General features: G+C 70.8%; 82 protein-coding genes, 1 tRNA gene and 2 pseudogenes (1 of these 85 cut by a window edge). 41 read left to right on the top strand and 44 right to left on the bottom strand.

Going from position 1 to position 82950, the window contains the following annotated elements:
• Positions 1 to 418 precede the first annotated feature (418 nt).
• Entirely contained in the window at positions 419 to 1699 is a 1281-nt protein-coding gene (locus tag EOT10_RS10440) for a polysaccharide deacetylase family protein (protein ID WP_127827807.1), read from the bottom strand.
• A gap of 350 nt (positions 1700 to 2049) precedes the next feature.
• Between EOT10_RS10440 and EOT10_RS10435 the strand changes: the two genes are divergently transcribed.
• The 6 genes from EOT10_RS10435 to EOT10_RS41895 all read left to right on the top strand — a co-directional run bounded on the left by EOT10_RS10435 (position 2050) and on the right by EOT10_RS41895 (position 10059).
• Positions 2050 to 4416 (top strand): bifunctional SulP family inorganic anion transporter/carbonic anhydrase, encoded by a 2367-nt coding sequence (locus EOT10_RS10435; protein ID WP_127827806.1) that lies wholly within the window; start codon positions 2050 to 2052, stop codon positions 4414 to 4416.
• A gap of 173 nt (positions 4417 to 4589) precedes the next feature.
• Positions 4590 to 6548, top strand: a complete 1959-nt coding sequence (acs, locus tag EOT10_RS10430) for an acetate--CoA ligase (protein WP_189491389.1) — start codon at positions 4590 to 4592, stop codon at positions 6546 to 6548.
• Positions 6549 to 6756: 208 nt separating this feature from the next.
• Positions 6757 to 8172 (top strand): Na+/H+ antiporter NhaA, encoded by a 1416-nt coding sequence (gene nhaA, locus EOT10_RS10425; RefSeq protein ID WP_127827804.1) that lies wholly within the window; start codon positions 6757 to 6759, stop codon positions 8170 to 8172.
• 78 nt (positions 8173 to 8250) lie between these two features.
• Positions 8251 to 8760, top strand: a complete 510-nt coding sequence (locus EOT10_RS10420; protein WP_127827803.1) for a phage holin family protein — start codon at positions 8251 to 8253, stop codon at positions 8758 to 8760.
• Positions 8757 to 9707 carry an alpha/beta fold hydrolase gene (locus tag EOT10_RS10415; RefSeq protein ID WP_127827802.1) on the top strand — a complete coding sequence of 317 codons (951 nt, stop codon included), beginning with the start codon at positions 8757 to 8759 and terminating at the stop codon, positions 9705 to 9707. Before EOT10_RS10420 ends, EOT10_RS10415 begins: the two co-directional genes overlap by 4 nt.
• Before the next feature lie 163 nt (positions 9708 to 9870).
• Positions 9871 to 10059, top strand: a complete 189-nt coding sequence (locus EOT10_RS41895; protein ID WP_127827801.1) for a hypothetical protein — start codon at positions 9871 to 9873, stop codon at positions 10057 to 10059.
• Positions 10060 to 10095: 36 nt separating this feature from the next.
• Here the strand turns inward: EOT10_RS41895 and EOT10_RS10405 are convergent, their stop codons facing one another.
• From EOT10_RS10405 to nth, 3 genes are read right to left on the bottom strand one after another with little or no spacing between them, the layout of a single operon-like run.
• A complete protein-coding gene (locus EOT10_RS10405) occupies positions 10096 to 11295 on the bottom strand; it encodes a MarP family serine protease (protein WP_127827800.1) in 1200 nt (399 codons plus the stop codon).
• Between the two features lie 13 nt (positions 11296 to 11308).
• On the bottom strand, positions 11309 to 12025 hold the full coding sequence (locus tag EOT10_RS10400; protein WP_189491387.1) for an NUDIX hydrolase: 717 nt from the start codon (positions 12023 to 12025) through the stop codon (positions 11309 to 11311).
• A gap of 59 nt (positions 12026 to 12084) precedes the next feature.
• Positions 12085 to 13167, bottom strand: a complete 1083-nt coding sequence (nth, locus tag EOT10_RS10395) for an endonuclease III (protein ID WP_431313271.1) — start codon at positions 13165 to 13167, stop codon at positions 12085 to 12087.
• A 243-nt stretch (positions 13168 to 13410) separates the two neighbouring features.
• Here nth and EOT10_RS10390 point away from each other — a divergent pair, with 243 nt between their 5' ends.
• The 3 genes from EOT10_RS10390 (at position 13411) to EOT10_RS10380 (ending at position 15886) form a co-directional block, all read left to right on the top strand.
• Positions 13411 to 14085, top strand: coding sequence for a Crp/Fnr family transcriptional regulator (locus EOT10_RS10390; protein ID WP_100596519.1), 675 nt, complete (start codon positions 13411 to 13413; stop codon positions 14083 to 14085).
• A 110-nt stretch (positions 14086 to 14195) separates the two neighbouring features.
• The gene (locus EOT10_RS10385) at positions 14196 to 14996 is read left to right on the top strand and encodes a nucleotidyltransferase domain-containing protein (RefSeq protein WP_127827798.1); all 801 of its coding nucleotides are present in this window, start codon (positions 14196 to 14198) and stop codon (positions 14994 to 14996) included.
• Positions 14997 to 15016: 20 nt separating this feature from the next.
• Positions 15017 to 15886, top strand: a complete 870-nt coding sequence (locus tag EOT10_RS10380) for a sigma-70 family RNA polymerase sigma factor (protein WP_127827797.1) — start codon at positions 15017 to 15019, stop codon at positions 15884 to 15886.
• Here EOT10_RS10380 and EOT10_RS10375 read toward each other — a convergent pair.
• The 4 genes from EOT10_RS10375 to sp36 all read right to left on the bottom strand — a co-directional run bounded on the left by EOT10_RS10375 (position 15883) and on the right by sp36 (position 18496).
• The gene (locus EOT10_RS10375) at positions 15883 to 16713 is read right to left on the bottom strand and encodes an MBL fold metallo-hydrolase (RefSeq protein WP_127827796.1); all 831 of its coding nucleotides are present in this window, start codon (positions 16711 to 16713) and stop codon (positions 15883 to 15885) included. The two genes, EOT10_RS10380 and EOT10_RS10375, sit on opposite strands and share 4 nt — an antisense overlap.
• A complete protein-coding gene (locus tag EOT10_RS10370) occupies positions 16710 to 17582 on the bottom strand; it encodes an NUDIX hydrolase (RefSeq protein WP_127827795.1) in 873 nt (290 codons plus the stop codon). The genes EOT10_RS10375 and EOT10_RS10370 overlap by 4 nt, the downstream gene beginning before the upstream one ends.
• A gap of 288 nt (positions 17583 to 17870) precedes the next feature.
• Positions 17871 to 18341, bottom strand: a complete 471-nt coding sequence (locus EOT10_RS10365) for a RidA family protein (RefSeq protein ID WP_127827794.1) — start codon at positions 18339 to 18341, stop codon at positions 17871 to 17873.
• Positions 18338 to 18496 (bottom strand): Sp36 family protein, encoded by a 159-nt coding sequence (gene sp36 / locus EOT10_RS10360; protein WP_003967454.1) that lies wholly within the window; start codon positions 18494 to 18496, stop codon positions 18338 to 18340. Before sp36 ends, EOT10_RS10365 begins: the two co-directional genes overlap by 4 nt.
• Positions 18497 to 18577: 81 nt before the next feature.
• On the opposite strand from sp36, the gene bagA reads away from it, so the two are divergent.
• Positions 18578 to 19555 carry an ATPase BagA gene (gene bagA, locus EOT10_RS10355; protein ID WP_127827793.1) on the top strand — a complete coding sequence of 326 codons (978 nt, stop codon included), beginning with the start codon at positions 18578 to 18580 and terminating at the stop codon, positions 19553 to 19555.
• 6 nt (positions 19556 to 19561) lie between these two features.
• Positions 19562 to 20896, top strand: coding sequence for an ATPase BagB (bagB, locus tag EOT10_RS10350; RefSeq protein ID WP_127827792.1), 1335 nt, complete (start codon positions 19562 to 19564; stop codon positions 20894 to 20896).
• Between the two features lie 95 nt (positions 20897 to 20991).
• Here the strand turns inward: bagB and EOT10_RS10345 are convergent, their stop codons facing one another.
• The gene (locus EOT10_RS10345) at positions 20992 to 21336 is read right to left on the bottom strand and encodes a WhiB family transcriptional regulator (protein ID WP_127827791.1); all 345 of its coding nucleotides are present in this window, start codon (positions 21334 to 21336) and stop codon (positions 20992 to 20994) included.
• Between the two features lie 429 nt (positions 21337 to 21765).
• Between EOT10_RS10345 and EOT10_RS10335 the strand changes: the two genes are divergently transcribed.
• Positions 21766 to 23964 (top strand): transglycosylase domain-containing protein, encoded by a 2199-nt coding sequence (locus EOT10_RS10335; protein WP_127827790.1) that lies wholly within the window; start codon positions 21766 to 21768, stop codon positions 23962 to 23964.
• An 83-nt stretch (positions 23965 to 24047) separates the two neighbouring features.
• Here EOT10_RS10335 and EOT10_RS10330 read toward each other — a convergent pair whose 3' ends face one another.
• Positions 24048 to 24512, bottom strand: a complete 465-nt coding sequence (locus EOT10_RS10330) for a GatB/YqeY domain-containing protein (protein WP_127827789.1) — start codon at positions 24510 to 24512, stop codon at positions 24048 to 24050.
• A 76-nt stretch (positions 24513 to 24588) separates the two neighbouring features.
• Between EOT10_RS10330 and EOT10_RS10325 the strand changes: the two genes are divergently transcribed.
• Both EOT10_RS10325 and EOT10_RS10320 read left to right on the top strand, forming a co-directional pair.
• A complete protein-coding gene (locus EOT10_RS10325) occupies positions 24589 to 25569 on the top strand; it encodes a metallophosphoesterase (RefSeq protein WP_127827788.1) in 981 nt (326 codons plus the stop codon).
• 49 nt (positions 25570 to 25618) lie between these two features.
• A tRNA-Pro gene (locus EOT10_RS10320) sits at positions 25619 to 25692 on the top strand.
• Positions 25693 to 25769: 77 nt separating this feature from the next.
• On the opposite strand, the gene EOT10_RS10315 is transcribed toward EOT10_RS10320, so the two are convergent.
• The gene (locus tag EOT10_RS10315; RefSeq protein ID WP_127827787.1) at positions 25770 to 26846 is read right to left on the bottom strand and encodes a site-specific integrase; all 1077 of its coding nucleotides are present in this window, start codon (positions 26844 to 26846) and stop codon (positions 25770 to 25772) included.
• Between the two features lie 184 nt (positions 26847 to 27030).
• On the bottom strand, positions 27031 to 27834 hold the full coding sequence (locus tag EOT10_RS10310) for a tetratricopeptide repeat protein (protein WP_223280914.1): 804 nt from the start codon (positions 27832 to 27834) through the stop codon (positions 27031 to 27033).
• A 600-nt stretch (positions 27835 to 28434) separates the two neighbouring features.
• Between EOT10_RS10310 and EOT10_RS10305 the strand changes: the two genes are divergently transcribed.
• The 8 genes and pseudogenes from EOT10_RS10305 (at position 28435) to EOT10_RS10265 (ending at position 35598) form a co-directional block, all read left to right on the top strand.
• Positions 28435 to 28770: a hypothetical protein gene (locus tag EOT10_RS10305; RefSeq protein ID WP_127827786.1), complete on the top strand. Its 336-nt coding sequence runs from the start codon at positions 28435 to 28437 to the stop codon at positions 28768 to 28770.
• 541 nt (positions 28771 to 29311) lie between these two features.
• Positions 29312 to 29950, top strand: coding sequence for a hypothetical protein (locus tag EOT10_RS10300; RefSeq protein WP_223280906.1), 639 nt, complete (start codon positions 29312 to 29314; stop codon positions 29948 to 29950).
• On the top strand, positions 29947 to 30441 hold the full coding sequence (locus EOT10_RS41890; RefSeq protein WP_223280905.1) for a DUF6023 family protein: 495 nt from the start codon (positions 29947 to 29949) through the stop codon (positions 30439 to 30441). The genes EOT10_RS10300 and EOT10_RS41890 overlap by 4 nt, the downstream gene beginning before the upstream one ends.
• A gap of 1631 nt (positions 30442 to 32072) precedes the next feature.
• On the top strand, positions 32073 to 32417 hold the full coding sequence (locus EOT10_RS10285) for a MerR family transcriptional regulator (RefSeq protein ID WP_127827785.1): 345 nt from the start codon (positions 32073 to 32075) through the stop codon (positions 32415 to 32417).
• 593 nt (positions 32418 to 33010) lie between these two features.
• Positions 33011 to 33214, top strand: a complete 204-nt coding sequence (locus tag EOT10_RS10280) for a cold-shock protein (protein WP_127827784.1) — start codon at positions 33011 to 33013, stop codon at positions 33212 to 33214.
• Between the two features lie 216 nt (positions 33215 to 33430).
• Positions 33431 to 34864, top strand: coding sequence for a DEAD/DEAH box helicase (locus EOT10_RS10275; protein WP_127827783.1), 1434 nt, complete (start codon positions 33431 to 33433; stop codon positions 34862 to 34864).
• A gap of 46 nt (positions 34865 to 34910) precedes the next feature.
• Positions 34911 to 35219, top strand: a pseudogene (locus EOT10_RS41245) (CBS domain-containing protein); the annotation flags it as partial.
• A gap of 67 nt (positions 35220 to 35286) precedes the next feature.
• Entirely contained in the window at positions 35287 to 35598 is a 312-nt protein-coding gene (locus tag EOT10_RS10265) for an SCO5918 family protein (RefSeq protein ID WP_127827782.1), read from the top strand.
• Between the two features lie 276 nt (positions 35599 to 35874).
• On the opposite strand, the gene rpsR is transcribed toward EOT10_RS10265, so the two are convergent.
• Genes rpsR through rpmG form a run of 4 tightly spaced genes read right to left on the bottom strand, consistent with a single transcriptional unit; the run spans position 35875 to position 37758 of the window.
• Positions 35875 to 36117 carry a 30S ribosomal protein S18 gene (gene rpsR, locus EOT10_RS10260; protein ID WP_127827781.1) on the bottom strand — a complete coding sequence of 81 codons (243 nt, stop codon included), beginning with the start codon at positions 36115 to 36117 and terminating at the stop codon, positions 35875 to 35877.
• A gap of 41 nt (positions 36118 to 36158) precedes the next feature.
• The gene (locus EOT10_RS10255; RefSeq protein WP_127827780.1) at positions 36159 to 37334 is read right to left on the bottom strand and encodes a CobW family GTP-binding protein; all 1176 of its coding nucleotides are present in this window, start codon (positions 37332 to 37334) and stop codon (positions 36159 to 36161) included.
• Entirely contained in the window at positions 37331 to 37588 is a 258-nt protein-coding gene (locus EOT10_RS10250) for a type B 50S ribosomal protein L31 (RefSeq protein ID WP_127827779.1), read from the bottom strand. The genes EOT10_RS10255 and EOT10_RS10250 overlap by 4 nt, the downstream gene beginning before the upstream one ends.
• A gap of 5 nt (positions 37589 to 37593) precedes the next feature.
• Positions 37594 to 37758: a 50S ribosomal protein L33 gene (gene rpmG / locus EOT10_RS10245; protein ID WP_026252351.1), complete on the bottom strand. Its 165-nt coding sequence runs from the start codon at positions 37756 to 37758 to the stop codon at positions 37594 to 37596.
• Positions 37759 to 37842: 84 nt separating this feature from the next.
• Here rpmG and rpmB point away from each other — a divergent pair, with 84 nt between their 5' ends.
• The 3 genes from rpmB to EOT10_RS10230 all read left to right on the top strand — a co-directional run bounded on the left by rpmB (position 37843) and on the right by EOT10_RS10230 (position 39817).
• On the top strand, positions 37843 to 38079 hold the full coding sequence (gene rpmB / locus EOT10_RS10240; RefSeq protein WP_127827778.1) for a 50S ribosomal protein L28: 237 nt from the start codon (positions 37843 to 37845) through the stop codon (positions 38077 to 38079).
• Positions 38079 to 38384, top strand: coding sequence for a 30S ribosomal protein S14 (gene rpsN / locus EOT10_RS10235; RefSeq protein ID WP_127827777.1), 306 nt, complete (start codon positions 38079 to 38081; stop codon positions 38382 to 38384). The genes rpmB and rpsN overlap by 1 nt, the downstream gene beginning before the upstream one ends.
• Positions 38385 to 38809: 425 nt before the next feature.
• A complete protein-coding gene (locus EOT10_RS10230; protein ID WP_223280904.1) occupies positions 38810 to 39817 on the top strand; it encodes an LCP family protein in 1008 nt (335 codons plus the stop codon).
• 128 nt (positions 39818 to 39945) lie between these two features.
• On the opposite strand, the gene EOT10_RS10225 is transcribed toward EOT10_RS10230, so the two are convergent.
• Positions 39946 to 40323 carry a rodlin gene (locus EOT10_RS10225; protein WP_127827776.1) on the bottom strand — a complete coding sequence of 126 codons (378 nt, stop codon included), beginning with the start codon at positions 40321 to 40323 and terminating at the stop codon, positions 39946 to 39948.
• Between the two features lie 931 nt (positions 40324 to 41254).
• Here EOT10_RS10225 and EOT10_RS10220 point away from each other — a divergent pair.
• Positions 41255 to 42658 carry a glycoside hydrolase family 26 protein gene (locus EOT10_RS10220; protein WP_189491383.1) on the top strand — a complete coding sequence of 468 codons (1404 nt, stop codon included), beginning with the start codon at positions 41255 to 41257 and terminating at the stop codon, positions 42656 to 42658.
• A 28-nt stretch (positions 42659 to 42686) separates the two neighbouring features.
• On the opposite strand, the gene EOT10_RS10215 is transcribed toward EOT10_RS10220, so the two are convergent.
• From EOT10_RS10215 to EOT10_RS10175, 9 genes are all read right to left on the bottom strand, one after another.
• Entirely contained in the window at positions 42687 to 43817 is a 1131-nt protein-coding gene (locus tag EOT10_RS10215) for a GNAT family N-acetyltransferase (protein ID WP_127827775.1), read from the bottom strand.
• Complete coding sequence (locus EOT10_RS10210) at positions 43817 to 44425, bottom strand: YveK family protein (protein WP_127827774.1); 609 nt, start codon at positions 44423 to 44425, stop codon at positions 43817 to 43819. Before EOT10_RS10210 ends, EOT10_RS10215 begins: the two co-directional genes overlap by 1 nt.
• A gap of 4 nt (positions 44426 to 44429) precedes the next feature.
• Positions 44430 to 45617: a glycosyltransferase gene (locus EOT10_RS10205; protein WP_127827836.1), complete on the bottom strand. Its 1188-nt coding sequence runs from the start codon at positions 45615 to 45617 to the stop codon at positions 44430 to 44432.
• 5 nt (positions 45618 to 45622) lie between these two features.
• The gene (locus tag EOT10_RS10200; RefSeq protein ID WP_223280913.1) at positions 45623 to 46384 is read right to left on the bottom strand and encodes a polysaccharide deacetylase family protein; all 762 of its coding nucleotides are present in this window, start codon (positions 46382 to 46384) and stop codon (positions 45623 to 45625) included.
• A gap of 37 nt (positions 46385 to 46421) precedes the next feature.
• Positions 46422 to 48092 carry a murein biosynthesis integral membrane protein MurJ gene (gene murJ, locus EOT10_RS10195; protein ID WP_223280903.1) on the bottom strand — a complete coding sequence of 557 codons (1671 nt, stop codon included), beginning with the start codon at positions 48090 to 48092 and terminating at the stop codon, positions 46422 to 46424.
• Positions 48089 to 49576 (bottom strand): O-antigen ligase family protein, encoded by a 1488-nt coding sequence (locus EOT10_RS10190; RefSeq protein ID WP_127827837.1) that lies wholly within the window; start codon positions 49574 to 49576, stop codon positions 48089 to 48091. Before EOT10_RS10190 ends, murJ begins: the two co-directional genes overlap by 4 nt.
• Positions 49577 to 49707: 131 nt before the next feature.
• A complete protein-coding gene (locus tag EOT10_RS10185) occupies positions 49708 to 51219 on the bottom strand; it encodes a sugar transferase (RefSeq protein WP_127827773.1) in 1512 nt (503 codons plus the stop codon).
• A complete protein-coding gene (locus EOT10_RS10180; RefSeq protein WP_127827772.1) occupies positions 51216 to 52349 on the bottom strand; it encodes a glycosyltransferase family 4 protein in 1134 nt (377 codons plus the stop codon). Before EOT10_RS10180 ends, EOT10_RS10185 begins: the two co-directional genes overlap by 4 nt.
• Positions 52350 to 52384: 35 nt before the next feature.
• Entirely contained in the window at positions 52385 to 53479 is a 1095-nt protein-coding gene (locus tag EOT10_RS10175; RefSeq protein ID WP_127827771.1) for a DUF3344 domain-containing protein, read from the bottom strand.
• A 299-nt stretch (positions 53480 to 53778) separates the two neighbouring features.
• On the opposite strand from EOT10_RS10175, the gene EOT10_RS10170 reads away from it, so the two are divergent.
• From EOT10_RS10170 to EOT10_RS10135, 8 genes are all read left to right on the top strand, one after another.
• Entirely contained in the window at positions 53779 to 54018 is a 240-nt protein-coding gene (locus EOT10_RS10170) for a chaplin (protein ID WP_127827770.1), read from the top strand.
• 241 nt (positions 54019 to 54259) lie between these two features.
• Positions 54260 to 54943, top strand: coding sequence for a hypothetical protein (locus EOT10_RS10165; protein WP_127827769.1), 684 nt, complete (start codon positions 54260 to 54262; stop codon positions 54941 to 54943).
• A 267-nt stretch (positions 54944 to 55210) separates the two neighbouring features.
• The gene (locus EOT10_RS10160; protein ID WP_127827835.1) at positions 55211 to 55495 is read left to right on the top strand and encodes a hypothetical protein; all 285 of its coding nucleotides are present in this window, start codon (positions 55211 to 55213) and stop codon (positions 55493 to 55495) included.
• 171 nt (positions 55496 to 55666) lie between these two features.
• Positions 55667 to 56164: a DUF5949 family protein gene (locus EOT10_RS10155; RefSeq protein ID WP_127827768.1), complete on the top strand. Its 498-nt coding sequence runs from the start codon at positions 55667 to 55669 to the stop codon at positions 56162 to 56164.
• Positions 56165 to 56218: 54 nt separating this feature from the next.
• The gene (locus tag EOT10_RS10150; RefSeq protein ID WP_431313272.1) at positions 56219 to 56857 is read left to right on the top strand and encodes a vitamin K epoxide reductase family protein; all 639 of its coding nucleotides are present in this window, start codon (positions 56219 to 56221) and stop codon (positions 56855 to 56857) included.
• A gap of 113 nt (positions 56858 to 56970) precedes the next feature.
• Positions 56971 to 57477: a hypothetical protein gene (locus tag EOT10_RS10145; protein ID WP_127827767.1), complete on the top strand. Its 507-nt coding sequence runs from the start codon at positions 56971 to 56973 to the stop codon at positions 57475 to 57477.
• Positions 57478 to 57559: 82 nt separating this feature from the next.
• Entirely contained in the window at positions 57560 to 57994 is a 435-nt protein-coding gene (locus tag EOT10_RS10140) for a tyrosinase cofactor (protein ID WP_223280901.1), read from the top strand.
• A 37-nt stretch (positions 57995 to 58031) separates the two neighbouring features.
• Positions 58032 to 58889, top strand: a complete 858-nt coding sequence (locus EOT10_RS10135; RefSeq protein WP_127827765.1) for a tyrosinase family protein — start codon at positions 58032 to 58034, stop codon at positions 58887 to 58889.
• A gap of 92 nt (positions 58890 to 58981) precedes the next feature.
• On the opposite strand, the gene EOT10_RS10130 is transcribed toward EOT10_RS10135, so the two are convergent.
• The 6 genes from EOT10_RS10130 to EOT10_RS10105 form a co-directional block, all read right to left on the bottom strand.
• Positions 58982 to 59266 (bottom strand): chaplin, encoded by a 285-nt coding sequence (locus EOT10_RS10130; protein WP_127827764.1) that lies wholly within the window; start codon positions 59264 to 59266, stop codon positions 58982 to 58984.
• Between the two features lie 128 nt (positions 59267 to 59394).
• Entirely contained in the window at positions 59395 to 59865 is a 471-nt protein-coding gene (locus tag EOT10_RS10125) for a MarR family winged helix-turn-helix transcriptional regulator (RefSeq protein WP_223280900.1), read from the bottom strand.
• Positions 59866 to 59966: 101 nt separating this feature from the next.
• The gene (locus tag EOT10_RS10120) at positions 59967 to 61019 is read right to left on the bottom strand and encodes a bile acid:sodium symporter family protein (RefSeq protein WP_127827763.1); all 1053 of its coding nucleotides are present in this window, start codon (positions 61017 to 61019) and stop codon (positions 59967 to 59969) included.
• A gap of 174 nt (positions 61020 to 61193) precedes the next feature.
• Complete coding sequence (locus EOT10_RS10115; protein WP_189491380.1) at positions 61194 to 61964, bottom strand: phosphatase PAP2 family protein; 771 nt, start codon at positions 61962 to 61964, stop codon at positions 61194 to 61196.
• Positions 61965 to 61996: 32 nt separating this feature from the next.
• Complete coding sequence (locus EOT10_RS10110) at positions 61997 to 62605, bottom strand: phosphatase PAP2 family protein (RefSeq protein ID WP_127827761.1); 609 nt, start codon at positions 62603 to 62605, stop codon at positions 61997 to 61999.
• Positions 62602 to 63279: a DedA family protein gene (locus tag EOT10_RS10105; RefSeq protein WP_127827760.1), complete on the bottom strand. Its 678-nt coding sequence runs from the start codon at positions 63277 to 63279 to the stop codon at positions 62602 to 62604. Before EOT10_RS10105 ends, EOT10_RS10110 begins: the two co-directional genes overlap by 4 nt.
• A gap of 146 nt (positions 63280 to 63425) precedes the next feature.
• Between EOT10_RS10105 and EOT10_RS10100 the strand changes: the two genes are divergently transcribed.
• The 4 genes from EOT10_RS10100 (at position 63426) to EOT10_RS10085 (ending at position 67627) form a co-directional block, all read left to right on the top strand.
• Positions 63426 to 63833, top strand: a complete 408-nt coding sequence (locus tag EOT10_RS10100; protein ID WP_127827759.1) for a BlaI/MecI/CopY family transcriptional regulator — start codon at positions 63426 to 63428, stop codon at positions 63831 to 63833.
• Positions 63830 to 64777 (top strand): M56 family metallopeptidase, encoded by a 948-nt coding sequence (locus tag EOT10_RS10095; protein ID WP_127827758.1) that lies wholly within the window; start codon positions 63830 to 63832, stop codon positions 64775 to 64777. The genes EOT10_RS10100 and EOT10_RS10095 overlap by 4 nt, the downstream gene beginning before the upstream one ends.
• Before the next feature lie 83 nt (positions 64778 to 64860).
• A complete protein-coding gene (locus EOT10_RS10090) occupies positions 64861 to 66675 on the top strand; it encodes a S9 family peptidase (RefSeq protein WP_127827757.1) in 1815 nt (604 codons plus the stop codon).
• A gap of 100 nt (positions 66676 to 66775) precedes the next feature.
• The gene (locus EOT10_RS10085) at positions 66776 to 67627 is read left to right on the top strand and encodes an SURF1 family protein (RefSeq protein ID WP_189491377.1); all 852 of its coding nucleotides are present in this window, start codon (positions 66776 to 66778) and stop codon (positions 67625 to 67627) included.
• Positions 67628 to 67630: 3 nt separating this feature from the next.
• Here EOT10_RS10085 and EOT10_RS10080 read toward each other — a convergent pair whose 3' ends face one another.
• The 7 genes from EOT10_RS10080 to EOT10_RS10050 all read right to left on the bottom strand — a co-directional run bounded on the left by EOT10_RS10080 (position 67631) and on the right by EOT10_RS10050 (position 74148).
• Entirely contained in the window at positions 67631 to 68776 is a 1146-nt protein-coding gene (locus EOT10_RS10080; RefSeq protein ID WP_223280899.1) for a hypothetical protein, read from the bottom strand.
• Positions 68773 to 69438, bottom strand: a complete 666-nt coding sequence (locus EOT10_RS10075) for a SigE family RNA polymerase sigma factor (protein WP_127827755.1) — start codon at positions 69436 to 69438, stop codon at positions 68773 to 68775. Before EOT10_RS10075 ends, EOT10_RS10080 begins: the two co-directional genes overlap by 4 nt.
• A 400-nt stretch (positions 69439 to 69838) precedes the next feature.
• On the bottom strand, positions 69839 to 70903 hold the full coding sequence (locus tag EOT10_RS10070; protein WP_127827754.1) for an aspartate-semialdehyde dehydrogenase: 1065 nt from the start codon (positions 70901 to 70903) through the stop codon (positions 69839 to 69841).
• Positions 70903 to 72174 (bottom strand): aspartate kinase, encoded by a 1272-nt coding sequence (locus EOT10_RS10065; RefSeq protein ID WP_127827753.1) that lies wholly within the window; start codon positions 72172 to 72174, stop codon positions 70903 to 70905. The genes EOT10_RS10070 and EOT10_RS10065 overlap by 1 nt, the downstream gene beginning before the upstream one ends.
• Positions 72175 to 72469: 295 nt before the next feature.
• Positions 72470 to 73129, bottom strand: coding sequence for a DUF5063 domain-containing protein (locus tag EOT10_RS10060; protein ID WP_127827752.1), 660 nt, complete (start codon positions 73127 to 73129; stop codon positions 72470 to 72472).
• Entirely contained in the window at positions 73122 to 73721 is a 600-nt protein-coding gene (recR, locus tag EOT10_RS10055; protein WP_116511760.1) for a recombination mediator RecR, read from the bottom strand. Before recR ends, EOT10_RS10060 begins: the two co-directional genes overlap by 8 nt.
• A gap of 85 nt (positions 73722 to 73806) precedes the next feature.
• Positions 73807 to 74148 (bottom strand): YbaB/EbfC family nucleoid-associated protein, encoded by a 342-nt coding sequence (locus tag EOT10_RS10050; protein ID WP_127827751.1) that lies wholly within the window; start codon positions 74146 to 74148, stop codon positions 73807 to 73809.
• A 294-nt stretch (positions 74149 to 74442) separates the two neighbouring features.
• Between EOT10_RS10050 and EOT10_RS10045 the strand changes: the two genes are divergently transcribed.
• On the top strand, positions 74443 to 75207 hold the full coding sequence (locus EOT10_RS10045) for an SLATT domain-containing protein (RefSeq protein ID WP_127827750.1): 765 nt from the start codon (positions 74443 to 74445) through the stop codon (positions 75205 to 75207).
• Positions 75208 to 75337: 130 nt separating this feature from the next.
• Here EOT10_RS10045 and EOT10_RS10040 read toward each other — a convergent pair whose 3' ends face one another.
• From EOT10_RS10040 to EOT10_RS10020, 5 genes are all read right to left on the bottom strand, one after another.
• Entirely contained in the window at positions 75338 to 75988 is a 651-nt protein-coding gene (locus tag EOT10_RS10040; RefSeq protein ID WP_127827749.1) for a hypothetical protein, read from the bottom strand.
• An 81-nt stretch (positions 75989 to 76069) separates the two neighbouring features.
• Positions 76070 to 78601 carry a dolichyl-phosphate beta-glucosyltransferase gene (locus tag EOT10_RS10035; protein ID WP_127827748.1) on the bottom strand — a complete coding sequence of 844 codons (2532 nt, stop codon included), beginning with the start codon at positions 78599 to 78601 and terminating at the stop codon, positions 76070 to 76072.
• The gene (locus EOT10_RS10030; protein ID WP_127827747.1) at positions 78598 to 79284 is read right to left on the bottom strand and encodes a GntR family transcriptional regulator; all 687 of its coding nucleotides are present in this window, start codon (positions 79282 to 79284) and stop codon (positions 78598 to 78600) included. Before EOT10_RS10030 ends, EOT10_RS10035 begins: the two co-directional genes overlap by 4 nt.
• A 112-nt stretch (positions 79285 to 79396) precedes the next feature.
• Positions 79397 to 80752 carry an aspartate aminotransferase family protein gene (locus tag EOT10_RS10025; protein WP_127827746.1) on the bottom strand — a complete coding sequence of 452 codons (1356 nt, stop codon included), beginning with the start codon at positions 80750 to 80752 and terminating at the stop codon, positions 79397 to 79399.
• Positions 80753 to 80815: 63 nt separating this feature from the next.
• On the bottom strand, positions 80816 to 81658 hold the full coding sequence (locus EOT10_RS10020) for a VTC domain-containing protein (protein WP_127827745.1): 843 nt from the start codon (positions 81656 to 81658) through the stop codon (positions 80816 to 80818).
• Positions 81659 to 81894: 236 nt separating this feature from the next.
• Here EOT10_RS10020 and EOT10_RS10015 point away from each other — a divergent pair, with 236 nt between their 5' ends.
• Positions 81895 to 82533, top strand: coding sequence for a DJ-1/PfpI family protein (locus tag EOT10_RS10015; protein WP_127827744.1), 639 nt, complete (start codon positions 81895 to 81897; stop codon positions 82531 to 82533).
• Positions 82530 to 82950, top strand: a pseudogene (locus EOT10_RS10010) (MarR family winged helix-turn-helix transcriptional regulator) (its annotated part continues 38 nt past the right edge of the window); the annotation flags it as partial. The gene EOT10_RS10015 and the pseudogene EOT10_RS10010, both read left to right, overlap by 4 nt.

Genomic DNA, 82950 nt, shown 5'->3' with positions numbered 1-82950 from the left:
CCTGGCAGCCCAGGTCGACCCCGCGTTCGTCCTGCGGGAGAGCGTGGCGGCCCCGGCCTGACCTCCCGCACCCACCGACGGACGGAGTCCGGCGCAGCGCCCCGAAGCCCGCGCAGCGGCGCGAGGGGCGCACGAAGCGGAATCTGCCCTGGCAGCCCAGGTCGACCCCGCGTTCGTCCTGCGGGAGAGCGTGGCGGCCCCGGCCTGACCTCCCGCACCCACCGACGGACGGAGTCCGGCGCAGCGCCCCGAAGCCCGCGCAGCGGCGCGAGGGGCGCACGAAGCGGAATCTGCCCTGGCAGCCCAGGTCGACCCCGCGTTCGTCCTGCGGGAGAGCGTGGCGGCCCCGGCCTGACCTCCCGCACTCGCCTGGCAGCCCAGCCCGACAGACCGGCCATGCCCGACAGCGTCGCTTCGCTTACCGCCTGACCGCCGGCGCGCCCGGTACCCCCTTGGGTGCCGGGGCGGGGCTGGTCGACAGGAAGGACGTCCAGCCCTGCTTCGGGGCCTCGCCGACGCCCAGCGTGGCGAGGCGGTCCAGGGTCTTCGGGTCCTGTGCGTCCAGCCAGTCGGCGAGCTGCCGGAAGGAGACGCAGCGGACTTCGGGCTTGTTGCACACGGTGTCGACGGTCTCCTCGACGGCACGCATGTAATTGCCGCCGTTCCAGGACTCGAAGTGGTTGCCGATGATCAGCGGCGCGCGGTTGCCCCGGTAGGCGCGGTCGAAGCCCTGGAGCAGGCCGTCGCGCATCTGGTCACCCCAGAGCTCCTGCTTGTCGGGGTCGCCCTGGGTCGCGGTGCCCGATTGGTTGACCATGAAGTTGTAGTCCATCGTGAGCTGTTCGTACGAGTGCCCGGGGAAGGGCACGAGCTGCATCGACAGGTCCCACAGACCGTCCTTCTTCTTGGGCCAGACCTGGTCGTCGACCCCGCTGGTGTCGTAGCGGAAGCCGAGTTGGCGGGCCGCGCGCCGGAAGTTCTTCTGGCCCTCCAGGCACGGGGTGCGCGCCCCGATGAGCTCCTTGTCGTAGTCGAAGGGGAGCGGGGCCGCATTCTTCATGCCCGCGTTCGTCTTCCAGGACTTCACGAACGACTTGGCCTGGCCGATCTCGCTCTTCCAGTCGGCGACCGACCACTCGCCGACGCCGCCGCCCTTGCCACAGAAGTGGCCGTTGAAGTGCGTCCCGATCTCGTTGCCCTCGAGCCAGGCGCCGCGGACCTGGTCCACGGTGTCCTTGATTCCCTGGGCGTCGTTGAAGCCGATGTCCGAGCTGCCCGGGGAATGCTGCGGCGGCCGGTAGAGGTCGCGCTTCTCCTCGGGGAGCATGTACACGCCGCTGAGGAAGTACGTCATCGTCGCATTGTTCCGCTTGGCGACCTTGCGGAAGCGGGAGAACAGCTTCTGACTGTCCTCCCCCGCGCCGTCCCACGAGAACACGACGAACTGCGGCGGCTTCTGCCCGGCCTTCAGGCGCTCGGCCCTGGGCAGATGCGGCTGACCTCCGGTGTACGCGGTCGAGCCGTCCCCGATCAGCCGCATCGCGCTCCCCGGCGCGGGGGCCGGGGCCGCCTTCCTGGGGCCCGGTGCGCCTTTCTCGGGTCTGCTCGCGCCTGGGTCACCGGTCGCGCAACCGGACAGGACAGCGGCACAGGCCGCGACGGCGGTGAAGCCCGCGGCGAGCCTCTTGGTGGCGGCCATGTTCCGCCCACCTTCTTCCTTGGGTCTCTTCGGTTGAGGACAGACGCAATGCGGCGAAATGCCGTATTTGCCGATGGCGCCGCCCAACGTCGCACGAGACCTGAAGGTGAATTAATACGACAAGCCGAAGAAAGGCCTCATTCACCCGCCGGGGTGAATCAGTGCCCCATTTGCCCCGATAATCCGTCCACAACCTTTACTCTGCATTACGATCCATTTACCGAGCGTTCCCATTTGTCGAGCGTTGATCATCCCGCCGCTGCACGCCGTGATCCACGGCCGCGCCCCTGCCCCGCCACAGCCGGGGCCCCTCGTTCCGCGACCGCGCTGCCCCGGAGGAGACGGGAAACATGTCAGCCTGCGTCCCCACACGCCCCGCCGATCCGACACGGACCGACGAATCCAGCCGTACGCATCCACCCCACAGCCCGCCACCGGCGCCCCGCCGCCGGTTCCGCGTCACGGGCGCCGACCTGTCCGCGTCCGCCGCGGTCTTCCTGATCGCCCTGCCCCTGTCCCTCGGAATCGCCCTCGCCACCGGAGCCCCGCTCCAGTCGGGACTCGTCGCCGCCGCCGTCGGCGGACTCGTGGCCGGCCGCCTCGGCGGCTCCCCCCTCCAGGTCAGCGGCCCGGCCGCCGGCCTCACCGTCGTCACCGCCGACCTGATCCACCGCTACGGATGGCGGACGACCTGCGCGATCACCGTCATCGCCGGCATCGCCCAACTAGCCCTCGGCTGCCTGCGGGTGGCCCGCACCGCGCTCGCCGTGTCCCCCGCCGTCGTCCACGGCATGCTCGCCGGAATCGGCGTCACCATCGCGGTCGCCCAGCTGCACATCGTGCTCGGCGGCACCCCCCAGAGCGCCGTGCTCGACAACCTCCGCGCCCTGCCCGCCCAGTTGGCGCGCGTGGACACCGCCGCGCTGTTCCTGAGCCTCCTCACGCTCGCGGTCCTCTTCGCCTGGCCCCGGATCCCCGGCAGGGCCGGGCGCGCCCTGCGCCGGGTGCCCGCCGCACTGGTCGCCGTCGCCTGCGCCACCGCGACGGCTGCGAGCGCGGGAATCGCCGTGACCAAGGTCGACCTGCCGTCCTGGAGCAGCCACGCCCTGGCCGGCCTGGCAGGCCTGGCCGGGGGACCCGTCCTCGGCATCGCCGCGGCCGTGCTGACCGTGACGCTCGTGTGCAGCGTGCAGTCGCTGCTCGGCGCCGTCGCCGTGGACAAGCTCGCGTCCGCCAAGCCCGCCCTGCGACCGGAGGTACGCCGCTCCGACCTGGACCGGGAGCTGCTCGGCCAGGGCGCGGCCAACGTCGTCTCCGGCGCCCTCGGCGGACTCCCCGTCGCAGGCGTCGCGGTCCGCAGCGCGGCGAATGTGAACGCGGGCGGCGAGTCCAGGAACTCCACGATGCTGCACGGCGTTTGGGTAGTAGTGGCCGCGCTCCTCCTGGTCCCCGTCCTGGATCTGATCCCCCTCGCCTCCCTCGCCGCCCTGGTGATGGCCGTCGGCATCCAGATGGTGTCCCTGCACCACATCCGTACGGTCACCCGCCACCGTGAGGCTCTCGTCTACGCCGTGACGACGCTCGGTGTGGTCGTCCTCGGAGTACTCGGAGGGGTCGGGCTCGGCATCGCGGTCGCCGTCGGGGTCGCCCTGCACCGGCTCGCCCGTACGCGGATCACCCACACCGTGGACGGCGAGGACGCGACGGGAGGTGGCGGGACGCATCTGGTGCGGGTGCGCGGGCAGTTGACGTTCCTCGCCGTGCCCCGGCTCAGCCGCGTACTGCATCAGGTGCCGCAAGGTGCCGACTGTGTCGTGGAGTTGGACGGGTCGTTCATGGACCATGCCGCGTTCGAGGCGTTGCAGGACTGGCAGAAGGCGCATGTCGCGCAGGGCGGCTCGGTCGAGGTGACCGGGCGGGCCGGGGCGCGTATCGCCGAGCCGGCGACGGCCTCGCACTCGTGCTGCCGGCCGTGGACGCCCTGGCGCAACCACCACTGCGACCGCCCGCAGCCGGAGGCCGGCGCTCCGCCGGAGCGCGGTGGCGGACACCAACTGGCGAGCGGCATCAGTGCGTTCCAGCGAAACACGGCGCCGCACGTGCGGGACGAGCTGGCCCGGCTCGCCCGAGAGGGACAGCGCCCCACGCAGCTGTTCCTGACCTGCGCCGACTCCCGGGTCGTGACGTCGATGATCACGTCCAGCGGACCGGGCGACCTCTTCGTCGTCAGGAACGTGGGGAACCTGGTGCCCCTGCCGGGCGCCGAGGGCGGTGACGACTCGGTCGCCGCCGCCATCGAGTACGCGGTCGACGTCCTGAAGGTGCAGTCGATCACCGTGTGCGGGCACTCGGGGTGCGGCGCGATGCAGGCGCTGCTGACCGGCCCTCCCGAGGGCGGCGCGCAGACACCCCTGAAGCGCTGGCTGCGGCACGGCCTGCCGAGCCTGGCGCGCGTGGCCGACGAGAACCAGCCGTGGGCGCGGCTCGCCGGCCGCGCGCCCGCCGACGCCGTCGAGCAGCTCTGCCTGACGAACGTCGTCCAGCAGCTGGAACATCTGCGCGCCCACGAGTCGGTGGCCCGCAGACTCCAGCAGGGCACGCTCGAACTGCACGGGATGTACTTCCACGTGGGCGAGGCGCAGGCCTATCTGCTCACCGAGCGGCCGGACGAGGTGTTCGACCAGGTGGCGCCGGCGGGCGAACTGCGCCCGGCCTGAACCCGTTCGGGGCGGCATGCGTGCCGGTGAGTGGAATCATCGGCACGTACGCGGAGAGCCCAACAGGTCTAAACCATTTTTTCGGGCCCCCCTTGTCACCGAGGGGGGCCGTCTGATGAGCTGTGGACTGGGACACAACGGTCGCCCCGGCAAAGCACCGTAAGGGAGATGTCGTGAGCAACGAAAGCCTGGCCAACCTTCTTAAAGAAGAACGAAGGTTCGCGCCGCCGGCCGACCTGGCGGCCGCCGCCAACGTCACCGCGGAGGCGTACGAGCAGGCCAAGGCTGACAGGCTCGGCTTCTGGGCCGAGCAGGCCCGCCGGCTGACCTGGGCCACCGAACCGACCGAGACCCTCGACTGGTCGAACCCGCCGTTCGCCAAGTGGTTCGCCGACGGCAAGCTGAACGTCGCGTACAACTGCGTGGACCGCCACGTCGAGGCCGGGAACGGTGACCGGGTCGCCATCCACTTCGAGGGTGAGCCGGGCGACAGCCGCGCCATCACCTACGCGGAGCTCAAGGATGAGGTCAGCCGGGCCGCCAACGCGCTGACGGAGCTGGGCGTTCGGACCGGCGACCGGGTCGCCGTCTACCTGCCGATGATCCCCGAGGCCGTCGTCGCGATGCTGGCCTGCGCCCGCATCGGCGCCGCGCACTCCGTCGTCTTCGGCGGTTTCTCGGCCGACGCCATCGCCACCCGCATCCAGGACGCCGACGCCAAGGTCGTCATCACCTCCGACGGCGGCTACCGCAGGGGCAAGCCCTCGGCGCTCAAGCCGGCGGTGGACGAGGCGATCGAGCGCGTCGACAACGTGGAGCACGTACTCGTCGTCCGGCGCACCGGCCAGGACGTCGCGTGGACCGAGGGCCGCGACGTGTGGTGGCACGAGATCACGCAGCGCCAGTCCGCGGAGCACACGCCCGAGGCGTTCGAGGCCGAGCAGCCGCTGTTCATCCTCTACACGTCCGGCACGACGGGTAAGCCCAAGGGCATCCTGCACACTTCCGGCGGCTACCTCACGCAGGCCTCGTACACCCACCACGCGGTGTTCGACCTCAAGCCGGAGACCGACGTCTACTGGTGCACCGCCGACATCGGCTGGGTCACCGGGCACTCGTACATCACCTACGGCCCGCTCTCGAACGGCGCGACGCAGGTCATCTACGAGGGCACCCCGGACACCCCGCACCAGGGCCGCTTCTGGGAGATCGTGCAGAAGTACGGGGTGACGATCCTGTACACGGCGCCGACGGCGATCCGCACGTTCATGAAGTGGGGCGACGACATCCCCGCCAAGTTCGACCTGAGCAGTCTGCGGGTCCTCGGCTCGGTCGGCGAGCCGATCAACCCCGAGGCCTGGATGTGGTACCGGAAGAACATCGGCGCCGACAAGTGCCCCATCGTGGACACCTGGTGGCAGACCGAGACCGGCGCGATGATGATCTCCCCGCTGCCCGGCGTCACCGAGACCAAGCCGGGCTCCGCCCAGCGCGCCCTGCCCGGTATCTCGGCGACGGTCGTCGACGACGAGGCGCGCGAGGTGCCGGACGGCGGCGGCGGTTACCTGGTCCTCACCGAGCCGTGGCCGTCGATGCTGCGCACCATCTGGGGCGACGACCAGCGGTTCATCGACACGTACTGGTCCCGCTTCGAGGGCAAGTACTTCGCCGGTGACGGCGCCAAGAAGGACGAGGACGGCGACATCTGGCTCCTCGGCCGCGTGGACGACGTGATGCTCGTGTCCGGGCACAACATCTCGACCACCGAGGTCGAGTCGGCGCTCGTCTCGCACCCCTCGGTCGCCGAGGCGGCGGTCGTGGGCGCGGCGGACGAGACGACCGGCCAGGCCATCGTCGCCTTCGTCATCCTGCGGGGCACGGCGTCCGCCGACGACGACGGTCTCGTCGCCGACCTGCGCAACCACGTGGGCGCGACCCTCGGCCCGATCGCCAAGCCGAAGCGGGTCCTGCCCGTCGCCGAGCTGCCCAAGACGCGCTCCGGGAAGATCATGCGGCGCCTGCTGCGCGACGTCGCGGAGAACCGGGAGCTGGGCGACGTCACGACGCTCACCGACTCGTCCGTGATGGACCTGATCCAGACCAAGCTGCCGGCCGCGCCCAGCGAGGACTGACCGCACGCACACCACGAATCGGGCACCCGGCGCCGAGCGCGCCGGGTGCCCGATTCGTACGTAAGGTGATGATCACCAGGTACGGCCCGCGTACACCCGGTAGGGTGAATACCTCACATGGTGTGCCGGGAAGTCTGGTCGGCAACGCCGTCGGCGACCCCTCGCCGAGGCGTTCGCGAAAGCCGAACCCGACCGGAGGTCCCCCGCCGTGGCCGCGCCCAGCAAGACGCCCGCCCCCAGCAAGAACGGCCGCAAGGCCCTCGGCCGGCTCTCCCTTCCCGAGCGGACGTTCGTAGCGGATGCTCTGCGGACCGAGACCGTCGGCGGCGTCCTGCTCCTGGTCGCCGCGATCGCCGCCCTGATCTGGGCGAACACCCCGCTCAGCGACAGCTACGAGTCCGTACGCGACTTCCACATCGGCCCCTCCGCGCTCGGCCTCCACCTGTCCGTCCAGCACTGGGCCGCCGACGGGCTCCTCGCGGTGTTCTTCTTCGTCGCCGGTATCGAGCTCAAGCGGGAACTCGTCGCGGGCGACCTGCGCGACCCCAAGGCGGCCATGCTGCCCGTCGCCGCCGCGCTGTGCGGCATGGCGGTCCCCGCGCTCGTCTACTTCCTCGTCAACATCACGGGCGGCGGCTCGCTCGACGGCTGGGCCGTGCCGACCGCCACCGACATCGCGTTCGCGCTCGCCGTCCTCGCGGTCATCGGCACCTCGCTGCCGTCGTCCCTGCGCGCGTTCCTGCTCACGCTCGCCGTCGTCGACGACCTCTTCGCGATCCTGATCATCGCGATCTTCTTCACCAGCGACATCGACTTCGCCGCGCTCGCCGGCGCCGTCGTCGGCCTCGCCGTCTTCTGGCTGCTCCTGCGCAAGGGCGTACGCGGCTGGTACGTCTACGTACCGCTCGCCCTCGTGATCTGGGGCCTGATGTACAACAGCGGCATCCACTCCACGATCGCCGGTGTCGCCATGGGGCTCATGCTGCGGTGCACCCGGCGGGAGGGCGAGGAGCACTCGCCCGGCGAGCACATCGAGCACCTGGTGCGCCCGTTCTCGGCGGGGCTCGCCGTGCCGCTGTTCGCCCTGTTCAGCGCGGGCGTCGTGGTGTCGGGCAGCGCCCTGGGCGACGTATTCACCAAGCCGGAGACGCTCGGTGTGGTGCTCGGCCTCGTCGTCGGCAAGGCCGTCGGCATCTTCGGCGGGACCTGGCTCACGGCGCGCTTCACCAGGGCGTCGCTCTCCGACGAGCTGGCCTGGCCCGACGTGTTCGCGGTGGCGTCCCTCGCCGGCATCGGCTTCACCGTCTCGCTCCTGATCGGCGAACTCGCCTTCACCGAGAACCCGCTGCTGACCGACGAGATCAAGGCCGCCGTCCTGCTGGGCTCCCTCATCGCGGCCGTCCTGTCCACCGTCCTGCTCAAGATCCGCAACGCCAAGTACCGCGCGATGTGCGCCGACGAGGAGCGCGACGAAGACCTAGACGGCATCCCGGACATCTACGAGGAGGACAACCCGGAGTACCACTTGCGGATGGCGGAGATCTACGAGAAGAAGGCCGCCGAACACCGCAGGCTTGCCGAAGTGACGGGCGGGGCAAGCGAGGGGAGCGGTCGTCCGGCATGATCTGACAGCAGGTCCGCACGGACGGAAGCACCCACACACTTCACGCACACACTTCTACAGAAGGACAGGGAGTACGCGATGAGCGCACCCGACGGCAGCCCGGTCGGCGCCGAACGCAGCATCGGCCAGCTGTTCGCCTCGGCGACGACCGAGATGTCCGCACTGGTGCACGACGAGATCGCCCTCGCGAAGGTGCAGCTGAAGCAGGATGTGAAGCGGGGGGCGATCGGCAGTGCCGCGTTCATCGTGGCCGCGACCATGCTGATCTTCTCCCTGCCCATGCTGAGCTTCGCCCTCGCCTACGGCATCAACTCCTGGACCGGCGGACACAACGGCAACGGCGGCTGGAACCTCGCCTGGTGCTTCCTGCTGTCCTTCGCCGCGAGCGTCCTCCTCGCCGTCCTCCTCGCGCTGATCGGCGTCGCCGTGCTCAAGAAGGCCAAGAAGGGCAAGGCCCCGCAGAAGGTCGCCGCCTCGGTCAAGGAGACGGCGGGCGTACTGGGGAACGCCAAACCGCACCCCCGTCAGGTGACCCCGGCGAACCGAGTCGGTGACTCGGTCGAGGCTGTGGCACGCTCGACCTCATGACGGACCCCGCCACACCTTCGGCTCAACCCGCCTCGGTCGTACGCATCGGCATCCCGGGCGGCCGCGAGCTGACCCACCGGGACGTCGCCGCGAACGGCGCGCGCTTCCACATCGCCGAGACGGGCGACGGGCCGCTGGTCCTGCTCCTGCACGGCTTCCCGCAGTTCTGGTGGACGTGGCGGCACCAGATGGTGGCGCTCGCCGACGCCGGGTTCCGGGCCGTGGCCATGGACCTGCGCGGCGTCGGCGGCAGCGACCGCACCCCGCGCGGCTACGACCCGGCGAACCTCGCCCTCGACATCACGGGCGTCGTACGGTCCCTCGGCGAGCCCGACGCGGCGCTCGTCGGACACGACCTGGGCGGCTATCTCGCGTGGACCGCGGCCGTGATGCGGCCCAAGCTGGTGCGCCGGCTCGTGGTCTCCTCCATGCCCCATCCCCGGCGCTGGCGCTCGGCCATGCTCTCCGACCTCAAGCAGACCGCGGCCGGCAGTTACGTCTGGGGCTTCCAGCGGCCGTGGCTGCCGGAGCGTCAGCTCGTCGCGGACGACGGCGCCTTGGTCGGGCGGCTGATCCGGGACTGGTCCGGGCCGCAGCTGCCGGACGACGAGGCGGTGGACGTGTACCGGCGCGCCATGTGCATCCCGTCCACGGCGCACTGCTCGGTCGAGCCGTACCGGTGGATGGTGCGCTCGATGGCCCGTCCGGACGGCATCCAGTTCAACCGGCGCATGAAGCGTCCGGTGCGGGTGCCGACGCTGCATCTGCACGGCTCGCTCGACCCCGTGATGCGCACGCGCAGCGCGGCGGGCTCCGGCGAGTACGTCGAAGCCCCGTACCGCTGGCGGCTGTTCGACGGACTCGGACACTTCCCGCACGAGGAGGACCCGGTCGCGTTCTCGAACGAACTGGTGAACTGGCTGAAGGACCCGGAACCGGACCGCTAGGCGCGCCCCGCCGCCGCCTCACCCGCCCGTCGCACGATCGGGTGACGCGTTCGAGCCATGTCCTGGAACAACTGTCCCTCGAACTGCCAATTGCCTGGCGCATAGGCCAATTGGGGGGCGTGAGGGCGATTACCGACCTTGGGGCCCGGGCACACGTCGGGGTATGGGCTGGACGCACGACTACAGTGACGCAGCACGCAACCGCCGCTCAGCCACCGTGCTGAGCCGTCACCCGGGGGGTGGCCCGCAGGAATCGGGCCATGACCAGACCCCTCCGGTGATCAACATTCCCCGCATCCTGCGGCGCCGGGCCCGCTGGGTCTCGGCCCGGCTGCGGCATACGCGCGACTGACCGCTCACCGGCCCGGCCGGCGCCGCCTCCAGCACCTCACAGGGCGCACTTGTCGCTGTCCACCTGCTGGTTGGCGGCGCGGCCGCGGTCGATGTCCTGACTGATCTCGTCACGGGTGAGCGCGTAGCCGGTCTGTGCGCTGTCGAGCGACTTCGCGAAGACCACGCCGTACACCTTGCCCTGGGGCGTGAGCAGCGGGCCGCCGGAGTTGCCCTGGCGGACGGTCGCGTAGAGCGAGTACACATCGCGTCGCACGGTGCCGCGGTGGTAGATGTCCGGGCCGTTGGCCGTGATGCGGCCGCGCACGCGCGCGGGGCGGACGTCGTACGCGCCGTTCTCCGGGAAGCCCGCGACGATCGCGCTGTTGCCGCGCGCGGCGTCCGTGGACGTGAACTGGAGCGGGGGCGCCTTCAGGGTCGGTACGTCGAGTACGGCGATGTCGCGCTTCCAGTCGTAGAGGACGACCTTCGCCGCGTACATCCGGCCCTCGCCGCCTATCTGCACGTTCGGCTCGTCGACGCCGCCGACCACGTGCGCGTTCGTCATGACGCGGCGGTCGGCGAAGACGAAGCCGCTGCCTTCGAGGACCTTGCCGCAACTGGGCGCCTGGCCGGTCACCTTGACGATGGAGCGCTTGGCGGTCGCCACGACCGGGCTGTTGGCCAGCCTCGGGTCGGGGGGCTGGACCTCCGTGATCGGCTCGTTCGAGAACGGGCTGAAGACCTGCGGGAAGCCGTTCTGCGCGAGCGCGGACGAGAAGTCCGCGAACCAGGTGTTGGCCTGCGCGGGCAGGGCCCGGGAGACGCCGAGGAGCACCTTGGAGTTGCGCACCTCCTTGCCGAGCGTGGGCAGCGTCGTGCCGGCCAGGGCCGAGCCGATGAGCCAGGCGACGAGGAGCATCGCCACCACGTTGACCACGGCGCCGCCCGTGGCGTCCAGGGCACGGGCCGGCGACCACGTGATGTACCGGCGCAGCTTGTTGCCCAGGTGGGTGGTGAACGCCTGTCCCACGGAGGCACAGACGATGACCACGATGACGGCGACGACCGCGGCGGTCGTGCTCACCTTCGCCCCGTCCGTGACCGCGCTCCAGACGGCGGGCAGGACGTAGACAGCGACGAGGCCGCCGCCCAGGAAGCCGATCACCGACAGGATGCCGACGACGAAGCCCTGGCGGTAGCCCACGATCGCGAACCACACGGCGGCGACGAGCAACAGGATGTCCAGCACATTCACGTGGGCCACCCTGTCACGAGCGCCAGTCGAGTGGGACCTCGTTACCGCGGTCCCAGGGACGTTCCCATCCCGCGTAGTGCAGGATGCGGTCGATCACTCCGGCCGTAAAGCCCCAGACCAGAGCCGATTCGACGAGGAAGGCCGGGCCCTTGTGGCCGCTCGGGTGGACCGTCGTCGCGCGGTGGCGCGGATCCGTGAGATCCGCCACGGGGACCGTGAAGACCCGGGCCGTCTCCGCCGGGTCGACCGCCTGGACCGGCGACGGCATACGCCACCAGCCGAGCACCGGCGTCACCACGAAGCGGCTCACAGGGATGTACAGCTTCGGCAGGACGCCGAACAGCTGGACGCCACGGGGATCGAGCCCGGTCTCCTCCTCCGCCTCGCGCAGGGCGGCGCGCAGCGGCCCGTCAGCGCGCGGATCGCCGTCCTCCGGGTCGAGGGCGCCGCCCGGGAAGGACGGCTGCCCCGCGTGCGAGCGCAGCGACGTGGCCCGCTCCATGAGCAGCAGCTCGGGCCCGCGCTCGCCCTCACCGAAGAGGATCAGTACGGCGGACTGCCGCCCCGCACCGTCCTCGGGCGGCAGGAACCGGCTCAGCTGGAGCGGCTCGACCGTGTCGGCGGCCTTCACCACCGGGTCGAGCCATTCGGGCAGCCCCTCGCGGCTCAGCCGCACGGGCTCGTCCTTCGCGATGCGCGCCTCGTGCGCCTCGCTGTGTGCATGTGACATGGGCACCCCCGTCCAACTGAACACAACGCCTGCGTCCCCGCCGTTCGTTCCGCGACAGCTCACCCGCCCGTGGCGGGCGGGGGCGCGGTGCCGCCGAGCGGGGGCGCGGGGATGCCGCCGGCGTCCAGATAGGACTGCGGGGGTTTCAGGCGCTGGCCCGGGAATCCGCCCTTCTCGTACTTGAGCAGCTTCCGCGCCTTCTCCGGGTCGGTCTCGCCCTCCCCGTACGCCGGGCAGAGCGGGGCGATGGGGCAGGCGCCGCACGCGGGCTTGCGGGCGTGGCAGATCCGGCGGCCGTGGAAGATCACGCGGTGCGAGAGCATCGTCCAGTCGCTCTTCGGGAAGAGCTCGCCGATGGCCTTCTCGACCTTGTCCGGGTCGGTCTCCTCGGTCCACTTCCAGCGCCGTACGAGCCGTCCGAAGTGCGTGTCCACGGTGATTCCGGGGCGCCCGAACGCGTTCCCCATCACCACGAAGGCGGTCTTGCGGCCCACACCGGGCAGCTTGACGAGGTCTTCGAGACGTCCCGGGACCTCGCCCCCGTACTCATCTCTCAGGGCCGCGGCGAGCCCCATGATCGACTTCGTCTTGGCACGGAAGAACCCGGTGGGCCGGATCAGCTCCTCGACAGCCTCGGGATCGGCGGCGGCGAGATCCTCCGGGGCCGGATACCTGGCGAAGAGGGCGGGCGTCGTCTGATTGACCCGCAGATCGGTGGTCTGGGCGGAGAGCACGGTGGCGACGAGCAGCTGGAAGGGATTCTCGAAGTCGAGCTCGGGGTGGGCGTACGGGTACACCTCGGCGAGCTCACGATTGATCCGCCGGGCCCGCCGGACAAGAGCGGTACGGGACTCGGCCTTACCGACAGCCTTCTTCACGGGCTTCACGGCACCAGCCGTCCCCGCCGCCCCAGCAGCCTTCTTGCTGACCGCAGCCTTCACGGACTTCGAAGCACCGGCCGCCGCCCCCACCCCCGCGCCCTTCCTGGTGGCGGCAGCCTTACGCGTGACAGCGGCCTTCTTCCCGGAGGCCACAGAGGCATCGCCACCCCCGCCACCACCAGCCCGCTTTACCCCTTTTGCCGCTTTCTCGGGCGCGACCGAAGCCTGTTCGCCCACAGCGGAATCGCGGCCTGCAGTCACCGTCCCAGCCCCCTTGGCCTGTGCTCTCACCGGCGTTTTGGACACTCGGCCAGCCTAAAGGCACCCGCTGACATCCGCCGTTGACCCCACAGATCGGTCCCCGATTGGCCCCCTCCCCCACAGCTTGTGGCGCAGGTGCGGCAGACTTGTGCCTGAGTGACTGATCACACTGTTTGGACCGTCCGGCAAAATGGGGAGCGCCAACCCGGTCCCCGGATGCAGGTCGACATAGGAGAGAAACTCGTGGACGACGTTCTGCGGCGCGCCCCGCTCTTCGCGGCGCTCGATGATGAGCAGGCCGCGGAGCTCCGCGCCTCCATGAGTGAGGTGACGCTCGCTCGCGGCGACGCCCTCTTCCACGAGGGCGACCCCGGAGACCGCCTCTACGTGGTCACCGAGGGCAAGGTGAAGCTCCACCGCACCTCGCCCGACGGCCGCGAGAACATGCTCGCGGTGCTCGGCCCCGGCGAGCTGATCGGCGAGCTCTCGCTGTTCGACCCCGGCCCGCGCACGGCGACCGCCTCCGCGCTGACCGAGGTCAAGCTCCTCGGCCTCGGCCACGGCGACCTCCTGCCCTGGCTGAACGCACGCCCGGAGGTCGCCTCCGCCCTGCTGCGTGCCGTGGCCCGGCGCCTGCGCAAGACCAACGACCAGATGTCCGACCTGGTCTTCTCCGACGTGCCGGGCCGCGTGGCCCGCGCACTCCTGGACCTCTCGCGCCGCTTCGGCGTGCAGTCCGAGGAGGGCATCCACGTCGTGCACGACCTGACGCAGGAAGAGCTGGCCCAGCTGGTCGGCGCCTCCCGCGAGACGGTGAACAAGGCGCTCGCGGACTTCGCGGGCCGCGGCTGGCTCCGCCTGGAGGCGCGCGCCGTGATCCTGCTCGACGTGGAGCGCCTCGCGAAGCGCTCGCGCTGACGCACCGGTCGGTCCCGCTCCCCTCCCAGGGAGGCGGGACCGACCGTTCCCAACTTCCTCTCCCCAGAAAATGCCGGGCACCGGACCGCCCCACCCGGCACAGTGGCCGCATGGCCACCACCACCCGAGGGCTCGACAGCCAGGGCTACATCGCGCGCGAAGGTTCCCTGGACCTGATCCAGCAGGAGTTCCGCCCCCTGGTGACGGCGGCCCGGGACCAACTGCTCTCGGCCTTCGGCCCCCGTATGACGAGCCTGTACCTCTACGGTTCTGTGCCGCGCGGCACGGCACGGCCCGGCCGCAGCGACCTGGACGTCCTCATCGCCCTGAGCGACGAACCGACGGGCGAGGACAGATCCGCGGCCAAAGCCCTGGCCGAGAGCCTGGACAAGGGCTCCCCGCAGATCGACGGCGTAGGCCTGCTGATCGTCAGCAGAACGCAAGTCCTCAGCGACCTCGAACGGCACGACCTCGGCTGGTTCGTGGCCTGCCTCTGTACACCGCTCCTGGGCGAGGACCTGGCCGAACACCTGCCGCGCTACCGCCCCGACGCGCTCCTGGCCCGGGAGACGAACGGCGACCTGGCCCTGTTCCTGCCGCGCTGGCGCGAACGCATCGCCCGGGGCGACGACCCGCGCACCCTCGACCGCCTGATGTCCCGTCACCTGGTCCGCACGGGCTTCACCCTCGTCATGCCCCGCTGGAACGGCTGGACCAGCGATCTGACGCGGATGGCCGAGGTGTTCGGCACGTACTACCCGCAGCGGGCGGACGAGATGAGACGGGCGGCCGAGGCGGCGTACGAACCGACGGGCGCCCCGCACACTCTTCGCACGTACACCGAGGACCTCGGCCCGTGGCTGGCGGCAGAATACGAAGCCGTGCACGGGCTGAAGGCCCCCCGCCCCTGACCCGGGAAGCAGGACACCGAATGAGTTCAGCGTCGACGGACACCCTGGCCGAGCGGTTCGAGGAGTCACGGGGGCATCTGCGTGCCGTGGCCTACCGGATGCTCGGTTCGATCGGCGAGGCGGAGGACGCCGTACAGGAGACCTGGCTGAGGCTCCAGCGCACCGACACCTCAACCATCGAGAACCTCGGCGGCTGGCTCACCACGGTCACAGGACGAATCTGTCTAGACGCCCTCCGCTCCCGCAAGTCCAGAGCCGAAGAACCGCTCGACACCCACGTACCCGACCCCCTGATCGCCTCCCCCGACACCCCGGACCCCGAACAACAGGCGCTCCAGGCCGACTCGGTGGGCCTGGCGCTGCTGATCGTCCTGGACTCACTGGCACCGGCCGAACGTCTCGCGTTCGTACTGCACGACATGTTCGCGGTGCCGTTCGACGACATCGCGCCGATCGTGGAGCGCACGCCGGCGGCGACCCGGCAGCTGGCGAGCAGGGCGCGGCGGCGCGTCCAGGGAGCGCCGGCGCCGGAGACGGACATCGCCCGGCAGCGCGTGGTCGTGGAAGCGTTCCTCTCGGCGGCCCGCGAGGGCGACTTCGAACGCCTCGTCGCGGTCCTGGACCCGGACATCCTCCTGCGCGCGGACGGCGGCGCCACGGGCGTGTCGCGCCTGCTCCAGGGTGCCCACGCGGTGGCGTCCGGAGCGATCATGTTCCAGCGCATGACACCGCAGAACATCCGCTTCGTGGTGGTCAACGGCACGATCGGCCTGCTCTCGCTCCCGGACGGCCGCGCGACGTCGCTCATGGCCTTCACGATCACGAACGACAGGGTCACCGAACTCAACGTCGTGGCGGACGAGGAGCGCCTGGCGGCCCTGGGCTTCTAGATCAGCCCGTGTTCCTTCAAATAATCAAGCTGCGCGAGGACGGACAACTCGGCCGCCGGCCACAGCGAGCGGTCCACGCCCGCGTAGACATGGGCGACGATCTCCGAGGCGGAGACGTATCCGTTCTCGACGGCGGTCTCGATCTGGGCGAGCCGGTTGGCCCGGTGGGCGAGGTAGAACTCGACGGCGCCCTGGGCGTCTTCGAGGACGGGCCCGTGCCCGGGCAGCACGACGTGCACCCCGTCATCCACAGTCAGGGACCGCAGCCGCCGCAGCGAGTCGAGGTAGTCCCCGAGGCGCCCGTCGGGATGGGCGACGACGGTGGTCCCGCGCCCGAGCACGGTGTCGCCGGTCAGCACGGCCCGGTCGGCGGGCAGATGGAAGCACAGCGAATCAGCGGTGTGCCCGGGCGCGGAAACAACACGCAACTCAAGCCCACCAACTTCCACCACATCACCACCCCCAAGCCCCTCGTCCCCCAGACGCAGAGCGGGATCGAGGGCCCGCACCTTGGTCCGGGTCAGCTCGGCGAACCGAGCGGCACCGTCGGCGTGATCGGGATGGCCATGAGTAAGCAGGGTCAGAGCAACCCGCTTCCCAGCCGCCTCGGCCACGCCCACGACATGCTGCAGATGCACATCATCGAGCGGCCCCGGATCGATCACGACGGCCAGCTCGGAATCAGGCTCGGAAACGATCCACGTATTGGTCCCGTCAAGGGTCATCGCGGAAGCATTGGGCGCCAGCACGTTGATCGCACGCGCCGTGGCAGGCCCCGACAGGACACCGCCGCGGGGCTGGCCGGGAAGAGCGGCTGCTTCGGTCATGCGGAGGCTCCCCCGGACGCAGGAATGTGCTTGGTGAACTCATCATGACCGGGCCAGGACAAAACAATCTCCCCACCCTCCATCCGGGCCCGGGCGAGCACAGGCTCCAGATCCTGCGCCGCGGCCCCCAGGAGAGCCCCCTCGGCACTCTCGAAGCCGGCCAGCGCCCGCAAGGTCGCGATGGTGGGCGGCATCATCATGAGCTCACCCTTGTCGTACCCCTCAGCCGCGTCCCCCGGCCGGATCCACACGGTCCGATCGGCCTCGGTGGAGGCGTTACGGGTACGCTGCCCGGCCGGCAGAGCGGCGACGAAGAACCAGGTGTCGTACCGCCGGGGCTCGAACTCGGGCGTGATCCACCGCGCCCAGGCCCCCAGCAGATCCGTCCGCAGCACGAGCCCGCGCCGCGCGAGAAACTCCCCGAAGGACAACTCCCGCGCCACGAGCGCCTCCCGGTCGGCCTCCCAGGACTCACCCGTCGTATCACCCACCACAGAGGTCCCGTCGGGCCCGGCGAGCAGCACGCCCGCCTCCTCGTAGGTCTCCCGCACGGCGGCACAGACGATCGCCTGCGCCGACCGCTCGTCCACCCCGAGCCGAGCCGCCCACGCCTCACGCGAAGGCCCGGCCCACCGCACGACCGACTCGTCGTCGCGTGGATCGACACCCCCGCCGGGATACGCGTACGCGCCCCCGGCGAAAGCCATGGAGGCGCGTCTGCGCAACATGTGCACCTCGGGACCGGCGGCCCCGTCACGCAGCAGCATGACGGTCGCGGCCCGCCGGGGCACGGCGGCCACGAGCTCACCCGACGCAAGCGCACGGATCCGCTCGGGCCACTCCGGGGGGTACCACTGCCCATTCGCCATGGCCGGAGGCTATCCGCTGTCACCCAGATGTTCGAGAGCCAACCAACGATCAAGCACAGCCCGCACAGACCCCGCAGACCCCACCGGCCCCACCGGCGATCAGGCGCGTACGAGACGGGAGGGGCCGTGGCGGGATGTGCGCCCGGAGCCACCAGCACCACGCGCACGCGGCATGATCTCGCGGAACGAGGCCCCGTAGAACAGCGAGCACGTACATCCCGGCGCGGCCCCACACCCAAAAAAACCGGACCGCACCGAACAAGCTCCGAACCAAAACGGAACGGCCTGTCAGCCCGAAACGAGCTCGACCTGAACCTCGACCTCAACAGGCGCGTCCAGCGGCAGAACGGCCACGCCCACGGCGGACCGAGCGTGCACACCCTTCTCACCGAGAACCTCGGCGAACAGCTCGCTGGCTCCGTTCACGACACCCGGCTGCCCGGTGAAATCCGTGGCGGAGGCCACAAACCCAACAACCTTGACAACCCGCGCAACCCGATCGAGATCGCCCACCACGGACTTGACCGCGGCGAGAGCGTTCAGCGCACAGATCCGGGCCAGCTCCTTGGCCTGCTCGGCGGTGACCTCGGCCCCCACCTTCCCGGTGAGGGAAAGCTTCCCGTCCACCATCGGCAACTGCCCGGCCGTGTACACGTACGCACCGGACTGAACGGCCGGCTGATAAGCGGCGAGCGGCGGCACCACCTCGGGCAGGGTCAGCCCGAGCTCGGCGAGGCGCGCGTCGACGACCCCACTCATGCCTTCTCCCGCTTCAGGTAGGCCACGAGCTGCTCGGGGTTGTTCGGCCCGGGCACGACCTGGACGAGCTCCCAGCCGTCCTCGCCCCAGGTGTCCAGAATCTGCTTGGTCGCGTGCACGAGAAGGGGCACGGTCGCGTATTCCCACTTGGTCATGCCGCCGACTGTAGCCGCTGGACCGGCGATGACCGACAGCCTCCTGCGTAGCCCGCGCGCGGACTGGTTAGGCTCGAAGACGTGAGCAGGCTCCAGGTCGTCAGCGGCAAGGGCGGTACCGGAAAGACCACGGTCGCCGCCGCACTGGCGCTCGCCCTCGCGACAGAGGGCAAGCGCACTCTCCTGGTGGAGGTGGAAGGACGCCAGGGCATCGCACAGCTCTTCGAGACAGAAGCTCTGCCGTACGAGGAACGGAAGATCGCGGTGGCCCCGGGGGGCGGCGAGGTGTTCGCACTCGCCATCGACCCCGAGTTGGCCCTCCTCGACTACCTCCAGATGTTCTACAAGCTGGGCGGCGCGGGCCGCGCGCTCAAAAAACTGGGCGCGATCGACTTCGCGACGACGGTCGCGCCCGGCCTGAGGGACGTACTCCTCACGGGCAAGGCCTGCGAGGCGGTACGCCGCAAGACAAAGCAGAACAAATACACCTACGACTACGTGGTGATGGACGCCCCGCCCACCGGCCGCATCACGCGCTTCCTGAACGTGAACGACGAGGTGGCGGGCCTGGCGAAGATCGGCCCGATACACAACCAGGCGCAGGCGGTCATGAGGGTCCTCAAGTCCCCCGAAACCGCAGTCCACTTGGTGACGCTCCTTGAGGAGATGCCGGTCCAGGAGACATCGGACGGCATCGCGGAGCTACAGGCGGCGAACCTCCCCGTGGGCAGGGTCATCGTGAACATGGTGCGCCCGGCGATCCTGGACGAGACGGAACTGGCGCTGGCGCAGGGTGGCGCGTCCCGCACGGCGATCGCCAAGTCACTGTCGTCGGCGGGCCTGGGCGGCGCCAGGAAGGGCGGCAACGCCGAACGTCTGGTGACCCCGCTCCTCGACCAGGCGGCCGAGTACGCGGAACGGCACGACCTTGAGCACGGCCAGCGCGCGGTGCTTGCCGAGTCGGGCCTGCCGCTGCACGAACTGCCGCTGCTGGCCGAGGGGATGGACCTGGCGGGCCTGTACCGGCTGGCCACGGAACTGCGGAAGCAAGGGATCTAGAGACATATGACGCCGCCCCTGAGTCTGGACCCGGCCCACACCCGCATCCTCGACGTGGACCCTCTCATCGACGACCCGAAGACCCGCATCGTGGTGTGCTGCGGATCGGGCGGCGTGGGCAAGACGACCACGGCGGCGGCGCTCGGCCTGCGCGCGGCCGAACGCGGCCGGAAGGTCGTCGTGCTGACGATCGACCCGGCGCGCAGGCTGGCGCAGTCGATGGGCATCGACTCGCTGGACAACACGCCGCGCCGCGTGAAGGGCATCGAGACCGTCGAAGGAGCGGACGGCGGCGAACTGCACGCGATGATGCTCGACATGAAGCGCACGTTCGACGAGATCGTCGAGGCGCACGCGGACGGCCAGCGGGCGGAGGCCATCCTCGGCAACCCCTTCTACCAGTCGCTCTCGGCGGGCTTCGCGGGCACGCAGGAGTACATGGCGATGGAGAAGCTGGGCCAGCTGCGGGCCCGCGACGAGTGGGACCTCATCGTCGTCGACACGCCTCCGTCTCGTTCGGCACTCGACTTCCTGGACGCGCCGAAACGTCTCGGCTCGTTCCTGGACGGGAAGCTGATCCGCATCCTGATGGCGCCGGCGAAGGTCGGCGGCCGGGCGGGCATGAAGTTCCTGAACGTCGGGATGTCGATGATGACGGGAGCGCTGGGCAAGCTGCTCGGCGGTCAACTCCTGCGCGACGTCCAGACGTTCGTGGCCGCGATGGACACGATGTTCGGCGGGTTCCGCACGCGCGCCGACGCCACGTACAAGCTGCTCCAGGCCCCCGGCACGGCGTTCCTGGTGGTGGCGGCCCCGGAGCGGGACGCGCTGCGCGAGGCGGCGTACTTCGTGGAACGCCTGGCCGCGGAGGACATGCCGCTGGCCGGTCTCGTACTGAACCGGGTGCACGGCAGCGGTGCCGCGCAGCTGTCGGCCGAGCGGGCGCTGGCCGCCGCAGAAAATCTTGACGAGCGCGGCATTGTGGATCAGGAGGCCGGGAATGTAGAGCTGCGTACTCCCGAAGAGGCCGCACTCACAGACGACACGACGACCACAGCAACCACCCCACAAGCCACCGCCACGGCAGCCACCACAACCCCCGCAGCTCCCCCAGCTCCCGCAGCCACAGACCAACTGACCGCAGCCCTGCTGCGCCTGCACGCGGAACGCATGCAGCTACTGGCACGCGAACAACGCACACGCGACCGCTTCGCGGCGCTCCACCCGGAGGTGGCGGTCACCGAGGTCGGCGCCCTGCCGGGCGACGTGCACGACCTGGCGGGCCTTCGGACCATCGGGGACCGGCTCGCGGCCGGGTCGAACCCGGCCGGAGCTGTGTGAGCCGTCACAACGCCACGGCAGCGCCGCAACAGTGCCTGAGCGGTGGTACCCCAGCAGCGCTGTAGCGGTGCCGCAGAAGCGGCGCGCCATACCGGTCACCCCACGGCGGCATACCTCTCGTACGTCTCGTCGTCGTCGATGTCCACGGGCAGCAGGCCCGCACCGCGCTCGTACTCCGTACGAGCCGTCTCGAGCAGCCGGCGCCACGAGGTGACGGTGGGCCGCCTGCGCAGCAGCGCGCGGCGTTCCCGCTCAGTCATGCCACCCCACACGCCGAACTCGACGCGGTTGTCGAGCGCGTCGGCCAGGCACTCGGTCCGCACCGGACATCCGGTGCACACCGCCTTCGCCCGGTTCTGCGCTGCTCCTTGAACGAACAGTTCATCTGGATCGGTAGTGCGGCAGGCCGCCTGCGCACTCCAGTCGACTACCCAGCCCATACCGGCGCCGTCCTCTCCCGAATCGAGGCTCCCCCACGGCGGCAAGCGGCATATTCACCGCCGCCAGTTGAGGACGTTACGGAAGGTGGGCACAGCGCAACACCCCCTTCGGGCCCAATCTTGAATGGCCCGAACGGACTATGCGTAAGCGGCAGATCACCCGACGGAGTGAGCCGAGGGCATGCGCGACTACCCCGGCATACCGGGACATTTCAGTTGAGTCACAGCGGACACCAGGTGACACACGAGGTGGATTCGGACACGCCCGCACCGACCGCGGAACGACCGCGGCGGAGTGGTGAGATGACTACCGGAACGATTCGGGTTCGCCGGACGTCTTGATACGTGACCGCACTGCTGTGACAGTTGAGTGCAGCTTAGGCCAAGGCATATACGCCTGTCCGGAGAATCAGAACGTAGGCTGCCCCCATGGGAAAGAAGCGCTCGGGCGGTGGACTGTCACCGACTCAGCAGGCCGCCAAGTTCCTCGGTGTCAGTGTCCTCGCGGGAGCCGTACTCGCCGGAATCGCGCTGCCCGCAGCGGGCGCGCTCGGCCTCGCGGCGAAGGGCTCGGTCGAGGGGTTCGACGAGATCCCGGCCAACCTCAAGCAGCCGCCACTCAGTCAGCGCACCACGATCCTGGACAACAAGGGCGGCACGATCGCGACGGTCTACTCGCGTGACCGCACGGTGGTGCCCCTCACGGACATCTCGCCGTACATGCAGAAGGCGCTCGTCGCGATCGAGGACTCGCGCTTCTACGAGCACGGCGCCGTCGACATGAAGGGCATCCTGCGCGCGATCAACCAGAACGCGCAGAGCGGCGGCGTCGCGCAGGGCGCGTCCACGCTCACGCAGCAGTACGTGAAGAACGTCTTCATGGAGGAGGCCGGCGACGACCCGACGAAGCTCGCGCAGGCCACCCAGCAGACGATCGGCCGCAAGGTCCGCGAGCTGAAGTACGCGATCCAGCTCGAGGACAAGCTCGGCAAGAAGAAGATCCTCGCCAACTACCTGAACATCACGTACTTCGGTGAGCAGGCGTACGGCGTCGAGGCGGCCTCGCAGCGCTACTTCTCCAAGCCGGCGAAGGACCTGACGGTCGAGGAGTCCGCGATGCTCGCCGGCATCGTGCAGTCCCCGAGCCGCTACGACCCGGTCAACGACGAGGCCGAGGCCACCAAGCGGCGGAACGTCGTGCTCCAGCGCATGGCCGACGTCCACGACATCTCCCAGCAGGAGGCGGACCAGGCCAAGGCGAAGCCGCTCGGCCTCAACGTCAGCAAGCCGCAGAACGGCTGCATCACCGCGGTCAAGGGCGCGGGCTTCTTCTGCGACTACGTGCGCGAGGTGTTCCTCAACGACCCCGTCTTCGGCAAGACGCCGGAGAAGCGGGCGAAGCTCTGGAACCGGGGCGGTCTGCAGGTGCGGACCACGCTCGATCCCCAGACGCAGGAATCGGTGCAGGCCTCGATAAAGAAGCACGTCTACCAGACGGACAAGGTCGCGACGGCGGCCACCTTCGTCGAGCCCGGCACCGGAAAGATCCTCGGCATGGGCCAGTCGAAGCCGTACGGCTTCGGCAAGAACGAGACGCAGATCAACTACTCGGTCGACCAGAAGATGAGCGGGTCGAACTTCGGCTTCCCGACGGGTTCGACGTTCAAGCCGTTCCTCGCCGCGGCCGCCCTGGAGCAGGGCACGCCGGCGACGAAGTCGTATCCGGCGCCGTACAAGATGCCGTATCCGCGCTCCGTCCAGACGTGCGGCAAGCCGTGGGTGAACGACGGCGGCTACACCGTGGAGAACGAGAACGAGTCCGAGAAGGGTCCGTACGCGCTGAAGGAGGCGATGGCGAAGTCCATCAACACCTACTTCGTGCAGATGATCGGCGACACCGGGATCTGCCCCGTGATGGACATGGCCGACAAGCTCGGCGTCGTCCAGGGCAACGGCGACAAGCTGCCCCAGGTGCCCTCCATCGTCCTCGGCGCGAAGGGCATCTCGCCGCTGACCATGGCCAGCGCGTACGCCGCCTTCGCCAACCGCGGCACGTACTGCACGCCGGTCGCCATCGAGTCGATCACCGCGCCCGGCGACAAGTCGCTGCCGGTGCCGCAGTCGACGTGCAAGCGCGCGATGTCCGAGAAGACCGCCGACAACATAAACACCCTGCTGAGCGGTGTGATCGACTCCGGTACGGGCCAGCAGGCCGGCCTGACCGACCGGGCGAACGCGGGCAAGACCGGTACCACCGACAGCCGTAAGAACGCCTGGTTCGTGGGCTACACGCCGAACCTGTCCGGCGCCGTCTGGGTCGGCAGCGCCCAGCAGAACGTCGAGATGCAGAACATCGTCATCGGCGGCCAGTACCAGGACAAGGTCTTCGGCGGCCAGGTCCCGGGGCCGATCTGGCGGGACGCCATGGTCGGCGCCCTCTCGGGCAAGCCGTCCCCCGCCTTCCACCTCGTCAACATCCCGGACGCCAAGAAGGACAAGAACAAGGACAAGGGCCATGACGGCGGCCAGGGCGGCGACGGACAGGGTGGCTCCACCCCCTGGCCGAAGATCTCCATCCCGCCGAACCTGATCGGCGGAGGCAACGGCCACGGAGGCAAACGCCACTGAGCCGGCGCGACCGTACGTGAATGGGGCGCCCCCTTTATGGGGGGGCGCCCCATTCACATTCCTACTTATTCCTACTTATGGGCTCAGCCCGCGAGCAGCTGCTTCACGAGCGCGGCGACGCGGCCGCCCTCGGCCAGGCCCGCGACCTTCGGGTTCACGATCTTCATGACCTGGCCCATGGCGCGCGGCCCCTCGGCCCCGGCCGCCTTCGCCTCCTCGACGGCCTGGGCGACGATCGCCCGGAGCTCGTCGTCCGAGAGCTGCTTCGGCAGGTACTCGGCGAGGATCTCGCCCTCCGCCTTCTCCTTCGCGGCCTGCTCGGGGCGGCCACCCTGCGCGAACGCCTCGGCCGCCTCGCGGCGCTTCTTCGCCTCGCGGGCGATCACCTTCTGCACCTCGTCGTCGGACAGCTGACGCGCCTCGGTGCCCGCGACCTCCTCCTTGGTGATCGCGGTGAGGGTCAGCCGGAGCGTCGAGGAGCGCAGCTCGTCACGCCCCCGGATCGCGGCGGTGAGGTCTTCCTGCAGCTTCGACTTGAGCGTGGTCATGCGCTGATTGTCGCAGGTGCATCAGGCCCGACGCCCGTTGATTTCCGGGACCTGCCAGGTCTGACACGATGGGCGTATGCGCGCGCGATACGGGCTTCCCCTGAAAGTGACAGCAGGCATCACGGCGGCAGGCGCCGCGGGACTGATCTACTCGGCCGGGTTCGAAGCCCGCTCGTTCCGGCTCCGACGGGTCACCGTCCCGGTGCTTCCCCCCGGAATGCGCCCGCTGCGCGTCCTCCAGGTCTCCGACATCCACATGGTCGGCGGCCAGCGCAAGAAGCAGCGCTGGCTGCGCTCCCTGGCCGGCCTGCGCCCCGACTTCGTGATCAACACGGGCGACAACCTCTCCGACCCGGAGGGCGTACCGGAGGTCCTGGACGCGCTCGGCCCGCTGATGGAGTTCCCGGGGGCGTACGTCTTCGGCTCGAACGACTACTACGGCCCGAAGCTGCGCAACCCGGCCCGCTACCTCTTCGAGAAGGCCCGCGGCGCGTACGGCCTCAACGGCAACGCCCCCGCCGTCGGCGTCGTCCACAACCCGTGGGAGGACCTGCGCGACGGCTTCGACGCGGCGGGCTGGCTGAACCTCACCAACACGCGGGGCGCCCTGAAGATCGAGGGCATGGAGATCGCGTTCACGGGCCTCGACGACCCGCACATCAAGCGCGACCGGTACGCGCGCGTGGCGGGCGGCCCGGCCTCCGGCGCCGACTTCTCGATGGGCATCGTGCACGCGCCGTACCTGCGGGCCCTGGACGCGTTCACCGCGGACGGCTACCCGCTGGTCCTGGCCGGCCACACCCACGGCGGCCAGCTGTGCATCCCCTTCTACGGGGCGCTCGTCACGAACTGCGACCTGGACACGGACCGCGTGAAGGGCCTGTCCACCCACGAGGCCGGCGGCCACCGCTCCTACCTGCACGTCTCGGCAGGCTGCGGCGCCAACCGCTACACCCCGGTCCGCTTCGCCTGCCCCCCGGAAGTGACCCTCCTGACCCTGACCCCGAGGCCCTCCGAAAACCGGATTTCGCCTACGGCCGCCGGTCCGCTAAAGTAATCGATGTCGCCACGACCTGCAGAACTGCGGGCCAGTGGAGCAACGACATCGGGGTGTAGCGCAGCTTGGCAGCGCGCTTCGTTCGGGACGAAGAGGTCGTGGGTTCAAATCCCGCCACCCCGACAGCTAAGTAGCAGGTCAGAGGCTCAGGTACTGAATTCAGTACCTGAGCCTCTGTCTTTGTGTGACTAACTGCGTGACTACCGCTTCGGAGGCGGCGGCGTACCGAAGATCCCGTCCATGGCGGTGGCACCAGTCTGGATCACCGGACGGATCTGCTTCCGGTAGACCTCCTCCGTGACGGCAGTGCTGGAGTGACCGACCAGGCGCGAGATCTCTTCGAGCGGGATACCCCCGTCCGACAAGATCGAGACGAAGGACGTCCGGGTCTCACGTGTGGTCCACTCGTCAGGTTTGATCACGTGGGGCTCGATGTCCATGCCCGGCAACTCTGCGGCACGAGTGAGGACCTTTCGGAGCTCGCGCCGGACGTTCGCGGCGTCCAGCTCGGTGCCCATGGCAGAGGTGAAGACGAGCCCGGATTCCTGCCACTGTTCACCAGCCGCGAGGCGCTGCCAGCCCTGACGCTCCCGCTGGACCTTGAGTGCGTCGATGGCCCTGCCAGGCAGAGGGAGCGTGCGACGGGACTTCCTGGTTTTCGTGTCACCGGAGCTCCGGACCGAGCGCCGGACGGCGATGTGCGGCGGAATTGCGGGGGTCGCGGTCGAGGCTCCGTCGAGGTCGACGTGATCCCAGGTGAGCGGACGCATCTCCTCGGTCCGGCCACCGGTGAGGAGCGAGACCACGAGGTACGCGTGGATCGGGGAGTCCTCCGCCGCCGTGAGCACCGCTTCGGCCTGCTTGAGCGTGAGGGACTTGGATGGCCGGCCGGGACGCCCGGCGGGGACCGAGCACAACTCGACGACGTTGCTCTTCACCTTGTCCCGCGCCATCGCCCGCTTGACCGCACGGTTCAGGCAGGAGCGGATGGCTTCCAGCGAGCGCGTGCTGAGCACCTTGGACTTACCGGCAAGCCACCTGTCCACGTCATCCGCGCTGAGGTCACGGAGCTTGCGGGCGCCCAGGGCAGGGATCACGTGGGTGTTGCAAAGGATCGTGTTCGTCCCGATCGTCGAGGCATCGCGGCCATTCAGCCCGTACCGGAGCCAGTCCGTGACCGCGTCCTTAACCGTGTAGCCGGTGGGCGCGATCGCGAGGCCGTCCTCGTAGTCCCTCAGTACCTCCTTGAGCTTGGCCTTGGCAGCCGTCTTGGTCATGCCGCTGGCCCGCTTCACGATCCGCTTGCCGCTGGGGTCGAATCCAAGGCTGGCCGTGGCGATCCAGCGCTGGCGCTTGTCGTCCCAGTGGAGGCCCCCGTCTCCCCTGCTGCGTCGATCAGACGCGCACAGCCAAGCCGAGGCAAGCGGTGTCAAGCATCAGGTGAAGCCACAACGTCAAGCATCAACCGAGACATGATCCAAGCGAGCCCAGCGCGATAGAGGAGATGCGGCGGGCCTCGGCCACGAGGCTCCGAGGCAGCCCCGGCCCCGCGCACGCGTAGTTGATCAGCAGGTCGCGGTAGGAAGTATTCGCGAGTTCCGGCGCCAGGGCGATCAGGGCCTGCAGGTCGTCGGACGAACTGGTCAGGCTCGCGCGATACGCAGCGGCTGCCGCGCGCAGGGAGACCTCGTGCGGTTCATGTTGCAGACCCTGCTCGACGAGGCCCAAGGCTGCGGCGAAGTTACCCTGCTCGGCACGCACGTCGGCAAAGTCCAGGTAGAGGGACCAGTTGGCAGGCTCCAGGGCCAGGGCGCTTTCGAAAGCGGCCGCAGCCTGGCCCAGGTCGCCCACCACGCGCCAGGTAGCTGCCCGTGCGACCGCGGTCCACATGACTTGCTCGACGGCATCGGCGCGGTCACACAGGGCGAAGGCAAGCTCGTAGCGGCCGCAGGCCCGCGGAAGCCGGGCCATGGCAGCCAGCGACTCCGGCACGGGACTCCGTTCGGAGACCACGTCGAGGGCGTGAAACCAGGGCGCGAACCACTCCCGCATCTCGTCGGTGTCCAGGTCGTGGCCGTAGTCCAACGTCCGCAAACACGCCTCGGCGAAGGCCTCGACACTCACCGCGCCGAGAAACCGCGCATCGCCGAACCACGGGGCAGCGCCCCACGCCACCTCGGGCCTCACCCCCGTGACCGAACCAAGGGCCATCACCGCGTTATCCATGTCCCCCTCGAGGAACAGGAAGTACGCCTGCGCCAGCACCGCACTCAAAGAGCCGTCCCCTGCGAGACCCTCTTCCAGTTCCGAGCGCCGGTCCCGCCACAACTCGGCGAGGGCTGTATACGGCTCCGGGGCGGCCGGTGCGGAGGCTATCTCGCCCCCACCAAAAACTTCACGGCACCGACTGGGCTTCCGCCGCAGTGGGCCATTACACCAGCGAGACGAACTCCCGCTGCCACTGACTGGTTCGACATCGCCAGAGAATATCCATAGCCCAGGATTCTGCGGTCCCTTCCACTTGCCCGGTGGCACAGCACTCGGTGATCCGCGAGTGACGGCAACGACGGCACACAAGGGCCTGTGATCACCACCGCCGCCGGCGGTCGCTCCAGGAGGAGACCGACCACCCTCCCCCACGAGCAGCCCGATCCCAGGGATCAGAAGGTCACCACCGATCGTCGAGCCCCGCACCACAGCCGCACCGGATCAAGCGGGGTACCGCGGGGAGTCACGGTTCCTGCACGCTCGGCGACGCGGGCGTGATTTCCTCGTTTCAGCAGCTCAGCGGCCGGATCAGCCCTAGATAACCCCAGCTTCCCAAGCTGAGATCCTGCTGTCAGAGCGAGGTGAGAGCGTGCACGCATGGACGCGCTGTTTGATCTCCCCGAAGCAGGGACGCCAGAGCAAGCCGTCATTGCCCATTACCGTCTGAGCGATGCCCAGTACCACTCGCCCGCCGAGCGCCAAGCCATCTACGACGCAGAGCGGGCCATGACCTACGCCGTCGAAGAAGCGGGAGTCGGCGAGGTCGACGGGAACGAGTTCGGCGGAGGCGAGGCCGTCCTGTATGCCTATGGTGCAGATGCCGAGGCGCTCTTCAAGGTCATGGAACCGACCCTGCGTAGCCTGCCGTTCAGGCCGGCACATGTCGTACTGGGAGGAGAGTCCCGCGAGACGGAGTCCCGAGTGGATCTGTGACCCAGTACAGCAGCGAAGTACCGCAACTACCGCAGCCGCTTGTGTCCACTAGCGCCCCTACGAGGACTAGGCACGACCTGTTTGCCCTTCGTTGACTGCTCCACATAGAGCTACGGATCAGAAGGCCACGTGCCACAACGGTGCCACTTTGTGCGGTCAATTACGGTCAACGGCTTTTCGCCGCAACCGAGATGGGCCGGTGCCCCCTGATCAGTCATGAACCCGATCCAAGCAAACAGCCATGCCGGGGCAAAGAGCTCTTCGAGACGGCTGAGCGCGTGCAGTCCATGCGATGGAAGCGAATCGCGCACAACCTTGACCGTCGGCACCTTCTCCAACGCGAAACCCCGGTTCGACCGCTGGGCGGAGTTGCGCGCATCCCATCGACGCTTCCGCTCTGGAATGGAGGAAATCGACGTGCAGCGTTTTGAACCCTCAAGTTCTCCTCAGAAGATAGATCTTCCTTCTGTCGCGTACATGCCCTGCACGTACTGTCCGAGTGCTCGATCGCCACGGGGGCGGTCCACCGGAAAGGTGACACATGGGCATCGGTTCACGGCACGCTTTGACCAGCGCTGCCACTGCCGCACTGCTTCTCTGCTTCGGGACTGTGGGCCCGGCTGTCGCAGACGAAGTGCCGGCTGACGATACGGCTGGTTCTGTCGACCAGACGACGGACATCAACGACAGGCAGGGCTGGGAGGACGAGACCGACCAGCCGATCAACGAGACGGAACCGCGTAGATGTGAGGGTCCGCAGACGTGGTACGAATTCTCGTCGAAGAGGGCGTACCACGTGCCTTCGTGGTGGAACGGCACCAAGTACAAGGATGGGCCGGGCGGCACCATGTCGGTGTCCGTGACCAAGAGCGGCACCATTTCTCTCGAAGTAGCGGGTAGTGGCGAGTATTCGGCTGGAGCGATCCTCACGAAAGCCAAGGCCACCATCTCGGTCAAGGTCACTGGCACCGTGTCAGTCACAACGGGGCACACCTATACCCACGAGATCAAGAGGGACAAGTACGGTCACCTGCAGTACGGTTCCTGGGGCTACAAGGTGAACTGGAAGAGGTACCGTTCCGTCGGCAACGGCTGCGGCGCGCCCCACGAGATCGGCCACGGTTCGGCGACGCTGCCCACCAAGGAAACCGGCTGGAAGTACTGGGAAACCAAGTCATGACCTGTTCGAGCCTGCGGACGGCCCAGCTCGCCGGATGCGCTGTTGTGGTGTCAGCGTTCCTGCTCACCTCATGCACGATGTCCGACAGCGGTGAGGACAACGCCGGGAATTCTTCACGGTCGCCTGCACCGAGCTCGACTCGAACGGCGACTGAGCCGTCGGAGAAGAAGCTCACCGAGCAGGCCCAGGCGGCGGTTGCCGCCGTCCACAAGGGGACACTGGTCGAGGCCGGAGCGGAACGCGTGAACGACGGTATCCACACCGAACCCGGACTGAGCGAGGGGAAGACTTACCGGCTCAGCCTGGCATGCGCCGGCACCGGCAGCGCGCAGTTGGTCTTCGTGCCGACGAACGCCGGTACGAAGGCCACGGTCCCCTGCGACGGGTCAGTGGTTCAACAGCGGATCACTGCGGACAAGCTGGTCCGCATCAACGTCGACGGTTCCAAAGGGGCGACCGGAGTGGTCGCCTGGCAGATCGACGCCCCGTGATCCGGGTGCGGGGCGCCCCCCAGCGGCGCTGGTGCCCTCAGTGAGTGTCTAACTGCGTGACAACGCAGACGCACAGGCGCACAGGCGCACACAACGGTGGACGCCAGCGGACCATCAGCACAGGTGACAGCCACAGCAGCCCAAGCACAGCGACCATCCCAAGTTGCTTCGGGACGAAGAGGTCGTGGGTTCAAATCCCGCCACCCTGACAGCTGAAATACCAGGTCAAGGGCCTGATCCGGAATCCGGATCAGGCCCTTCCTGCGTCTCCGATGATCGTTTGGGAGAAATCTGGGAGAAGATCTTGGTCGAGGTCTCCCAGATCCTGGTGGCTGAGTGCGCGCCGCGAGCAGCAGGACCGTGTCACGCGGGTACGCGTTCATGAATCCGTCCGACTCGCTCACCTACGAGGTCTTCCGGCGCACACGGTCCGCCGAGGGGCAGCGGCTCTACGACGAGGCCGGCCTGGAGGCCGGCGCGCTGGACCGCGAGGACGTCTTGAGTTCATGCGAGGCGTTGGCGACGAAGCGGCGTTGGCTCTCGAAGGACTTCTCCAGCCGGTCGAGCATGGTGTCGGGACGCGGTGTCCGTCCAGCCGGCCTGTGCGAGAAGAGCCCTTCTCGACGGCCGCGTATGCGGCCTTCGGACAGAGACCCCGCCGGCGCCCGTGGGGCATGGGCACACCCGCCGCTTCACCGACCGCAAGGACGGGTGCGGCCTCCGCGTTCGCTTGGCCGAACCGCAGCCGTTGCGCGGGGTGTTGGTGACGAGCTCCGGGACGACAACGATGCCGAAGGTCGCAGTCGCAGTCGCAGTCGCAGTCGCAGTCACTGCAGGTAACAAGATCTGGCCCGCCGATCGTGGCCGACGCATCGGCGCCTGTCGGAGCGGGTGAGGCCGACCGAGGCGGGCCTCACGCCCACTCAGTGACCGAGGACGACTGTCTCACTGCGCGACTCGCGGAAATCTATGTCGGCCACAGTAGACATTGGGCTTTGGCCTGGTTATGGTTTTTCTCGTAGCCAGAGAGACAACAGGGCCCGGCAGAGATGAACTGGCGGGCAGCAGTACCGCAGTTGTAGTTCGCAGGGCGGTGCGGTGGTGGAGTTTCGAAGCCAGGCTTTCGCAGGACGGCGACGGGACTGACGACCGGACCGGGTGGCCCGCAGTGATCAGGGGCCGCCGTGAGCAGTGCAGTCGAGGAAGCAGCACCTCGGTGAAGGCGTCGGCTGCGGGCGCGCGCACCGGGATGTCCGGCAGTGGGGTTCTGAGCCAGAGCAGACGCAGGACGGGCGACGGGGCTGGCTGCCGGAGGGTGGCGCTGTGACAGGCCACAGAGCAGTACCAGCAGTAGGCAAGTGATCGAATCCAGAGGGAAGGAACGGAGGAGCCAGGCGCCATCAGGATCGCCCGGGCGGAATGTTGAGCCCGGGTACCGCAGGACATCGATAGTGAGGTGGTCTCCGGTCAAGCAATCGCGATCCCCGCAATCCCGACAAGTTCCAGGTCGGGTCGGCGGAAACAGAAGGCCGGTGCAACATCAAGGCCGGCAGATGGTGTAGCAAGTTCCTTCGGGGCCCGGGTGCCAATTGGCACCCGGGCCCCTCGACGCGTTCCACAGAGAGGTGCAAATGACAGCAGACGACTCGTTCAGCCGTCTCGATGACGACGACTACCCCGCCTACACGATGGGCCGGGCCGCCGAGATGCTCGGCACCACGCAGGGCTTCCTCCGCGCCATCGGAGAAGCCCGCCTCATCACCCCGCTGCGCTCCGGCGGTGGGCACCGCCGCTACTCGCGCTACCAGCTGCGGATCGCCGCCCGCGCCCGGGAACTAGTCGATCAGGGCACCCCCATCGAGGCCGCCTGCCGCATCGTGATCCTCGAGGATCAGCTCGAAGAGGCTCAGCGCATCAACGCCGAATACCGCAAGGCTGCCGAAGCGGAGAACCCGACGACCGCGGACTCGGGCTGAGGCGGGGGCGCACCCACCCCTGCGCCTCCCGCCTGTACGCGGAGCGCGCACTACCGCGCTCCCCGAACAGCCCTGCCGTTCGACTGCTTCGCGCGGACCACGGGCTGCGGCCTTCAAGCGATGGTGGCAGGACCTGGGGCGGCCGTGTCAGAGCCGCGCAGCAGCATCGCTGCGCGGCCGCCGTTCCGCGTCGGGGTCGGCATACAGGCTGGTGGGAGCGACATCGCAGGGCGATCTCACCCTCAATAGTGGCGCCCGACGAGCCAGAAATAAGCGACCGCTCTTCTGGGACACCAGATTTTACGGTGTCCCAATATCTATGACCGCGACATGAGAGTTTGACGCGCCGCGCGGACAGTGTGTTTACCGCGGCGAACAGATCGGAATCATTTACCACACGCAGGCCGCTACCGCATGCTACTGTCATTCTCAGTTGCAGTTGTGGTTCCCAAAACTTCAACGCTCGTGTCAGCAGTTTTCAGCTGTGGAGAGCGTTTTGTATTTCCGGTCATTCTCCGGGCGGGGCATCATCGCGGCGACCCGGTACCCGTCGATTGCGGGTACCGGCGTACTGCCCCACAAGGAGATGCGACATGGCGTCCGGCACTGTGAAGTGGTTCAACGCGGCCAAGGGGTTCGGCTTCATCGAGCAGGACGGCGGCGGCGCTGACGTGTTCGCCCACTTCTCGAACATCGCCGCCCAAGGCTTCCGTGAGCTGACCGAAGGCCAGAAGGTCACCTTCGACATCGCGCAGGGCCAGAAGGGCCCGATTGCCGAGAACATCATTCCCGCCTGACGCCGACACACACTTCGTAGCGAACATTCCCCGATGGATTCCTCACCACGGATCACCGTCCAGGAATTCCGACCGGTTTAATCGCCTGCATTTAAATCTGTCGCATTGCAGGCCACTGTCGCTTTCGCATTTCATTCGGCCCGTACTTGCGACTCTCCGCACTGTTCCTCTGTTGCGAGAGTTCCTTGATGCGTGCCGCATCAAGGAAGGTTCTGTATGAACCCCGCGCGTACGAACAGCCGCTCCCCCCGCCGCAGCCGAACCGGTGGTCCGAGCCGTCGAAGGTCCGCCGTGGCCTCGGGCGAATTCGCCCTGCCCAAGACGATCACTCCCGCGCTGCCCGCCGTCGAGGCGTTCACCGACCTCGGCCTCCCCGAGCAGCTGCTCGCGTCGCTCACCGCGCAGGGCATGCGCATCCCGTTCCCGATCCAGGGCGCGACCCTGCCGAACACCCTCGCGGGCCGCGATGTACTCGGTCGTGGGCGCACGGGCTCGGGCAAGACCCTCGCCTTCGGCCTGGCCCTGCTGGCACGCACCGCCGGACAGCGTGCCGAACCCGGCCAGCCGCTGGCTCTCGTCCTCGTACCGACGCGTGAGTTGGCCCAGCAGGTGACCGACGCTCTCACCCCGTACGCCCGCTCGGTGAGGCTGCGCCTGGCCACCGTCGTCGGCGGAATGCCGATCCGCCGGCAGTCCGGCGCACTGCGCGCCGGCGCCGAAGTCGTCGTCGCGACGCCGGGCCGCCTCAAGGACCTCATCGACCGGGGCGACTGCCGACTGGCCGAGGTCGCGATCACCGTCCTGGACGAGGCCGACCAGATGGCCGACATGGGCTTCATGCCCCAGGTCACCGCGCTCCTGGATCAGGTACGCCCCGAGGGCCAACGGATGCTGTTCTCCGCCACCCTCGACCGCAACGTCGACCTCTTGGTCCGTCGCTACCTCACCGACCCGGTCGTCCACTCCGTCGACCCGTCGGCAGGCGCGGTCACCACGATGGAGCACCACGTCCTGCACGTCCACGGAGCCGACAAGCACCGGACGACGACCGAGATCGCCGCACGCGACGGCCGGGTGATCATGTTCCTGGACACCAAGCACGCCGTCGACCGGCTGACGCAGGATCTGCTGAACAGCGGTGTGCGGGCCGCCGCGCTGCACGGCGGGAAGTCGCAGCCTCAGCGCACCCGGACCCTGACCCAGTTCAAGACCGGGCACGTCACCGTGCTCGTCGCGACGAACGTCGCGGCACGGGGCATCCACGTCGACAACCTCGACCTCGTCGTCAACGTCGACCCGCCCACCGACCACAAGGACTACCTCCACCGCGGCGGCCGCACCGCCCGGGCCGGCGAGTCCGGCAGCGTCGTCACATTGGTCACCCCTGACCAGCGCCGCGACATGACCCGCCTCATGGCCACCGCCGGCATCGTCCCCCGGACCACTCCGGTCCGCTCCGGCGAAGAGACACTCCGCCGGATCACCGGCGCCCAGGCCCCCTCCGGTATCCCCGTGACGATCACCGCACCGGTGGCCGAGCAACGTCAGCGCAGCCGCAGCCGCAACACGTCCTACCGCGGCCGACGCAGCGCCGCCTCGGCGGCCCGGCGCGCCGCCGTGCGGCAGCCCTCCTTCGGCGCGGCAGCCTAGAACCTTCATGACCGCGAAACTTCTCCACCTCTGCAGGAGGCATGTCTTGACGCTGGTTCAGATGCAACTCCACTCGGTGAGCTCCTCCCCTCCCCCAAGACCACTGGCCGCCGCCGCGGACACGGCAGGTCCGCAGGTCTGCAACGACATGACCGTCGAGGTGGCCCTGGCCGTCATGGCCAGCGCCTGCACCGAGCACCTTCTCGTCTGCGACAACGACAGTCTGTGCACCGGACTGGTCACGAAGGCCCAGCTCACCGCCATCCGTGACAGCCCCACGTACACGGACCGGTTCCAACTGCGCGACATCCTCGACAGCTACAGCCCCTTCACCACAGCGGTGAACACGGCCGCCTGAGCCCCGCACGCACTGCAGCCTGATCGCGGCAGCACCGTCTCCCCTCTTCTCCCTGTGAGGCTTCATGCGCTGTGTCATCGCCCGCTTCCCGTTCGACCTCACCAAGAGCGGCGTCCTGGAGTCCATGAAGGGCGTCAAGCCCGAACAGGTCACCGGCGAGTCCGTGATCATCGGCCGCCGCACCTATCCGATCAAGCAGGTCGGGCAGGTCATCACGCGCCAGGACCGCCGCGACTTCAGCGCCGGCGAAGTCCTCCGGGCCATGAGCCGACTCGGCTTCACCTGCCGCGGCGCTCTCCCCGTCGAGGCGCCCACGCGTGTCCTCAGCCCGTTCCAGCAGGCTTCCGCGATGCTCGGTGCCCCTGCCGCCGTCTGACTCACAGGCAGACGCGGGGAGCCGGTCGAGAGCCGGCTTGCTCCCGAAGCGCCTTCCACCCCACGCGAGACCGATCGCGATCACCTCGTAGCCCCACTTCTCGTACAGGGTCTGGACGCGGCCGTCCTGATGGTTGGTCAAGGACACCATCAGTGATGCCGGTGCCTCTTCGCGGCGTGCGAGGAGGGGGCGTGGAAGGCTCGGGCGATGCCTCGGCGCCGGAAGGTGTCCAGGACCATCATTTCCTTGATGGCCACCGTCGTCCGGGCACAGACCTCAGCGGGAGCTGTAGGGCAGCAGAGCCATCTCGCGTGCGTTCTTGATGGCCTGCGCCAGCTGCCGCTGCTGCTGACGCGTCACGTGGGTCACCCGACGGCTGCGGATCTTCCCGCGGTCGGAGATGAACCTCCGCAGCAGGTCGGTGTCCTTGTAGTCGATGTAAGTGATGCCGGCGGCGTCCAGCGGGTTCATTCGCTGACGCGTGGCGGGCTGCCGTGCGGTGCTCGTACGTCGGGACATGGTGGGGCCGGTCCTTTCTTTCAGGTCGCCTTGTCCGGTTTTCAGGTCACCGGGTCAAGCAAGTCGTCGAAGGCGTGCGGGAGTTGCTTCCAGCCGTCCGTGCCCGCCGCGTACTCGTCGTCGGTGAGCAGGCACGAGTCGAGCAGCTCCGCCAGGCCGTCGCTGTCGAGGCCGGGCGAGGTGAAGGTGAGGTACTGGCAGCGGTCGCCGTGTTCGGGGTGCCAGTCCACGGAGGCGGCGATCCGGCGTTCGGCGGGCACCATCTCCCAGGCCGCGTCGGGCAGGGCGGCCAGCCAGGGGCCGGCCGACTCCACGCAGAGCGCGCCGCCCGCGGCGTCCCACGACAGCAGGGTGTCGGGACGGTCCGCCAGCCAGAACCGACCACGGCTGCGGGCGGCGGCGCAGGTCAGGTCCTCCAGCGCCGTGTACAGGCGCTGCGGGTGGAAGGGGCGTTCGCGCCGCCAGGCGAAGGTACTCGCGCCATGCTCGTCGCACGCCTGCGGCAGCAGCGCGCACGCGGGATGCACACGGGCATGAGCCGCTGCCATGTCGAAGCCTCTCAGCAGAGCAGCTCCCAGGGTGCCGCCGTCCACGCGTACCTTGCGTGCGCCCGGCGTGAGCTGGGCGAGCAGCGCGTGGTCGGTGTCATCGGCGGCCTCGCCGCCCTCCCCGTACGCGTCGGCCTCGGCGAGGGCGATCACCGTGGGGTATTCCAGCTGCCGGGCGAAGGTGTCGGCGACCGTGCGCTGGTCGGTCGGGGCGGCGGCGAGGCCGACGTCGGCCAGGTCGTCACCGTTGGACAGGCAGGGCAGGACGAGTGCCGGGTCGATGGCGGTGGCGACCCCGGTCAGCGCCAGCGGTGCTCCCGCGGCGGCGATGACCGCGGCCATGGCCTGGGGCTCGACGGAGTCCCACAGCTCCACGACGGCCAGCCGGTACCTGCCCTCCTGCGCGAGCCTCAGCAGTTCGGGGACGAGGTCCTCGCGCAGTGCGCAGCACGCACAGTCGTTCACCAAGGGCGCGTCGCCGCTGCTCAGCGGACCGACGGCGTCGCGTACCGTCCGGCGCACCGTGCTGTCGACGGCCGACGTCAGGTCGTGGTGCAGCGCGACCGAGCCGGGGACCGTACGCAGGATCTCCTCGACGGCGGCCCGGCGGGCGTCGGCGTGCAAGCCTGCGACGATCGCGACCGGCAGCCGCGTCCGGTCCGCGCTCACGGCTCGCTCCGTCCCCGTCCGTAACGCCGCTCGAAGCGTTCTACCCGCCCCGCCGTGTCCAGGACCCGTTGGGTGCCGGTGTAGAAGGGGTGGCTCGCCGAGGAGATCTCGACGTCGATGACCGGGTAGGTGTTGCCGTCCTCCCACTCGACGGTCTTGTCGCTCGTGGCCGTCGACCGGGTCAGGAAGGCGAAGTCGGCGACCCGGTCACGGAAGACGACCGGGCGGTACGCGGGGTGGATTCCGGGCTTCACGGCTCTCAGCGCTCCTCACGGAAGTCGACGTGCCGGCCGACGACGGGGTCGTACTTGCGCAGCGTCAGCCGGTCGGGGTCGTTACGGCGGTTCTTGCGGGTCACGTAGGTGTAGCCGGTGCCGGCGGTGGACCTCAGCTTGATGATCGGACGGAGTTCGTTACGGGCCATGGAACCGACTCTACATGAGATTGGTTTTCGTTTTCATATAACTGCTACGGTGCTGCCGTCGTCGCCACCCGAGGAGGAACAACCATGTCCGCCCACTGCCAACTCACCCGCCGACAGCCGGGCTTCGGGCACCACATCTCCCACTCGCACCGACGCAGCAAGCGCCGCTTCGATCCGAACATCCAGAGCAAGCGCTACTGGCTGCCGAGCGAAGGGCGCCACGTCCGGCTCAGGCTGTCCGCGAAGGGCATCAAGACGGTCGACGTGATCGGCGTCGAGGCTGCGGTGGCCCGTATCCGCGCCCGGGGAGGGAAGATCTGATGGCGAAGAAGAGCAAGATCGCGAAGAACGAACGACGACGCCTTGTCGTGGCCCGTTATGCGGCTCGGCGCGCCGTGCTGAAGGCGATCATCTCGTCCCCCCGGACATCCGAGGACGAACGCGCTGCCGCCCAGCGGGAATTGAGCGGGCAGCCCCGCGACGCCAGCGCCACCCGCGTGCGCAACCGCGACTCCGTGGACGGACGCCCCCGCGGCTACCTGCGCACCTTCGGCCTGTCCCGCATCCGCGTACGGGAGATGGCGCACGCGGGTGAGCTTCCCGGCGTGACCAAGAGCAGTTGGTGACAAGCGAGTTCGGCCCGGCCACGGGAATGTCATCGGTGGACCACCGGGCTCGCGGCGTGAGCGGATCGGGCCAGGTTGGCTCTCTGGCCGCCGTGTGCGGCGTATCCGGCTCGGGTGGAGCGGGAAAATACGGGCGCTTCGGATCGTGTGGCGCCCCCAGCGGGTCGAGACCTGGGCACACGCCACGTCGTACCGGGAGACCAGTTTTCCAGCCGAATCGCTCCCCTTAGGACGAAAGAGTTGCGTCCGCGCGGCACGCGGGACGGACACCGCCCGATTTATTCGACTGGCATACGGTTCCGTCAGATCTATCCCCTCGCTGTGGAGCGAATCCGGTGACGAAGAGTCCTTCACGAACCAGCCGTCGGACAAGCGTCCGCCTCGGTACGGCAACCCTGGGTGTTCTTCTCGCGACCGCCGCTTCCGTGGCGGGAAACTCTGTTTCGGCGCTGCCCTACAAGATCCAGCGGGTCGACGCCTTCACCGGCGTCGGGAGCCGGCCCGCCCAGGGCCGCGGCACCAACATCCTCCTCATGGGGACGGACAGCCGGGACACGATCACCCGCCACGAGAAGAACGAGTTCCACGCCGGTGGGGTCGCCTGCAACTGCACGGACTCCCTGATGCTGATCCACGTCTCGCAGAAGCGGGACCACGTCAGCGTCGTCAGCCTCCCCAGGGACTCGTACGCGGAGCTCCCCGCGGACCGGGACCCGGGCACGGGGCAGCAGTACCCGGCCCACCCCTCGAAGATCAACGGGGCGTACGCGCAAGGCGGTGCCCCACTCACGATCCGCACGGTGGAATCCATGACGAACGTCAGGATCGACCACTACCTGCAGATCGACTTCCGGCGCTTCATCGACAGCGTCAACGCCGTCGGCGGAGTGGAGGTCTGCACCTCCCGGCGACTCTCCGACTCGGCCACCAAGCTCGACCTCCGGCCCGGCCGGCACCGCCTCGGGGGCGGTAAGGCCTTGCAGTACGTCCGCTCGCGCCATGTGGACGCAAGCGCCGACCTGGGACGGATCCAGCGCCAGCACCGGTTCCTGCTCGGGGCCCTGCACAGACTCACCGTCGGCGGGTTCCTCGCCGACCCGGTCAAGGCCGACAAGCTGGCGCGGACAGTGCTCGGCGCCACCAAGGTCGACCAGGGGTTCACGCCGCGGGACCTCATCTCCTTCGCCACCGATCTGAGCCGGCTGTCCACCCGGCGGACCGAGTTCACCACCGTGCCCATCGCCGGGTTCAACCCGGACATCGCAGGCGTCGGCTCGACGCTGAAGTGGGACAAGGCGGCGGCGAAGAAGACGTTCGCCACGCTCAACGACGACCGCGAGCTCAGCCCGCGGAACTCCACCGTCAAACCCTCCGACCCTCCGCGCATCGGAGTCGAGAAGACGGTGCGCGGGAACACGCTCGCCTGCCCCTGACCACAAGCCCTGGCCCCTCGCCGTACGCCACGCGTGACCGGTGCGCGGACAGGGTGCGGACATGCCGGCGGCCCCGTCCCCTCGCAGTGGAACTGCGAGGGGACGGGGCCGCTCGGCGCGGGGCTTGATCAGCCGGCGTTGCCGTTGTCCGCGAGGATGTCGTCCAGGATGTGCGACAGCGGGTCGTCGCCCTTCTGCTGCACCGAGTTCTGGGTGCAGGTCTGGTTCGCCATCGGGTTCAGCAGGTCGTTGACGCCGACCGGCACCGCGATGACGCCGACCGGAACAGCAGCGGCCACCTTCTGGACGTCGATGCAGTTGGCGACGCCACCGTTGATGAGGCTGAAGCTCGGGGCAGTGGAGTGGCTGCTGCCGATTTCCTGCTTCGACAGGTTGCCCGTGAGGTTGGCGCTGTTGCCGTCGTCGCCGGAAGCCATGGCCCCGGTCGTGGACATGCCGACGACGGAGGCAGCTGCTGCCGCGGTGATGAGAACCTTCTTGATCACGAGATCGTCCTTCTTGGGCCGAGGGGTCCTTGAATGCTTCGTTGCCGAAGCACGCTGATCAACTGCCCGCAGACAGTTTGGTTCCGGACCGTCACCCATAAGCCTCATTCAACAGATCAACGCCACCGAACACGGCAGATTCGGACAAGTGGTCGCCGGTGGTCCCTCGCGCCGTAGCGCGGCGCCGTGGAGGAAGGTACGGAGCTTGGGAGGGCGGGCGCGGTAAGCCCCGAAGCACGCGGTCTGCCCGCGGGTCCGCGGCGACGAACCCACGCCTGCCGCTTTCCATTTCGGTCGCCCGACATCTCGTACCGAACTCCCGTACCCGTGGCGGCAGCCGGCGCGGTCCCGGAGGAGCCCAGCCAAGTGGTCGGGCCCGGCGGGCTTTCATGTCATGGGGCGGCATGCGCAGTTGGCCTGGACGGGACGGGCCAGAACCTGCCACCTGCCGGACGCGGCGGCGGCGAGTGCGGGGCCGCTGATCGGCGGAGGGATCCTACGGAAAGGCTGTCGCCGTCGCCGTGCGCCGGCCGGGAAGAGAATCACCGTCCTGCTCTTCCCGGCCGGCGGAGAGGGCCGTTCAACCAGTTGCTGCCCACCCACGGCGATATCGCCGACGGCTGGCGGGGAAGGCAGCATGGCCCGTCTCACAACCGGGCCAGTCCACCACCGCACGACCCCGGGCGCGGAGCCGATTCACCCGTTCGCCCGCACCGTCACTCCAAAGGACGCCGCCGAAGCGTACGCAGCGGCGGCGACCCCGGTCACCTGTCCGACCGTTGAGCATTCGGCCGCCGCCGCCCGGCGGCGCTCCTGGCGCTAGCCCGAACGAGCGGTGAAGGCCGTCCACGGGGCGGTCCCCCGTTGGCGCGTTACGCATTCATGTGACTGAGTGTCAGCAATGAAAGAAGTGCGGCACGGAGGAGTAGGCATGTCCCCACAACGCCGAAGGACCCTGAGCCGGCGCATCCCTCTGATGACAGCCGGGATCCTCGCGTCAGCGGTGATCGCTTCCGGTTCCGTCGGCGCCGGGACGGCCGGGGCCGCCTCACCCGGTGACACGCCACCGGCGGAATCCGCGTCGCCCGCACCCGGGGTGGCGCAGCCGCCGGCCACACCCGCCGTGCCCACGCCGGCGTTCACTCCGCGCCCGACGCCCACCACGCCCACGCCCGCACTCACCCCGACGCCCACCCCCACCGGCGGGATGACGAGCCCTCAGACCGACCCTCAAGCCGACCCTCCGGCCGATCCCCAGACCGACCCCCAGCCCGGCGGCTCCGCGTTCCCCGCGTTCGGCGCCTATCTGGACTACGGGCCGAGCGGGGTGCAGCGGATGGCTCGGCTCAGCAAGTGGCTCGGCGGTTCCGAGCTGCGCGTCGGGCACACATACCTGCCGGGCGACCGGTGGAGCAACATCGAGGGCGCACCCGGATTCCTGGACGCCTGGGCCAAGTGGCGGCGCGAGCGCGACGACCGGCTCTTCGTGCTCAACGTCCCGATGCTGGACCACAACGAGGAGCACGTCGACGACGCGGAGGTCGGCTCGCTGCTGCGGCAGGGCGCCGCCGGCGACTTCGACGAGCACTTCCGAGCCCTCGCCCGGCGCCTGGTCGACCTGAAGATCCCGGACACCGTGATCGTGCCGGGCTGGGAGATGAACGGGACGACGTACACGCACCGGTGCGCGCCCGACCCGGAGGCCTGGAAGGCGTACTGGAAGCGGATCGTGACCGTGATGCGGTCGGTGCCCGGGCAGAAGTTCCGCTTCGACTTCACGCCCAGCCGGGGCCTGGACGCCGTCCCCTGGACCAAGTGTTATCCGGGCGACGAAGTCGTCGACGTCATCGGCATGGACTCCTACGACCAGCCCGAGGGCGAGTCGTTCGCCCGGCAGGTCTCCGAGCCGTACGGGCTCCAGCAGCAGGTCGACTTCGCCAAGGCGCACGACAAGGCCATCTCGTATCCGGAGTGGGGCCTGTTCCGCAACGGCGACAACCCGGAGTACGTGCGGCGCATGCTCGACTGGATCGACGAGCACAAGCCGCTCTACAACACGATCACCGACTACTGCCCGCACGGTGTGTGGCAGTGCGACGACAACCCCAAGGCCTCGCAGGTGTACCGGTCGATGCTCTCCGGGCGCCTGGAGCCCTCGGTGCCGCCGGTTCCTACGCCCACCGAGCCCACCGAGCCGACCGAGCCGACGACGCCCGTGACCCCGCCGGTCACCCCGCCGCCCAACTGCGCGCCCCTCGACCTCGGCGACTGGGTGGAGTACTGGCTCGGCGGGAAGCTGTGCCTGCGCTTCGACTGGTGGTCGCGGCGCTCCTGAGCCGCCGGGCCCTGTGGCGGCACGGTCGTCACGACGTGCCGCCGCCCCGGGCCTTCCACGCGAGCAGCGCCTTCTTGGCGAGGTGCCGGGCGGTCACGTCGCCGACCGCGAGGGCGATCCCCGGCGCCGTGGCCGTCCGGGCCAGGACGAAGCGCTGGTTGACGACGCTGTCCGGGCGCCAGTGGTGCTTGTACGGCTCGTCGCCGCGCAGCAGACTCAGGGAGCCGGACGCGCGGTCCTGGACGTGCTCGCTGCACGAGCGGAGCAGCATCGTGGCCACGTCGGCCTTGCGTTCGCGCAGGCCGGGGTGGGCGCCGTACAGGTATCCGCCGGCGAGGCGCGGGGACAGGAAGGTCAGGTCGGCGGCGAGGACCGTCTCGTCGATCCGGAACTCCGTCACGACCGCGTCGCCCGATCTCGCCATGAGCGCGACGGAGCGGGTGAGATGTTCGGAGAAGCGGGGGCGGAGGTGTTCCGCCGTCACCTTGCGGCCCTCCCACTGGAGTCGGTGCAGCTCCACGAGGCGGCGTACCGAGTCGTCGACCTCGTCCCGCGGGACGACGCGGCGCTCGATCCCGAGGGCGTCCAGCTTGCGCATCTTGGCGCGGGCGCGCTGGGCGCGGGCGCGCGGCAGCCGGCTCACGATGTCGTCCATCGGTACGGGCGGCAGTTCCAGGCAGAGCGAGTCGTCGAGGCGGCGCCTCGGTCCCGGCCACCGGTCGTACAGCCGCTCGACGGCGCCTCCCGGGCGCACCTCGCGGAAGTCGATGACGTGGGTGAGGGCGAGCCGCCACAGTGCGTCCTGGAGGGCGCGGGCCGCCCGGCGCGACAGGTCGCCGGGCTCGCCGGTGCCGTCGTCCACGAGGACGTCGCAGAAGTCGGAGATGCCGCCGCCCAGCGGCACCAGGGCGGGTACGGGCCGCCACCGCCGCATCAGCGGGGCCGCGGCGACGAGCCGCCCGCCGTCGCGGACCAGGACCACGCGCAGGCCGCCCCGCGTCCCGTACGAGAGCCACCACGAGTGCAGCCAGGCGTGGCTCTGGAACGGGGTGGCCGTCCGCGACCTGCGGTACAGCGCGTCCCAGTCCGCGCCCAGGGCGCCGAAGCGCCCGCCGTCGGTGCACACCTCGACCGACAGGCCGCCTCCCCCCGCCCGCATCAGACGCTCCCGTGCAGGTCCGCGGCGACAGCGGGCCCGGGGACGGTCGCGGTCGTGCCCGTACGCTCCCGCCGGGGCCGCACCAGGATCACGAGCCCGCCGAGGAGGCCGCCCGCGCTGGCGCCCACGAGGGCGGTGACCACGGGGGACAGCGACGACGGCCCGGTGGGCTTCACGGCGCGCGAGAACTGCAGGAGTTTCACCTGGGTGCTGTCCTGCGTGTGGCCGGCGTCGACGGTGAGTGCCCTCGCCACGGCGTTGGCCATGTCGGCGGCTTCGCCCGGACGTGCGGACGTGGCCGAGACGGCGATCATCGGCGCGTCCGGCGAGGTCTGCGCCGTCACACTGTCCTGGAGGACCTTCACGGGGACGCCCGCCCACACCTGGGCGTCGCCGAGCACCGCGATCTGGGTGGCGACGCGGCCGTACGCCTGGGCGAAGCCGAGCGCGGTCTGCGGGTCGGACTTCTCGTCGGGCACCGCGATCACATAGCTGGTGGCGGAGTACTGCGGTGGCTTCAGTACGCCGTACAGGCCGCCGGCGAGGCCGCCCAGGAGGACGCCGGCCAGGATCAGCGACCACAGCGGGAGGCGCTTCACGGTCATCATTCACTCACTCTCGAACTCTCGGGGTCTCGGACAGTCGGATCGGACAGTCGGGGTCTCGGGCAGTCGAACGCGCGCCGTCCATCGCAGCCTCGTACAGCCGCAGGTGCTGTTCGGCGGAGCGGGCGATGCTGTAGTGCCGTGCGGCCGGTGACGGGGCACGGCCGGACGGGCGGGCCGCCACGATCCGCAGTGCCTCCCGTGCGAACGACTCCGGGTCGCCGGGGACGCGGACGGCCGCCGTCTCCAGGTGCGGCGGCAGGTCGTCGACGGCGGGGCAGGTGACGTAGAGAACGGGGAGGCCGGCGGCGAGTGCCTCCACGACGGCGAGGCCGAACGCCTCGTCGGCGGACGGGGAGGCGAGCAGGTCCATCGCGCTCATGAGGGCCGGCAGATCCGGGTCTCCGGCGCGGCCCGACGGCGAGGCGTAGGGGCGTTCCCCGGCGAACACGACCCGGCGCGTGACGCCGAGTTCCCGGGCGAGCCCGCGCAGCCGCTCCTCCTCGGGCCCGCCACCGACGAGCAACAGCCTTACGTAGTCCGGCAGTTGGGCCAGGGCTCGGACGACGACGTCGAACCGCTTGCCGGGCACCAGGCGGCCGACTCCCCCGATGACGAAGTCGTCCCGGTGCAGGCCCAGCACGTGGCGGGTCGCGGCGCGGCGCTCCGGGTCGTGGGCGAAGCGGTCCACGTCGATGCCGTTGGGGACGACGTGGACGCGGTGCCGGGGCACGCCCCACCGGGCGAGGCGCTCGGCCACCGACGGGGAGACCGCCAGGGTGGCGCGTCCCATCCGCTCGCCCGCCAGATAGAGGGCGCGGACACCGGCGGACAGCGGGCGCCCCTCCATCTGGCTCTCCCCCAGCGAGTGCTCGGTGGCGACGACGGCGCGGACACCGGCGAGGCGCGCGGCGAACCGGCCGTAGACGCAGGCGCGGTACAGGTGGGTGTGCACGACGTCGTAGCGCCCCTCGCGCACCAGGCGGGTGAGCCGGGGCAGGGCTCCGAGGTCGCGGTTGCCGGTCATGCCGAGGTGGGTGACGCGGACCCCGTCGGCGGTCAGGCCGCGCGCGACGGCGCCCGGGTTGGTCAGGGTCACCACGTCGCTGTGGACGGGCAGATGGCGGAGCAGGAGCCGCAGCTGCTGCTCGGCGCCGCCCGTCCCCAGGCCGGTGATGACGTGCAGCGTCCTCATGGCCGTCATGTACGGGCCTCCGGCGCGGTGCGCGAGCGGCGGCGCAGGCGGTGCAGGCGCAGCTTCAGTTCCAGGCGCCAGGGCGCGTCCTCCTGGCCGATGTGGACGCGGGGCAGCGCGAGGTCGCCGGTGAGGTTGCCCGGCGAGATGGCGCAGGCGTAGCGGTACCCGGCCCGGCGGACGGCGTCCATGACGCGGCGGTCGACGGTGCCGTAGGGGTAGCAGAAGCCGGTGACCTCGCCGCCGGTCAGCTCTTCGAGGCGCCTTCGGCTGTCCTCGGTCTCCGCGCGCAGGACGGGGGCGTCGGCGCGGGTGAGGTCGACGTGGGTGAGGCCGTGGGAGCCGATCTCGATGCCCGCGGCCGCCGCCGTCCTGATGCCGCGTTCCGACAGGAGCGGCTTGCGCGGGCCGAGCGGGTCCCATGCGTTGACGCCGTCGAGGCGGCCGGGCAGGACGAACAGGGTGGCGCCGCAGTCGTAGTGGCGCAGGAGCGGCAGGGCGTTGTCGACGAAGTCGCCGTAGCCGTCGTCGAAGGTGAGCCCGACGAGGCCGCGGTCGGTGCCCTGGGCGCGGGCCTTGAGGAGCTCCGTCATGCTCACCCCGCGCAGCCCGCGCCGGCGCAGCCGTCGGAGCTGTTCCTGGAGGCGTTCGGGGGAGACGGTGACGCGGTACGGGTCGTCGCGGCAGTCGTCCACGGAGTGGTACATCGCCACCCACAGCGGCGGGTCCGGGAGCAGTCGCCGGGTGCGGTCGGGGAGCCACTGCATGGTGGTCGCGGCGGCTCGCGGCGCGCTGCGTCGTGTGTCAACGGGCATGCCGGGGCTTTCTGTTCGCGGGGCGGACAACGGGAACGAGGGACGCCAGGCAGTCGGCCCGCAGCGCCCACAGCAGCACGCAGAACACGGCGAGGACGGCGAGACATCCGGCCGTGCCCGCCGCGAGCGGCGAGGTGCAGGAGGCCGCGGCCAGCAGGCCCGCCACGGTCGCGCCCACGGCGGCGAGCAGCGGTTTGACCAGTCCGGCCACGACCTTGGTGACGTCGACGGGGACCCCGCGCCGGTTCATCGCGGCGAGCAGGAGTACGGCGGTGAGCGTGATCCCGAAGGCGTTGGCGCCGGCGATGCCCCGTACGCCCCAGGGGCCGACGGCCCACGCACCCGCGCCCGCGGTGGCGGCCGTGCCCACGGCCATCGCGCCCACCGGGTACCAGGTGGGGCGGCCCGCCGAGAAGTAGGAGCGGACCAGGGCGCCCACCATGGAGTGGCCGAGGAGGCCGAGGGCGTACACGCGCATGACGGAGGCCGTGGCGGCGGTGTCGGCGGCGGTGAACGCGCCGCGCTGGAACAGCACATGGACGATCTGCGGGGCGCAGGCGAAGACCGCGGCGGCGCCGGCGAGGACGACGCAGGCGGCGAGGCCGAGGTCGCGCTCCACGCGGGCGCGGGCCGCCGCGAGGTCACCGCGCGCCACGGCCTGCGCCACCACCGGGAACGTGACGGTGCACAGCATCAGCGACAGCACCATCGGCAGCTGGGCGACCTTCTGGGCGTAGTTCAGGTGCGAGATGGAGCCGGCGGCGAGCGGGGAGGCGAGGAAGCGCTCGATGAACACCTGCGACTGCCTGCACAGGGCGAACGTCAGGACGGCGGCGATGAGCCCGAGGTGCACGGCCCGGCCGTTGAGCGCCGCCTCGTCCGGCGCCTTGCCGGGCGCGCGGACCGTGTCCGCCTTCCCACCGCTCAGCCTCCGGTGGAACGCGGGCAGCTGGACCGCCACCATCAGACAGCCGCCGACGGCCACCCCCATCGCCGCGGACCGCACACCCCAGCGCGTCCCGCCCGCGAGCATCGTGGCGATGACGCCGGTGTTGTAGGCGACGTAGATCGCGGCGGGCGGCACGTAGCAGCCGTGGGCCCGCAGCGCCGCGCTGCAGTAGCCGGTCAGGCCGAACGTCAGGACGCAGGTCGCGGTCAGCCGGGTGCAGTCGGCGGCGAGCCGCTGGTCGGGCAGGCCCGGCGCCAGGACGTGGACGAGCGCGGGCGCACCGGCGATGAACAGCACCGCCGCCACCAGGAACGCGAGGCCGAAGCGGGGCAGCGACGACGAGACGAGGGCCCGTACGGGATCCCGGCCGCCGGAGCGCGCGCGGCGGGCGATGGCCGCGCTGAACGCGGGCACGAGGACGAACGCGAGGCCGTCCTCGATGAGGAGCGTGGACGCGAACTCCGGGACCGTCCAGGCGACCAGGAAGGCGTCCGTCTCCGTACCGGCGCCGAACAGGTGGGCGAGGGACTGGTCGCGGGCGAGGCCGAGGACCGAACCGGCGGCCGACAGGACCGCCGTGAGCATCGCCGCCCTCGCGAGGCGGCCGCTCGGACCCGTGGCGGACTTCGGCGGGCGCCGCGCCGCGGCGGCCTGGACGGGCAGACCGCCGGCGGCCGGGCGGGTGTCGCTGTCCGCGGTGGGAGTGGTCACGGCGCCGCCGCCTCCTTCGGGGGCGCCTGCGGCGCCAGGCCCCACCAGGCGGCGAGCCCGATGACGAGGCCGGTCAGCACGGTCGAGGGACCGCCGATGTCGGCGTACACGAAGTCCACGAGCTGCCAGCCGAGCAGCCCGCACGCGACGAGCCCGCACTCCGCACCGGACCGCCCGCCTGCACTGGACCGCCCACCAGCACCGGGCCGCCCGCCCGCACCAGACCGCTCGCACACGCCGGAACCGTGTCGCGCACCGGATCGCCCGCCCGCGCCGGATCGCCCGCCCGCGCGAGACCGCTCGCCGGCACCGGCTCGCCCGACCCCACCGGACCGCTCGCCCGCCCCGGACGGCCCACCAGCACCGGGCGGGCCGCCCGCACCAGACCGCTCGCCCCCAACAGACCGCTCGCCCGCGCCGCGCCCGAGGCGGCGCAGGGCGAGCAGTAGCAGCGCGAGCCAGCTGCCCGCGAGGCCAAGGAGGCCGATCAGGCCCTGCTCGCTGAGGATGAGCAGGTACATGTTGTGCGGGGACAGCAGTGGCTGCCGCGCGAACGCGGCGCCCGCGCCCCCGGTGTCACTGCCGGAGGACAGCGCGAGCGAGGCGTGGCTGTCGCGGTACGCGGGGAACCCCTTGAGGCCGACGCCCGTCACCGGGTGCTCGCTCCACATGCCGACGGCCGCGGCCCACATCGTGTACCGGTCCGTGACGGACTGGTCGGGGGCGTCGGTGACCTGCGTGATGCTGGTCATCCGCTCCTGGAGCAGCGCCGTACCGACGCCGAGGCCGCCCACCAGGACCACGGCGGTCGCGGCGGCCACGGCGAACAGGCGGACGGCGCGCCGCAGCCCGGCGAGCAGCACCTGCGCGCCGCAGGCGACGACGGTCGCGATCCACGCGCCGCGGCTGAAGGACAGGGCCAGCGGCAGGAGCAGCGCGAGCGCGCACAGCAGGGCGGGGGTGCGCCGGGCCGCGGTGCGGGCGCCGAGGGCCAGGCCGACGGCGGCCACGAGCCCGTACGACACCACCGTCGCCATCCCCATCACGTCCGTGGGCCCGAAGGTGCCGACGGCGCGGATGTCCTCGCCCATGTACGAGGCGCCGGTCCCGGTGAGGTACTGCTGGACGCCGATGACGCCCTGCCACAGGGCGAGCCCCACGAACGACCAGGCCAGAAACCGGAAGTCGCGGCGGTCACGGACCAGGACCAGGACGGACACGGGGACGAGGACGAAGATCTGGCAGTACCGGACCATGCCGACGGCCGCCGTCGACGGCGAGTCCGCGCCGGCCGCGGCGAGGGCGATCCCGACGACGGGCAGCCCGAGGACGAGGGCGGCGGTACGGGTCAGGGGGCGCTCGGCGCGCCGCAGCGTGACGGCCACGCACACGGCGACGACGAGGGCGGAGACGGCGTCGGACAGGCCGGCTCCCCCGGAGCCCGCGGTGCCGGGCGCCAGGGGCAGCCCGAGCACGGCGACCATCAGGACGACCGGGAGCACGGGCGCGTACCGGCCGGCGGCGGCGACGAGCGCGGCCGCGGGGGCGGGCCGCACACCGGCGGGTCCCGGAGCCGTACGCGGACCGGCGTCCGCGGAAGAGGCGGTCACGCGGGTCAACTCCCCGTGGAACGTACGAGCGCGGCCGCCGTGCGGACCAGGATGCTGACGTCCTGCCACAGCGACCAGCTGTCGATGTACGCGTTGTCGAAGCGGCAGCGGTCCTCGATGGAGGTGTCGCCGCGCAGGCCGTGGATCTGGGCGAGGCCGGTGATGCCGGTCGGCATGCGGTGGCGCTCGGCGTATCCGGGATAGGTCTGGCTGAACTGCATGACGAAGTACGGGCGTTCGGGGCGCGGGCCGACGAGGCTCATGTCGCCGCGGAACACGTTCCACAGCTGGAGCAGCTCGTCCAGCGATGTGCGGCGCAGGAACCGGCAGAACCACGGCATCCGCCGCTCGTCCGCGACGCTCCACCGCGTGGCGGACTCCATCGCGTCGCTCGGGCGGTGCGTGCGGAACTTCAGCAGCGTGAACGGCTTCCCGCCCTTCCCGACGCGCTCCTGCCGGAACACGACGCCGGGCCCCTCGGTGACGCGCAGCCACACGGCGCACACCAGCAGGACGGGGCTGGTCAGGACGAGCAGGGCGCCGGAGACGACGAGGTCGAGGGCGCGCTTGCCGGCACTGCCGCGCCGCCGCGCGGGCGGCCACGGCCGGTACCGGAATCCGGCGAGGTGACGGGCCTGGTGCGGGGCGGCCGGATAGGGGGCTGCCAGATAGGGGGCTGCCGCGTTCGGCGTCTGGTGCGGGTCGAACTCCCATACGGAGCAGTCGTGTTCGGCGAGGACCGACAGGCAGGCGGCCCGCTCGGGGGAGGCGGTGCCCGTCGCGCCTTCGAGGAGGAGCGCCCGCCGCACCCCGTTCTGGATGACCGCGCGGCGCAGGTCGTCGGCCGTGGAGAGGACGGGCAGCTCGGGCCCGTCGTGATCGGGCGGCCGTTCGTGCTCCTTGTCCGCCAGGATCCCGACCGGGCGGACACCCGAGCGCGGGTGGCGCAGGAGGGCGGCGGCGACCTGCCGGGCGACGGTCTCGGGGCCGACGAGGAGGGTCGGGCAGGGGCGGCGCGCCGCGGCCTCCCGGCGCCGCCAGTAGACGAGGCCGCGGCCGGCGCCCGCGAGGAGGCAGTGCAGGGCGGTCCCGGCGGCGAGCGCGGCGGCCGGCAGCGGGCCGAACCCGGGGAACGCGGCGAGCCCGGCCGCCGTCACGCACCAGACCGCCACGATGCGCCCGGCGATCGCGGGCAGGTCGTCGAACAGCAGGCGCGGCGCGTCACCGCGGTAGAGCCCCGCGCGCGCGTTCGCCACCATGAGCGCGGCGACCAGCGCGATCACGAGCAGGGGGTGGCCCTCGACCGGCGCGATCCCCAGAGTGCCGAGCACCGCCGCCGTGCCGTCCGCCGCGAGGAGCGACGTGGGGGACGGGTGCCGCGCGGCCGGGCGTCCGCCCACCGGGGCCGGCCGGCAGGCCGCCTCGGCACGTGGCGGGACGACCGAGGCGAGGAGGGTGCTCGGGGCAGTCGCGCGAGGCTGCCCCGCGGGGGAGGCAACGGTACGTTCCGCACTCACGTGTTGATGGGCTCCCTGCGCTCGATGGGCTCCGCGCCCAGTAGTTCGCGGTACACGTCTGCGACCGCGTCGGCGGTGCGCCGCACGTCGTGGTGGGTGCGCGCGTGCCGCAATGCCAGCTCACCGAGTGCTCCGAGCCGGTGGGGGTCGCGCAGCAGACCGGTCAGGGCACGGGCGAGCGCGGCGGGGTCGTCCGGGGGTACGAGGCAGTGGGGCGCGAGGTCGGCGGGCATGCTCTCGCGGGCGCCGTCCACGTCGGTGACGACGGCGGGCCGCCCGCAGGCCATCGCCTCCAGGGGCGACAGCGCCATGCCCTCCCAGCGGGACGGCAGCACCACGAGGTCGGCCTGCCGGTACCAGGGGACGGGGTCGTCCGCACCCACGAACCGCACGGCGGCGGTGGCCTGCCGGCGCAGCGCCGCCGCGTCGGGCCCGTCCCCGACGAGCACGAGCCGCGCCCTCGGGAAGCGCTCCTGCACGAGGGGCCAGGCGCGCACCAGGACGTCCTGGCCCTTCTGACGGCAGATGCGTCCGACGCAGACCACGAGCGGGTCGGTGGTGGCCGTGCGCGGTTCGGTGGCGGGGGCGAAGCGGGTGAGGTCCACCCCGTTGGGGATGACGTCCCAGCGGGCGGTGATCCCGGCGCGCTCCCCCGTCGCCCGTTCCGCCTCGCTGACGCAGACGACGCGGGAGGCCCAGCGCGCGCCACGGCGCTCCCACTCCAGGGCGAGCCGGGCGGTGGGACCGTCGACGGCCTCGAAGGACCACGCGTGCGGCTGGAACACGGTGGGGACCCGGCCGCGCACCGCAAGGCGGGCGGCGAGTCCGGCCTTCGCGCTGTGCGCGTGGACGACGGTCGGCTTCACCTGGTCCACCAGCCGGGCGAGCCCGCGTACTTCGCGCGCGATGCCGGGCCCGGGCGAGCGGGTCGCCTGCCAGGGCAGGACGTCGCAGCCGATGCTGCGCAGCGACCCGGCCAGCGGTCCGTCGGGCGGGCAGGCCACGCTGATCCGCATGCCGGCGCCGAGCTGGGCCCGGGTCAGGTCACGGACGACGCGGGCCACTCCGCCGTCGACGGGCTGGGTGACGTGGAGGACTCGCGGTCCAGGGGGTGTCGCTGTCAGGTGCATGCGCGTTTCCCTTGGTCATGGTGGCGGGAAACGCGCTAGGGCCCGGCGTCGACTGCCGCGAAGAGCACGCCGATCCAGGCCGTGTCCCGCCGCGAGATCATGCGGAGGTCGAGTCCCGGCCCCCGCTGCCTGGTGCCCCGCCCGAGCGTGAAGACGTCCGAGTCGTAGCCGAGGGTGTTGGCGTACGCGGGGACCCTTCGCGGCTGCGCGCGTCCCGGTTCACTGATGCTCGAATTGAGCACGTCGTCGGCCGGGTTGGCCGTGTTCCGCAGGGCCACGGGCCGGGCCCGGCGTCCCGAGGAGACGCTCAGGGAGTCACCCGTGACACCGCGGTCGCCGTTGTAGGCGACCATGCCGACGCGTCCGGTCGCCCCGGCGGCGACGGGCATCCCGCCGAGCCGGACGGTGTGGCCGCGGTGCCCCTCCGAGAAGGACTCGAACCCGTCCCACAGCGCGATGCGCCGCAGCGGCTCCGCCCGCTTCTCGTACGCGGCGACGAGCGTCCAGCCGCCGCAGGCCCCGGCCGCCGAACGCCCCTTGGCCACGTCGATCTGCGCGACGGTGTACGAACCGCCGCCGGAGGCGCGGACGAGGCGGGTGACGTCGGCGGACGCCTGGTAGGCGTCGGCGCCGCCCGCGACGCGGTGCCCTACGAGGGAGTCGGCGAGGACTTCCCGGTGGCTCCCGCCGGGCTCCTGGAAGAGCACCCGTCTGCTGTCCCCGGCGGGCTTCCGCTCCCCCGCACGCAGGTTCCCGCCCCAGTAGAGCCGGGCGTACGTGACCTTCGCCCCGGCCGGCAGGCGGACCTCCGCGCTGCTGGAGTTGTCCGTGCGCGGGTCCCGGTCGACGTCCGTGTACGTCATGTCGAAGTCACCGTTGGCCGCCGCCCCGCCCGAACGGGCCGCCGGGCACGAGGTCTTCGCCGATCCGCCGGCCCGGCAGGTGAGCGCCGAGTTGGCGGCCCGGACCACGCCACCGTGCTGCAGCACCCGGTACCGCTGGGTGAAGGCGATGCTCTCCGCCTCAGGGGACGGCGGCGCCGCTGCGGCTCCACAGGTCGCGAACAGCGCGGCGAGAGAAACAGCGCCCACCGCCGGACGACGCAGGAGTGAGCCCAGAGGATGACGCATGACCGATTCCCTTTCAGGGACAAAGAGGTTCTGAATCACAGAATGAAAATGCGAAAGTCACATTTCAATGGAGTCACTTGTACGGTCCGCTCCGCCGACCTGGGAGGTGAGTCACTGTACCGACGGATGGGCATTTGTCTGTGAAACCCGACCTGCGTGTGTCGGAATGGTGAAATCGGTTAAGTCCGCGCCGCCCCGTCACCCGATCGGGGGCGCAACCCCGCACGGGGAACGCGCGTTGATCCACGAGCCGGGCACCTGCCCCGGAGACGTACCAACCGACCCAGGAGCACTTCCCCATGTCGCGTACCGCGAAGGCCATTGTCTTTTCCACCGTTGCCGCCGCCGCCCTGGCCGGCACCGCCGGTGTCGCCGCCGCCGACAGCGGCGCGAAGGGTGGCGCCGCCGGCAGCCCTGGCATCATCTCGGGCAACGTCGTCCAGGTTCCGGTCCACGTTCCCGTGAACGTCTGCGGCAACACGGTCACCGTCATCGGTCTGCTGAACCCGACGTTCGGCAACCACTGCGTGAACAAGTAGTCCGGTCCCCCGGGACCTTCCGCGGCCGCTCCTCCGGGGGCGGCCGTTCTTGCGTTCGTTGCGCCGTACGGGGAACGACGCGAGGCCGAACGCCCGCGCCCCGAAAGGGCACATGACCTGGCACGACACGCCGAGTGGCGAGGGTGGTCGCGCACGGCGTGTCGCCGCTCGGTTGCGCGGTGCGTTCAACCATCCGACGGTGGTCACAAGTTCGGACACACACCACCGAAAGAGCACACACATGCCTTCTCAGCCCGTACGGCGCATAGCTACCACCGCTCTCTGCGCGACGATCCTCCTCGGCACCACCGCCCCCGCGTTCGCCACCGACAGCGACCCGGGACGCGTCAGCAGCACCGAGGCCCTGCGCGCACCGGTTCCCGGAGCGGATGCGCTGCTGGGCCAGGTCTCCGCGCTCGGCGGCATGAGCTCCGTCGTCACCCCCGTCACGGACCTGCTCACCGCAGTCCTCAAGGCCGACGACGGAAAGCTCTCCGCCGACGCCGCACAGAAGCACGCCGACGCGATCAAGGCGGCCATCGACGCCGCCAAGGCCGCGGCCCCCGCCACCCCCTCGGTCCCGGCCACCCCCACGACCCCCAAGACGGCCACCCCCGACGACTCCAAGGCCGCCCCGACGGACGTCAAGGGCGACGCGCTGACCGCGCTTCAGACCGCGGTCGACGCCCTGCTCAAGGCGTCCACGGCGGGTGACGTGGCGGGCGTGGCCACGGCGGCCACGGGCGTCGTGACCGGCCTGGTCAACCTGCTCGCCGCCACCCTGCTCGGCGGCGGCCTGCCCGCGCCGACCCTGCCCGGTCTGCCCAAGCTGCCCACCCTCCCGTCGACCGGCCTCCCCCTCCCGTCCAGCGCCGCAGTTCCGCAGACCCCGGCGCTGCCCCAGACGCCGGCCCTGCCCTCCTGACGGGGGAGCGCCCGCGGCGAAGCGGGCGCCCCCGCCCACCCGTCGCGCCGGCCCTCCGCCGGCGCGACGGGCTTTTCGTGTCCGGCCCGCCCCTGTTCGAGGGCCTGCGCCGACAATTCACCTCTTCCTAAATCTCATATGAGAACTCCACGGGCCTTCCTTCGAGTGGGTTCGGCAAATCCTCTGACCGCAGAGTTTCCGTTGCCGGAAACGCTCGTTGAATCGTGCGTCGCTGGTGACAGATCGTCACCCCGAGGAAGGAACATGATGAAGCCCCTGAAGGCCGCCGCCGTCGTCGCCGGATCCATGGTCATCGCCGGTGTCGCCGCACCCGCTTTCGCCTCCGACCTCACGCCGACGAGCCTCACCGGCACCCTCGGCACCCTCGGCAGCCAGTCGGTCCGCGACGCCCAGCCGCTGCGCACCGACATGCTCGACACCGGGAAGGGCGGTTCGGCCCTCAACACAGTGCAGAAGACCGCGGACAACCTGAACAACGACGGTGCCGGCGCCCCGGCCGGACTCCTCGGCGGCCTCCCCCTCGGCAAGTAGCGGTCCCCGGCCCCCGGCCGACAAAGAGGCTGGTCCCCACCGCGTCGAGCGGATCCGGACCGGCCTCTCGGCCTGTCCGGCCAGCCCCGTTTTCACGTTCGAGTGGGCGGCGTTCCCCCAAGCGGGTGAAAGGTCGGCGGGGCGCCCGGCGGGCGTGGCTAGTCTGCCGTGGTGACTTCAACGCCGACTGCTCGCGAATTCCGCGCCTCCGACCTGGGCACCCTCGCCGTCATCGCATGGAGCGGCCAACACCCGGACGAGGCAAAGGACATCCCCTTCCTGCTCGCCTACTCACTCGGGGACGGTGCGGGCGGACGCGAGGGGGCGACCGAAGCCGTGCGAGCCCTGCTGGAGAACAACGGCCTGCCCGTCGGCGACGTCGTGGACGCCCAGCGCATGCCGAGCTTCCCCGTCTCGCTGCTCGTCGTGGCCGGCCAGGCCGTCGTCAGCATGCCGTACCTCAACGCCCAGTGCGTCGCACCCCCCGAGTGGCTCGCCGCGGCGGCCGAACGGGGTTACGCCTACTTCGTGTTCACCACCCGTCCCTGGGCGACGGCAGTGCCCGGCACCCCGGTCGCCGAGACGGACCTCGTCTCGTTCGCGATGGACGAGGCGACACTGACCGGCGCGGCGCACTGCCTGCTCCCCGTACGCCAGCTGCGCGCCTGACAGGTAAGGAGCCGCCCGATGGGAACCACGAGGACCGAGGCGGGCCCGGCCGGGATGCCGCGGCAGTCGGGTCCGACTCACCGTGCTCGTCAGCCTGTTGACGCCCCGGAGGCCGCGCCCGAAGGTGCTCCCCTCGGTCTCGCGCTGCTTCTGGTGATCACCGGTGCGGCGGGTCTGCTCGCGGCATGGGTCATCACGATCGACAAGTTCAAGCTCCTGGAGGACCCGAACTTCACGCCGGGCTGCAGCCTGAACCCGGTGGTGTCCTGCGGGAACATCATGAAGAGCGCGCAGGCCTCGGCCTTCGGGTTCCCCAATCCGATGCTGGGGCTCGCGGCCTACGCGGTCGTGATCTGCGTGGGGATGAGCCTGCTGGGCCGGGCCCGCTTCCCGCGCTGGCACTGGCTGACGTTCAACGCGGGCACGCTGTTCGGCGTCGGATTCTGCACGTGGCTCCAGTTCCAGTCGCTGTACCGGATCAACTCGCTGTGCCTGTGGTGCTGCCTCGCGTGGGTCGCCACGATCGTCATGTTCTGGTACGTGACGTCGTTCAACGTGCGCAAGGGATTCCTGCCCGCACCGTCCTGGCTCCGTTCCTTCTTCGGCGAGTTCACATGGGTGCTACCGGTCGTGCACGTCGGGATCATCGGGATGCTGATCCTGACGCGTTGGTGGGACTTCTGGATTAGCTGACATATCAGCTGATTGCGCCGGTTGAGGGAAGTTTGAACTGATGTCGGCCGTCGGCTCGTTACTCCTTTTGCGGTGACAAGTACCGCGAAGCCCGAAAGGATCCGTGTCCGAACATGAAGTCAACTGCCCGAGGGACACTCGCAGTACTCGCCGGCTGCCTCGCCGCCGCGGGCGCGGGGGCCGCTCCCGCCGCCGCGGGTGAGCAGGCTCCCGTAGCCGTTCCGCTGAACGGTGTGGAGAGCGCGCTGCATGTGAAGGCGCCCGAGTTGTCGACCGGGGTGCCGATCCCGGTGCCCGGCAGGCCTGACGTCCCGCGGTTCGTCACCGGGAGGATGCTGCCCGAGCCGCTCCTTCCTGCGGTTCCGCTCAGCAGTGAGCTGCCCGCGACCCGGATCTTCGCGCCGCTGTCCGAGGCGACGGGGGACCACAAGATCGATCACGTGGGCCTGTCGACGCCGGGGTCCGACGTGCACACGGCCACCCCCGGAGCGTCGGTGAACCCGCCGCTGACCGGCCCGCGGGCCGACCGGCTCGGAATGCCGGACCTGACGCTGCCGGACGCCGCGCTCGGCACGCCGCTCCTGCAGACGGCGCCCGGGGCGGTCCTCGACCTCGCGTGACGGACGCGCCCGTAGTCACGCCAGTCGTCATGCCCGTCGTCATGTGAGCCCGCAGGCCCAGAGGTTGCAGAAGGAGACGCCAGTGGACGTCCAGACGTCGCCCGCGGGAGTCGGCCCCGCCGGCCGTGGGGTCGTCAGCCGCAGGACCGTGGTGCGGCGGGTGGTCGGCGTCGCGCTGGCCGCCGCCGTGGTGCCGGCCGCCGCACTCGTCGGCCGGGCCTTCCGCGAGCCGCGCGACGACATGAAGGACGCGGCCGGCGGGGACTTCGAGGAGACCTACCGCGGCCGCCACATCCGTGGGACGCGGGCCGACGCCCCGATGCGCACGCACACCGCTCACGGCGCCGCACTCTGGGACGTCACGGTCGATGGCCGGCCGCTGCATCTGATGAGCCGCGCCGACGGCAGCTATCTGACCATGGTCGACCACTACCAGTCGTTCCCCACCCCCCTGGCCGCGGCCAGGGGGGCCGTGGACGAGCTCGGCGACCAGATACTGCGTCGCCACGCGCTCTGAGCATCACCGAGAGACAAAGGAGAAGGAGGGGGACGGCGTGGTCTACACGCGGCAGAACCAGAGCGCGCTCACCGCGGCACAGAAGAGGCGGTTCGTGTCCGCGGTGCTCGCGCTCAAGCGCAAGGGACAGTACGACGACTTCGTGCGGATGCACGTGGAGTTCTACGTGGGTGACGGGAGCGGCGGGCATCCCGTGGCGCACATGGCACCGACGTTCATGCCCTGGCACCGCCGGTTCCTGCTCGAGTTCGAACGGGCGCTGCAGCGGATCGACCCCGGGGTCTCCGTCCCTTACTGGGACTGGACGGTGGACCGCTCCCCGCACTCCTCGCTGTGGGGCGAGGGGTTCCTCGGCGGGAACGGCCGCCGCTCCGACCGGCGCGTGATGACGGGGCCGTTCGCGTACGGGGGCGGCCACTGGACCATCAAGGTGGGGGTGACGGAGGGCGAGTTCCTGACCCGTGAGTTCGGCCGCCCGCGTGACCCCATCGAGCTGCCCACCAAGGACGAACTGGCGTGGGCGATGCGGGACTCGCTGTACGACTCCACCCCGTGGAACTCGACGTCCTCGCGCGGCTTCCGCAATAAGGTCGAGGGCTGGACCTCGGGGGTGGGCAACGGCAGGTTCCGTAACCACAACCGGGTGCACCGGTGGATCGGGGGGCACATGCTCGGCGCCGCGTCCGTGAACGACCCGGTCTTCTGGCTCCACCATTCCTTCATCGACCTGCTCTGGTCCCGCTGGCAGCGGCAGCACCCGCAGTCGGCCGCTTTTCTGCCGGCCACGAAGGCGGCGGGGACGGAGCGGGTGGTGGCGGGGGACGAGCCGATGCCACCGTGGGACGTGAAGCCGAGCTCCCTCATCAAGCACGGGAATCTGTACCGCTACGCGTAGGACACGACGCCTGAACTATCGGGCGGATTGCGGTACTTGAGCTCATGGAAAAGGCCCCCGCGCCGGTGCGCCGGGGGCCTTTGTCAGGTCGGTCAGCCGCCGTAGCCGTGGTCGCCGCCGTAGCCGCCCTCGTGGTCGTCCTCGTTGGCGCAGCTGTTGCCGACGGCCGGGTTCAGCAGGCCGATGACGTTCACGGTGTTGCCGCAGACGTTGATCGGGATGTGGATCGGGACCTGGGCCGTGTTGCCCGAGATGACACCGGGCGAACCGACGGCCTCACCCTGGGCGCCGGCGTCGGCCATGGCCAGGCCGGCACCGCTGATCACCACGGCGCCGGTGCCGAGCGCGACAGCGGCGGCCTTCGCGATGCGAGACATCACGTTCTCCTTATGACTGGACAGATACGGCCGCGAGGTCGCGTCCGCATACCGGTTCAACGGATTCGCCAGCTTCAGGTAACGGCCTTAACGATCCCCGTCCGACGGATTTTTATTTATAGTTCGCATCACGAACTATTGCGGTTCGCGGCGCGACCGGCATTGTCACGACCGGCATTCTCCTGGAGCAGCCGGCCGAGAAGTTCGGCGAGGGTCGCGCGCTCGGCGGCACCGAGTCCGGCGGACAGCTCCTCGATCCGGCGGCACGTCGCGGCGCGGAAGTCCTCGGCGAGCGCGGCGCCCTCGTCGGTCAGCGCGACCCGGACCGCGCGCCCGTCCCGGGGATCCGGCTCGCGGCGCACCAGGCCGCGCCGCATGGTCCGGTCCACCAGGCCCGTGAGGCTCGACCTGGCGAGGCCGAGCAGCGCGCCGAGTTCACTCATGCCGTACGGCTGCGGCATCAGCGCGCAGAGCAACTGCCCCTGCTGCGGGGTCAGTCCGCACTCCCGGCCCGCCTCCGCGTACGCCGCGTTGACCAGGAAGGAGGAGCGCACCAGTGCGGTGACGACCCCCGTCTTCTCCCCGCCGTCCATTGCCATTCGGTCAGAATACGGCAGCAGAGGGTTTCCGTAACCGCCCTCCGAATCCGTGAAGTTGTGTAATTCGTGACGCGAATTACTGGGGCGAGGACGGCACCTTTTCACGGGGCGCCGCTCTGTTGGGCTCTCGGTGATCTGGTGAACGCGGTGTCGACCAGGCCGGCCAGGACCTTCTGGAGCACGCTGTAGGCCAGGACCGGCAGCAGGACGTGCGGGTGGTCCGCGAGCCGGTCGGTGGCCAGGACGGCGGACGCGCTGCTGTTGTTCATGCCGGTCGCCAGGGTGATCGCGATGGCGTCGCGACGGTTGCTCCGCAGGGCGCGCGCCAGGCACCAGCCGAGCCCGAAGCTCGCCCCGCACATGAGGGCGGCCGCGCCCGCCGCGGCGACGAACAGCAGGGGATCGGGGTGGCTCACCATGTCACCGAGCCCGCCGGTGGCGTTCGTGTACGTCAGGAGCAGTGCGGCGGCGAGCGCGGCGACCTTCGGCCAGGCCAGGTCACCGGCCAGCATCCGGCGGGGCAGCAGGCCGCGTACCGCGAGGCCGCCGAGGCAGGGGGCGACGACGCCCGCTACTGCGAAGAGGCCGCCGCCCGTTCCGGCAAGGTGGCCGAGGGCCGTGGAGTAGCCGCCGCGGGTGACGGCCGCGGCGGACAGCAGGGTCAGCGGGATCGTGAGCGGGCTGAGGATCGTCGACGACAGGACCAGGCCGACGACGAGTGTCTGGTTGCCGCCCGCTCTGCCGCCCCACACCGTCGCGCCGCCGGCCACGGGCATGGCGCCGATCAGCGCGAGGCCCGTGAGCAGGCCGCTGCCACCGTCCGAGTCGGGCAGCCACGCGAACGCGCGGGAGAGCAGGAACAGCAGCGCGACGGGGACGCCCACGGCCGCGGCCGTGCCGACGAGCAGGGGCACGGGGCGGCGCAGCAGCGTGGGCAGTTCGCGGGCGGGTACCTGGAGGGCCGCGGTGAACAGCACGTAGGCGAGGAGGAGCGACGGGAGGGTGGGACCGGTGCCGGGGCCGTGCGCTTGTCCGTGTCCGTGCTGGAACGTCAGGGCGGCCCATCCGGCCGTACGGGCCCAGCGGCCCGGGCCGGGGACCAGTACGGCGGCGACGTAGGCGGCGACCATGCACCAGGTGAGCCGCTTCCGCACCAGCCCGAGCACGCGCGGGCCGAGGGGTAAGTGGGAGGGCGTCGGGGCGGGGTGTGGGGGTTGGTCATCGGGGCCGGAGGGGGACGAACCAGCCTCGGGGGACGGGGAAGGGGAGTTCGGGTTCACCTGACGCGGGACCTGTCTGTCGTCGAGTGGCACGCGGGGGCGGCGGCGTCATCGACGTATTCGACGGGGCGTAGGCGGACGCGGGACGTCGGGAGCGGGGCCCTCGGGAGCGTCAGGGTCCCGGGGGGATTCGGGGGCGTCAGGGGATTCGGGAGCGTCAGGGTCCCCGGGGGATGCGGGGGCGATGGGGTGCGGTGAGAGCGCGTGCAACGTCAGGAGCCATGTGGCCGCCAGCAGCCAGCCCGCGGCGACATCGGTCGGCCAGTGCACGCCGAGTTCGATCCTGGTCAGGCCCACGGCGACCGCCCAGCACAGGACGACCGCGCGCGTCACCGCCCGGCGCGCCGCCCAGCACAGCAGCCCGGCCACGATCGCCGACGTCGTCGCGTGACCGGAGGGGAACGAGTAGCCGGACGCGTGCGTCGCCCAGTCGTGGCGGAGCGGGCGGGCCCGGTCGATGAGTTCCATCAGGCCCGTGCGGATCAGCTGGCCGGCGACCAGGACGGCGAGGGCGAGGAGGGCTCCTCTCAGCCATCGGTGCGCCGCGCGGCCGGCGAACGCTCCGGCGAGGGCCGCCAGGAGGTAGGGCCAGACGCCGGTGCCGGTGGCGGTCACGGCACGGCCGAGGGCCAGGGCGACGGGAGGCCGGTGCCGGCGCGCCCAGTCGTGGCTCGCCGCGTCGCCGGGCAACGGCTGCCCGTGCCGTACGAGGACCACCGTGGTCAGCGCCACGAAGAGCAGCGCGCAGAGGGCGGCGACGAGCAGGGAGCCGCGCCGCTCACGCCACGCGCCCCCGCGCGAACCGGAGCCGGCTGTCACAGCCCCCGGCCACCACTGCCGCCCCCGCCACGTCATTGCGTCGATACCAGCGGCCGCAGGCGCGACGTGCTCAGCCGGTCCACGAGGGGTGTGGCCCGGGTCGCCACCTGGGAGAGCAGCAGGGCCAGGACGGCGCCGACCGCGAGGCCGACCGCCACGTCGTGCGGGTAGTGCGCCCCGATCCACACCCGGGAGGCGGCCATGAGCACCGCCGCCGGGACCGCGATCAGGCCGATGCGCCGGTCGGCGAGCATCAGGGCGACGGCGGCCGCGGCGGCGATCACCGCGTGGTTGCTGGGGAACGACCAGTCGCCGAGCGCCGGGCACGCCTCCACGGTGACCGTGTGGAGGGTCTGGCACGGGCGCTGTTCGTCGATGAGCGACTTGAGGACCGAGTTCACCCCGTAGGCGAGGACGACGATGACGGGGGACGCGAGGACCCGGGCCATGCGGACGCCGCCCTCACCTCTCGCGCGCCACCACGCCACGAGCATCAGGACGGCGAACAGGCCGAGCCCGAGGTCCGACCACAGGGACACCACGTTGTTCACCAGGTGCGGGGTGCGGGAGGCGAGGTCGGTGACCCAGGTGTAGAGGCTGCCGTCCACGGACGCGCCGCTGAAGGCGAGGGGCTGGGTCACGACGAGTGTTCCTCTGCTGTGCGGCGGTCACGGGCCCGGGCGCGGGAACGCCACACCTCCAGGGCCAGCGGGATCAGGGAGACGATGACGACGAGGGCGACGATCGGCAGGAGGTACCGGTCGACGTTCGGAACGGAGGAGCCGAGCGCGTAGCCCGCGAGGACGAGGCCGACCGTCCAGACGGCGCCGCCGATGACCTGCCACACCGTGAAGACCCTGGCGGGCACGTCGAGCGCTCCGGCCAGCGGGTTGAGCACCGTACGGACGACGGGGACGAAGCGGGCCAGGACGATCGCCCTGGCGTGTCCGTACTTCTCCAGGAGCTCCTCGGCGCGGGCCGCGCCCTCGTGCAGCTTCTTGGATCTGCTGCGGGCGAGGAGTGCGCGGCCGCCGCGGCGGCCGATCCAGTACCCGGTCTGCGCTCCGGCCAGCGCGCCCACGACGGCGGCGGCCAGGACCTGCGGCAGCGACAGGTGGACGGGCCCGTGCGAGCCGCCCACGCAGAGCAGGCCCGCCGTGAAGAGCAGCGAGTCGCCCGGCAGGAAGAAACCGACGAGCAGGCCGGTCTCCGCGAAGAGGACGACGGCCACGCCCAGGGCACCGAAGGCGGACAGGAGCGAACCCGCGTCCAGCACGTTCACCGCTTGGGCGGCGGCGAGGGGGTCTACGGCCATGGGGGCCGCTCCTCTCTCTGTCATCTCATAATGGGCAGGACGGGACGGGCGAGGGGCGGCTACCGATGGACGCACCCGACCGAGTGACTACAGTCATGTAGACGGTCTACGCAACTGTAGACGACGAAGAGCGGAGGATCGTTCCCATGGCCGAGGATCAGGAACGGCGTCCCGCGGGCGAGCTCGAGGCGAGCGTCCTCGCGGCGCTGTGGGCGTCCGACGCGCCGCTCACCCCCGGTGAGGTGCAGCGATCGCTCGCCGACGACCTGGCCCGCACCACCGTGACCACGATCCTGACCCGGCTCTACGCCAAGGGGACGGTCACCCGCGACCGCGCAGGGCGCGGCTACGCGTACCGGCCCGCGCAGGACTCCCACGGGCTCACGGCCCGCCGGATGCACGCCGAGCTCGACAAGGACGAGGACCGCGGCACGGTCCTGGCCCGTTTCGTCTCCGAGCTGAGCTCCGAGGACGAGCTGATGCTGCGCGCACTGCTCGACGGCGGCACCGGTGGCCTGGACGCCACCGGTGACAGCGGAGGTGTCGGCCGATGATCTACGCCGTCTGGGTTCCGCTGCTCATGCCCCTGCTCGCCGTGCCTGCCGCGCGGCGGGCCGCGGCCTGGCTGCCGCCCCGCGCCGCGGCCTGGACGCTGGCGGGCTTCTCCATCGGCCTCGCCACGTCCAGCACGGCCGCGCTCGTCCTTCTCGCGTCGGCCGGCGCGCTGCGGCTGCCGCTCGTGGCCGCCTTCGCGCACCTCTCGCCGCCGCTCCTCGGCGACGACTCCCCGGCCCTCCTGCCCGCGTCGATCCTCGCCGTGCTCGCCCTTGCGGCCGGCGCGGTGACCCTTGTCCGTACGGGGCTGCGGCAGCGGCGCGAGATGCGGGCGGCCCACGCCGGGTCCCCCGACGCCGCCGACGAGCTCTCCGTACGCCCCGACGAGCTCCCGTACGCGTATGCCCTGCCGGGACGTCCCGGCAGGATCGTCGTGACGACGGGCATGCTGCGGGCCCTGGACGCGCGGGAGCGCGAGGTGCTCTTCGCCCATGAGCGGGCGCACCTCAGGGGCCGCCACCATCTGTTCCTCTCGGCGGCCGAGCTGGCCGTCACCCTCCACCCGATGCTGCGTGGCCTGCGCGAACCGCTCGCCTACGCCCTGGAGCGCTGGGCGGACGAGTCCGCCGCCACCGCTACGGGCGACCGGGCGCTCACCGCGCGCGCGATCGGCCGGGCCGCGCTCGCCGCGGCGGGCACGCCGGGTGCGGTGGCACGGCCCCGCACGGCGCTCGCCGCCACGGCGGGACCGGTGCCGCGGCGCGTCACCGCTTTGCTGTCCACCGGCGCCACGACGGGCCGCCCGCGCCGGGCGCTGCGCCGCGCGCCGGTCGTCGCGCTCCTGGTGTGCGCGGCGCTGACGGCCGGCACGCTGGCGGAGGCGGCCTACGACCTGCACACGGACGTCGAGGTCGCCCAGGGCGAGGCCCAGATCCCGCGCTGACTCCTGGCAGCCCCCGCGAGAGTTATCCACAGGCTGGGGAATCTCGTCGGCGGGTTGTCACCGGGGGAGGGCACTATGGGGCCATGACTGAGAGCAACGGGACCCCTCGGGGGGCGGGCGGCGGATCCATGCCGGACTGGGAGAAGCGCTTCCGTGCGCCGCGGGTGTCCCTGCCCGACTGGGCGGAGGACGCGCCGGACCGCTCCCTTTTCGTGTCGAACGCGACGGGGACGTACGAGCTGTACGCGTGGGACCGCGCGACGGGCGAGCAGCGCAGAGCGACGGACCGGCCGAACGGGACGACGGACGGTGTCCTGTCCCCCGACGGCGAGTGGATCTGGTGGTTCAGCGACAAGGACGGGGACGAGTTCGGGGTGTGGCTGCGCCAGCCCTTCGGCGGGGGCGAGGACGTCCCCGCGGTGGCGGGGCTGGAGCCCTCGTACCCGGCCGGTCTCGCCCTCGGCAGAGACGGCTCGACGGCGGTCGTGGGCCGCTCCACGGACGAGGACGGCACGACCATCCATGTCGTCCGGGACGGCGGCGCACCCCAGGAGATCTACCGGCACCGCGAGTCGGCCGGCGTCGGTGACCTCTCGCACGACGGCACCCTCATCGCCGTCGAGCACACGGAGCACGGTGACGCCATGCACGCGGCGCTGCGTGTGGTGCGGCCCGACGGGACCGCTGTCGCCGAGCTCGACGACACCGAGGGCGGCACGCGTGAGCTGGGTCTGGAGGTTCTCGGCTTCGCCCCGGTCGACGGGGACACCCGGCTCCTGGTCGGGCATCAGCGGCGCGGGCGCTGGGAGCCGATGGTGTGGGACGTGGCGTCCGGCGCGGAGACCGACCTCGCCCTCGACCTGCCGGGTGACGTCTCGGCCGAGTGGTATCCGGACGGTTCCGCCCTCCTGGTCGCGCACAGCTTCGAGGCCCGCAGCGACCTGTGGCGGTACGAGTTCGGCTCGGGCGTGCTGACCCGGGTCGAGACGCCGCCGGGCTCGGTGTCGGGGGCGACGCCGCGGCCCGACGGGAGTGTCGAGTACCTGTGGTCGTCGGCCGCCGAGCCGTCCGTCGTCCGCTCCACGTCCGGCGGGGTCGTCCTCGATCCGCCGGGGACGAAGGCGCCGGTGTCCGTGCCCGTGGAGGACGTGTGGGTGGAGGGTCCCGGCGGCCGCATCCACGCCCTCGTACAGAAGCCGGCGGGGGCGACCGGGCCGCTGCCCACGGTGTTCGAGGTGCACGGCGGGCCGACCTGGCACGACAGCGACTCCTTCGCGGCGGGACCCGCCGCCTGGGTGGACCACGGGTACGCGGTGGTCCGGGTCAACTACCGGGGCTCGACCGGATACGGGCGCGAGTGGACGGACGCGCTCAAGCACCGCGTCGGCCTCATCGAGCTGGAGGACGTCTCGGCGGTCCGCGAGTGGGCCGTGTCGTCCGGGCTCGCCGACCCGGACCGGCTCGTCCTCGCGGGCGGCTCGTGGGGCGGATACCTCACGCTCCTCGGCGTCGGCACCCAGCCCGACGTGTGGGCGGTGGGCCTCGCGGCGGTGCCCGTCGCGGACTACGTGACGGCGTACCACGACGAGATGGAGGCCCTGAAGGCGCTGGACCGCACGCTGTTCGGCGGCACGCCCGAGGAGGTCCCCGACCGTTTCACGGCGTCGTCCCCGCTGACGTACGTTGACGACGTGAAGGCCCCGGTCTACATCTCGGCGGGGGTCAACGACCCGCGGTGCCCGATCCGTCAGATCGACAACTACGTGGACCGGCTCGCCGCGCGCGGCGCCACGCACGAGGTGTACCGGTACGACGCGGGGCACGGTTCGCTGGTCGTGGAGGAGCGGATCAAGCAGGTGCGCCTGGAGCTGGACTTCGCGGCGCGGCATCTGAGCTGACGGCTCTCGCCGGGGGCGGGGATCGCGGGGTGGCCGTTCGCGGGGTGGCCGGGCCACCCCGCGGCCCGGGTCCCCGTGCGAGCGCCGTACCGTGGGGAGGGTGTACCGGTTCCTCCTGACCCCCCGGTGGTGGGGGATCAACGTGTTCGTCGTGCTCGCCATCCCCTTCTGCGTCTTCATGGGCTCCTGGCAGCTCGGCCGCTTCGAGGACCGGGTGCAGGGCCACAAGGACGCCTCCGCGCAGTCGACGGCGAACGAGAAGGCCGCGCCCCGGCCGCTCGACTCGCTGCTGCCCGTGGACCAGAAGACGTCCGGTAAGCGGGCCACCGCGACCGGGCACTACGGCAGGCAGCTCCTCGTCCCCGGCCGTGAACTCGACGGCAGGACCGGCTTCTACGTGGTGACGCTGCTCCGCACGGACGGCTCCGCCGGTCCGGGCGGTGGCGACGGCAAGGCGCTGCCCGTCGTACGCGGATGGATGCCCGGCGCGGCGAGCGCGGCGAAGGCTCCCGCCGCACCCAAGGGCGAAGTCACGGTGACCGGCGCGCTCCAGGCGTCCGAGAGCCCCGGCTCCAACGGGGCGTCCGCGGCCGGGGGACTGCCCACCGGGCAGCTCGGCGCGATCAGCGCGGCGTCCCTGGTGAACCTCGTCCCGTACGACGTCTACGACGCGTGGATCACGCTCGACACGGCGGACGCGGGGATGACGGCCGTACCGGCGACGGCGCCGCAGGGCAGCGGGCTCGACCTGAAGGCGTTCCAGAACCTCGGCTACACCGGCGAGTGGTTCGTCTTCGCCGGCTTCGTGGTCTTCATGTGGTTCCGCCTGCTGCGCCGCGAGGCGGAGTTCACCCGCGACGCCATGCTGGGCCTCACGGACTCCCCCACCGAGACCACGCAGGAGCAGGAGCAGGCGCCGGAGCCCAGCCCCGAGGCGTCACCCCGGGGTTAGCCCCTATGACGCCGGGAGGATTCCCGTTCGGTAGACCGTTCCCTGGCACGCGTTGGAGATGGTGGTGCTGGAGGACGGGGTGTCCGGTTCCGCCGCGTAGGAGACCAGGACGCTTCCGTCGGCCGTGGTGCCCTCGCCGGCCAGCTGCGTCGACATGCCGCCCTGTTCCGTGGTCGTGCCCGTCGTGCCGCCCGAGCCGTCGCCGGCGCCCGACGGGCTCGGCGAGGGCGACGGATCGCCCGGTCCGCCCGTGGCGGGACAGCTGGCCGACGGCACCCACGCGAAGCGGACCTCGTACGACATGCCCGGTTCGAGTATCAGCTGGCTCGGCTCGGTCGCCGGGTCGGGGAGAGCGGTCGCGGCGTCACCCGCCGTGTGGTCGACGACGTTGACCTTGGCCGCCTCGGCCGCGCCCTGGGCGACCACGGAGACGGCGCCGGGGGCGTCCACCGTGCAGTTGCCCTGGGAGACGTTCGTGACGCGGAACGAGCCGTAAACCTTGCCGTCGGCGTCGGCCACGCCCACGTTCGGCGACGCGTTGCCCAGGTCCGCCGGGCCGCAGACCGGGGAGCTCGCGGCCGCCGTGCTCGCGGGGTCGGGGCCGCCGGTGGCACCGCCGCCCGCACCCTTGCCCTTGTCGGCGGGCTTGCCCTTCTTGCCGCCCTTGCCCTTGGACTTCGACTTGCCGGACGGGCTGCCCGTGCTGCTCTGACCGCCGTCGGGCCCCTTGCCGGAACCCGTACCGCCGTGCGACGCCTCGCTGTTGCCCGCGATGGACGGCCGGTCGTTCGAGTCGCTGGAGCCCGTCACATGGACGAGGGCGGGAATGGCCATACCGCAGAACAGGGCCGCGGCCGCCATCCCGACGACGGCCTGCCGCTTACGGGCCCGCCGCACGGGCACCGCGCGGCGCAGATGCTCCAGCGTCCCGCTCTTCGGCTCGATCTCCTCCACGGCCTCGTGCAGCAGGCGCCGCAGCGCCAGCTCGTCACCGCCGAGGGAGTCCAGCGGGTCGGGAGATCCCTGACCGCCCGAAAGGTCTCCGTCGTGACCGGGGCCGTGGCCAGGGCCGTGATTCACAGTGTCGTCCCCGGATCCCACGTGCCTGACCTGCTCATCCCGCTCGTTCCGCTGGTTGTCGCTGCTCATGCCGGCGCCTCCATGGCGACGCGGAGCGCCGCTATGCCCCGGGACCCGTACGCCTTCACGGAGCCCAGAGAGATGCCGAGCGCCTCCGCGACCTGCGCCTCCGTCATGTCCGCGAAGTAGCGCAGGACGAGGACCTCGCGCTGGCGGCGCTGGAGCCCGCGCAACGCCTTCTTCAGGGCGTCACGCTCCAGCAGGTCGTACGCGCCCTCCTCCGCGCTCGCCATGTCGGGCATCGGCTTCGTCAGAAGCTTCAGGCCGAGGATGCGGCGGCGCAGGGCGGAGCGCGAGAGGTTCACGACCGTCTGACGCAGATACGCGAGCGTCTTCTCCGGGTCCCGCACTCTCTTGCGCGCGGAGTGGACCCTGATGAACGCCTCCTGCACGACGTCCTCGCAGGAGGCCGTGTCGTCCAGGAGCAGGGCGGCGAGACCGAGGAGCGACCGGTAGTGGGCGCGGTAGGTCTCGGTGAGGTGGTCGACCGTGGTGCCGGCCGCCACGTCCTCAGCGCCTTCGCGCTGAGCCGGTATGCGGGCTTGCCGCGCTGTTGGCATCGGGGCGATCACCGGCATGCCGCCGGACGAACCGGACTTCCGGGGACGCCGGGGCGGGCGAAGAGCTGCGCCCCTCGCCTGTACCGCTGTGAATTCGAGTACCTCTGCCACGCCTGTTGGACACGCTTCCCCCCGTCAGGGTTGTACGCGACAGGCGTCCCGTTTCCGGCAGGCAACAACCACGACGCTGCGTCAAGTGCCCTCATGCGTACCCGCTCTTCCCCTATGCCCCAGTTTCCCGGCGCCCTACGCCCCCGAAAGGCGATCGCAAAGACGCGCCCCGCCCTGTGTCCGGTTGCACAGAACGGGGAGGCGTCTTCGACGAATCTTCGGGCGCCGCAAGGGCTCGGGACAAGTGGTTAAGACCACTCGCGGCCACCCTCACAGGACTCGCACAGATCCTATAAAGCGCACCGCTCAGAGGGCTACCGAGTCCGGCTTCCGGACGGCGAAGAGGCGGAACTCACCAGGCAGGAGGACTCACCGGGCAGGAGGCAGAACTCACCAGGCCTCACGCTCCGGTGAGTTCGCCCGCCACCAGCTCCGCGATCTGCGCGGTGTTGAGCGCGGCGCCCTTGCGCAGGTTGTCCCCGCACACGAAGAGTTCGAGCCCGGCGGGGTCGTCGAGCGAGCGGCGGACGCGGCCGACCCAGGTCGGGTCGGTGCCCACCACGTCGGCGGGGGTGGGGAACTCCCCGGCGGCCGGGTTGTCGAAGAGGACGACGCCGGGCGCGGTCGCGAGGATCTCGCGCGCCTTGTCCACGGTGACCTCGCTCTGGAAGCGGGCGTGGACGGTCAGGGAGTGCGTGGTGACGACGGGGACCCGTACGCAGGTCACCGCGACCTTGAGATCCGGCAGGCCGAGGATCTTGCGGGACTCGTCCCGTACCTTCATCTCCTCGGAGGACCAGCCGTCCTCGCGCAGGGAGCCGGCCCACGGCACGACGTTCAGGGCGACCGGCTCGGCGAAGGGGCCGGTGTTGTCGCCGACGGCACGCCGTACGTCGCCGGGGCTCGTCCCGAGCTCCGTACCGGCCACGAGCGACATCTGCTGGCGGAGGGTGTCGATGCCGGCGCGGCCGGCGCCGCTGACGGCCTGGTAGCTGGAGACGACCAGCTCGCGCAGGCCGAACTCGGCGTGCAGGGCGCCGATGGCGACGATCATCGACAGGGTCGTGCAGTTCGGGTTGGCGACGATGCCGCGCGGCCGCACGCGCGCGGCGTGCGGGTTGACCTCGGGCACGACGAGCGGCACGTCCGGGTCCATCCGGAAGGCGGCCGAGTTGTCCACGACGACGACGCCCTTGGCGGCGGCGACGGGCGCCCACTGCGCGGAGACGTCGTCGGGTACGTCGAACATCGCGACGTCGACGCCGTCGAAGGCCTCCTCGCAGAGGGCCATGACCTCGACCTCCTCCCCGCGCACGGTCAGCTTGCGGCCGGCCGAGCGCGGGGAGGCGACGAGTCGGATCTCGCCCCAGATGTCCGCGTGCTGCGAAAGGATCTGGAGCATGACCGTGCCGACGGCCCCGGTCGCTCCCACGACCGCGAGCGTCGGCCTGTCGGTCTGAGCCATCAGCGGCCGGTGCCTCCGTAGACCACGGCCTCGTCGGAGTCCGAGTCGAGGCCGAAGGCGGTGTGGACGGCGCGCACGGCCTCGTTCACATCGTCGGCGCGCGTGACGACCGAGATGCGGATCTCGGAGGTCGAGATGAGCTCGATGTTGACGCCCGCGTCGCTGAGCGCCTCGAAGAACCCGGCGGTGACGCCCGGGTTCGTCTTCATGCCCGCGCCCACGAGGGAGATCTTGGCGATCTGGTCGTCGTAACGCAGCGACTCGAAGCCGACGGCCGCCTTCGTCCTCTCCAGGGCGTCGATGGCCTTGCGGCCCTCGGTCTTGGGGAGGGTGAAGGAGATGTCCGTGAGGCCCGTCGAGGCCGCGGACACGTTCTGGACGATCATGTCGATGTTGATCTGGGAGTCCGCGATGGCCCGGAAGATGTTCGCGGCCTCTCCGGGCTTGTCCGGGACACCGACGACGGTGATCTTCGCCTCGGAGGTGTCGTGAGCGACACCGGAGATGATGGCCTGCTCCACCTTCTGGTCCCCTTGCGGTTCGTTGCTGACCCAGGTGCCCTGCAGTCCCGAGAAGGACGAGCGGACGTGGATCGGGATGTTGTAGCGGCGCGCGTACTCCACACAGCGGTGGAGGAGCACCTTGGAGCCGGAGCTGGCGAGCTCCAGCATGTCCTCGAAGGAGATCCAGTCGATCTTCCGCGCCTTCTTCACGACGCGCGGGTCGGCGGTGAACACACCGTCGACGTCGGTGTAGATCTCGCACACCTCGGCGTCGAGCGCCGCGGCGAGCGCCACGGCAGTTGTGTCGGACCCGCCACGGCCGAGCGTGGTGATGTCCTTCTTGTCCTGGCTGACGCCCTGGAACCCGGCGACGATGGCGATGTTGCCCTCGTCGAGCGCCGTCCTGATACGGCCCGGGGTCACATCGATGATCCGGGCTTTGTTGTGGACCGAGTCGGTGATGACGCCGGCCTGGCTGCCCGTGAACGACTGGGCCTCGTGGCCCAGGTTTTTGATCGCCATGGCCAGCAGGGCCATGGAGATGCGCTCTCCGGCGGTCAGCAGCATGTCGAATTCGCGCCCGGCAGGGATCGGGGATACCTGCCCGGCGAGATCGATCAACTCATCCGTCGTGTCACCCATCGCGGACACCACGACAACCACCTGGTTGCCGTTCTTCTTGGCGTCGACGATTCGCTTGGCGACCCGCTTGATGCCTTCGGCATCGGCTACGGAGGAGCCTCCGTACTTCTGCACGACAAGGCCCACGTGCGCTCCTCGCTCAGTTTGTCTCGGTCGGCTCAGTCTAACGAGCGGCCGAAATCCGCCCGGGGAATACCACATCCTGAGATGTCCCGCTCAAGAAGTGACCACCTGATCGTAGGGACCCGGTGGGGCGTCACGCTCCGGCCGCTCGGACAGGCGCATGCCCGCACCCCGGCCGGGCAACCGGAAAAGTGGGGTGGGTCACTTCACCGGCCGCTTCGCCTCACCCGCGAGTACCCACGGCCGGACTCATCTCACCAGGTCATGTGGCGCCCGCTGCGGTGACGTGGCGCCGCGGTCATCTGGCGCTGCGCAGGCCCAGCGGGCCGGCGATCTCCTCGGCCATGACCTTGCCCGCCGCCTCCGCGAGGGCGTCCTCGGCGAGGTCCTCGTCGGTGTCGAGGCCGTCCAGGTCGTCCAGGGGCTGGTTCAGCCGGACGTGCGCGACGAGGGACTGGAGGGCGCGCAGGGCGCCGGAGGCCGTGGAGCCCCAGTTCGAGAAGTAGGAGAACTGCCACCACCACAGGGCCTCGGTGGTGCGGCCCGCGCGGTAGTGGGCCATGCCGTGCCGCAGGTCCGCCATGACGTCGGCGAGGTCGTCCGAGATACGGCAGGCGACCGGCGCCTTGCGGGGCTCGTACGGGTCGAAGACCTCGGAGTAGACGTCGATCGGCTCCAGCATCGCGGCGAGCTTCTGGCGCAGCTCGTCGACGTCCGGCTCGGGGCCGAGATCGGGCTCGTACCGCTCGTCGGGGACGATGTCCTCGTGCGCTCCGAGCCGGCCGCCGGCGAGGAGCAGCTGGGAGACCTCGAGGAGCAGGAAGGGGACGGCCGAGTCGGGCTCGTCGCCCTTCGCGACCTCGGCGACCGCGACGAGGAAGGACTCGATCTGGTCCGAGATCTGGACCGCGAAGTCGTCCGGATCGTCCTTGACGGCGTTGAGTGTGGCGTCAGACATCTAGGAGTCGTCTCCCCTCGAAGGCGCGGCCGAGCGTGACCTCGTCCGCGTATTCCAGGTCGCCCCCCACCGGGAGCCCGCTGGCCAGGCGGGTGACCTTGAGGCCCATCGGCTTGATCATGCGGGCGAGGTACGTCGCCGTGGCCTCGCCCTCCAGGTTCGGGTCGGTGGCCAGGATCAGCTCGGTGACCGTGCCGTCGGCGAGGCGGGCGAGGAGTTCCCTTATCCGCAGGTCGTCCGGGCCGACGCCCTCGATGGGGCTGATCGCCCCGCCGAGCACGTGGTACTTGCCCCGGAACTCACGGGTCCGCTCGATCGCGACGACGTCCTTGGGCTCCTCGACGACACAGATGACGGTCAGGTCGCGGCGCGGGTCGCGGCAGATGTTGCACAGCTCCTCCTGCGCCACATTGCCGCAGGTCGCGCAGAAGCGGACCTTCGCCTTGACCTCCATCAGGGCCTGTGCGAGGCGCCGGACGTCCGTCGGCTCCGCCTGGAGGATGTGGAAGGCGATCCGCTGCGCGCTCTTGGGACCGACGCCGGGCAGCCTGCCCAGTTCGTCGATGAGGTCCTGGACCACGCCTTCGTACACGGAGTGCCTTCCACTGCTGTCGGTGCTGTGCCGCTGAGCATGCCAGCCGCTGAGTAGTACGTACGTTAGTTGCGGTGGGGCTTCCTTAGAAGGGAAGTCCCGGGATGCCTCCGCCGCCCAGGCCCTGGGCCAGCGGGCCGAGCTTCTGCTGCTGGAGCGCCTGCGCGTTCTCGTTCGCCGCCTGGACGGCCGCGACGACGAGGTCGGCGAGGGTCTCCGTGTCGTCAGGGTCGACCGCCTTCGGGTCGATGACGAGGCCGCGCAGCTCGCCGGAGCCGGTCACCGTCGCCTTGACCAGACCGCCGCCGGACTGGCCCTCGACCTCGGTCCTCGCCAGCTCTTCCTGAGCCTTCGCGAGGTCCTGCTGCATCTTCTGGGCCTGCTGGAGCAGCTGCTGCATATTGGGCTGGCCACCACCGGGAATCACGATCAGCTCCTGTTGCGTCCTGTTTCGACCTGCTGCTGCGACCTGCTGTTTCGACCTGCGGCCGCGGGCGGGGTCTCCGCCCTGGAACGAGCCTACGTGGTCAAGGGTGCGCTCGCTCCGGCACCTTTCACTGCACTCTTTCGAGTGAGACGGGCTGCTTTCCTATACCTGATCAAGACCCACTTCCAGGCGGAAATACCGCGAAAACGGGACCTTGGCCACCCATTGGGCGGTAAGAAGATGCTCTGCACGTGAGCCCCATCCTTGACCAGGACCAGTCGTAGGGAGTGCCGGGTGAGTCAGCCGGAGATGCAGCCCGAGGGACCGCCTCAGGAGGAGCGGGGCGCGCGCGGCGAGTGGCGGGACGGCACGGGTGAGGCGGTGCGGCCGGGCGATCTGGCCGGGCGGACGTTTCCGGTCGGTGACTGGGGTGAGCCCGCGGAGCGGCTCGACGAGCTCTACCGGTGGGTGGAGCGCGGGGCGCTCGACACGGCGTCCTGGTACCTCGCCGACCGGGTGTGGAAGCGGCGGGCCGCGCGGGCGCTGCGGGGCGGCGCGGCCGTCGGCGCCGTCTCGGGGGCGGCGCTGCCGCTGCTCGACGCGACGGGGGCGCTCGGCGGGGTGGCGCCCTGGGGATATCTGGCGCTGCTGCTCTCGGTGGCGTGCGTGGCCTGCGACCGGTACTTCGGGCTGACCTCGGGCTGGATAAGGGACGTGGCCACGGCCCAGGCGGTGCAGCGACGGCTCCAGGGGCTCCAGTTCGACTGGGCGTCGGAGAGCGTGCGGGAGGTGCTCGGACCGGCGGAGGGCACGGCCAGTGAGGCCGCGGAGCGGTGCCTTTCGGTGCTGCGGCGGTTCACGGACGACGTGACGGAGCTGGTGCGGGCGGAGACGGCGGACTGGATGGTGGAGTTCCGGTCGGGGCCGGCGCCACTGGTGATGCAGTCGTCTGTGACGCCGGGTACGCGGGTGGTGGAACCTACGCCTGGCGGGCGGTTTCCGCTGCCGCCCGGCGCCCGGCCGAATATGCCGCGGCAGCGGCCTCCTGAGCCTCGTTGAGGCTTCGGTTTTTTTTGGGGGGGGGCGGGTGCCGGTGCTCGGCTGTCCGTGCGTTGGGGCTGGTCGCGCAGTTCCCCGCGCCCCTTAAGGGGCGCGTGACTTCCCAGCGATCCCCGTCACCCCCCGTGGTTCAGCTGAAGATGATCATCGAGCCCTGCGCCAGGCTTCTGGTGGCTGCTGCGTGCAGGCCCAGCCAGACGTGGCGTTCGCGGGCGAAGGGGCTGTTGTCGAGGGGGGCCGGGGCCGCCGGCTCCTCGAGGGACGTGGGGCCCGCCGGCGGGACCGGGGGCGCCGGGGGGTTGGCCGGGTCTATGCCGATCGACCGGGCCACGTACTCCAGTTCCCGCAGGAGCGCGTGGGAGGAGCCCAGCGGGCCGCCCCCGGCGAGGAGTTCGTCGTCGGCCAGCGGGCTCGGGAAGTCCACGGGGACGTACGCGCCCGCGTGGTCGTAGTGCCAGACCAGGTGTGACTGCTGGGCCGTCGTCTCGAACATCTCCAGGAGCTGTTCGTAGTCGCCGCCGAGTTCGTCGACCGGCGTGACGGCGAGGCCGCACATCTGGAGGAGGTAGGCGCGGCGCAGGAAATGCAGCGCGTCGTAGTCGAAGCCGGCGACGGGTGCCACGTCCCCGGAGAGGCCCGGCATGTACGAGTAGACCGGCACCGGCGGCAGTCCTGCCTCGTGCAACGCCTTGTCGTAGAGCGCGAGTTCCTCGGCGAAGGGGTTGTCGGGGCTGTGGCACAGCACGTCGACGAGCGGGACCAGCCACAGGTCACAGGCCAAGGCGACTCCTCCATAAGGACGGTAAGGACGGTAAGGACCGTACTGAAAGGCGGAAAGGCAGCGTAATGCGCGGGGGCCGGATCAGCTCCCACCCTGCAGACTGCTCAGATCCCAGATCCATACGCCTCCGGTCCACGTTCCGGGCTTCCCGACCAGCTGGTCGACCGTCGCGCGCAGCAGGGCGTCGTTCTGCTGCGGGGCGAGGACGAGGACGCCCGCGTGCCAGTACGCGAAGTCGCGGCGGGCCTGGGCGCGCCACGCGTCGGTGATCTCGGGGGCGCGGCCCGTGTAGCGGATGTCGCGCAGCAGGTTGGAGGTCCAGCGGGGGGAGGCGCCGTAGATGCCGACGTGGTCGGGGCCGTAGGGGCCGTTGAAGTAGCCGCCGGGGAGGTGGAAGCCGAGGCCGGCCTCGGTCTGCCAGTGCAGGGCCTCCGCGTTGCCCGGGTCGGGCAGCGGCACGGGGACCAGGCTCTCGCCGGGGCCGACGTACCGCCTCCAGGTGCCGTCGGCGACGAACGCCGGGACGTCGGCCCGCTCGACCGCCCTGAGCGGCGCCGGGACGATCGGCACGAGCGCCGCCGCGACCGCCGCGAGTCCGACGAGCCGGTACGGGACCCGCACCGTGGTCAGCCGGTCGAGCGCGAGGGCGAGCAGCATGCCGAGCGCGGGCGCGCACACCATCGCGACCCGCCCCTCGATGACCGACTCGAACAGCGGCCGGTGCGCGAGCAGCGCCCAGGGGCCCGGCAGCACGACGCCGGTGAGCGGGACACGGAACGTCGCGCCGAGGGAGAGGAAGGCCGCCGCGACCGCCGTGAAGGCGAGCGCCTTGACGGCCGCGCTCCGCCACAGCCGTACGGCGATGGCGAAGGCGAGCAGGACGAGCGGCCAGCCGTAGAAGGCGTTCTGCTCGGTCGGGTTGAGGGAGAGCGCGGCGGCGCTCTCGCGGGAGCCGGCGAGGGAGCGCTCGGCGAAGGAGAGGAGGGCGAGGGGGCTGTTGCCCGCGTTGTCGCCGTGCAGCACGCTCTTGTAGCTCTGCGGGCCGAGGAACTGCCAGTACAGGGGGAAGGCGACGAGCGGCAGCGCGACCGCGGCCGCGAGCCCGAGGCCGCGCAGGAGCGGGCGCCAAGCCGCCTTCGCGACGTCCCTGCGCACCACCGCGTAGGCGAGCGCGAACAGCGCCATGCCGAGCGCGGCGAGCAGCAGCGGCTCCTCGCCGAGGAAGATCTGGTACGTCGTCAGGAGGCCGAGGACGACGCCGTCGTGCACCACGCGCCTGCCCTCGCACAGCCGCAGCGCCCGCTCGATGATCAGCGGGATCATGAACAGGACGACGAAGTTCGGGTGGGCGTGCGCGTGGCTGACCATCGGGGGCGCGAACGCGGCGAGGAGCGCGCCGGCCGCGGCGGCCCACCGGCTCCGTACGAGCCGTTTCAGGATCAGCCGGTACCAGGCGAACGCGGTGGCGGCCAGGCCGCCCGTCATCGCCACGTTCAGGGCGACGGCGGGGCCGAAGAGCCAGGTCACGGGGGCGAGCGGGACGGACAGGCCCAGCATCGCGGTGTTGGCCATCAGGTTCACGCCGTCCGGGAAGCCCTGGAGCGTCGTGAAGAGCGGGTTGTGGAGGTGGCGGACGCTGTCCGCCGTCACCGCGAAGAACCACTCCCACTGGTTCTGGTCCCGGAGCGAGTCCGGGAGGTAGCGGTGGGCCGGCGCCGCCCAGCGCCCCGAGTACAGGGCGACGGACAGGAGGAGGAAGAGGGCCGCCATGAGGAGGTGGCCCTTCGGCACCGCCCGCGCCCGGAGCGTCACGAGTTCGGCGAGGACGCGGAGGTAGTCGAAGGGGCGGACCTTCGAGCCCGCCTGGTGCGACCACCGCACGGGCACCTCGGCGACCGGCCAGCCGGAGCGGCGGAAGTGCATCAGGATCTCGACGTCGATGCCCCAGCCGTCCAGGCGTGACGCGGCGAACGCGGCGCGGGCCCGGTCGCCGTCGAACAGCTTGAAGCCGCACTGGGTGTCCCTGATGCCGGGGACGGCGACCGCGCGTATCAGGAAGTTGCCGGTGCGGCCGAGGAGTTCGCGCAGCCGGTGCTGGTGGCGGGTGATCGTCGCGCCGGGGGTCGCGCGGGAGCCGATCGCCGCCGCGTGCCCCTCGGTGAGCGCCTTGTCGAGGGCTTCCAGTTCCTCGATGGGCGCGGCGAGGTCGGCGTCGGTGACCAGGACGCGGCGGCCCCGGGAGGCGAGGACGCCCGCGCGCAGGGCGTGGCCCTTGCCCCGGTTGCGGGGGCTCGCGACGAGCCGGACGCGGGGCGTGCGGCCCGGGCCCTCGGGGGCGGCGGCGGCCGCCCGCTCGGCGATCTCGCGGGTGCGGTCGGTGGAGCCGTCGTCGACGACGACGATCTCCCAGGAGCCCCACCGGTTCCCACCGTCGCCGGTGTCCCTGGCGTCTCCGTCGTACCCGGCGCCCGCATCGTTTCCGTTGAGATAGGCGGTGACGGCGTCCAAGGTGGGGCCGAGCCGGCGCTCCTCGTTGTAGGCGGGGACGACGACGGTGAGGTCCACCACGGCGGTGGACAGGGCGACGGGGCGGTCGGCGCGGTCCGTGGTCACCGCGCGGCCAGCCGTTCGACCAGGGCCAGGGAGTCCGCGTTGTACGCGGTGACGATGTCCTGCGCGGCGCGGGCGTCCCGGTCCGCGAGGGCGTCGACGAGGAGGCAGTGGCCGGACCAGAGGTGCCCTCTGAGGTCGTCCACGCGGCGCAGGTGCGAGACCGCGTACATCCATGACTGGACACGCAGGCGGTGGAAGAAGTCGGAGAGGTACGGGTTGCCGAACAGGGCGCTGAGCTCGCGCCAGAACCGCAGGTCGTAGCCGATCAGCACGTTCAGGTCGCCGGCCGAGGCGGCGCGGGCGGCCTCCTCGCCGCGGCGCCGGACCCCGGCGAGGGCGGCGGGGGTGGCGTGGTGCACGTCGGCGTTCGCGACGAGGCCGCGGAAGATGCCGTCGGTGACGAGGCTGCGGGCCTCGATCATGCCCCGGTAGTCGGCGAGCGAGTACTCGTGGACCCGGAAACCCCGGTGCTGCGCGGAGTCCAGGAGTCCCTGCCCGGAGAGGTCGACCAGGGCCTCACGGACGGGGGTCGCGGAGACGCCGTACTGCTCGGCGATCTCCTTGACCGTGAACTCCTGACCCGGTTCGAGCCGCCCCGACAGGATCTCGTCGCGCAGGGCGTCGGCGATCTGCTGGCGCAGCGTGCTGCGCTGGACGGCAGCTCCGCCGTCTGTTCCGGGCACTTGGGTGTCCCTCCCCCGTAGTGCGTCGTCAGCTGGTGAGGCTGATGAGCCTGATCCTTGGTCAGCTGGTCAGCCTACGCACTACGGGGAGCGACACGGAGTACGCCTTTCGTTACGCGGTGTAGCCGTCCGCCACGGTCAGGGCCTCGTCGAGGGCGGCGAGCCCCTCCTTGGCCTCGGCCTCCGTGATGTTGCACGGCGGGACGACGTGCGTGCGGTTCATGTTGATGAAGGGCCACAGGCCGTTCTTCTTGGCGGCGGCGCCGAAGGCGGCCATCGGCGCGTTCGCCTCGCCCGCCGCGTTGTACGGGGTCAGCGGCTCGCGGGTCTCCTTGTTCTTGACCAGTTCGAGCGCCCAGAACATGCCGAGGCCGCGGACCTCGCCCACCGAGGGGTGCCGCTCGGCGAGCTCGCGCAGCGCCGGGCCGATCAGCGTCTCGCCGAGGTGGGCGGCGTTCTCGACGACGCGCTCCTCCGCCATGACGTTGATCGTCGCGACGGCAGCGGCGCAGGCCAGCGGGTGCCCGGAGTACGTCAGGCCGCCCGGGTAGGGGCGCTTGCCGAACGTGTCCGCGATGGCGCCGGAGATGGCGACGCCGCCGAGCGGGACGTAGCCCGAGTTCACACCCTTGGCGAAGGTCATCAGGTCGGGCACCACGTCGTAGTGGTCCGCGGCGAACCACTTGCCGGTGCGGCCGAAGCCCGCCATGACCTCGTCGAGGATGAAGACGATGCCGTGCCGGTCGCACAGCTCGCGCACGCCCTGGAGGTAGCCGGGCGGCGGCGTCATGATGCCGGCGGTGCCGGGCACGGTCTCCAGGATGACGGCGGCGATGGTGGCCGGGCCCTCGAAGGCGATGGTGTCCTCGAGGTGCTGGAGGGCGCGCTCGCACTCCTGCTGCTCGGTCTCGGCGTAGAAGGGGCTGCGGTAGAGGAACGGCGCCCAGAAGTGGACGACGCCCGCCGCGCCCTGGTCGCTCGGCCAGCGGCGCGGGTCGCCGGTCAGGTTGATCGCGGTGGAGGTGGCGCCGTGGTACGAGCGGTAGGCGGAGAGCACCTTGGGCCGGCCCGTGTGCAGCCGGGCCATGCGCGTGGCGTTCTCCACCGCCTCGGCGCCGCCGTTGGTGAAGAAGATCTTGTCCAGGTCGCCGGGGGTCCGCTCGGCGATGAGGCGTGCGGCCTCGGAGCGGGCCTCGACGGCGAACGCGGGCGCGAACGTCGTGAGGGAGGCGGCCTGCTCCTGGATCGCCGCGACGACCTTCGGGTGCTGGTAACCGATGTTCGTGAAGACGAGGCCACTGGTGAAGTCCAGGTAGCGGTTGCCGTCGTAGTCCCAGAAGTACGAGCCGTCGGCGCCGGCGACGGCGAGCGGGTCGATGAGCTCCTGTGCGGACCAGGAGTGGAACACGTGCGCACGGTCCGCGGCCTTGACGGCGGCGCCGACCTGGGGATTCGGCTGAGGGGTCATGGGCCTGAGGGTAAATGTCCGCATGGTGGAAGGACCATCGGCGTCCTGTCTGTGGGACGGCCGCTAACCCGACACACTGTCGCCCTCGCACGGAGGCACCGTCCCGGGGAACAGCGTCCGCACCGCTTCCCGCCACGGTCCCCCCGCGAGATCGGGCCGCAGCGCGGCGAGACCGCCGCAGTACTTGCCGAACTCCACGGGCGGCACCCCGAACCGCGCGAGCAGCCGGTCGGCGTCGGTCGGCCGCCCCGGCGCGCACGCCTTCGTCTCCACGAGGACGGACCCGCCGTCCGCCCGCACCGCGCGCCCCTCCCCCGGGTCGCGCACCACGAGCCCCGCGTCACAGGTGAGCCGCTGCCCGTCGGCGACGAAGGTCGCCCGCCGGTACTCCGTGACGAGCCGGGCGGCGAGCTCCCCCGGTGCCCCGATGCCGTACGTGCCGCGCAGCACGCCGGAGACGAAGGCGCGGCGGGTGTCGTCGAGCGGGTGGTCGCCCGCGGCCAGACGCGTGCGGTGCTTGACGGTCCCGCCGCCGGCGCCGCGCACCTTGAGCTCCAACTGCCGCCTGCCGCTGTCCTGGTAGAGCCGCTCCCTGATGCCGAAGCGGGGCGCGTGCGCCCGCGCGTGGTCGTGGAACGAGCGCAGCGCGGGGGTGTCGTAGTGCGTCGAGCGGTAGCCGAACCAGCGGCGTCCGCCCACGGACAGGGACCGGTAGGCGCCGCCCGGCCTGCGGGGGTCGGTGAGCAGGGCGGCGAAGTCCTGGAAGATCTCGACGGGCACGAGATAGCTGTGGCCGTGATGGCGCAGCAGTGGGGCCCGGGCGTCGGTCTCGTCGAGTCCGACGGGTCGGGCGGCGAGCGCGGCACGCGCGAGGGCGCGGACGGCGACGGGCGTCCTGTTCGGCACACGGTCTCCTCGGTCGGGGGGAGGTCGTACGTCGTGAAGTGAGGTCGTACGTCGTGAAGTCGTGAAGTGGGGCGTTGCGTTGCCAGTAGTACGTACGGTCGCCACGGATCGTTCCGGCTGACGGAAACGAGTTTCCGTGAGGTCGCTTCGAGGAACGATTGACAGCATGCTGTCGGAGTGACAGCTTGTTGTCATAGCCTTGCCTCAGAGCCTTGTCATCGACACCGGAGGCCACCATGACCAGCATCGCGCGTAAGCCCGCACACCTCGCCGTCTACGACACCTTCGCCGACTGGGAGACGGGGCACGCCACGGCGCACCTGGCCCGCGGCGGCTACCCGGTCCGCACGGTCGCGGCCCGCGCCGGCCGGCCCGTCACCACCCTCGGCGGCCTGCGCATCCAGCCCGACCTCGCCCTCGACGACCTGCGCCCCGAGGACAGCTCGCTCCTGATCCTCACCGGCGCCGACCTCTGGACTGAGACATCAGCCGCTGCCGCGGCGGGCGGTAACGACCTCGCCCCCTTCGCCCGCAAGGCCCGCGCGTTCCTCGACGCGGGCGTGCCGGTCGCCGCGATCTGCGGGGCCACCGCCGGACTCGCCCGCGAGGGCCTGCTCGATGACCGGGCCCACACGAGCGCCGTCCCCCAGTACCTCGACGCCACCGGATACAAGGGCGGCGACCACTACGTGGACGCGGACGCGGTGACGGACCGCGGCCTGATCACGGCCGGGCCGACCGAGCCGGTCGCGTTCGCGCGCGAAGTCCTGGGCGCGCTCGGGGTGTTCGAGGGCGAGCTCCTCGACGCCTGGTACCGCCTGTTCCACGACTCGGACGTGACGGCGTACGCAACCCTTCAGGCGGCGCGGGCGTGACCAGGGAGCACCAGGACCTGCTGAGCCGGACGGCGCTCGGCGTCTTCCGGCTCAACGGCCAGTTCCTGTCCGTCTCCGAGGATCTGGCGCGGCCCGCGGGGCTCACCGCCGCCCGGTACCAGGTGCTCGGCGCGGTCCTGCGCGAGCCGCTGACCGTCGCCGGCATCGCGCGCGTCATGGGCATCACCCGCCAGAGCGTGCAGCGCGTCGCCGACCTGCTCACCGCCCAGGGCCTCGCCCGTTACGAGCCGAACCCGGCCCACCGCCGGGCCAAGCTCCTGACCCCCACGGAGAAGGGCCGGGCGGCGACCGCCCTCATCGGCCCGGGCCACGCGGCCCTCGCGGAACAGCTCGCGGCGGCGCTCGGCGAGGACGGCCTCGCCGAGACGGTACGAGTGCTGGAGCGGCTGTCGGCGG

It is taken from the genome of Streptomyces antnestii, assembly GCF_004005495.1.
In the GTDB taxonomy this organism is placed as follows: domain Bacteria; phylum Actinomycetota; class Actinomycetes; order Streptomycetales; family Streptomycetaceae; genus Streptomyces; species Streptomyces antnestii.
This window is presented reverse-complemented; position numbering and strand designations above follow the sequence as displayed.

Excerpts from the sequence above, each read along its gene's own strand:
- EOT10_RS10440 (WP_127827807.1), bottom strand. The coding sequence starts at position 1,699 with ATGGCCGCCACCAAGAGGCTCGCCGCGGGCTTCACCGCCGTCGCGGCC.
- EOT10_RS10435 (WP_127827806.1), top strand. The coding sequence starts at position 2,050 with ATGTCAGCCTGCGTCCCCACACGCCCCGCCGATCCGACACGGACCGAC.
- EOT10_RS10420 (WP_127827803.1), top strand. The coding sequence starts at position 8,251 with ATGAGCGCACCCGACGGCAGCCCGGTCGGCGCCGAACGCAGCATCGGC.
- EOT10_RS10415 (WP_127827802.1), top strand. The coding sequence starts at position 8,757 with ATGACGGACCCCGCCACACCTTCGGCTCAACCCGCCTCGGTCGTACGC.
- EOT10_RS41895 (WP_127827801.1), top strand. The coding sequence starts at position 9,871 with ATGGGCTGGACGCACGACTACAGTGACGCAGCACGCAACCGCCGCTCA.
- EOT10_RS10400 (WP_189491387.1), bottom strand. The coding sequence starts at position 12,025 with ATGTCACATGCACACAGCGAGGCGCACGAGGCGCGCATCGCGAAGGAC.
- EOT10_RS10385 (WP_127827798.1), top strand. The coding sequence starts at position 14,196 with ATGGCCACCACCACCCGAGGGCTCGACAGCCAGGGCTACATCGCGCGC.
- EOT10_RS10380 (WP_127827797.1), top strand. The coding sequence starts at position 15,017 with ATGAGTTCAGCGTCGACGGACACCCTGGCCGAGCGGTTCGAGGAGTCA.
- EOT10_RS10375 (WP_127827796.1), bottom strand. The coding sequence starts at position 16,713 with ATGACCGAAGCAGCCGCTCTTCCCGGCCAGCCCCGCGGCGGTGTCCTG.
- EOT10_RS10370 (WP_127827795.1), bottom strand. The coding sequence starts at position 17,582 with ATGGCGAATGGGCAGTGGTACCCCCCGGAGTGGCCCGAGCGGATCCGT.
- EOT10_RS10365 (WP_127827794.1), bottom strand. The coding sequence starts at position 18,341 with ATGAGTGGGGTCGTCGACGCGCGCCTCGCCGAGCTCGGGCTGACCCTG.
- sp36 (WP_003967454.1), bottom strand. The coding sequence starts at position 18,496 with ATGACCAAGTGGGAATACGCGACCGTGCCCCTTCTCGTGCACGCGACC.
- bagB (WP_127827792.1), top strand. The coding sequence starts at position 19,562 with ATGACGCCGCCCCTGAGTCTGGACCCGGCCCACACCCGCATCCTCGAC.
- EOT10_RS10345 (WP_127827791.1), bottom strand. The coding sequence starts at position 21,336 with ATGGGCTGGGTAGTCGACTGGAGTGCGCAGGCGGCCTGCCGCACTACC.
- EOT10_RS10335 (WP_127827790.1), top strand. The coding sequence starts at position 21,766 with ATGGGAAAGAAGCGCTCGGGCGGTGGACTGTCACCGACTCAGCAGGCC.
- EOT10_RS10330 (WP_127827789.1), bottom strand. The coding sequence starts at position 24,512 with ATGACCACGCTCAAGTCGAAGCTGCAGGAAGACCTCACCGCCGCGATC.
- EOT10_RS10325 (WP_127827788.1), top strand. The coding sequence starts at position 24,589 with ATGCGCGCGCGATACGGGCTTCCCCTGAAAGTGACAGCAGGCATCACG.
- EOT10_RS10315 (WP_127827787.1), bottom strand. The coding sequence starts at position 26,846 with ATGACCAAGACGGCTGCCAAGGCCAAGCTCAAGGAGGTACTGAGGGAC.
- EOT10_RS10305 (WP_127827786.1), top strand. The coding sequence starts at position 28,435 with ATGGACGCGCTGTTTGATCTCCCCGAAGCAGGGACGCCAGAGCAAGCC.
- EOT10_RS10300 (WP_223280906.1), top strand. The coding sequence starts at position 29,312 with ATGGGCATCGGTTCACGGCACGCTTTGACCAGCGCTGCCACTGCCGCA.
- EOT10_RS41890 (WP_223280905.1), top strand. The coding sequence starts at position 29,947 with ATGACCTGTTCGAGCCTGCGGACGGCCCAGCTCGCCGGATGCGCTGTT.
- EOT10_RS10285 (WP_127827785.1), top strand. The coding sequence starts at position 32,073 with ATGACAGCAGACGACTCGTTCAGCCGTCTCGATGACGACGACTACCCC.
- EOT10_RS10280 (WP_127827784.1), top strand. The coding sequence starts at position 33,011 with ATGGCGTCCGGCACTGTGAAGTGGTTCAACGCGGCCAAGGGGTTCGGC.
- EOT10_RS10275 (WP_127827783.1), top strand. The coding sequence starts at position 33,431 with ATGAACCCCGCGCGTACGAACAGCCGCTCCCCCCGCCGCAGCCGAACC.
- EOT10_RS10265 (WP_127827782.1), top strand. The coding sequence starts at position 35,287 with ATGCGCTGTGTCATCGCCCGCTTCCCGTTCGACCTCACCAAGAGCGGC.
- rpsR (WP_127827781.1), bottom strand. The coding sequence starts at position 36,117 with ATGTCCCGACGTACGAGCACCGCACGGCAGCCCGCCACGCGTCAGCGA.
- rpmG (WP_026252351.1), bottom strand. The coding sequence starts at position 37,758 with ATGGCCCGTAACGAACTCCGTCCGATCATCAAGCTGAGGTCCACCGCC.
- rpmB (WP_127827778.1), top strand. The coding sequence starts at position 37,843 with ATGTCCGCCCACTGCCAACTCACCCGCCGACAGCCGGGCTTCGGGCAC.
- rpsN (WP_127827777.1), top strand. The coding sequence starts at position 38,079 with ATGGCGAAGAAGAGCAAGATCGCGAAGAACGAACGACGACGCCTTGTC.
- EOT10_RS10220 (WP_189491383.1), top strand. The coding sequence starts at position 41,255 with ATGTCCCCACAACGCCGAAGGACCCTGAGCCGGCGCATCCCTCTGATG.
- EOT10_RS10215 (WP_127827775.1), bottom strand. The coding sequence starts at position 43,817 with ATGCGGGCGGGGGGAGGCGGCCTGTCGGTCGAGGTGTGCACCGACGGC.
- EOT10_RS10210 (WP_127827774.1), bottom strand. The coding sequence starts at position 44,425 with ATGATGACCGTGAAGCGCCTCCCGCTGTGGTCGCTGATCCTGGCCGGC.
- EOT10_RS10205 (WP_127827836.1), bottom strand. The coding sequence starts at position 45,617 with ATGAGGACGCTGCACGTCATCACCGGCCTGGGGACGGGCGGCGCCGAG.
- EOT10_RS10200 (WP_223280913.1), bottom strand. The coding sequence starts at position 46,384 with ATGCAGTGGCTCCCCGACCGCACCCGGCGACTGCTCCCGGACCCGCCG.
- EOT10_RS10190 (WP_127827837.1), bottom strand. The coding sequence starts at position 49,576 with ATGGTCGCCGTGCTCGGGCTGCCCCTGGCGCCCGGCACCGCGGGCTCC.
- EOT10_RS10180 (WP_127827772.1), bottom strand. The coding sequence starts at position 52,349 with ATGCACCTGACAGCGACACCCCCTGGACCGCGAGTCCTCCACGTCACC.
- EOT10_RS10175 (WP_127827771.1), bottom strand. The coding sequence starts at position 53,479 with ATGCGTCATCCTCTGGGCTCACTCCTGCGTCGTCCGGCGGTGGGCGCT.
- EOT10_RS10170 (WP_127827770.1), top strand. The coding sequence starts at position 53,779 with ATGTCGCGTACCGCGAAGGCCATTGTCTTTTCCACCGTTGCCGCCGCC.
- EOT10_RS10165 (WP_127827769.1), top strand. The coding sequence starts at position 54,260 with ATGCCTTCTCAGCCCGTACGGCGCATAGCTACCACCGCTCTCTGCGCG.
- EOT10_RS10160 (WP_127827835.1), top strand. The coding sequence starts at position 55,211 with ATGAAGCCCCTGAAGGCCGCCGCCGTCGTCGCCGGATCCATGGTCATC.
- EOT10_RS10150 (WP_431313272.1), top strand. The coding sequence starts at position 56,219 with ATGCCGCGGCAGTCGGGTCCGACTCACCGTGCTCGTCAGCCTGTTGAC.
- EOT10_RS10145 (WP_127827767.1), top strand. The coding sequence starts at position 56,971 with ATGAAGTCAACTGCCCGAGGGACACTCGCAGTACTCGCCGGCTGCCTC.
- EOT10_RS10130 (WP_127827764.1), bottom strand. The coding sequence starts at position 59,266 with ATGTCTCGCATCGCGAAGGCCGCCGCTGTCGCGCTCGGCACCGGCGCC.
- EOT10_RS10125 (WP_223280900.1), bottom strand. The coding sequence starts at position 59,865 with ATGGCAATGGACGGCGGGGAGAAGACGGGGGTCGTCACCGCACTGGTG.
- EOT10_RS10105 (WP_127827760.1), bottom strand. The coding sequence starts at position 63,279 with ATGGCCGTAGACCCCCTCGCCGCCGCCCAAGCGGTGAACGTGCTGGAC.
- EOT10_RS10100 (WP_127827759.1), top strand. The coding sequence starts at position 63,426 with ATGGCCGAGGATCAGGAACGGCGTCCCGCGGGCGAGCTCGAGGCGAGC.
- EOT10_RS10095 (WP_127827758.1), top strand. The coding sequence starts at position 63,830 with ATGATCTACGCCGTCTGGGTTCCGCTGCTCATGCCCCTGCTCGCCGTG.
- EOT10_RS10090 (WP_127827757.1), top strand. The coding sequence starts at position 64,861 with ATGACTGAGAGCAACGGGACCCCTCGGGGGGCGGGCGGCGGATCCATG.
- EOT10_RS10080 (WP_223280899.1), bottom strand. The coding sequence starts at position 68,776 with ATGAGCAGCGACAACCAGCGGAACGAGCGGGATGAGCAGGTCAGGCAC.
- EOT10_RS10070 (WP_127827754.1), bottom strand. The coding sequence starts at position 70,903 with ATGGCTCAGACCGACAGGCCGACGCTCGCGGTCGTGGGAGCGACCGGG.
- EOT10_RS10060 (WP_127827752.1), bottom strand. The coding sequence starts at position 73,129 with ATGTCTGACGCCACACTCAACGCCGTCAAGGACGATCCGGACGACTTC.
- EOT10_RS10025 (WP_127827746.1), bottom strand. The coding sequence starts at position 80,752 with ATGACCCCTCAGCCGAATCCCCAGGTCGGCGCCGCCGTCAAGGCCGCG.
- EOT10_RS10015 (WP_127827744.1), top strand. The coding sequence starts at position 81,895 with ATGACCAGCATCGCGCGTAAGCCCGCACACCTCGCCGTCTACGACACC.